This is a genomic window from Nocardia sp. NPDC049149 (assembly GCF_043197455.1).
Taxonomy (GTDB): Bacteria; Actinomycetota; Actinomycetes; order Mycobacteriales; family Mycobacteriaceae; genus Nocardia.
The window spans coordinates 1-115,343 of sequence record NZ_JBICTD010000009.1 but is presented as its reverse complement, the minus strand read 5'-3'; the positions used below and the strand labels follow the sequence as shown (position 1 = coordinate 115,343).

Below are 115,343 nucleotides of genomic sequence, written 5' to 3'. Positions count from 1 at the left end.
CGCGACCTCTTCGACGGGACCTACGTCTCCTTCGCGACACCCGAGATCGCCGAAAATCTGGCCGGGTCGGTGGCAGGCACCATCCTGCCCTTCACTTTTCACCCCGACCTCGAACTCATCGCCGACCCGGGACTGCTCGACACTCAAGAGCTGTACTTCAACGCCGCCCGGCTCGATCGCTCAATGGCGTTGCGCACCAGCGACTATCAGGCGTTGGCGCAGCCGCGCACGGAGAAGATCGCGCAGTACGAACCATGACCGAGCCGGAAAGCGGCACGCAGCTCGACGGCGCAGGCGCGGCGATCGGCGGGCAGATCCGCAGAATGCGGGAAGCCAGGGGCATGTCGGCGGCCGAACTGGCCCGCCAGTCGGGAATCAGCAAGGCGACGTTGTCCACGCTGGAATCCGGCGCGGGCAATCCGCGCATCGACACCTTGTCCGCCATCGCGGTGGCGCTGCGACTTCCGCTCGGCGACCTCATCGTTGCGACGGCGCCGACTCATGCCGTGATCCGTTCTGGCACAAGCGAACCGGAGTACAGCAAACAGGAACTCCTCCAGCGCGTCGGCGCAGGCGCGTCCGTCGAGATCTGGCGAATACGAATCCGCCGGGCGGGCAACAGAATCGACAGCCCGGCGCATTCCGTCGGCACGGTGGAGCACCTGCACCTCGCCAGCGGCGGTCTGCGCGTCGGCGCCGTCGACGCCCCCGCTGAGGTGACCGCAGGGGATTTCGTGGTCTTCGGCGCCGACGTTCCGCACTTCTATGAGGCGACGACGGACAACGTCGAGGCGGTGCTGGTCATGACCTACCCGGTAACCGGCTGGTAGACAGCCGGTTTCGGGGCACTCACATCGGATACACCGAATGCTTGCGCGGATTGAACTCCGGCTTGACCGGCGGCTTGTCGCGCAACAACCGCAGTGCTTGCCGGATTTCCAAACGGGTGCGGGCAGGTTCGATGACAGCATCGATGTAGCCGCGTTCGGCGGCGATCCACGGGGTGGCGATCGTCTCGTTGTAGTGGTTGACCATGAACTCGCGCGCGCCGGCCCGCTGCTCCGGCGGTAGCGCCGCCAACTGCCGCTTGCCGATGAGGTCGACCGCGCTTTCCGCGCCGATCACCGCGATCCGGGCCGTCGGCCAGGCGAAGCTGATATCGGCGCCGACCTGCCTGGCCGCCATCATGCCGTAGGCGCCGCCGTACGACTTGCGCACCACGAGGTTGATGATCGGCACCGTCGCCTCGATGATCGCGCGCGGCACGCGGCCGCCGCGGATGATCACGCCGTTGGCTTCCTGGTCGAGGCCGGGCAGCACGCCAGGGGTGTCGACGACGAACACGAGCGGAATGTTGAACGCGTCGCAGAGCCGGATGAAGTACGTCGACTTGTCCGAGCAGGCGGCGTCGATCGACCCGCCGAGCACCAACGGCTGGTTCGCGATCACGCCGACCGGATGGCCGTCGACCCGCGCGAATCCGGTGATCAGATTCGGCGCGAACGCGGCGCGGACCTCGTGGAATGCACCGTCGTCGAAGATGCGAAGCAGGATCTCGTGCATGTCGTAGCCGGAGCGATCGGAATCCGGGATGATCCGCTCGAGTTCCTGGTCGCTGGCCGTGAGCTCCGGCTCCAGGCCGGGATTCACCAGCACCGGCTGCTCGAGGCAGCTCGTCGGCATGTAGCTCAGGTACTGGCGGGCCCACTCGTAGGCGTCCTGCTCGGTGTCGGCCACGTGATGCAGGGTGCCGCGCTTGGCTTGGACCTCGGCGCCGCCGAGCTCCTCGGCCGTGATGTCCTCACCGTTGACGGCTTTGATCACCTCGGGACCGGTGACGAACATGTACGAATCCCGGGTGCCGATGAGCACGTCGGTGTTGATCGGCCCGTACACCGAACCCGCGGCGCACTTGCCGAGAATGATCGACACCTGCGGCACATAGCCGGACAGCTTCTCCAGCACCCGGGAAATATCACCGAACGACGCGATCGACCCCACCGCGTCCTGGATTCGCGCGCCACCGGAATCGTTGATCGTCACCACCGGGCAGGCGTTGTCGAACGCGAACTGCAATGCCCGCATGAACTTGCGCGCAGAAGTCACACCGACCGACCCGCCGTACACGGTCTGGTCGTGGGCGATCACCACCACCGGGCGACCGCCGATCAACCCTCGACCGGTGACCAACCCGTCGCCGTAGAGGGCGTCCGATTGTTCGGGCTGACGAGCCAACGCGCTGGTCTCGATGAACGTCCCACGGTCGAGCAGCATGTGCACTCGCTCGCGGACGCTCGGAATACCCTTCTTCTCCCGCTTGGCAATACCGCTTTCACCTGCGGGTTCCTCAGCGATTGCCAGGATCTTGACCAGTTCATCCAGCTTCGCCTGGGTACCTACCACGCTTGCCGCCACCTTCCTCACCAACTGTCGTGCTCACGCGACGGTAAGCGGTGTAGCGGCAAGAACGCGATAACGGAAGCCAGATGCGGGACAGGTCACAGTTCGTGACGTGTTCCTATGGATTCGCCAACAGGTCGGGCCCGAGCATTCGGCTTCCTCCGCGCACGGCATACCGCCGCATGAGCGACCTTGTCATCTGGGTGACGGGACCATGAAGATCTCTTGGCTGTCTTGACAATCCACGATCTACTCAAATCCGGCGGGACTGCTCGGCAGGCCGCGACGGCACGGCGCCGGCAAGAGGCATGCCACCGACGGTGCGCACCGCCTCTACACCTCGCTGGGTTCGAGCCGGAGGCCGAAGGGTTCCGGCTGTACGTCCGGCAAGTGCCTGTGGCCGTGCACGCCGCCAAGCGGTAAGACCATGTGGCCCTGGCTATTTCATCGAAGACCGGCATCTCACATCGAGAGCATGCGCAACGCCAGCGCCGCCGCCGCGAGCGACAGCGCCACGATCGGGGCCGCGATATTTCCCCAGTCCTTGCCTTTGACATGGAATCCGATGGCCAGGCCGAAATGCAGGACCAGTCCGATCGCGGCGGCAATCCGGCCTCCTCGCTTGGGGATGCTCAACGGGCGATACCGAGATCATGGACGAGATGGTGGTACGCGGTGTCGAGGGGAACATCAACGGCATACCAAGCCGCGGGCCGATCATCGTCGCGCGGGCACCAGGCGGTTGCGATGCACAGCCTGGCCACCTCGGTGGTGTGCAGGTCGGGCAGCAGCCAGGTGATTTGAGCCGGATCTGCGTACCGCACACCGTATTCGGTGGTTTCGTCCTCGTCGGTCGGCAGCAGGCGCGCCCAGCGGGTAGGCATCAGCCGACCGTCCGCCGCCTGCATGGCGAGCAGCTCGGCGTCCGGCCCGCCGACCGACACCATGAAATGCGCGTTCTCCACACTCACCGCGGCGAGGCATTCGGCGGAGTCGCGGCCGCCGAAAGCGTCCACGGGAAGATCGGACAACTCGGTCGAGACCACCAGTCCCGGCACTTTTGTGCGTGCCTGCACCTGCCAGATCCCGGCCCACACCGGGACGGGGGCGCCGCCGTCCCACGGCTGGATATCGATGCTTCCGATCAGCAGATCGACCGCTGCGCTGGCATGCCGCCACCGATGCAGATGCGTCCCATTCGGTAAGCACCACAAGGCATCTGGCTCAGCAGGTAGTACGTCCCCGCCCAGCGCGACCGAGAAACCGACGGTGCCGAGTGGCGTGTCGATCACCGCCGGGTGACGCTCTGCCTGAGCCAGTTGGTCAGTGGGAAGCATTCGCCCATCATGCATGTCCGAGTTTGCCGGGACTCGGTCGGCCGACGCTGTCCGCTGTCAGCGGTGCGATTCCGTCCCCTCCGTCGGAACCGCGTCGCTGTCATCCGCGGGTCGGCGTCCTGGCCGAACGGGCCGATTCCATGGCGTGCTCAGGGTTTTGGGGCGGCTGTCTGAAGATCGGTGCATACGGTGTATCGGCGTGCGGTGTGCGTATAACCTCCGTTCGGGCACATGGTCGTGGTGGTGGCGTCGGTGATCACGGCACTCGGGCGTTGTGCACCCTGGGTGTCGCATGGTGCGGCGGTGGCTCCGCCGGCATCGATTTTCAGGCATTTCGACGAGGTCCAGTTGTAATCGAGACACAATGCCGCCGCGCCCGTTTCATTCGCCGAGAAATATCGTTGATCGATATCTTTCGGGCATTGTTCGGGCTGGTCGACGACGGCAATGACTCGGTAGCCTGCGGCGGAATCCGCACAGCCGGTTGTCGTTGCCCGGGGACTATTTCCTTCCGTCGACGACAGCGCCACGCAATCTCCCGGGGCTGCGATCCCTGAAATCGCCGGCGTGCGATCGATCTTTTGCGCGGCGCTCAGCGTTGCCGCATCGAAGGTGGCCGGCATTGCCTGTTGGGTATCCCAGGTCGGGCCGTTGCCCAGCGACCACAACCCGAAGGCAATACCGACGACCGCGCACACGATGCTCCCGGCGGTACGACGGGATCGGACGTCGGTCAGCACCGTGAGCAGGACCGCGCAACCGAGACCGCTCAACACGACTGACCACACCATCGACCCGTACTTGGGGTTCGCGTCGCTGTCGGTGATCCGCAGGATGACAGCGGCGATGGTGACGAGGACGAGGGCCGAGGCGATGGGCCGCCAGAACGACGGCACCTCGGCGAAATCCGGCCAACTCCCGGTCTTGACCCGCGCGATGAGGGTGGCGACGAGGATCGCGGCGACGAACGCGACGAATGCGACGGTAGGCATTACTGTCCCCTGACTTTTCGGAACAACGCCACGAGACCGATACCCGCAGCCACGATCAACGCGATCGTCAACGGCACGTCTTCCGATGCGGCAACGCGCGGATTCAGGAACAGCAATGTCGCGAAACTGAGGAATACGGCAACAATGAGAATTCGATCTCTGGTGCGGTCGTGACCATTCATGTTCATCTCCCTCTAGCCTCGCACGATTATTGTTGTCACGTTCGGCGGGACGACGGTGTTGTCGAATATCAGCCTGATATGGTCATTTGGCCCGAGCGGATCCGGATTGGTGCCGAACATATCGTAGATCACCCCGCAGATCGCGGCCGCGCCGATCGCGGCAACCAGTGCGCCGACCGTTGTTTCGATCGTGGCCGCCCCGACGATTGCGGCGCAATACGCGGAGAATGCGGTCCGTGAGGCGCTCTTTTGTGCGGTTTGCAATTTGACGCTCTGTTCATGACTGAGATCCCACGTCGGATGTGCCCATGCGCAGCCACCCGACGCGTTGCGGGGACCGATGCAGCCCGGTAGCCAACTCACCTCGCGCACTGGCGGGCCGCCGCTCTGGCGAACGTTCGACCGCGGCTCGAGGATCGAGCAACTCCCGCCCGCCGGGGTAGCCGCACCCAGCTGCCGTGCCGCCGAACCGCACAGATCGGGCGGTGCCGGTTGTGGTGCGGCCGCGGCGAGCGGCGCCGGTGGCGATGCCGATGGCTGCGACGAACCGGCGGGCGGCGGCGAAATCGTCGGCGGCGGTTGCCAAGCCGGCGGAGCCTCGGCTCCGGGGACGGGAACAATCGGTGTGCCGTTACCCGGACCGACCGCAGGGGGAGTGAGCGCGCCTGCGCTGGTGCCGCCACCCTTGCCTGGCGCGGGTTGTCCTGGCATCGCCTGTGTCGGCAGCGGCGGGGGAGTCGTCGGAGGTCCGGGAGGCGGCGGTGCAGGCGGGTCCGGTACATCGATACACGGCCAGCCCGGATGCATCTGTTGCCATTGCGCACACGGAATGTTCGGCCCCGCCTGCGCGGGCGGCGCATCCGTGTCAGCGACTACGACTGCGACGCAGGCGACCAGCAGGGCCGCGGCCACGGTCGTGGCGCGGACCAACGGCCGCCGTGCCGCGGCGAACCTACGATCGGGTGGCTGCATGATCGCTCTCCGAATTCTGGTAATCGTCAGGGAAACAAAGACTTTCAGCGCGATACGCGCACCGGCTCACAGCCAGATGGGATCGCCGTAGACGCTGACGGAGTTGTCGGCGGTCGGGGTGGAGATCCGGGCGGTCACATACGAGCGCAAGGTCACCGGCCCCATGCAGGCGTCGATCTTGATTTCCACCTGGTCGGCGGTGATCGAAGCACGCGGTCCGGCAAGGGGTTTGGCGCCGAACTCGACGGTGGTGATGCCGCCGGGTTTGACCGTTGTCGAAATGTTCGGACTCACCGACGCATTCGCGCCGAGGGTGACCGCGGGGAACTGGGAGACGGTGACGCTGGCATTCGGGCCTACGGAGAACCCCATGCCGACGGTGAGCCCGGTGGACACATCGACCTGACAGCCGATCTGGTAGCCGAGCGTGACGGTGCCCGACGAGATCGGTTGTTTCCCTGCCCCGGTCACTTCGGCGACCGCTTTGAGGGCGACGAAGCCTTCGCGGGTGAACATGGTCGCGGCCAGGTTCGGATAGCGGTCGAGGTTCTCGCTGGTCTTGGTGACCGACAGGTGCCAGCTGTCGTCGGTGTCGACGCCGCGGTACTTGTCGGGGACGGTGTCTGCCCGGCCGGTGCCTGTGCTCAGGGCCAGCAGGCCCGCGGCGATCGATGCGGTGAGCACGGCGGCGAGTGCGGTGCGTGTGGTGACCATGTCTGTCCCTGCCCTTCCTGAGTTGAGGTGTCGTGTGGGGGCGGTCGGCGCGGGTTCCCGCATCGACTCGGCAACTAGAACTGGCACCTGGCTGTCAACGGAACCCGTGCACCTGTCACACCGGGCTGTAAACCCATGTCACACCTGGGTTGCCACAGGTCACAAGCTGATCAACGGTGTCGACTCCGGCGGGTGATCCGCGCCACTGTGACAGCTCGACCCCTAGAATTCGATCCGTGAACCATCGCGATCAGGGGCGCGAAGCGTTGGCGCAACAGTTGAGGCAACTTCGTAGCGAACATCCGGAGCTGAGTTTGCGGACGATCGGACACCGCGCTCAGGTCAGCCACACCACCGTCTCGCGCGCACTCTCGACCGAGGACAAACTCCCCTCGTGGTCGTCGATCGCCGCGATCACCCGAGTCCTCGGCGGTGCCAGCGGCGACGTGCAACCGTTGTGGCTGTGGGCCTCTGCGGGCACGCCGCCGACGGCTGTCGACGAGCCCGCGCCGCAGCCCGAGCCGGAGCGTCACCCCTGGTTCGTCCCGGCATGTTCGGTCGTGACGATCGGGTTGATCATCTTGGCCATCGCGCACAACGCGATACCGGCGCAGTCGACCGCCGACCGCTGGCTCGGCGACGTCGCACAAACCGTGTTCGCCACCGCCGCGACCATCGCGTTCGGCAGCCGCGCGCGGCGTGCCGAGGGAGCCGACCGACGGTGGCTACTGCTTGCCTGTCTTGCCAGCGCCTGCTGGACCGTGGCGATGGTGTACTGGATCTTCGTGCACGACATCCGCGACGACCACCAGCTCGGCACCACGGTCGCCGAATTCGGCTTCCACGGCTACTCGCTGCTGATGATCGTCGCGATGTGGTTGCGCCTGCGCACCATCCACCCCACCTGGGCGCTCCGGATGCGCACGGGGCGCACCGTCGCGCTCATCGCGGTGGTCGCCTTGTCGGTCCCGTCCGCGATCTGGATCCTCACCGCGTTGCTCGACAACGACCCCGACAGCCCGGACGACATCCAGATCTGGCTGACCTACCTGTACCCGCTCGCCGACGGAGCCCTGTTCACGATAGCGTTGCTCGCGGCCTTGAGCGGCGCACGAATCACCCAGTCACGCCTGCTGGCGGCGGCATTCGGCGCGCACGCGATCGCGAGCGTGCTGGCCACCGTCTACACCGTCGCCGACGCCGCCACCGATCTGGTCGCCAGCGCGGAATTCGGCTTCACCACCTTCACCGCGCTACTCGCCCTCGCCGCCATCGCACCCACCGACAACCGCAACCGACCCCCGCGTCATCTCGGCATCGTTGTCCGCGTCATGCAAGCGGCAGGCCTGGCCGCGATCGCTGTGTACACCCTCACCCTCGCCACCGGAAACCTCCCGCCCGCCATTACTCCGTTCACCGCGGCGGCCCTCATAATCCTGCTCGTGGTCGCCCTCATCGCCAGCCTGCATCATCCGGCCATCACCTGAGGCGCTTCCGGAGTGGGTGCGCTGCGGGCACTAGGGAAGAATGAGGGCGTGATCGACGCTAGATGGAAGAAGTTCAGAGCTCAGCCGGGCGTTTCCGCGGGTGCCACCGCACCCACCGGCTGCTAGCTCGATGTCGGACCAGGAAGTGCCGGGCGGGGGATCCTCGCCTGGGCACGGCGGGCACAGGTTCGATGCGGTGGAACGTCTACGCAAGAAGCTCGAAGCGATGAAAGCGGCCGAGACGGGCGCTCCCGGAACGGGAGACAGCCCGGCGAAGGCCGCTCGGTTGCCGCGTCGCCCGCGGCGCATGTCGGAGGAAACCGCGGAAGAACCCGCGGAAGACGACACCTCAACCGTGACCCGGCTGCCGCGCCGTCCGCGGCGCATGTCGGAGGAAGCAAGCGAGCATTCCCCCAAAACGTGGCGTTCGGCAGGCGACTCCGTCTTCGACGCCGCCCCACCGACCAGGCCCGTGCTGCGCGCGGAGCTGGAGCAGGAAACCGGAACGTGGCATATCGGCCCCGCGTGGTACTCCGGCCCTGACGCCGATTCGCCCGCCATCGAGCAGGACGGCAGCGTCCTCGATTTCGGTGCGGCGCGGCGGAAAAAGGCCGGTGACGAGGCTCATGGCGTTGGTCTTCGGCGGGTGGCGAAGCCGCGCAGAATCGGCCAGAGTCCCGACGAGGGACCCGACACCGAGGGCGTGCGAGACAGCGACTCCGAATGATCGGGATGCGCAGGCCTCGGAGCTAGACACACCCAGCGGCGCTCGCGGCGACGGTGTGCAGACTGTCTCGATGCGCTCGGTTCGTGGCGATGAGTTGGTCGAGTGCGTCGCGGGTGTGGATGAGGTCGGTGATGTGTGCCGACAGCCGGTCTCGTTCCTGCAGCATGCGTTCCAGCGCGGCGTCCGAGGTGTCCGTGCTCGGCGCATCGACGCACGGCAGCAATTCGACGATGGTGCGGCTGGACAGACCTGCGGTGAACATCCGCTGGAGGAAGCCGACCCGGTCGACGGCGCTGTCCGGGTAGTGCCGTTGCCCGCTGGCGCTGCGGACGCTGGACAGGAGCTCCTGCTCCTCGTAGTACCGCAGGGATCTGATGCTGACTCCGGTTCGAGTCGCTAATTCGCCGATGCGCACGGTGCCCTCTCTGGTGTGACCTGTGGCATAAGGTCTTGCCCCTCACATCCATGTGAGATTTTAGCGTAGTTGTCACGCCGATCCGGGCGTACCGAGCACGAGGAGCCTGCTGTGACAACACTTTTCGACACCTACCAGCTCGGCGGTCTGACGCTGCCCAACCGGGTGGTGATGGCGCCGATGACGCGAGTCCGTGCCGCCGCGGGCGGCCTGGCGACGCCGTCGATGGCGACCTACTACGCCCAGCGGGCGACCGCGGGGTTGATCGTGACCGAGGGAGTGCAGCCCAGCCTGATCGGACAGTCCAACCCGGGGACGCCGGGTCTGTACACCAACGAGCAGGTCGCGGCGTGGCGTCCGGTGACCGCCGCGGTGCACGCCAACGGCGGGCGCCTGTTCGCGCAGATCATGCACGGCGGGCGGGTGTCGCATCCGGAGACGATCGGCATGCAACCCGCCGGGCCCTCGGCGATTCCCGCCGTCGGTTTGGTGTTCACGCCGTCAGGACGCCAACCCGCGCCGCTGCCGCGCGCGCTCGACCTCGCTGAAATCCCCGAGCACGCAGAGTCTTACGCCGACGCCGGTCGCCGTGCGGTCGAGGCAGGCTTCGACGGCGTCGAATTGCACGGCGCCAACGGCTATTTGATTTCGCAGTTCCTGTCCTCGAATGCCAACCTGCGCACGGATCGTTACGGCGGTTCGATCGCCAACCGGATCCGGTTCGCCGTCGAGGCGACCTCGGCGACCATTGCCGCCATCGGCGCGGCCAGGACCGGCATTCGGCTCTCGCCCGGCGCAACCTTCTGGGGCGTCGAAGAATCCGACGTGCTCGAGCTGTACACCGCGCTGCTGACCGAGTTGGCCAGGCTCGAGGTGGCCTACATTCATCTCGAAGCCACCGCCGACGAAGAGATCCTGGTCGAGCTGCGCCGCGCGTGGCCGGGCACGCTGATCATGAACCCGGTGCTGCCCATGGGGCCGAAGCTGGTCGGGCGCGCCGAGGCCGATCACTGGCTCGGCCTCGGCGCCGAACTCATCAGCTTCGGCCGCGCCTTCATCGCCAACCCCGACCTCGTCGAACGGCTGCGCAACGCCCTCCCGATGGCGCCCGTCGAGGAGGACACCTACTACCAGGGTGGCGACACCGGCTACTTGACCTACCCGGCATATCAGTACAGCGCTTGAACCTCAGCTGCCGCAGCGGGATTCGCGACAGCGGTCCCGCAGCGGTAGCGGCACCTCAGTCGTCCGGTCCAGGGACGTCAGAGGATTCAGCCGCCAGTAGCCCCAAGAACCGAGGTCCGCGGCTCAGGTTCGCCAGCGGGCGGGGCCGCCTGCGGCGGGCTCGTAGCGGCAGAAGCGGCCGGTGCGCAGGGATGCGCGGAGGTGCGCGGCGCAGTGCGGGGCAGAGGTTTCGATGCGCGACACTGTCGCGCGCAATGCCTTGGTGACGCTGATGCGGGCGCGTTCCTCCTCGGTGGAGAAGGTGCGAGAACGCCCGCCGAGTGCGGTGATTCGCCGCAGCTCCGCGCGAATCGCCTCCCGCTCGGCCTCGACCCGCCGCGAGCGGTCGATATCACCGCTGAGGTCGGCGGCATCGGCTTCCGCGGCGAGGCGATCGAGTCGTTTTCGGTAGGCGCGGACGGCCTCGAAATCCTGGATCGGGTCGGCGGCAGTGGTTTCCACGATCGCGCCGCCGGAAGCCAGTCGCGCCGCGGCGATTTCGCGTCCCGGCGAACCGACCAGGAAGCGGAGGTAGCCGATGCCGCGCGAATCGCGGAGCCGAACGCGTTCGGCACCGGCGTGCAGAATCCAGTCGTCGTCCTCGCGGCGCAGTGCCCACTCGTCGGCGGCGGGCCGTCGCCGCTCCAAGAACAGGTGCATGCCCAAACGTGTTGCGATGGAGTCGGATCGGGCGCGCGCGGTCCCGGCGCGGGCCGCGTCGCCGTCGTGCCCGCGCCGTTCCAGCGCGTCCGCGAGCCCGGCCAGGGTGCGCGCGAGACCGGGCAGGGCGCCGATGTGGTCTTCGGCGGCGGCCGCGCGCTCGTAATGCTGGACGGCGGCGGTGTAATGGCCGAGCACGACACACATCGCACCGAGGTGGCGCTCGACCGGACCGTTGGTCATGTTGGCGCCGAACCAGATCACGAACCGGCCCGCGTAGGGCGTCAGCGCGGTCAGCAGACGCTGGCACGCGGCGGTGTCTGCGGTCAGCACCGCCGCCTCGCACGCATCGGCCATCGCACCGAGCCACCGCGGACCCGAGCCGTCGAGCAAACGCGGGAGGACCCGCTCCAATTCGATGCTTGCCTCGTCGAGACTGCCGCGCACGGCGAGCATCCTGGCCGCCGATGCTTCGTAATAGTGGCCGGGCGAGCGCCGCGCCGCTTCGGTGAACAACGCGATCGAGTGGTCTATCTGCTGCACAGGCCCGCAGTCCACCGCGATCGCCGTGGTGAGTGTCGTGACGATGCGGTCGATATCGGCGAACCGCACCCGGCGCCCGCGCGCCTGGATCGCGTCGATGAGTTCGCGGGCCGCGGCGTACCGTCCGCGCAGGATGGAGATCACGCCGTGGCGCGCGACGGCGGTGATCTCGGCGACCGGGTCGCCGGAGGTCGCGCGCTCGTAGGCGGCCAGCGTGCTTTCGGCTTCCGCGATCCGGCCCGTCTCCATGAGAATCACGAACCGCCAGAATGTCCCGTGCCACTCCAATACCTGGTTGCCGCAGGAACTTGCGAGCGCGACCATCCTGGTCACGTTCGCAAGCCGTGCGTCCAGGTCGTCCGGCGCCCAGAGCGCGTGCATTCCGGCGTGGATGACCTCGGCGATCGTTTGCGGGTCGCCGGCCAGCTCGGCCAGTTCGGTGGCTTCGGCGATCAGTGTCCGGCGCCGATCGACGGACGAGGCGTCACCCATCAGCTCGAACGCGAGACCGGCCAGCAGCGAGGCGCGTTGCGTCGGCGGCGCCGGCCGGTCCAAGGCCAATTCGAGCAGGCGAATGGTCGGCAGGTCGACGTCGAGGAAACCGATGTTGCGCCCGATCCGGCCCAGCGTCGACGCGCTCATCGTCACTCGCGGATATGTCCCGCGGTACGACGTCGCGAGCAGCGCGAGCTGGACGAGGGGATCGACGCCGTCGGGTAATCGGCGCACCTCGTCGACGAGCGCGGCCACGGTGCCCGGCACCCCACCGGAGGCCGCCCACACCGCGCGGGCCACGTCGGGTTGCGCGGAGCCGATCAGCGCCGCGGTCTGCTCCTCGGTGAATCTCGGCAGTGCGAATTCGGCGCCGACGCCCAACGGCACCGACGAGGTGACCACGAGCACGGTCGGGCGGGTGGCGAGGCGCGAGACGAACACGGCGAGGATCGCGAGCAGTTCGGGGCCGCCTCGGTCGATGTCGTCGATGGCGATGAGTTGTCGGCCGGTGGCCAGGATCTGCGCGCAGGCCGCGTCGATCTCGACCGCGGAGGGTGCCGCGAGCAGTTGTTCGGTGTCTTCCGGTGCGCCGCCCGCGCTGCGTAGCAGACTGGCCCAGGCGAAACCGGCAGGCTGGGTGGGCAGCACGGCGATCCGGCTGACCTCGATGCCCCTGTCGCTGGCCTGTCGCACCGCGTGATCGATCAGCAGTGTCTTACCGAGACCGGTGCCGCCGACCGCGACAATGACACCGCCGCGCCCCTCAGCGGTCGCCTCCAGCGCTGTCGCTATCGCCGACAGCTCCGGGTCCCTTCCGACGAAAGTCATGCGACCCACGGCCGTGCCGGCGAGGTGAGCACAACAACCTTTGCCTTCATGCCGGCTCCTTTTCGCTGTTTGGCGTTGGCGCGCTTTATTGTTCACGGCACCGGTTGTTTTGTTCCGGCGCGCGCAACCAGACAAACAATGTCCGGCCTGCGGCGCCCGGTGGATGTCAGGGAGGGGCGACGTGCCTCGACAAGAGCGGCCGCTGGACTCACCCAACGGGCCGTTGGGCGTGTTCGCCGCGCAGCTGCGCCTGCTTCGGGAGCAGGCAGGTAGCCCGACCTATCGCGAGTTGAGTGCGCTCGCGCACTACTCGCCTGCCGTGCTGTCCCAGGCAGCCGCCGGGCGGAAGCTGCCGACCTTGGCGGTGACCTTGGCCTATGTGAAGGCATGCGGAGGGGAACGCGAAGAGTGGCGGGCGCGCTGGTATGCGGTCGAGACGGAGCTGGCCTTCGCCGCGGACGCCATCAGCGGAGACGACGCGGCGGCCCCCGCACCCTACGTCGGGCTCGCCGCCTTCGAGCCGGGGGACGCCGAACGATTCTTCGGCAGGGATGAATTGGTCGCCGACCTGCTGTCCCGGGTACGCGAGCGACGGCTGCTCGGAGTGTTCGGCGCGTCGGGCTCGGGGAAGTCCTCGGCGCTGCGAGCAGGCCTGGTGGCCACCGCGCTGAGCGAAGGGGTGTTCGGCACCGGGCCACAGCCGACGTTGTTGTTCACCCCCGGACCGCATCCGCTGGAGGAGCTCGCGGTCCGGTTGGCGGAGTTGACCGGCGAGTCGGCGGTGACGCTCAAGGCCGAACTGAGCGCCGACTCCGGCAATCTGCATCTGCGCATCCGGCAGGCCATGATCGGCCAACCCGACGGCGCCGATCTGCTGATGGTGATCGATCAATTCGAGGAAGTGTTCACGCTCTGCCGCGCGCATCAGGAGCGGGCCGCGTTCATCGCGGCGCTGATCGCGGCGTCGACCGCGCCGACCAGCCGAGCCAGGGTGGTGCTCGGCGTGCGCGCCGACTTCTACGGCCACTGCCTGCAGTACCCCGAATTGGTTGCCGCGCTGCGTGATGCCCAGGTCCCGGTGGGTCCGATGAGCGCCGATCAGCTCAGGGATGCCATCGTCGAACCCGCCACGCGCGCAGGCCTGATCGCGGAGACCGCGCTGGTTTCCCGGTTGGTCGCCGAGGCGGCCGGGCAACCGGCGGTGTTGCCGTTGCTGTCGCACGCATTGCTGGAGACCTGGCGACGCAGGCGCGGCACCCGGCTCACCCTGGTCGGCTACGAGGAGACGGGCGGCATCGACCAGGCCATCGCCTACACGGCCGAGCAGGTCTACAACGGTCTCGACGCGACCGAAAAGCAGCTGGCGCGTGGGCTGTTCCTGCGGCTGACCGCGCCGGGCGAAGGCACCGAGGACACCAGACGCCGGGTGCCACGGGCCGAATTGGACACCGACCCGGCCACGACCTCGGTGCTCGAGACCCTGACCAACGCACGTCTGGTGACCGCCGACCGCGACCACGTCCAGATCGCGCACGAGGCACTGATCCGCGGCTGGCCGCGGCTGCGGGGCTGGCTCGACGACGACCGCGACGGACTACGTGTGCATCGCCATCTCACTGATGCCACGCAGGCCTGGGAATCGGTCGATCGAGATCCCGGTGCGCTGTATCGCGGTGCGCGCCTTACTCTTGCCCGCGATTGGGCCGCAGGCAACGACGCGACGCTGACCGACCGGGAACGGCGATTCGTCGCGGCGAGCGTGGCGGCCGAGGCCGCCGAGCAGGAGGCGGCCCGGCGGCGGACCAGGCGCCTGCGCCAGCTCGTCGCGTTGCTCACCGTGCTGTTGCTGATCGTGGCGATCTCGACCGTGTACGCGATGCGCGCCGAGCACACCGCCAAGGAGCAACGCGACCTCGCCGTCGCGCAGAAGATCGTCGTCGAGGCGCCGACCCTGGCCGAGACGGATCCCGGTCTGGCAGGCCAGCTCGTGCTGGCCGCATACCGGCTCGTCCCCACCATCGACACCCGCAGCGGCCTGCTCAGCGCCGCCGCACGGCCACGGTTCACTCGACTGGATCATCCGGACACCGTCACCTCGGTGTCGTTCAGTCCGGACGGGCGGGTGCTGGTCACCACCGACGACGACCGCCAGGTCCGGCTGTGGAACGTCGCGACGCTCGCCGATCCGCAGGTACTGGACGGACACACCGGAATCGTCACATCGTCCGCCTTCCGCGGGGACGGCCGGGTGCTGGCGACAGGCAGCGAGGACAGCTCGATTCGGTTGTGGGACATGACCGATCGCGACAGGCCGCCCACGGTCCTGCCGACTACGGCGCCCGTTCGGTCGGTGGCGTTCAGCCCCGACGGCGCCGTCATGATCTCCGGCGGCGACGACAAAATCGTGCGGCTGTGGAACGTCGCCGATCCCCGCAACGCCCGTCAGATCGGGACGCTGGACGGATACACCAACGCGGTGACGGCGGTCGCGTTCAGCTCGGACCGGCGCACCATCGCCACCGCCGACGGCAGCGTGCGGCTCTGGGATCTCAGCGATCCCGGACGAGCACGGTCGATCGGCTCGCTGGCGGAGGGGCAGAAGGTCTCAACGCTCGCCTTCGGCCCGGACGGACGCACCCTGCTCACCGGCGGAGCAGACAACACCGCTCGGCTCTGGGACACGGGCGTGCCGGATCGCGCTGCGGTTCTCGCGACGTTCCCCGGCCACACCGACGAGGTGAAGGCGGTGGCCATCAGCCAGGACGGCCGGACCGTCGCCGTCGCCAGCGCCGACCGGACCACCACGGTGTGGAACATCACCAATGTCCGCGAGCCGAGTCTCCTTGGCCAGAACGGACATACCGAAGGCGTCTACGCCGTCGCGTTCAGTCCGGACAGCCGTCTCATGGCGACCGGAAGCTGGGACAACTCCGCGCGGGTGTGGCCGCTGCCGGGACCGGTGCTGACCGGTCACACCGATCTGGTGCTGACCGTGGCGTTCAGTCCGGATGGTCGGGTCATGGCCTCGGCCGGGTGGGACGGCGTCCTGCGCATCTGGGACACCACCGACATGACCCGCCCCACCGTACTCAGCACCCTGCCGTACCCGAAACGGCTGCGGTCCATCGCATTTCGGCCGGACGGCCGGATCATGGCGGTCGCCGCGGACGACGGGCTCGTGCACCTGTGGGATCTCGCCGACCCGGCCCGCCCGGTCCGATCCGGGGTGCTCGCCGGGCATACCGGAATCGTGCGCGCCGTGGCGTTCAGCCCCGACGGACGCATCCTGCTCACCGGCGGCGAGGACCACACCGCACGAACGTGGGACGCCACCGACCCGAGCAAACCTCAGCAGCTCGCCGTCATGGAGGGGCACACGGATCGTGTGCTGGCCGTCGCGTTCAGCTCGGACGGCCACACCGTGGTCACCGGCAGCTACGACCGCACCGCCCGCCTGTGGGATGTCACCGACCCGCGACGGCCGACGTCGGGGGCCGTTCTCGCCGGGCACACCCACGTCGTGCGCGCGGTGGCCTTCAGCCCGGACGGCCGCACCGTGGCCACGGCAGGGTGGGACAGCACGGCCAGAGTGTGGGACACCGACGGCCGCCAGCTGGCCACGCTGCCCGGGCACACGGGCCAGGTCAACGGCGTCGCTTTCAGCTCGGACGGTAGGACATTGGCGACGGCAGGCAACGACGGCAGCGTGCGGCTCTGGGATGTGCGCCGACCCGATCACCCCGAGGTGCGCGCCATCCTCTCCGGGCACACCGACCTCGTCTACGCGCTGGCATTCCACCCGGACGGCCACACCCTGGCCTCGGCAGGACGCGACCGTGCCATCCGCATCTGGGAAACCGATGTCGATCAGGCGATCCAGCGGGTGTGCGACTGGAACGGACCCACCATCACCGAAGCCGAATGGGCCACCCGATTCGGGCAGTATCCCTACCATCCGCCCTGCTCCTAGCGACCATCGCAGGGTGTGACAGTCGAAGGCACGATTCGTTACCACCGAGGGAACGCCTACCAGGTGTGGATCGGTTTGTGAGGGGGATTGTGCTGGTGGTGGGTGTTTTTCGATGATAGGGACGCTGGGGGACTTCGGGTCGCGTTCGGGCTACGGGGCTGCCCCCGATGCCGCGGAGGTGCAGATTCTCGGCCCCGTGCGGGTCATCGACGGTGATCGCGATGTCGGCGTCGATCGTCCGTTGGAGCGGGCCGCGCTGGTCCGGCTCGCGCTGGCGCGTGGCACGCCGGTCTCGGATGGGCAACTGGCCGTGGATCTCTGGGGGGATGGCGAGCTGAACCGGCCTGCCGCGCGGCTGCGCGTGTTGATTTCGCGGCTGCGTGCGGCACTCGGCGCCCATGGCCATGCGGTAATGCGATCGCCCGCGGGGTACTGGACCACCGTTGCCGTCGGCGATCTGCTCGCGGCCGAGTCGGCGGCGGAACGCATGCACGCGGCTCGGCGGGCCGGCGATCACGCGGCGGTGCGGTCGGCCGCCGACGCCGCGTTACGGTGCTGGCGCGGACCGGCTTTGGCGGATCTGATGTCCCCGCCGTTCGCCGATGCGGAGGCGGCTCGGCTCGGCGAGTGGCGGCTGAGCCTGGTCGTGGCCGGCATGGAGGCGACGTTGCAGCTCGGTTCCGGTGCTGAAATGGCAACGGAACTAGCCACTTTGGTGTCCGAGCACCCGCTGCACGAGCCGCTCGCGCGCTTGTTCGCGTTGATGCTGTATCGAACCGGAAGTCAGGCAGACGCCCTCGATCGGCTCGGCCGGTTGCGGCGGACCCTGTCCGAGGAGCTCGGTGTCGACCCGACACCGGAAACCGCCGAGCTCGAGTTGCGCATTCTCCGGCACGATTCCTCGTTGCAACCGCCGAGGCTGCGGTATGCCGCAGCGGTCGAAGGCGCCAAAAGAACTGCCATCAACGGACATTCGGCAGCCAACGACACGTTCGTCGGCAGGCGGCGCGAGCTGGCAGACGTGCTTGACGGCCTCGAACAGCGCGGTGTGGTGACCGTCGTCGGCGGACCGGGGAGCGGCAAATCCCGGCTTGCGCTCGAGGCGGCGCAACGCGTCGCCGACTCCGGTGTGCCCGTGGTGTTCGTCGAACTGACGCCGATGCATCGCAAGGATTCGCTGTACCGGGCCATCGCCGTCGCGGTCGCAGGCGATGCGGGACCGGAGACCTGTCGAGAGTGGGTCACCGGCGCGATGTCAGGTGCGTTGCTGCTGCTCGACAACGCCGAGCACATGCTCGATGAGCTCACGGTGACCCTCGCTGGACTGATGGCGCAGATCCCCGGGCTCACCGTGCTGGTGACCTCGCGACGAAAGCTGGAGTTTCCCGGCGCGGTCGCGCTGCGGGTCGGGCCATTGGATGAGGCCGCGGGTCTCGAGCTGTTCGCCGAACGCGCCCTTCGGCCGGTCCCTGCCGGCCAGCGTCCCGAGCTGGCGGCGGTGTGCGCCGCGCTGGACTGGCTGCCGCTCGGCATCGAGCTGGCCGCAGGCCTCACCTCGATCTCGAGCATTCCGCAACTCGCGCAACGGATCAATGAACGGATCCGGCTGCTCATGGACGGTCGACGCGAAGCAGGCGATGATCGGCATGTCGGCCTGCGCGCGGTGTTGGACTGCAGCTATGCGCTGCTCGATCCGCTGGAACAGGCGGTGTTACGCCGGATATCGGTGTTCGCGGGTGGATTCGCGCTCGAATCGGCCGAGTGGGTGGTGCCGTCCGGTCGCCTCGAAAAGGACGATGTCGCACCGGCATTGGCGCGGCTGGTGGACCGCGGTCTGGTCGCCGTGTCGATGGACGCCGGCAACCGGCGTTTCTCGCTGCGGGAAACGGTGCGGGACTACGCCTCGACCATGCTGGTCGAGGCCGGGGAACGGGCGTCCACCCGGCAACAGCATGTCGCCTGGTGTCTGGAGTTGGTGCGGACGGCCGACGACGCTGGGTCCGGCCGCGCTACTGCCGCGGCGTTCGCCGAGTGGCCGAACGTGCTGGAGGCCTTGGAATATTCGGCAGGCGCGCCTTGGGAACATCTCGGTCTGCAGCTGGCCGTGGCCATGCACGCCCCATGGAAGGAGCGCGGGCGGTATCGCGACGCGAGCAGGCACTTCGAAGCGCTGATCAACGCCGCCGCGGCAACCGCCGAGGAACGGGCAAACGCGTTGAGCAAGTACGCGTTTCATCTGCTGATGGTCGATCGGCTCGACGAATCGGCGGACGTGTTCGCCAAAGCCGACGAACTGGCGGCAACGATGGACGACGACGGGCTCGTGCTCGAGATCTGCTACTACCGAGGGATCGTCGACATCAAACGTGGTCAACTCGGGGCAGCCGTTGCCACGTTGGAAGCCGGTGAAATGCATGCGCGGCGCATCGGTGACCGGAAGCGAATGCCGATGTTCGCGAACGCCAGTGGTGCCGCCGAACTGTTCGCCGGGCTGGCCGACGCCGGAATGGCCAACATCGAGCGAGCGATCCGGCTCCACGAAGAGTCCGGCAACGACCACGAGCTGGCCCGCGCGCTCAACAATCGGGCAGCGGCGCTGCTGGCCCTTGGCCGAAGTGCGGACGCGCTCGCCGCTGCCGACGAATCCGACAACTGCGTCCGGCGTTCCGGCAGCTACGCCAAGCGCGTGGACGAACGCCGAGTCCTGTCCCACAACGAGTTGATCCGTGCCGCCGTAGAACTGGCGGCCAATCGCTTGGACAACGCGGAACGGCATTGCCGCACAGCACAATCCTTCCTGAACGGCGGCATCAGCATGGCCGATATCGATCTAGCCTGGGTGCTGATCCGCAAAGGTGAACTGGCCGAAGCGAGGTCGCTGCTGGACAAGGTGTATGCCCACGTTATGCCCGGCGGCATCCAGTGGCTGGCCGTCCGCCCGGTCTCCGCCGCCCTCGCCCTCGCCACCGGCGAAGCGGAGACCGCCGCACTGCTCGTCGGACAGACAACCGGGTACTACGCCAGGTCAGGATTCGGTTGGCAGCGTCACGTCGATCGACTCCGAGATGTGCAACAGCAACTCGCCTCCCGCAGATCTGTGCGGGAGTAGGAACGCTGCTGGCTGAGCGAGTCAGATGCTGCCACAGCAGATCGGTGAGGAGCGGCGTGCGGTCTCGGTGAAACACCGTTGAGACACCCGTGAGACGGCGGTGTTGAAGACTTTCTTCGTTCCCGTGAGTCGCTCACTATTCGACAACCGCTACTGGGAGCCAGCGCTGTCCCACCTCGTGCCCGGCACACCACACGCTCCTGCCGGAGGGGAGAGTCCTTGTCGGCAAAGACGGCGACAAGGACTCCAGGCAGCTGCGTTGTGAACGGGTAGTGCCACGTACCGCGACCTGCTAGGCGAAGAAAGTTCGAATCATGTATGACATCATCACTTTTCGAGGTACCGGTGAACCGAGGGGGCCTGGCGGGGCGCCGACTGGAATGGTGGCCGAGGTTACCGATTTGTTGGATCCTTCGAAATTCCGTTGTGTGGAGCCGATTTGGCCTGCGCAGATCAGTTCCTTCGGCCCCGGCGGCACGGTGTTCTCGCCGTCGTTGGAGCGGTCTGTGGCGATCGGTGTCGCCGCGGGGGTCGCGGCGATCCGCGACACCGACAATGTGTGCGGCCTGATCAGTTACTCGCTCGGGGGAATCTGTGCGAGCACGATTCTCGAAGGTGTGGCGTCGGGGGAATTCGCCAATGATGACGGAAGTCCGCTCGACATCGCGTTTGCGATATTCATCGCCAATCCGTTACGCAGGAGCGGTGATTCGGTGCATGACAGGTGTGGTGGCGACACGCACGGACTGCACGGGGAGCACGGGCCGTGGCCGGATCTGGATGTGCGTGAATACGCCAACCCGTTCGATATCATCACCGCGAGTCCACCCGATTCGCCGCTGCGGTTCGTCGACGCGGCGGTCGGCCCGTTCTCTTTGGTCGAAGGTGCTCGGCTCGGCAACACCGGTCCGATGATCATCAGCGAACTCGTGCAGATGGTGACCATCCACCCGAATCAGAACGTCCATCGGTATCTCGCGGCGATCGAAGGTACCGCCGGATATCTCACGCCGTGGCCGCGCGGCACCCACACGGGCTACTCGGGCCAGGAATTCGACAACACCGGACAGACGTGGACCCAACACGCCGCCCACTACTTGAATTCGAAGTACTGACCTCGTAGGGAGGGACTTTGGCCCTTCCCTGTGCGATGCCGATCGTGGCACAGTCGATAGACGAGGGGCGACCAGGAGCGTCGATCATGAATGCTGCCGCACAACGCCGTTGGGTGAGCGCCGTCCTGCTGACTGCTGTCGCATTGACCGTGTCCGTCGCGTGTGGTGAGAGTGGGCGTGGCAGCCCGACTTCGACGCCAACGGGCACGCCACCGTCACAATCCTCCAGTCCGACCGCGGCTCCTTCTCCTAGCGCGCCGACCGCACCCGATCGCTTCGGCTATCAGCCGCTGTGGCCGTTCGAGAGTGTTGCCGCCGCGGACGTGTGGCAGCGTGCCTATCGTGACGGTGGGCATCAACCGTGGCATCTCGACGCCGAGACGACCGCATTGTCTTTCACCCAGCAGTATCTCGGCTATGCGAATGTCGACGCGGTGGTCGATACCTCGGTCCGCGATGAACAAGCCTGGGTGAGTGTGGGTTTCGACAATCCGAATGGTGACTCAGTGACTGCGGCGGTGGTGCATCTTGCCCGTATCGGCACTGGCTCGGATGCACCGTGGGAGGTGGTCGGCACCGACGACAGCACCCTCACGGTGACCGAACCCGGTTACGGGACAACGGTGAAGTCGCCGGTCACCGTCAGCGGCGTGCTATCGGGTGTCGACGAGAGCCTTCGGCTGCGAGTCCTCCGCTCGGATCAACAGCTACCCATCGGTGAGCGCGCTGGGATCCCCGCAGGCGGCGCGAATGCACCGTGGACCGCGAGCATCCCGTTCTCGACGAGCTGCCCAGCCGTCCTGACCGTCGCGGTCGCCACTGGCGGGCACGTGGCGGAAGTCGAGCGATTTGCCGTCACTGGTGTGCGGTGCTGAGCTAGCGACGGTCCGGGACTGCCCTAGGTGCAGACGTTGGTCGGCAGTCCCGGAACGATGCCACGGTGCGCGGCTGAGATGCCAACGGTCACGCGGGGACTTCGGGCAGCAGTGGGACGAGGCTGTCCCAGCGGCTGATTTCGCATCCGTTGGTCCGATTGAACGACGCATCTACGTGACGTCCCGCCCAGGTTCCCACTACGCGGGCAACCTCGGGTCCGCCGTACTGCTGCGTGCAGATGGCGTCTGCCGGCACCGGCGCGAAGGGATCCTGTCCCGGGCCGAAGCTTGCCAACTTCGCGCAGGCCGCGTCCGGGGCGGAATGGTCGCCGCCTGCGGGGTTGCACCACAGGTCAAATGTCCCGTTGGCGTTCGGGTTTGCGCTGTTGGACACCGTCAATACCAAGTGATCACGGCCGACTGGTTCGGCGGGGGCGGATCCCATCGCACATCCCGAAGCTAGGACAGCCATCGCAGCCGCGGCGGCGACACTGGCAGAACGTCGCTGGAAACTGCGGGTTCTGGTGAGTGCGTTCATGGCGCGGATTCGGGCCCTGAGGGTGTGAGCGGTCATCGAGTGTTTTCTCCTGTGCGTCGCGGGTACGGACCGAACGACTAGCAATATCGACCGTAGGCGACCGATCTTCAGCAATGGTTGAGCAATCATTAGAGATCTCTCAGAGCCGTGCTGAAGGTCCACTTTTCCAGGTCAGAGGCTTGTCGACTCTGCTAGCGTGAGTGTTTGCCTGATAATTGCCGGACTGTGTTTGGTGCACAGCACACGCAAGCCGGTCGATCTGAGCAAGGATGGGAGTCATGATGCGAGGCGTGCTGAAGTTCGCGGCAGTGTCGATCCTGCCGATGTTCGCAGTCGTAGTATCCGCGGGGCCCGCCGCCGCGGACCCGGTGCATTTCGAACCCGCACACATCGATGGCGGATCGGGATGTTCGGGAACGGTCAACGCCGAGGTTTCGGCGAGTCAGGGGCAGCAAGCCCGTGAATTCGCCGACTTCCACGATAGTTCGGCGCGGGTGACGGTGAACTTTGCCCGTGACGCCGCGACCGGTCCGTTCGGCTCGTTGTCGGCCGCACCGGGCGGCGGAAACACCTGCTCGATCCCCGCAACGGTCACGATGCGCAATCTGGACACCGGCGTGAGCAAAACCGAAACCCGCAGCACCCAGTACGACGGCCATTACGGCTGGAACGCCGCCTTTTTCACGCTCGAAGGTTCGGGCCGCGTTGCCGTTCAGGTGAGCACGAACCCCACCCCGAACGAGCTGGTCATCGACGTGCCCGCGCCCTACTGAGACCAGCGAATCGGTAAGGAGTGCATCCCGTAGATGCCCTCCACGCCGGTCGCTTCCGGAGTTCCGTCGAGTGTCAGTTCGGGCATCCGGGTCGAGAGATAGCTCAGCGCTTCAGCGAGTTCGGCGCGGGCGAGGTTCGCGCCGAGGCAGTAGTGGGCGCCCGCGCCGAAGGTGAGGACGCGGGTGTCGCGCTCGGCGGTGATGTCGAAGTCGTTGCCCTCCGGTGCTTCCCGGTTGGCGCGCTCGGCGCAGATCGCGAGGATCGTGTTCTCCGGGAACGTCACGTCGCGGTATTCGATCGGCGCGACGCAGATTCGCGCGGTGAACGGTGTGATCGGCTCCAGCCGTAGGATTTCCGACACCGCCTGGTCGACCAGGTCGGGACGGTCGCGCAACAGCGCCCATTGGTCGGGGTGCTCGGCGAACAGCCGGATGCCATGGGCGAGTTGGCTTTGCGTGGTGTCGACGCCGCCGGCGAGGACATTGAGCACCAGGTTCACGCACTCGTCGTGGGACAGTCCGGTGCCCTCGTCTTCGGCAGCAAGCAGCGCCCCGACCAGGTCGTCAGCGGGTTCGCTGCGGTGGCGCGCGAGGAGCGCCTCGACGTAGGCGTATGCCTCATCCAGCGCTTGTTCGATGCGCGGCAGTTCGGTGGACAGCGCCTTGACGTCGAATTGTTTCTGAATCCAATTCGACCACTCGTGCAGGCGCGGCGCGTCGTCCTCGGATGCGCCGAGCACCGTCGAGATCATGAGCGAGGCATAGGGTTTCGCGACCGCGGCGACGAATTCACAGGACGTCGACGGGCCGATGTCGGCACCGATCCTGGCCAGGAACTCGCGCATCGTCGGGCGCCAGCGATCCGCCGCGTGTGGGGTGAAGGCCGGACCGACGAGCTTGCGTAGCCGACGGTGCACGTCGCCGGACAGGTTGAGAATGTTGGCGTCGATGTGGCCGGCGAGCCTGCCGCCGCCTACTCCGAAGAACTGGGCGATCTCACGCCCGGGAAACGCTGTGTGCCGCGACCGCAGAAAGAACTCGCCCGCCGCACGCTCCAGCACCACGAAACCGAGTGGCGCGCGGGCCAACCACCCTTGCGCGGCTACCTCGGCCAGCCGCTCGTGGTAGACGGCGCCGGTCAGATCCGGTGCCAGATAGTCGAATTCGGGCAGGTCCAACGCGGTGACAGCGGTCATGACACTCAGTATCGCCAATCGACCATCGGTGCGTCCGACTTCGCCGAATAGGCAGCAGCGGCCGCCTGCCGCAGGCGAATTGCGCGTTCACGTCGAGGTGGGCGCGAGTCAATCCACCTCGATCAAGCGGGCGCACCCTTGTTGGGTTCGAGCGACCAACCGCCGACACCGTCGAGCACCAGCCTGGCGGTATGGTGCTGGTCCACCGTGGCGCGGTGCGCGGTGCTGACCACGATCAGGTCGGGCAGGTCGGTGCGAATCAGCCGGTACAGGGCGAATTCCAGTTCCTCGTCCACGGCCGAGGTCGCCTCGTCCAGGAAGGCTGCGGCGGGGCGGAGCAGGATGATCCTGGCGAAAGCGAGACGTTGCTGCTCGCCGGGGGAGAGGATGCTCGCCCAGTCGGCTGTCTCGTCCAGCCTGGGGACCAGGTGATCCAGTCGCACCTTGGCCAGCGCCGCGCCGAGCGCCGCGTCCGTGGTCTTATCGGGGGTCGCCGGATAGGTTGCTGCTGAGCGGAGGTCGCCGAGCGGAAGATAGGGCAGCTGGGACAAGAACATGGCGTCGGCCGGCAGTCCGGCGATACCGCTTGTGTACGGCCATAATTCGGCGATCGCGCGGAGCAGGGTGGTCTTGCCGCTGCCGGAGCGACCCTTGATCACCACCGCGTCCCCCGCACGCAGTCGCAGCCGCAGATCCGCGATGAGCACGTTACCGTCGGGCCTGGCCACCATGACCTTGTCCAGCTCTACCGCGTCGTCGAGCGTGCGTGCCCCGATCGCGGGCAGCTCGTGCGCCTGCGCGCAGGCCTTGCGCAGGCCGTCCAGTCGCATCAGGGTGGCGCGGAACGCGGCGAAATCGCGATAGCTGTTGCGGAAGAACGACAACGAGTTCTGGATGTGGCCGAAGGCTGCGGTCGTCTGCTGCACATCGCCGAGAGTCAGTTTGCCCGCGAAGAATTGCGGTGATTGCAGTAGCCACGGCAGGATCACGGCCACCTCGTTGGCGGCCTGGTTCCAGCCGATGAACCAGGTCGTGCGCAGCACCAGCCCGTGGTAGATGCTCAGCACTTTCGTGAAAAGTGTTAACAGTGACCGCTTTTCGGTGGCTTCACCGCGATAGAAGGCGACTCGCTCGGCGTTGTCGCGCAACCGCACCAGAGCGTACCGAAAGTGTGCCGTCGCGGCCTGGTAGTCGAAGCCGAGCCGGATCAGCGGGCGGCCGATCCAGAAGGCGCCGCTGGTGGCGATCAACACGAAGGTGAAGAGCAAAAATACCATGGCCCTGGGTATTTCGATACCGAACAGGCCCAGCGGCGCCGACAGCTCCCACAGGATCTTGGTGAACGACACCACCGAGAGCACCGCGGTCACCGCACCGAGCGACAGCGCTCTGGTGCTGGAGATCATGTCGCCGACGTCCTGCTGGATGCGCTGATCGGGATTGTCGATGGGGTCATCGATGAATCGAGTGCGGTAGTACGCCCGGTCATCGATCCATGCGGTGCTTACATGCTCGGTCAGCCAACGGCGCCAATCGATCTCGAAATGCTGGCCGAGGAAGAAGTCGAGCTGAGTCCGGGCTATGTCGACGACGGCGAGCAGACCGAACATGGCCAGCGAATGCACAAAAGCGCGCTGAGCCGCGTCGAGCGCTACCTGGTCCGCTCGCCCCATCACCTCGGCGGCTTTCTGCAGTGCCGTGAACATGTCGTTGCCTTGATAGGACAGCAGCACCTGCACGCGAACCATCAACACCGCGCTGAACAGCAGTGCCGCCGCGTACGCGCACGAACGCAATGCGGTCCGCCCGGTGAAGTACGCCCCGGTCACCCGCCGGAACTGCTTGCCCCACTTGGTGGTTCGCAGCAACACCACCGCGCACACCAGGAAGGTGACGCAGGTGCAGGCAAACGCGATCAGCACCCACCGTGCCGACTCGGCGAGCACGTCGCTCCAGTCCCGGGTCGCCAGCACCGCGGCCTCCGATCGCCTAGGGTCGATCAGCCAGTCGAGCGCCCGCCGCCTTGCGAGCAAACCCAAACGTTACTGCCTACCTGGGCAAACCCGGTGGAACCAACACGCGGCGTCGGCTTACCTGCCGCTGTGTTGCCCGATCAGCGTGGCGCGCCGAGGCGCTGGAGGGAGCCCGCTTCCGTCCTGGCTTCGGGTGTTCGGTGCTGTTCGTGGATGAATACCCACACTCGGGCGCCGTCGGTGACGGCCAGTCCGGCGGCGAGCACTCCGGTGGGCATGGTCACGGGGAGCATCGGCATGTCGGACTCCGTTTCTGCTGGCAATCGCCGATCGTCATGGAAGCTTGGGCGGTGTCGGCGGCCTTTCCGTCTATGTCGATCGACATAGAGTGCTGCGAGTATGATCTATGTCGATTGACATAGTCAAGAGGTGGGAAAGGGAGCCGCTGGTGGCAGGCGATACCCGCAAGCGCATGATCCGTCAGGCTGCGCTGCTGTTCCGGGCGCAGGGATACGCGGGAACCGGGATTCGAGAGGTGGCCGAGCGCGCCGGGGCCAACCGCGGCGTGATCTATCACCACTTCCCGGGCGGGAAACCGGAAATGGCCACCGAGGTCATGGCCTATATCGACGGCATGGTCAGCCCGGGCATCGCCGCGGTGTGCGCGACTCAGGAACCGATCCCGGCGATGCGCGCCATCCTGGAAGCCGCGAAGCTGGTCATGGCAGGCGGCGATCAGCCGGCCGGATGTCCCGTCGCGGCGATCGCGCTCGGCGCAGGTTCCGGCGAGCAGGCGCTGCGGTCGACGGCCCGTGCGATCTTCCGGCGCTGGCAAGTGCCGTTCCGGGAATGCTTGGCACGCAACGGTTTCGGTGAATCGGATGCCGCAAATCTGGCCACCCTGGTCATCGCCGGAATGGAAGGTGCGCTCATCTTGTGCCGGACCGAGGGTGCCACCGACCCGCTGGACCGGGTTGCCGCAGGGCTGGAACGCGCACTCAAACCCTAGAACCCGGTGCGGCACAACCTTATTACGCGAGAGTGTGTCATCGAGGCGACTGTGGGATGCCGAGCAGTGCGGCGAGTACGTCGTGGAGGACATCGAGGTCGCCGCTGAGGCCGATGACGGCGTCGTTGTAGAGGAATGCTTCGTTCAGGCGCGCGAGGGCGTACGCCAGCGTTGCGGGCTCCAGGGGCGGCTGGTAGCCGTCTTCATTGATCGCGCGTTCGATCAATGCGGTCACCAGGGCGACGGCACCGGGTTGGAAGGTGCCTGCTGCGGAGGTGAGGACCTGGAGCGCCGCTCGTTGTTCCAGCTCGATGTAGGCGCGAAAGGCGTTGTTGGTCATCAGCTTACGGTTGAACCCGTCGATGGTCTTCAGTACCCGATGTGCTCCGGTCACGTCGTCGGCGCGTTGCTCGGCGCGGCGGAACAGCACGGTGCAGTCGGTGAGCAACAGCGTGCCGATGAGTCCTTCCCGTGAGCCGAACCAGCGGTAGATGGTTGCTCGGCCCAGCCCGAGTTCGGCGGCGATTGCTTGGACGTCGATGCGCTGTTCGGCGGTGAACTGGCGCCGCGCGGCGACGAGCACGTCGTCGGGTTGCGCCGCCGCGGGGCGGCCACGGCCTGCGGGGTTGGCCCCTGCCTGCCACCCTTCGACGGGCGGGGTCGATCTAGGCACCGGACTCATGCGGGCGAGGTTACCGGCGTGCGAGGAGTGCCCGGTGGGCGAGACGTCCCCGCGTAGGTGTGGTGTGCTGCGGATCTCATACTCCCTGATCGGCCATGGGCATGCATCTCGTTGCCGATTATGTTACACATTACGAATATGTCTTATAGTCGGCTGTTGACAGGTCGCTTACCTGCACTTCCGCGCACCCCGGAGCGAGATCGATGAAACAACGAATCACGACCTACGCGCTGTTCGCCGCAGGCTGGATCCTGCTGCTGACCGCCGCGCCGACGGCGCACTTCGCCGCCTGGAACCTGCTGATACAGCTGGCGATCTTCATCCCGGTGGTGGCGATCCCGGCTTGGCGCACCGGCCGCATGTCCTCCGTCGACATCGCCTGGCCACTCGGCCTGGCCGCCATCGGCATCCAGACCTTCATTTTCGCGGAATCGTTGACGCCACTGACCATTACGGTCGGTGCGTGCTACACGGTCATCGGCGCCCGCATGGGAATCTGGGGAATCCGCATGTGGCGCCGCGGCGAATTCGACCACGAACTGCCGCGCTACGTCTATCAACGCCGTCGCTGGGAGCGCGCCGGATTCCGCAGTGAACGAGTCTCCTTGCAGTTCGAGATCTCCGTCCAGGCGCTGGCCAACGCCACCTTTCTCGCGATGCCCGCGATACTGATCTCCACCAACCATTCGACCCGGCTCGCCGCCGTCGAATGCCTCGCGATCCTGTTGTGGCTCATCGCCTATGGACTCGAAAGCCTCTCGGACCTACAGAAGAGTCGCTTCGCCGCGGCGGCGATCGCCAGCGACAACCGGACATCGATCTGCGACGTCGGCCTCTGGCGCTACAGCCGCCATCCCAACTATTTCTTCCAATGGACCCAGTGGGTGGCGCTCACGATCCTGGCCGTGCCGTCGGCGGTTGCGTTGCATGACCGCGTCTCGGTCGCGCAGGTGGCCTTGTTCATTCTTGGCCTGGGCCTTGCGGTTTACCTCATGTACAACACCCTGGTGGTCTACACCGGCGCTGTCCCCGCCGAGTACTACAGCGTGCGCAAACGGCCCGCCTACGCCGAATACCAAAAGACCGTCAACCGCTTTGTCCCCGGCCGACGACGTTCGATCTGACCCTGCCCGGCTCGGTGGCGACGAGTTTGCCGTGCTCGGTGAAATCTCCATGGCCGCACCAGAAGCCACCGCCGAGCGGTTGCGGCGAGGCCATCGCCGGGATGTAGCGGGCGCACGGCTCGTTGCGGTTCTGGACGTTACGCCGTCGATGGCTGAGATTGTTTGCCGGGCAATTGGTTACATCGATCTGATTGAGTGACTGCGCGGCCGGGCTGATCCCGGATAGCCTTGATCTATGGGTACCTCGGTGGCAGTCCCGTATCCGCCAGTGGCTGTTTTCCGGGAACCGGAGGGTGGGCAAGCGATAACGGATCTCGGCGCCGAAGTGCGGGCCGACGCGCAACGGACCGCGATCACCCTGGCCGAGGTCCCCACGCACGCTGGGCCGCTCGAACGGACCACGGCCTTGCGGTATGCGGTGACCGCGGCCGGCGAGCTGGTCGGCGGACTGTCGGTGACCGGCGGGCCGATCATCGGCGAGGAGCTGCCCGCAGAGTCGGTGAGCCAGTCGTTCTTTCGGGTTCGCGAGGTCGAGCTGTCGGATCAGCAGGCGGCCCTGCACGGTGTCCTCGTCGTCTATCGTGGCCTGCGGGATCTCTGTAGTGCCCCACTGTCCGGCGCCGACCTGGCGGTCGAGGTGGCGGGCATGCGACAGGCCGTGCTCGATCTCACCGGCACCACCGCGGCCGACGAGCCATCGGACGCACGCATCCCCGATGCCCAAGAGCCGGAACGGTTTTCGTTGGAGCGTCAATGGACCGCCAGGTGGATTGTCGGTCATCAGGTCCACGTACTGTTCAACATCTGTGCGGCGGTGGCCGTCACCGACGCGGCGCACCATCTGCGTAGCGGCGCGGCGGATCTCGCTCTGACGCGACTCGACGATGCGACCACCTACGTGCGCGGTTTTCCCGCAGCGATGATCCACGCAAGCACGATCCCGGTGGAGTACTACCTGGCCGCCGTCCGGCCGACGATGCAGCCACCGGACGTGACGATCCCGTTGAGTGGTCGGCAACACCGCGGCTACAAGACCTTTCGTGGCGCGATGAAGGATCTGCTCAGCGTGCTGCCGGAGACGTTCGAGGAACTGCACGACCGAGACCCGGAACTCGCCGAGGCCAGAGGCGCTCTGCTCGAAGCCGATCTGATCGACAGTGAACGCCATGTCACGCTTGCGTATTCGATGGTGCGGCAGCGTCGTTCCATCGCACAGTCACCCTCCGGGCCGGACAACGCCGTCGGCGAACTCCGGTCCATGCGGCATCGGCGGGCGGCGCACTATGCGCCACTGATTCGCTTCGGCGACCACTACGTCGCCGACGCAATAGCGGCTCTTCGCCACCGCTGAGGTCTTGCCCCCGCTGATGAGGAGACAGTGATGTCGCGCGAAACCAACCAGGCCACTGTCGATCTCGACGATCTGCGGATGAGTCCGGCGGATACCGCCGAGGTGGACCGCCTCGCCCGCACCTTGTGCCCCGAAGGGTGCGTGGATGACCCGAGCTGGGTGCGCAGCGCCAGGCATGCCAGCGATGCACTGCCGCTGTCGTTGCGGCGCGGTCTGCGAACATTCCGGCGGCACTCCGGGTTTCGGGGTATTCAGGTGATCCATGGCCTGCCGGTCGACGAGGCGATGCTGCCTGCGACGCCGTCGCTGCCGGACTCGGTGCAGCGGGACCCGACCGTCGCCGCGGCGGTGCTCACCATGCTCGCGTGTGTGCTCGGCGATCCGCTCGCATATCTGGCCGAGAAGTCCGGTGCGTTGGTGCAGGACGTCGTGCCGATTCGTGGAAAGGAGTCGTTCTCGGGAAACGCGGGCTCGGTGCTGCTGACCTTTCACAACGAGAACGCCTTTCATCAGCACGAACCGGACTATGTGCTGCTGCTGTGCCTGCGTGCCGACCACGACCGCGTCGCCGGGCTGCGCACTGCCTGCCTGCGCGAAGTGCTGCCACTCCTGCCCGAGGCAACCACACAAGTCCTGTCCGCGCCCGAATTCATCACTGCGCCACCACCATCCTTCGGTTCGGACGACACCGAGCGCGCACCGCAGCCGATCCTGTCCGGCGCTCCCGACGATCCGGACATCCGGATGGCGACCATCGCGACGCGGGCCCTGACTCCCCGTGCCGAGGCCGCTCTCGCCGATTTCGGCCGAGCCTGCGACCAGGCCGCGCACACGACCGTCCTCGAGCCGGGCGATCTGGTCGTCGTCGACAACCGGGTCACCGTGCACGGCCGCACCGCCTTCCGTCCCCGCTACGACGGCGCCGATCGCTGGCTGCAGCGCACCTTCGCCGTCACCGATCTGCGCCGTTCGCGCGACCACCGCCCCGACGACGGTTATGTCATCACGCGGTGACTCAGCGGTGCGATCGGCCGAAGCGAGACACCGAGATCCTGACCCCTGGATGAATCGCCATCCACGAGCGATGATGCACTGATTCCAGACGGAATCAGTCAGCGAGGTTGAGCATGCCCTCACTACTCGAAGTAACGACGCATTTCTTTCTCCAGGTCGCGATCATTCTCGCGACCTGTCGACTGCTCTGGCCGGTGTTCCGGCGGCTGGGCCAGGTCCAAGTGGTGGCGATCATGGCCGCCGGTTTCGTCTTGGGACCTTCGGTGCTGGGCTGGGCGTGGCCGTCGGCTCAGGAGTGGCTGTTTCCCGCGACATTGACGGTCGGCACGGCGACGATCACGCACCCGAACCTCACCGCCATCTATGTCGTCGGCCAGCTCGGTCTGGTGCTGTACATGTTCCTGGTCGGCGCCTCGTTCAAGCTGGAGATTCTCCGGTCGCATCTGGGCAAAGCGGGAGCCACCTCGGCCGCAGGTATCGGCGTGCCCTTGGTGCTGGGTGGCCTGGTCGGTGTGTGGATGGTCGCGCAAGGCGGCTATTTCACGAACAAGGTCAGCGCGTGGCAGGGCGGGTTGTTCGTCGCGGCGGCGGTCGCCATCACCGCGTTCCCGATGCTGGCCTGGATCATCTATGCCTCGGGCCTGTTGAATACCAGGCTCGGCACGATGTCGCTGTCTTGTGCGGCGGTCGACGACGTCTGTGCCTGGGTGTTGCTGGCCACGGTGGTCGCCACGACGAAGGGCAGCATGGGCGGCGCATTCCTCGCGATCGGCGGTGGCTTGGCCTTCCTGGTCTTCATGACCGTCGTCGCCCGACCTTTCTTGGCGCGGCTGAACACCTGGACGCCACGCGACGGCGACGGCGAAAGCGCAGGCGGACTGCCCGTTGTTCCGCTGACGATCGTGCTGCTCGTGGTGCTGTTGTCGAGCTGGTTCACCGACTACGTCGGCATCTACTCGGTGTTCGGCGCGTTCGTCGCGGGCACCGTGATGCCGCGCGGTGCGTTGCTCGACTCGATCCGCGAGCGATTCGAACCGTTGGCCGCCTATCTGCTGCTTCCGGCCTTCTTCATCTACTCCGGGCTCAACACCAAGCTCAGCCTGATCTTCGATGCCAAGGTGTTGGTGGTGGCGGCGGTCGTGCTTGTGGTGTCCTTCGCGGGCAAGTTCGGCGCGATCGGGCTGGTGGCTCGGTGGCAGGGGATGAGCTGGCGCGAAGCGGGTGCGATGGGCGCGCTCGCCAACGCACGCGGGTTGATGGAACTGATCCTGCTCAACATCGGCCTGACCGCGGGACTCATCACCGGCCAGCTCTACACAATCCTTGCGCTGATGACCATCGTGACGACCTTCGTGGCCACACCCGTGATGCGCATGTTCGAGCGCAGCGCATGGAAGAACGGTGTCGTCTTCGGGCCGTCCGGCGAGGAACGCCGAACCACGGAAAGCCGAACGCTGACCGATTGAACCGAACGCGCACTACCGGTAGCCGACCATTCGCTGATATGACGGTTGTAGCGACCGACCAGTTGGCATCACGACCGAAGGAGTCCGCTCATGTCCGACAGCACCGTTGGCACGTCCTGGCGACGCCCGACCCTCATCGCGACGCTCATCGCCGCGTTCATCACGCAGAACTCGATCGCGCTGCCCTATGTGCGGCGCAACGGGCCGAAGTCGGTGCAGGACTTCTTCATCGGCGACATCTACAAGACGGTGCCGGGCCGCTTCGCCATGGTCGACCTCGGCTTCGTGGTGCTCGGCTTCCATGCGTGGGCCTTCGCCGAAGCGCGGCGGCTCGGCATCGTGCGCTGGTGGGCTGCCTCGTTCGTGCTGACCTTTTCGGTGGGCATCGCCACCGCGATACCGTTCTTCCTGCTGGTTCGCGACTGGGCGGACGGCAAAGAGCAGTGATCGGTTGTGATTGAACTGTGATCGCAACATGATTGCTTGTGTTGTGGGGTATTAAGCTGTCTCAACTCAATTTTAGAAGCTGACGCCCAGCGCGTCGGTTCCTTCGGCGGGTCCTACCCTTGCCTTTACGGCGTAGGACCAACGATCCGATACGCGATCGACCCCGAAGGAAAATTCATGGGCAAACACAGTGCACCTCGCAAAAGCTATGTCGCAACGCGATTGGCAATGCTGTCGACCGCGACGTTGATCGGCGTGGGCATCGCGACCACCAGCGGCGCGGGACAGGCTGTGGCCGCGGAGGATTCGTTCGGCGGCCCGGGCGACTCGTTCGATGACTTCTTCGGCGGTGGGGGTGACTCGTTCGGTGACTCCTTTGGTGGTGGGGGTGACTCGTTCGGTGACTCCTTTGGTGGCGGGGGTGATTCGTTCGGTGATTCCTTTGGTGGTGTAGGGGATTCTTTCGGTGAATTATTCAGTGGTGGACAGGATTCGTCTGGTGATTCCTTCGGCGGTGGACAGAATTCGTTCGGTGACCTCTTCGGTGGCGGAGAGGATTCACTGACTGACATCTTCGGTGGTGGTGAGGACGATTCGTCTGCTGATTCCTTTGGTGGCGGGGAGGACTCGTTCAGCGACCTCTTCGGTGGTGATTCCGGCGAGGGCGCAGAGGAGAGTGCCGGTGACAGCGGCGATGGCGCCGCCGATGCCTTGGGTGGACTCGGTGATTTGAGCAAGGTGTTGGGTGCTCTGGGTGGCGGGGACTCCAGTAAGAGCGCTGGAGGCGCGGGTGACGCGTTGGGTGGACTTGGTGATTTGAGCAAGGTGTTGGGCGCCTTGGGCGGTGGCGACTCAGGCAAGGGCGCTGGAGCAGCCGGTAAGAGCGCTGGAGGTGCGGGCGATTCCCTGAGCACACTCGGCGATGCGGGCAAAGCCTTGACTGCACTCGGCGGCGCGAGCACCGCACTGGGCGGACTCGGCGGCGTCGGCCCCGCCCTCACGGGCGCGGGCACTGCACTGAGCGCACTCGGCACTCTCGGCTCGCTCGCGGGTGGAAAGTAGCTAGCCGGCGGAACCGGTACGGCTCTTGCTCTGCCTCGCCAAATCTAGGCGGGCGGTGCAAAGCCGCAGCCGCCCAGCGGTCGTGCACAGGGCAGACGGAATCGGAGATCCGTTGCTGGACAGGTGATCACGGGGAACTGGTGCAGGTCGGCTCTCGGGCGATGCCAGCACCAGTTCCCCACGATCGGTCGACCAAATGACTTACCAGCGTTCGATACGTCGTTATCGTCGGCCGGGGTCGTACTCGTACGCGTTCGGTGGCAGACCGGGTCGGGTCGGGAACTGGGTGATCCGCACGTCAGTCGCGATGCCGATCTGGCCGAGAACGAGGGGCATCATGCAGTCCCGGGACGGACGGGCCGCGCCTGCGAATCCCGTGACCGACTTGGGGTAGGCCCCGAACACCGGACTGCCACCGGCCAGATTCAGCCCGAAGCAGTCGACTTCCAGGATGTACGCACCGTCACCGTCGCAATGCGCTGTTGCGCTGGTCAGTCCACGATCGAGTGCGCAGCCTTGCGGCTCGGCCGCTGCCGAACCGGACGCTAACGTGATTGTCGCGGCGGCGCTCGCCACCAAGACCGACGTACCGACGAAACTTCGAGCCAAACTCATAAACCAGGTCCTCCGCATCTGAGTCGAACGAAATGGTGAGCCGATCCAAGCAAGGCTTCCGCAAACCCCTAGTTGTCGAAAGACCTCAGAGTTCGGGGCCGGTGGTGAACTGTACGTGGCCCGGTCCGTTCGGCCCGGCCTCAGGCGCGCGTCGGTTCCCGTCGAAGCGCGATGGTGGCGCACGCGGTGGCCAGCAGCCAGATGACCGGTCCCACAGTGCCACCGATGAGATCGACATGGCCGGGCGCTACGAGGAGAACGAGGAAGGCCAGATCGACCACGCCGAGCACGGCGACGTTCAGCCAGTAGCCGGCATGGCTGTTCACCCGGTTCATGGTCACCGCGACGAAGATGGCTTGCGCCCCGAGCGTGCTCACGCAGAGGAAGTACAGCAGGCTTTCCGCCGCCAGTTCGGTGGCGGGCGCGCCGTCGGTGAGGTCACCGATCACCATGGAAACGCCGAGCCCCATGTGCAGCAGGCCCCAAAGCACGTACAACACAGCAGTACTCGTCGACCATCGACGACTATCTGTCATCTTGACTCCACCCCGTATGAATTATGTTGGCCTGTCGAGATTTCCGGCCTGCGCCTGGACCCTATGGCCTTCCGGATGCGCGCCGCATCAGGGTGATCACCGATCTTTCGGCTGCCGTCCTACGGCCGTCGTAGCACCGGCGATCGTTCCTGCGCTGTATCCGAATTCCATGCTCGGCGGTCTTATTGGTGCAGGGTTTCGTTACGCAGTGTTTCGGATCACTGCGTTCGAGGCCAACGACGTTCTCGAAGAATGATGCCGGTCTCCTCAAAGGTGCGGAGACCGGCATTCGTTCGTGCGCTCGGTGCGAAATGCTGTGCACCGGAGCAGAGTTCACAGCGGGATGTTCTTGTGATGGCTCGGGCGGGTGGGCGCTGCGGCCAGTGCGGCCGCGAGGGTGGAGCGGGTCTTGGCCGGGTCGATCACCTTGTCGACAACGCCGATCGACACTGCCCGGTCCACGCCGCCTGCGATGGCCTCGTGTTCGGCGGTCAACCGTTCCAGTGTCGCCTCGCGTTCGGTGTCGGGAACGGCGGCGAGTGCCTTCTTGTGCAGAATCCCCACGGCCGCTTTGGCGCCCATGACCGCGACTTCGGCGCCGGGCCAGGCATAGACCGCGGTGGCGCCGAGAGCGCGAGCGTTCATGGCGATGTAGGCGCCGCCGTAGATCTTGCGGGTGACCAGGGTGACGCGCGGGACGCGCGCTTCGGCGAAGGCGTGCAACAGTTTTGCGCCGCGACGCACCACGCCGTCCCACTCCTGGGCGACGCCGGGAAGGTAGCCGGGCACGTCGGCGACGACGATCAGCGGTATGCCGAAGCCGTCGCACAGTCGCACGAAACGTGCCGCCTTTTCCGCGCTCGCGGAGTCCAGGCAACCACCGAGGCGCAGCGGGTTGTTCGCGACCACGCCGACGGTGCGCCCACCGAGGCGACCGAGGCCGGTGACCATGCTGCGGGCGTAGCCCCCTTGCAGCTCCTCGAACGAACTCTCGCCTTCGACGTTGTCGAGGAGTTCGTGGATGATCGGGTGCACGTCGTAGGCGCGCTTGGCCGAAGCGGGCAGCATGGCCTGCAGGTCCACATCGCCGTGTGCGGCTGCGGCCAAGTCGAATTCGCCCTGTTCTGCGCACATCGACACCAGTCTGCGGGCCCGCCGCACCGCGTCGGCCTCGTCGGCGGCGACGATGTGGCTGACGCCGGACTTCGTGCCGTGAGTGCGCGGACCGCCGAGCGTCGCCATGTCGACGTGCTCGCCGGTCACGCTGCGGACGACGTCGGGTCCGGTGACGAAGATCCGCCCTTCCGGGGCCATGATGACGATGTCGGTGAGCGCAGGTCCGTATGCGGCGCCGCCCGCGGCGAAACCGACCACCACGGAGATCTGCGGGACCAGGCCGGAGGCGCGCACCATGGCCTCGAAGACGAGGCCGACGGCGTGCAGCGCTTCGACGCCCTCGGCCAGGCGCGCGCCGCCGGAGTGCCAGATGCCGACCACGGGCAGTCGGGCATCGATGGCGGCATCGATCGCGGCGACGATGTGCGCGCACCCTTCGACGCCCATCGCGCCGCCCATCACCGTGGCATCGGAGCAATACGCGATCGTGCGCACGCCGTCGACGCGGCCGACGGCGGCCTGCACCCCGGACTTGTCGCGGGAGTGCAGCAAGCGCATGGTGTCGGGGTCGAAGAAGCTGCCGAGTCTGCCGAGCGGGTCGCGGGGGTCGGTGCGCGAAATCTCGGGTACCGCACCCACCGGCGACCCGGTGATCACGCCGCGCACGCGCCGAACGAGACGTGACGTTCGACGAGGGCAGCGACCTGATCCCAGCGCTGTTCCAGGTAGAAGTGCCCGCCGCCGAACGAATGCAAGGCGAACGCGCCGCTGGTGTGCCCGCGCCATTTCTCGATGTCCTTGCCGGACACCCGCGGATCCTGGGTGCCGCGCATGGCGACCGTCGGGCAGCTCACCACGGCTTCGGGCTCCGCGAGATACGTTTCGACCGCACGGTAATCGTTGCGCACCGCCGGAATGATCATGCGCAGCAGGTCGTCCTCGGCGAGCAGCCGATCGTCGGTGCCTGCGAGCCTGCGGATCTCGGTGAGCACATCGTCGTCGGTGGCCAGCGGAATCTGGTAGTCCGCGCGCAGCGACGGCGCGCGCCGACCGGAGACGAACAGCCGGATCGGGCTGTGCCCCAGTCGTTCCCAGCGCCGTGCCACCTCGAACGCCACGGTGGCGCCCATGCTGTGGCCGAAGAACATGGTCGGCACGCCGTCCGGCGGCAGCGCAAGCGCCACCTGCTCGGCCAGCTCGCGGATGTCATCGATGAACGGCTCGCGCATGCGGTCCTGCCGTCCCGGGTACTGCACCGCGCGCACCTCGATCGGCAGCGAAAGTGCCCGGGCCAGCGGCCGGTAGTAGACGGCCGAGCCGCCCGCGTGCGGGAAGCAGATCAGCCGCAGTGTCGCGGTGGGGGCGGGATGGAATGCGCGAATCCATCGCGCTTGGTGTTCGGTGTCCACCGATATAGCGCTGTTCATGGACTTTCCTCTCGGTCCGCTGCTGCAGGCTGTCGGTCTTAGTGAGACGCGCCACACTCGGCTGGATACATGTCCGATATCGGTTTCGGCGCCGTGGCCCCGGTGGCATGTTGTCCGGAACGGCGGATATGCCGCAGAACAACCGATTTCGTTGCTGGACTGGTAGCGGTTGCCCGCGTCACACCGACGTCGTGAATGACATCCAACGCATCCGAGCGCAGGAGAACCGCCTCATCTACGGCATGGAGAAGCAAGGTGGGTCGCCGAATCCGACACCATCGGCACATGCGACACCCTGCTGGAGGTCGTGCGGCGGGTCGGCGGAACAGTCGGAAAGGATTGAGGGACATGCACATTGCCGTCGTGGCTCGGGGGAGCCTTGGCAGGGGGGCACGGCGGCAGTCAGCCGTAGCGGTCGTCGACGCACTCCGCGTCGGCGGTCACCGTACCCGGCCGCGGTTACCCCGGCTGCGGACCGCGGAGGCGCCATGATCGTGCTGGATCTGGCCACCGAGCTGGAAGCCGCCGCGCATGCCGCGACAACGACCCTCACGTCCGGGCTGATCGAGGCGCTGCGCCGATTCCCGAACAGCACCGTGTCCGACGACGACAGCACGCTGAGTTTCGCGGCCGTCTACGAGGCGGCGCTGCGCCGAAGCGCCGTGCTGCGGGGCAGATTCGCCGTCGGTGACCCGGTGGTGTTGCGCTCGCGCAACACGATCGGCTTTCTGATCGACCTGCTCGGGTACCTGCTGGCCGGCCTGCGGCCGATCCTCACCGTCGGCACCGGCGTGAGTTCCGCGCAACTACGCCATATGCGTGAACGTGCCACGCCCGATTGCGATTTCGATTGGTCGGCGGTGGCGCTGTACCTGGCGTCCGCAGGCAGCTCCGGTGGTCCGAAACTGACACCGCGCACGCATACCGACTATGCGCTCAACATTTGGCTTGCCGCCCGCAACGCCGAATTGACACCGTACGACTGCTATCTGGTGTCGATTCCGGCCGCGCAGAATTACGCGCTGGCCTGCCCCGGCATCCTCGGCGCGCTGCTTTCGGGGTCGCGGGTCGCCTTGACATGGGCCACCGACTACGAGGGGATCAGCGCGGCCATCGCACGCCATCGCGCGACGGTGCTTCCGGTGCTGGCGACCCAGGCGCGACCGTGGTACGCCGCTGCGGCACAAGCAGATTCGCCGGTTCGGTTGGTGCAGGTGTGCGGGCGCGGGGTGACCGCCGCGGATGTGCACGCGCTCGGCGGGTTGTTCGGCGCCACCGTGCAGCACTCGTTCGGCACGGACGCGGGGCTGCTGTGCCAGTCCGCGCCATCCGACGATCTCGCGCGCCGGGCCGCGGGGATCGGCCGCCTGCTGTCCGAACGCGACGAGTTCCGCATCGTCGATCCCGATGCGGCGGGCCACGGTTGGCTCGAGGTGCGCGGTCCGTGCACGGTCACCACCTATCTGGCCGCACCGAATGTCGACACCACCACCTTCACCAAGGACGGCTGGCTGCGCACCGGGGATCTGGCGCGGGCGGTCGACGAGCGGCATTTCGTCGTGCACGCGCCCGAATGATGCACTGCTGAGCGATAACTGAACCCTGCACAGGTGTCCCCGGTCGGCCGCGCGCGACCGGGGACGCCTGCGTCATGGCCGCGTCGGTAAACGATCATGTGAGGTTCATCCCTCCTTGCTGTATCCGGAAGCCGCCCACCCGGCTCTATATCTCGACGGCATGTCTATGGCCAGGAGGTCAGGAACGTGATGAGCGACAACGTATTCGCGCGCGGCATCGGGGAACGATGCAGCGCGGCCGTGGCGGTGATCGGGCTGGCATGTTCGCTGGCCGGCGCGGACAACCCCGAGTCCTACTGGGATGTGCTGTGCGATGTCGCCGCGGCGATCCCGCCGACGTCGCCCGACCCGTGGCAGCTGCCGCCGGTGGACAGGCACGCCCCCGATCGACCGGACGGCACCGGCGAGTTCGACGCGGCGATGTTCGGGCTCTCGGCGCACGAGCTGGCCGCGCTGGATCCCGAAACCCGCTTGGTACTCGAATTAGGTTGGGCGGCAATGGAAGACTCGGGTACACCACCCGAGGTCTTGCGCGACGCCGAGGCCGCGGTGTTCCTCGGTGGCGACCAGGCCGTCCGCCTGGCTTACCAGAGCCTGCGCTCGGGGGTGGCCCGGCTGGCGTTGGCGGACAACGTGCACCTGCATCCCGGGGTGGAGCGTGCCCTCGGGTTCGCCCGCGGCAGTGCGCGGGTGGCGGTGCTGAAGCGGCTCGCCGACGCCGTCGCCGACGGCGACACCGTCTACTACGTGCTGGTCGGCGGGGGCGCCGGGCGCGACGGCGCGCCGCCCACCGTGCCGGATGCCGCCACCCAGCGGGCACTGCTGCAAGCCGCGTACGCAGGCGCCGAGCTGGCCTCGGCCAGCTGAATTCGGCGCGGAACCGTATCCGGACGTGGCACTCGGTGCTCCTGGTATGGACGAGGTAGGTGCGGCCAGGAGGTCTGGAACGTGAAGGGCAACAACGAACTCGGGCAGCAGCCCGGCGATGCGGGCCGCGAGGCCGTTGCAGTGATCGGATTGTCGTGTCGAGTCCCCGGCGCAGGCGACCACCAGGCCTTCTGGCGGATGCTGTGCGACGGCGCCGACGCGATCACGACGATCCCCGACGACCGATGGCCCGCCGAGGTTGCCGAGCTCGCGCAGTTCCGCCGCGCCGGATTGCTGGACCGGGTCGGTGAATTCGATGCAGGCTTCTTCGGGATCTCGCCCCGCGAGGCGGCCGCGATGGATCCCCGCCAGCGCCTCGCGCTCGAATTGAGCTGGGCGGCGCTGGAAGACGCCAGGATCACCCCGGATCGCCTGCGCGGCAGCGACACCGCCGTCTACTTCGGCGCAACCAGCGACGACTACGCGGCGCTGGTCGGCAGACACGGCGAGCAAGCCGTGTCGCACCACTCGCTCACCGGGTTGTGGCGTGGTGTGATCGCGAACCGGATCTCGCATCGCTTCGGCTTTCACGGGCCGAGCGTCACTGTCGACACGGCGCAGTCCTCGTCCCTGGTTGCCGTGTACCTGGCCGCCCAGAGCCTGTTGTCCGGCGATGCCGGGGTCGCACTTGCCGGTGGCGTGCACCTGAATCTGGTGCCGGACAGCACCCTTGCCTTGGCCCGCGCGGGCGCGCTCTCCCCGGACGGGATCAGCTACACCTTCGACGCCAGGGCCAACGGCTTCGTCCGCGGCGAGGGCGCGGGTGTTGTCGTGCTCAAGCGCCTCGCCGATGCCGTGGCCGACGGCGACCCGATCTATTGCGTGCTGCTCGGCGGCGCGGTGAACCACGACGGCGCCGGGCAGGCCTTGACCGTGCCCGATGCCGAGGCACAGCAGGCGGTGCTGCGCGCGGCCTACGACCGGGCCGGAGTGGATCCCGGCCAGGTCGGCTACGTCGAATTGCACGGCACCGGAACCCGTGCTGGCGACCCGGTCGAAGCGCGTGCCCTCGGCGCGGTCTTCGGCGCGGGGCGCGCGACGACGCAGCCGCTGCTGGTCGGCTCGGTGAAAACGAACATCGGGCACCTCGACGCCGCGGCAGGCGTGGCAGGCCTCATCAAGGTGGCGCTCTCGCTGCAGCACGGCATGCTGCCTGCGAGCTTGAACTACGCCGAGCCGAATCCGGCGATTCCCATGGACGAGTGGAAACTTCGGGTCGCCACCGCGGCGACGCCGTGGGCCGATGGCCCGCGGGTGGCCGGGGTGAGCTCGTTCGGTGTCGGCGGTGCGAACTGCCATCTGGTGCTCGGCGCCGCGCCGACCCGCGAGGCGCCGGATCGCTCCGCTGTCGTCGATGTTCCAGTGCCGGTGGCGATCTCCGGCGGATCGGCGGCGGCGTTGCGCGCCCAGGCCGCCCGGTTGCGGGAATGGGTTGCCGAGCATCCCGACCTGGCGCTGGCCGACCTCGCCTACTCGTCGTTGACCACGCGCGCGGCATTGGCTCAGCGCGGTGTCGTGCTCGCGGCCGATCGCACCGAATTGCAGGCTGGGCTGACCGCTTTGGTGGCGGGCGTGCCTGCGCCGGATGTGGTCAATGGCGTCGTGCGCGCGGGTACCGGTGTGGTGTGGGTGTTTCCGGGCCAGGGCTCGCAATGGCTCGGCATGGCGCTCGGGCTCTGGGACAGCCTGCCGGTGTTCGCGGCGCGGATGGACGAATGCGCGCGGGAACTCAGCGGTTTGGTCGATTGGTCGCTGCGTGCGGTGCTCGGCGACGAGGCCGCGCTGGCGCGGGTCGACGTGGTGCAGCCGACGCTGTTCGCGGTGATGGTGTCGCTGGCCGAGGTGTGGCGGACCGCAGGGGTCGTCCCCGACGCGGTGGTCGGGCACTCCCAGGGCGAGATCGCCGCCGCCTGCGCCGCGGGCCTGATCTCGCTGGCCGACGGCATGCGGCTGTCGGTCGGCCGCAGCAAGGCCATCGCCACCGAGCTGTCGGGGCGCGGCACGATGGCGTCGCTGGCTCTGCCCGCCGCCGAGGTGGACACCACCCGGGTGTCGGTCGCCGCGATCAACGGCCCGCAGGCGGTGGTGATCTCGGGCGATGTGGACGCGGTGCACGCCGTGGTCGCCGAGACGGTCGCGCGTGACGTGCGGGCCCGGGTCATCCCGGTCGACTACGCCTCGCACTCGACGCATGTGGAAGCGATCCGCGAGGAGGTGCTTGCGGCCGCGGCCGGAATCACGGTCACCGACAGCGGGATCGCGTTCTACTCCACGGTCGCAGGCGCCCGCCTCGACCCGGCCGAGCTCGATGCCGAGTACTGGTATCGCAATCTGCGCCAGCCGGTGCGGCTCTCGGAAACCGTTGCGGCGCTTGGTGCCGCGGGGCACTCGGTGTTCGTCGAGGTGAGCCCGCACCCGGTGCTGACAGGTCCGATCCAGGACACCGTCGAGGACGCGGTGGTGCAGGGCAGTCTGCGGCGCAACGAGCCCGAGCTGCGCCGGTTGCTGACCTCGTTGGCCGAGCTGTACACGGCGGGCGTTCCGGTGGAGCTGGCGGCATTGCTGCCGGGTGGTCACCCGATCGCGTTGCCTACCTATACATTCCAGCGGACTGCCTATTGGGTGGAGGGGAACGGCACGTTCCCGATGCCGGGATTCGCCAAGGGCGGCGGGCAGCCGGTCAGCGCACTACACGATGACTCCGATGACGAGGCAGCCGTTGCGTTTTCCGAACGCGAGCTGCGGCAGCTGGTACGCGCGCAGGCGGCGGCGGTGCTCGGCCACGCCGACGCGAGCGCGATCGAAACCGCGCACACCTTCAAGGAACAGGGCTTCGACTCGGTCACGGCAGTCGAACTGCGCAACCGACTGAACGCCGCGACCGGCTTGCGAGCACCGACCTCGCTGCTGTTCGACTATCCGACACCGGACGCGCTGGTGGCCCATCTCGTCGCCGAACTCGGCGGTGCCTCCGACGACGACCTAGAATCCAGCTCGGGCGCACGGCAATCGGTCGCCGACGACCCGATCGCGATCGTCGGCATGAGCTGCAGGCTGCCCGGCGGCGTGCGCAGCCCCGACCAACTGTGGACGTTGGTCGCCGACGGCGTCGACGCCATCGCGGAATTCCCCACCGACCGCGACTGGCCCGCGCTGCCGGACACCTTCGCCCCTGTCGGTGGATTCCTCTCTGACGTAGGCGATTTCGACGCAGGCTTCTTCCGGATCAGCCCGCGTGAGGCACAGACGATGGATCCGCAGCAGCGGCTGGTGCTCGAGGTGGCCTGGGAGGCACTCGAAAACGCCGGACAGGATCCGGCCGCGCTGCGCCGCAGCCGCACCGCCGTGTACCTCGGCGCGATGCCGCAGGACTATCTGCCGCGCTTGGACGATGTACCGGAGGCATTGGGCGGGCACGCCCTCACCGGATCCGCGAACAGCGTGATCTCCGGTCGCGTCGCCTACACCTTCGGCTTCGAAGGCCCCGCGGTCACCGTCGACACGGCCTGCTCGTCGTCGCTGGTGGCGATGCACCTGGCCGCGCAGTCGCTGCGGACAGGGGAGAGCACGCTGGCGCTGGCGGGCGGTGTGACCGTGATGTCGACGCCGGGCATGTTCGTTGAATTCGCCAGGCAGGGCGGGCTGGCCGGCGACGGTCGCTGCAAGGCGTTCGCCGACACCGCCGACGGCACCGGCTGGTCCGAGGGCGTCGGTGTCGTTGTGCTGGAACGCTTGTCGGACGCGCGCCACAACGGGCACCAGGTGCTCGCGGTGCTGCGCGGGTCCGCGATCAATCAGGACGGTGAATCCAACGGCCTGACCGCGCCGAACGGTCCCGCCCAGGAGCGCGTGATCCGGGCGGCGCTGCACAACGCGGGTCTTGCGCCCGCCGACGTGGACGCGGTCGAGGCACACGGCACCGGCACCAGCCTCGGCGACCCGATCGAGGCGCAGGCGCTGCTGGCCACCTACGGCCGCGAACGCACCGAACCGCTGTGGCTCGGCTCGCTGAAGTCGAACATCGGTCACGCCCAGGCCGCCGCAGGCGTCGCCGGGGTGATCAGGACGATCATGGCGATGCGGCACGGTGTCCTGCCACGCACCTTGCACGTGGACGAACCGTCGCACCGCGTCGACTGGTCCTCGGGTGCGGTGAAACTGCTGACCGAGCAACAGGATTGGCCGTTGCGGGACCGGCCGCGCCGGGCGGCGGTCTCCTCGTTCGGGATCAGCGGCACCAACGCGCACGTCATCCTCGAGCAGGGCGATCTCGTTGCCCCCGTGGCGGATTCACCGGACGCCGACCGCGCCGATGCGGTGCTGCCGTGGGTGGTGTCGGCGCGCACGGCCAGGACCCTCGCCGAGCAGGCGGCGCGACTGCATGCCGCGCTGGCCGAGGACACCACGACCGATCCTGCCGACGTGGCGGCCGCACTGCTGCGGCGGACCCGCTTCGATCAGCGGGCCGTTGTGCTCGGCAGTGACCGCGCCGAGCTGCTGGCCGGGCTGCAGGTGCTGGCCCGCGGCGAGCGCGCGGCAGGCGTGCTCACCGGCAGCGCGCAGGCCGCGCCGGGGGTCGGCGTGCTGTTCTCCGGACAGGGCAGCCAACGCCTCGGGATGGGTGTTGAACTGGCACAGCAGTTTCCGGTCTTCGCCGCGGCCTGGCATGCGGTGTGCGCCGAGCTCGATCCGCTGCTCGAGCACCCGCTCGGTGCGGTGGTGGCGGCCGCACCGGACACCGAGCTCGCCGCGCTGCTCGACGAAACGGCGCTGACCCAGCCCGCGTTGTTCGCCTTCGAGGTGGCCGCCTACCGGCTGCTGGAATCGTTCGGGGTCGAGCCGGCCGTGCTGGTCGGCCATTCCATCGGCGAGCTGGCCGCCGCCCATGTGGCAGGGGTGTTCTCGCTGGCGGACGCCGCGCGGCTGGTCGCGGCGCGCGGCCGGTTGATGCAAGCGCTGCCGCGCGACGGCGCGATGATCGCGGTCGAGGCGACCGAGGACGAGGTGCGCGAGATCCTCGCCGACTCGGCCGATCAGGTGTCCATCGCCGCGCTCAACGGGCCGACCTCGACCGTGCTGTCCGGCGCCGAAGCGCCTGCCGTCGAGGCGGCGGCGGCCCTGGCCGCGCAGGGCCGCAAGACAACTCGGCTGCGTGTCTCGCATGCTTTCCACTCGCCGTTGATGGAGCCGATGCTCGCCGAGTTCGCGGCGGTGGCCGCGACGGTCGACTACGCACCCGCGCGAATTCCGATGGTGTCCAACGTGACCGGTCTGCTCGCCGAGCAGGGCGAGTTGCAGCAGCCGGAGTACTGGGTGCGGCACGTCCGCGCCGCGGTCCGCTTCGCCGACGGTGTTCGCGCCGCCCTCGCGGCGGGCGCACAGGTGCTCGTCGAGGCGGGTCCGGACGCGTTGCTCACCGGCATGGCCGCCGAGACACTGGCGGAGACCTCGGACGAGGTGGCGGTGGTGCCCGTGCTGCGCCGCAATCGCTCCGAAACCCGTTGTTTTGCAGAGGCGTTGGCTCGACTGCACGTGGCCGGAGTGCCCGTCGACCTGGCTGCTCAGCCCGCCGTGACGCAGGGGCCTGGGCACCACGTGCACTTGCCGACCTACGCCTTCGACCACCAGCGCTACTGGGTTCGTGCGGTGTCGGCTGCCGGTGATCTGTCCGCCTCAGGCTTGACGACGGTCACCCACCCGTTCCTCGGTGCCGCCACCGACCTGGCGGTTGGCGGGCAGCGTGTCTTCACCGGCAGGCTGACCGTCGCCGACCACCCGTGGCTCACCGATCACACGATCTTCGGGACGCCGGTGTTCCCGGGAGCCGCGTTCGTGGAACTGGCGCTTCGCGCACTCGACGACACCCTCGGCGCAGTGGCTGTCGAGGACCTGACACTGCACGCGCCGCTCACCATGACCGGTGCGGTGGTGCTACAGCTCCTCGTCGGACCGGATCAGGCCGAATCGGAAACAAACGGTGCGGCAACGGAACCCGGCGTCCGCACGATCGACGTGTACAGCCGACCCGCGGACGGCTCCACCGGTGACTGGACCAGGCACGCGACCGGAAAGCTCACGGCAAGGCCGGTGGTCGCTCCCACAGCAGCCGAGTGGCCGCCGCGGCACGCCGCACCGGTCGACCTGGCCGGGTTCTACCCCGGACTGGTCGCGCACGGCTACGAGTACGGCCCCGCCTTCCGCGGCCTGCACGCACTGTGGCGGGCCGAGGACGAGGTGTTCGGCGAGATCGAGTTGCCCGCAACGGTTCCCGCGGCCGGATTCGCCGTGCACCCCGCGCTGTTCGATGCCGCACTGCACCCCATGCTTGCACTGCTCACTGATACCGATCCGGACGAAGTGCTACTGCCGTACGCCTGGCGCGGCATCGGTGTCCACGCGAGAGCAGGCACACGGGTCCGGGTGCAGTGCGCGCGCACCGGTCCCACCGAGGTCGCGCTGTCGATCATGACGCCTGAGGGCACACCGGTGCTCACCGTCGAATCTCTCGCGCTGATGCCCGCTACCGCAGGGCAGCTACGCGGCGGAGCCGACGGGCTGTACCGAATCGATTGGCCGACAGTGCCGGTGGGCGCTGTCCCTGCGGACCGGGCACCGACGATCCTGCATGTCGACGCGGAGTCGGGCCCGGTGCCGGAGGCGGCGCGCACGGTGGCACGGCGCGTCCTCGAAGCGGTGCAGGAGCGCCTCGCCGACGCCACGGCCACGGCGCCGCTGATCATCGCGACCAGGCACGCGGTCGCGGTCAGCGCGGCGGAGTCGCCCGATCTCGTGCTTGCCCCGGTCTGGGGCCTGGTGCGATCGGTGCAGGCCGAGCATCCGGATCGTTTCGTGCTGGTCGACACCGACGGACAGCGGGCATCGCTGCAACTGCTCGCCACGCTCGACCCGGCCGGTGAAACCCAGCTGGCGATCCGCGAGGGCGTGGCGCAGGTGCCGCGCCTGGCCACCGCGTCGGCCGACGGCCGCTCGGCGCACTGGAATCCGGGCGGCACGGTGCTGCTGAGCGGCGCCACCGGCGCGCTGGGCGCGCTGTTCGCCCGGCACCTGGTCGCCGCACACGGAGTGCGAAACTTGTTGCTGCTCAGCCGCCGTGGCGGCGCGGCATCCGGCGCGGATGCGCTCGCGGCCGAGCTCGCCGAGCTCGGTGCTCAGGTCACCTGGGCGGCGTGTGATCTCTCCGATGCCGAGGCGCTGGCCGGACGGATCGCCGAAATCCCAGCGCACGCACCGCTGTCCGCGGTCGTGCACCTGGCAGGTGTGCTCGACGACGGCGGCGTGGAAACCATGCGCGCCGAACAACTGGATCGAGTGTTCGCACCGAAGATCGATGCCGCGTGGCATCTGCACGAGCTGACCAAGGATCTGCCGCTGGCCGAGTTCGTGCTGTATTCCTCGATCGTCGGCACGGTCGGCAACGGCGGCCAGGCGAACTACGGCGCCGCGAACAGCTTCCTCGACGCGCTCGCCGCACATCGCACGGCGGCGGGGCTGCCCGCCCGTTCCTTGGCCTGGGGCCCTTGGGAACTCGGCATGGCCGGCGATCTGGACGAGGTGGCCATGGCCCGGTTCCGCCGGTCCGGGATGCGGCCGCTGCCCGCGGACACGGGCACCGCGCTGTTCGACGCGGCGCTGCGGGGCGAAGCGGCGGTGCTGGTTCCGGTGCTGCTCGATCGGGCCGCACTGCGGGCGGGGGAGCGTATCCCCGCGGTGCTGCGGGCACTGGTGCCCGCGGCGACACCGCGGACCGAGCCGGACGACACGCCTGCCTTTGCTGCCGAATTGGCTGGGCTCACGCCCGCCGAGCGGCGGGAACGGCTGATCGAGCTGCTGCTCTCGATCGCGGCGACCGTGCTCGACTACCCGGATCCCGACGATCTCGACGGCGACCTGTCGTTCAAGGAGATCGGCTTCGACTCACTCAGCGGAGTGGAGTTCCGTAACCAGGTCAAGCAGGACACCGGAGTTCAGGTCCCGGCCACCGTGATCTTCAACTACCCGACCACCGCCGCGCTCGCGGATCGGTTGCAGGAGTTGCTGTTCCCCGCCGAGGAGGCGGCGGACATCGACTTCGACGAGGCGGTGTCGGAGCTGGACAACGAGATCGACGCGCTCGACCTCGACGATCTGATCAACCGAGCCTTCAGCAGCGACTGAGCCCGCTGTAAGCCGGCGAACGGCCGCGCGACCGTCACCGAAAGGGGTCGCGCGGCCTTCTGCTGTCCGGAGTAGGTGAAAAGTATTGCGCTGCAACAACCTCGGGTGTATCCGGCGCCACTGCGTTGCGCTCTTTCAAGACGTCCGGTCCGTTGGTTGCCGCAGTGTCGCAGGCCCCGGTTTCCGGACATTGGCGTGTAAGGACACGGGAGGAATGGCATGGCCGTCGAGAAGCCGGACGTCGTCGGGGCGCTGCGCAGGTCGCTCAAGGAATCGGAGCGGCTGCGCCGCGAGAATCAGCAGCTGGCCGACCGGATCAGCGAGCCGCTGGCGATTGTCGGCATGAGCTGCCGGTACCCCGGCGGTGTCGGCTCGCCGGACGAGCTGTGGGAGTTGGTGACGCAGGGCCGAATCGGCACCTCCGAGTTCCCCACCGACCGCGGCTGGGACATCGCCAACCTCTACCACCCCGATCCCGATCACCCCGGGACCGCGTACACCCGTGAGGGCGCCTTCTTGGACGGCATGGCCGACTTCGACGCCGAATTCTTCGGGGTGAGCCCGCGCGAGGCGCTGGTGATGGACCCGCAACAGCGGCTGCTGCTCGAAACCGCCTGGGAGGCTTTCGAGGACGCCGGGATCGATCCGATCGCGCTGCGCGGCAGCGATACCGGTGTGTTCTGCGGCGTGATGTTCTCCGACTACCAGTACGTGGCGGGCGAGAGCGCGCGGCGCGCGGAGATCGAGGGCTATCTGGCCATCGCCTCGGCGCCGAGTGTGGCCTCGGGACGAATCAGCTTCGCGTACGGGCTGGAGGGCCCGTCGGTCACCGTCGACACCGCGTGCTCGGCGTCGCTGGTCGCCATCGACGTCGCCGCAAAGGCGCTGCGCGGCCGCGATTGCTCGCTGGCCCTGGTCGGCGGCGTCTCGGTGATGGTGCGGCCCAACCCGTTCATCGAATTCAGCCGCCAGCGGGCACTGTCGCCGGACGGGCGCTGCAAGGCCTACGCGGCCGCCGCGGACGGGGTCGGCTGGGGCGAGGGCGTCGGCCTGATTGTCCTGGAACGGCTTTCCGACGCCACCCGCAACGGACACCGGGTGCTTGCGGTATTGCGTGGTAGCGCGGTGAACCACGACGGCGCAAGCAACGGCTTGACCGCACCCAACGGCCCGTCGCAGGAGCGGGTGATCCGCTCGGCACTGGCGAACTCCGGGCTGACCGCGGCCGACGTGGACGTGGTCGAAGGCCACGGCACCGGAACCAAGCTCGGCGATCCGATCGAGGCGGAGGCGTTGCTGGCCACCTACGGCCAGCATCGGGACAACCCGCTGTGGCTCGGGTCGGTGAAGTCCAACATCGGGCACACCCAGGCAGCTGCCGGCGTGGCAGGGGTCATCAAGATGGTGCAGGCGATGCGCCACGAAATGCTGCCGCGCACCCTGCATGTGGACGCGCCGTCGCCGCACGTCGATTGGTCCTACGGCCGCGTCGAGCTGCTGACCGAGCCGCAGCGGTGGCAGCGTGGCGAGCGGCCGCGCCGGGCCGGGGTGTCTTCGTTCGGCGTCAGCGGCACCAATGCCCACGTGATTCTCGAAGAGGCGCCGGACATTCCGGTCGAGACGGCGGAGCCCGCCGCGACCGTGCGCCCGCCCGCGGTGCCGGTGTTGCTCTCAGCGCGCAGCGAAGGCGCACTGCGCGAACAGGCCGACCGGATCCGGGCGCACATGATCGCACGGCCCGAAATCTCCTATCTGGACGTTGCTTTCGCGCAGGCGACCACGCGCGCGTGGTTGGACCGGCGGGCCGTGATCGTGGCGGCCGATCGCGGCGACCTGTTGACCAAGCTGTCCGAGCTGAGCTCGGCCGAGCCTGCCGGGCGAGTGGTCGAGGGCCGCGTGCTCGCCTCGACTGTGAAGCCGGTGTTCGTGTTCCCCGGTCAGGGGGCGCAGTGGGTCGGTATGGCGGTTGAGTTGCTCGATACCGCACCGGTTTTCGCTGAGCGGCTGCGTGAATGCGGCAAGGCGTTGGCGGAGTTCACCGACTGGGATCTGGAAGCGGTGCTGCGCAGCGCTGACGGTGCGCCGTCGCTCGAGCGGGTCGATGTGGTGCAGCCCGCGTTGTGGGCAGTGATGGTGTCGCTGGCGGCACTGTGGCGCTCCTACGGTGTGGAACCCACCGCGGTGGTGGGTCATTCGCAGGGTGAGATTGCGGCCGCCGTGGTGGCTGGTGGTCTGTCGCTGACCGATGGCGCACGGGTCGCCGCCCTCCGGTCGCGGGCGATCGCACAGCATCTGGCCGGTCTCGGCGGCATGATGTCGGTGGCCGCGCCGGTAGAGCGGGTGACCGAGCTGCTCGCACCGTATGACGGAAGGGCCTCCATCGCGGCAGTCAATGGTCCTGCGGCGGTGGTTGTTTCGGGTGCGCCCGAGGCGCTGGACGCGCTGCTGGCGGTCTGCGAGGGTGCGGAGATCCGGGCCAGGCGGGTCGCGGTGGACTATGCCTCGCATTCGGCGCAGGTGGAGACCATCGAGGCGGAGTTGGCGACGCTGCTTGCGCCGGTGGCACCGCAGTCGGGGTCGATTCCGTTCTACTCGACGGTGACCGGCGAATTCGTCGACACCTCGGTGCTGGACGGCGGCTACTGGTATCGGAACCTGCGTGGCCGTGTCGGTTTCGAGCCTGCGATCCGCGCGTTGCTCGACCAGGGCGCCGGGTGCTTTGTCGAGATGTCCCCGCATCCGGTGCTGACGATGGCGGTCGAGGAGACGATCACCGCGCAGGGCGGTCAGGGACGTGCGGGCGTGCTCGGCTCGCTACGCCGCGACGACGGCGGATTCGACCGGTTCGTCACCTCGTTGGCCGAGGCACACGTGTGTGGTGTCGAGGTCGACTGGTCCGTGAGCTTCGCGGGAACGGGCGCGCAGCGGGTTTCCTTGCCTACCTACGCCTTCCAGCGGGAACGCTTCTGGCTGACCCCGGGCGTCGGCACCGGCGATGCGGCGGCGGCCGGGCTCGGCCGGGTGGCACATCCGATCCTGGCCGCCTCGGTGACGGTCGGTGACCGCGACGAATGGGTGTTCACCGGCCGCCTCTCGCACGACACCCAGCCGTGGCTGCGCGAGCACCTGGTGCTCGGCACCGCCATCGTGCCCGGCGCCGCACTGATCGAGCTGACCGCTGCCGCGGCGCGCACCGTCGGCTGCGACGTCATCGACGAATTGATTCTCGAAGCTCCGCTGACCCTCGATACCGACGCGGTGCGGCAGCTGCAGGTGGTCTTCGGCCCGGCGGACGGCGACGGCGCTCGCGCTGTGTCCCTGTACTCCCGCGTCGAAACCGCCAGCGACACTGAGGAACCGGTCGAGACGATCTGCCACGCGCGCGGCAAGGTCATCGCCGATCCGGAACCGACGCGGGCCGCTGTGCAATGGCCACCGGTCGGCGCAGAGCGAGTATCGGTCGACGACCTATACGAGCGACTGGCCGACGCGGGCCTCGAATACGGCCCGCTGTTCCAAGGCGTGCAAGCGGCCTGGCGCGACGGCAACGACATCTACACCGAGGTCGCCCTGCCCGACGACACCGAGGGCGACGAACTCGGCACCAACGCCGACGGTTTCGTCGTGCACCCGGCCCTGCTCGACGCCGCGCTGCACGGCGCGCTGTTGGACAAAGCACCGGGTTCGGCGCCCGATCTGCCGTTCTCGTGGTCCGGCGTGCGATTCGGGCAGCATGCCGGATCGCGGGTGCGGGCACGCATCAGCGCCGACGGCACCGCAGGCCTGCGCATCGATATTGTCGACGAGGGTGGCGCAAGCGTGGTGTCCGTGGACGGCCTCACCCTGCGCGCCGTGGCTCCCGGCCAGCTGGCCGGCGGCGCAGTGGCCCCTGCGCAGTCCCTGTTCCAGCTCGACTGGGCAGCAGTGCACTGGGACTCGTCGTCCGATGCGCAGCACACAGCGGAGATCGCCGTGCTGACCGCCGCGCAGGCCGCGGACATCGATGACCTCGATCGCGCGGTTGCCGCGGGCCAGCAGTCGCCCGACCTGGCGCTCGCCGCCCTCGAAAACCCGGACACCACAGGCGATCCGGTGGCCGCCGCGACCACCGTGACGGAATCGACGCTGGCCCTGGTGCAACGCTGGCTGACGGCCGAACACCTCAGTGCCGCAACACTCGTCGTGGTGACCAGGCAGGCCGTCGCGGTCGGCGCGGAGGCACCGGATCTGACGCAGTCCCCGGTATGGGGGCTGATCCGCAGCGCCCAGGCCGAGCATCCGGACCGGTTCCTGCTGGTCGACCTGGATACCGCCGTCGACCCGGAGCTGGACTGGTCCGCGCTGGCGGCGCTGGACGAACCACAGCTGGCGATGCGCGCCGGCGGGCTGTTCGCGCCGCGACTCGGCAAGGTCGCCGCGGCCCAGGAGGGCACCGGCTGGCGGCTGTCGAGCACCCGCAAGGGTTCCCTGGAGAACCTGGCGATCGTGCCGCACGACGGTGGGCGTCCGCTCGGCGTCGGCGAGGTGCGGATCGGCATCCGTGCCGCCGGTGTGAACTTCCGCGACGTCCTGATCGCGCTCGACCGGTATCCCGGCGACGCGCCGCTCGGCAGCGAGGCCGCCGGTGTCGTACTCGAAACCGGTTCCGGTGTCACCGATCTCGCGCCCGGCGACCGAGTGTTCGGCATCGTGCCCGACGCCTTCGGCCCGGTCTCGGTCGCCGATCGGCGCACCATCGCGCGGATGCCGGACACCCTCACTTTCGCCGAGGCCGCCGCGGTGCCGGTGGTGTACCTGACCGCCTACTACGGCCTGGTCGATCTGGCCGGACTGCAGGCAGGGGAGCGGCTGCTCGTGCACGCCGCCGCGGGCGGTGTCGGCATGGCGGCGGTGCAGCTCGCCAACCACTTCGGCGCCGAGGTGCTTGCCACCGCGAGCCCGGCGAAGTGGCAGGCCGTGCGGGCGCTGGGGGTACCCGAGGATCGCCTCGCCTCCTCGCGAGATCTGGGCTTCCGCACCGACTTCGCCGCCGTGACCGGCGGAGGCGGGGTCGATGTCGTGCTCAACTCGCTGGCCGGTGAATTCATCGACCGCACCCTCGAATTGTTGCCGCGCGGTGGCCGGTTCATCGAGATGGGCAAGACCGACCTGCGCGATCCGGACGTGGTCGCCCGCGAGCACGCCGGCGTGCGCTACCGCTCCTACGACCTGCTCGAGGCGGGGCCGGAGCGGATCCAAGAGATGCTGACCGAGATCGCCGGGCTGTTCACCGCCGGCGTGCTGGTGCCTTCGCCCATCCGGGCGTGGGACGTGCGCCAGGGCGCGGCCGCCTTCCGGTTCCTGCGCGAGGGCCGCAATGTCGGCAAGGTGGTGCTCACCGTGCCCGCACCGCTGGATCCGGACAGGACCGTGCTGATCACCGGTGGCACCGGTGGCCTGGGCGCGCTGGTGGCGAAACACCTTGTGGCGCAACACGGCGCACGGCACCTGCTGCTGGTGAGCCGTCGGGGCCCTGATGCGCCCGGCGCCAGGGAACTGATCGCCGAACTGTCTGCGGCAGGCGCGCACGCCGAGGTCGCCGCCTGCGACGCCGCCGACCGCGGCCAGCTGGCTGCGCTGCTCGACGGCCTCGACCGGCCGCTCACCGCGGTCGTGCACACCGCAGGTGTGCTCGACGACGGTGTCGTGGAAGCGCTGACACCGCAACAGCTTCGGCGGGTGTTGCGGCCCAAGCTCGACGCCGCATGGAACCTGCACGAGCTCACCGCGCATCGCGACCTCGCCGCGTTCGTCGTGTTCTCCTCGGCCGCAGGCATTCTCGGCAACCCGGGCCAGGCGAACTACGCGGCGGCCAACGCGGCCGTCGATGCACTCGCCGCAGTGCGCCGGGCCGCCGGACTTCCCGCCGTCTCGCTGGCCTGGGGGCTGTGGGCCGACGCGACCGGGATGACCGGGGAACTCGCCGAGGCGGACCTGGCCAGGATGGAACGCACCGGCATCGGTGCGATCACCGCCGACCTCGGTCTGCAGCTGTTCGATCAGGCCCTCACCGCGGATCCGGCGCTGCTTGCCCCCGTGCGCCTGAACCTGGCGGCACTGCGCAGTCAGGCCCGCGAGGGGCTGTTGCCCGCGCTGCTGCGCGACCTGGTCAAAGCACAGGCACGGCGGACGGGCAAGGGCGGTTCGCTGGCTCAACGGTTGGCAGGCGTGCCCGCCGAGGACCGCGAAGCGGTGGTGCTCGACCTGGTGCGTGCACAGGTGGCCTCCGTCCTCGGCCACGCAACGGCCGCGGCCATCGAGGACGAACGTGCTTTCAAAGACATCGGATTCGACTCGCTGGCCGCGGTCGAACTCCGCAATCGGCTCACCCAGGTGAGTGGGGTCCGGCTGCCCGCGACGCTGGTGTTCGACTACCCGACCCCGCTCGCCACGGCCCGGCTGCTGCTCACCGAGCTCGGCGGCGGCCCGGCAGAGCAGCGGCCGTCACCGGCCGTCGAACAGCTGCAGCGGCTCGAGCACCTGGTGCTCGGCGCGACCGCCGAGGACGCGGCGGCACTTGCCGAGCTGGAGCCGCGGCTGCGGGCACTGAGCCACCGGCTGCGCAGCCTGCTCGGCGGCGGCAACGACAACCCGGAGCCGGACGGCGGTGGCGACGACATCGACCTGGCCTCCGACAGCGAAATGTTCGACCTGATCGACAGGGAGCTCGGGGCGGCATGACCGGAACACGGACGAGAGACGGAGTTCTTCGATGAGCGACGACGCCCAGCAGAACGAGCAGAAACTGCGCACCTATCTGCGGAAGGTGACCACTGAACTGCGCACCGCCAACCGCAGGGTGCGCGAACTCGAGGACCGCGACAGCGAGCCGGTGGCGATCGTCGGCATGAGCTGCCGCTACCCCGGCGGCGCCGACACGCCGGAGGCGTTGTGGGAGTTGGTGGCTCATGGCCGCGACGCGATGACCCCGCTGCCCACCGATCGCGGCTGGGATCTGGAGCGGCTCTTCGAGCAGAGCGGGCACGGCACGGTCACCGCACGCAACGGCGGATTCATCGAGGGCGTCGGTGATTTCGATGCCGAGTTCTTCGGCATCAGCCCGCGTGAGGCACTGGCCATCGATCCGGCACAGCGGCTCACCTTGGAAGGCGCATGGGCGGCGCTCGAGGACGCGGGGATCGATCCGACCTCGTTGCGCGGCAGCGACACCGGTGTCTTCACCGGCGCGGTGACCTCCGACTACGGCGGCGCGATGCCGCCGGAGCTGGAAGGGTTCCGGCTGGCGGGCACGCAGGGCAGCGTGGTGTCCGGCCGCGTCGCCTACAGCCTCGGGCTGGAGGGTCCTGCGGTCACCGTCGACACCGCCTGCTCGTCGTCGCTGGTGGCAATGCACCTGGCGGCCAACGCATTGCGGTCGCGGGAATGCTCGCTGGCGCTGGCGGGCGGCGTGACCGTGCTGGCGGGGCCGTTCCTGTTCGTCGAGTTCAGCAGGCAGGGCGGGCTGGCCGCGGACGGACGATGCAAGGCATACGCGGCAGGCGCGGACGGCACCGGCTTCGCCGACGGCCTCGGCCTGCTTGTGCTGGAACGACTCTCGGACGCGCGGCGCAACGGCCGCCGCATCCTTGGCCTGCTGCGCGGCAGCGCGGTCAATCAGGACGGCGCGAGCAACGGGCTCACGGCGCCGAACGGTCCGTCGCAGGAGCGGGTGATCCGGGCCGCGCTCGCCGATGCCGGGCTCACCGCTGCCGAGATCGACGCGGTCGAAGGGCATGGCACCGGAACGCAATTGGGCGATCCGATCGAGGCGCGGGCGCTGCTGGCCACTTATGGGCGCGAGCGGATCGACGCGCCGCTGTGGCTCGGCTCGGTGAAATCCAATATCGGCCACACCTCCGCCGCGGCAGGCGTGGCCGGGGTGATCAAGATGGTGCAGGCCATGCGGCACGACCTGCTGCCGCGCACCTTGCACGCGAACGAGCCGTCACCGCACATCGATTGGGCCTCCGGGCAGGTGGAGCTGCTCACCGAGGAACGCGCATGGCGCGGTAACGGGCGGCCGCGCCGGGCCGCGGTGTCCTCGTTCGGCATCAGCGGCACCAACGCGCACGTGATTCTGGAGGAGGCGCCGAAGGTCAGCGTCGAACCCGATGCTGCGGAGACCGCACCGGTCTCGGCGCGGCAGTCGGGTGCGGTGCCAGTGGTCGTGTCGGGGCGCACCGAGGCCGCGCTGCGCGCGCAGGCGGCGCGGTTGCGGTCCGCACTCGCCGGGCAGCCCGACACGTTCCTGCCGGATGTCGGTTTCACTCAGGCGACTTCGCGGGCATTGCTGGAGCACCGTGCGGTCGTCACGGCCGCCGATACCGACGAACTGATCGCCGGGCTGGCCGCGATCGCCGACGGCGACGCCGGATCCGATGCGGCACTCGGGCGGTCGGTCGGCGGCAAGACCGCCTTCTTGTTCACCGGACAGGGTGCGCAGCGGACCCGGATGGGCGCCGGTCTGGCGCAGGCGTTTCCGGCATTCGCCGCGGCACTGGACGAGGTGTGCGCCGAACTGGATCCGCGGGTCGGCCGTTCGGTCCGCGCACTGCTCGCCGCGCCGAAGGACAGCCCCGAGGCGGAGCTGCTGAATGCGACCGAGTACACCCAGGTCGCGTTGTTCGCGGTCGAGGTCGCGCTGTTCCGGTTGGTCGAATCGTTCGGCGTGCGTGCCGATTACCTGATCGGCCACTCGGTCGGCGAGCTCGCCGCGGCCCATGTCGCCGGCGTGCTTTCGCTGGCCGACGCGGCCACCCTGGTGGTGGCACGCGGCCGATTGATGGGCGCGCTGCCGACGGGCGGCGCCATGATCGCGGTGCAGGCGAGCGAGGCCGAGGTAGCGGAGTCGCTGGCCGATTACGCAGGGCGACTGGTGATCTCGGGCGTCAACGGCCCGCAGGCGGTGGTGGTCTCCGGTGACGGTGCCGCCGCCGAGGAGTGGCTGGCAGGCTGGTCGGGCCGCAAGACCACCCGGCTGCGCGTCTCGCACGCCTTCCACTCGCCGCACATGGATCCCATGCTCGACGAATTCGAATCCGTCGCAAGGGGTTTGACCTTCCATGCGCCGACGGTGCCGATCGTGTCCAACGTGACGGGCACGCTGGCCACCGCCGCGGTGACCGAGCCGCGCTACTGGGTCGACCATGTGCGCCAAGCGGTGCGCTTCGCAGACGGCGTCGAGGAGCTCTTCCGGCTCGGGGTCCGCAAGTTCTTGGAGCTCGGCCCGGACGCGGTGCTGACCGCCATGGCCCGCCAGACCCTGGACGCGCAGGCCGACGAGGTGCTCACGGTCGCCGCACTGCGGGCCAGACGGTCCGAGTCGGCGACCTTCGCGACCTTCCTCGGCCGCGCGTCCCTCGCGGGCGTCCAGGTGGACTGGGCCGCCTACTACGCCGGAACCGGCGCGACACGAATCACGCTGCCCACCTACGCCTTCCAGCGGAAGCGGTATTGGCTCTCGCCGACTACCGGCAGCGGCGACCCCGGCGCCGCCGGGCTCGGCAGGCTCGATCATCCGCTGCTCGCCGCCGCGGTGAGCGTGGGCGACCGCGACGAATGGCTGTTCACCGGTCGGGTCAGCACCGAATCCCAGCCGTGGACCGGCGAACACCTGCTGCTCGGCAGCATGGTCGTGCCTGGCACTGCGCTGGTCGAGCTGGCGCTCACGGCCGGACGCCACATCGGGACGCCGGTGCTCGAGGAGTTGGTGCTCGAAGCACCCCTGGTGATGACCGCGGGTGTCACCCGTCAGCTGCAGGTTGTCGCGGGCGCCGCCGGAACGGACGGGCGCAGAGAGGTCGCCGTCTATTCGCGGCCCGAAACCGGCGACGACACCGACGGACCCGGCACCTGTCACGGCCGCGGCACCCTCGGCGCGGACGCCGAGCCCGCCATCGCATGGCCCGAGCAGTGGCCGCCCGCGGACGCCGACGAACTTCCGGTCGACGCACTGTACGGCCGCCTCGCCGACATCGGTTACGACTACGGGCCCGTGTTCCACGGCGTGCAGGCGGCCTGGCGTACCGCGACCGAAAGCTACGCGGAAGTCGTGCTGCCCGGCGCCGACGACGCCGCGTTGACCGACGGTGGCTACGGCATCCACCCGGCGCTGTTCGACGCGGCATTGCAGAGCGGGGTCATTCTGCTGACGGACGGTGTGTCCGGGCAGCGAATGCCCTTCAGTTGGAACGGTGTTCGCCTCGATCGCCCTGGCGCCACCCGACTGCGTGTGCGCGCCGCCGTCACCGGAGACTCGGCACTGCGCCTGGATGCCGTAGACGACAGCGGCGCTCCGGTCGTCTCGATCAAGGCGCTCGCGGTCCGACCGGTCGAACAGGACCGGCTCGGCGCAGGCGGGCCGGGTGGCGGTTCGGCCATGCACACGGTCGAGTGGGTGCCGGTCATCAGCGAAACCACCGGCGCTACCGGCGAAATCGTGCACCTCGACGATGCCACCGCGCTGGATGATCTGACTATCGGTGCCGCAACGCCGCGCGCGGTGGTGGTGCCGATCGTCGGCGCTGACGTGGCGATCCCGGCGGCGGTGCACGCGGCGACGCTGGACACACTCGGCCTGCTACAGCGGTGGCTGGCCGACGCACGATTCGCCGACGGCACCACCTTGGTCATCAGGACGCGGAATGCGGTGGCTGCCGCCGCCGATTCGACGCCGGATCCGGCGCGCGCGGCGGTGTGGGGCCTGGTGCACAGCGCTCAGTCCGAGCACCCTGGACGTTTCCTGCTCGTCGATGGCGATGCGGCGGAACTCGATTGGGCTTCCGCACTCGACACGGACGAACCGCAGCTCGCGTTCCGCAACGGAAAGCTGTTGGCACCTCGGCTGGCCCGCACCGACGTCGAGCCGTCCGGCACACCGTTCGGCGCCGACAGCACCGTGCTGATCACCGGCGGCACCGGCGGTTTGGGCGCTGTGCTGGCGCGGCACCTGGTGACCGCGCACGGGGTTCCGCGGTTGCTGTTGGTCAGCAGGCGCGGCGCGGCCGCAGACGGGGTGGCCGAACTGGTCGCCGAACTCGAATCCCTTGGTGCACAGGCGAGAGTCGAAGCCTGCGATGTCGCCGACCGGAATCAGCTTGCCGCACTGCTCGCGACGCTCGACCACCCGCCTACGGCCGTGGTGCACGCGGCGGGTGTCCTCGACGACGGCGTCATCGACGCGCTCACCCCGGAACAGGTGCAGCGGGTGCTTCGCCCCAAGTTGGACGCGGCCTGGCATCTGCACGAGCTGACCGCGGACGCGAAACTGTCCGCGTTCGTGCTGTTCTCGTCGGTCGCGGCGTTGATCGGCAGCCCGGGTCAGGGCAACTACGCCGCCGCCAACGCCGCGCTCGACGCGCTGGCCGCCGCGCGCAAGTCTGCGGGTCTGCCCGCGACGTCGCTGGCGTGGGGCCTGTGGGCTGAGGGCGGCATGGCCGGCGAGCTCACCGAAGCCGATCTGTCCCGTTTGGCTCGAACAGGTTTGGCCGCACTGCCGGTCGAGCAAGGACTCGCGCTGTTCGACCGCGCGGTCGGCCTGGACGCGGCGCTGCTTGCGCCGGTCCTGCTCGACACGGCGGTGTTGCGCACGCAGGCCAGGGCGGGTCAATTGCCCGCGCTGCTGCGCGGTCTGGTTCGAGTGCCGGTGCAGCGCAGCAAGTCCGGCGGCTCGCTGGCGCAGCAGTTGACCGGGCGCACCGAGGTCGAGCGCGAACGGACCGTGGTCGAGCTGGTGCGCGCCCAGGTGTCCTCCGTGCTCGGCTACGCCTCAGCGGCCGAGATCGGCGTTGACCGGGCTTTCAAGGATCTCGGCTTCGACTCGCTGAGCGCGGTCGAGCTCCGGAACCGGCTGAACCAGGCGACCGGCGTGCGACTGCCCGCGACCCTGGTCTTCGATCATCCGAACCCGATGGCGGTGGCCCGGCTGATCCTCGCCGAAATCGGTGGCACCGTGGAGGTTTCGCGCCCGGTGGCGCGCACCCGGCCGGTCGCCGCCGACGAGCCGCTCGCCATCGTCGGCATGGCGTGCCGCTACCCCGGCGGTGTCACGTCCCCCGACGAGCTGTGGGAACTGCTTGTCGCAGGCCGCGACGCGGTCTCTGGGCTGCCCGCCGACCGCGGCTGGGACCTGGACCGGATCTACGACCCCGACCCGGACCACGTCGGCACGGTGTACACGAAGGGCGGCGGCTTCCTGACCGAGCCCGACGTGTTCGACGCGGAGTTCTTCGGGATCAGCCCGCGCGAGGCGCTGGCCATGGACCCGCAGCAACGCTTGATGCTGGAGACCGCGTGGGAGGCGTTCGAGCACGCCGGGATCGACCCGACCTCGTTGCGCGGCAGCGAAACCGGCGTCTTCACCGGTGTCGTGACTACCGACTACGGCGGGGCGCTGTCCAGCGAGCTGGAGGGCTACCGGCTCACCGGCACCACGACGAGCGTGGTGTCCGGCCGGATCGCCTACACCCTCGGGCTGGAAGGTCCTGCGGTGTCGGTGGATACCGCCTGCTCGTCCTCGATGGTGGCGCTGCACGTTGCCTCGCAGGCGCTGCGGTCCGGTGACTGCTCGATGGCGCTGGTCGGCGGGGTGACCCTGCTGGCAGGCCCGTACCTGCTGACCGAGTTCAGCAGGCAGCGGGCGGTGTCGCCGGACGGCCGCTGCCGGTCCTACGCCGCGGGCGCGGACGGCACCGGCTTCGGTGACGGCGTCGGTGCGCTTGTGCTGGAACGGCTTTCCGATGCCGAACGCAACGGGCACCGAGTGCTCGCGGTGGTGCGCGGCAGCGCGATCAACCAGGACGGCGCCAGCAACGGGCTCACCGCGCCGAACGGTCCGTCGCAGGAGCGGGTGATCCGTGCCGCGCTGGCCAATGCGCGGCTGACACCGGCCGATGTCGATGTGGTAGAGGGCCATGGCACCGGCACCAAGCTCGGTGATCCGATCGAGGCACAGGCGCTGCTTGCCACCTACGGCCAGGAACGCGCGGGAGATCCGTTGTGGCTCGGCTCGATCAAGTCCAACATCGGGCACACCTCGGCCGCGGCCGGTGTCGCCAGCGTGATCAAGATGGTGCTGGCACTACGCAACGAGTTGTTGCCGCGCACCCTGCACGTGGATGCGCCGTCGCCACACGTGGATTGGGCGTCGGGGGCGGTCTCGCTGCTCACCGAGGCCAGGCCGTGGCAGACCAACGGCCATCCGCGCCGGGCCGGGGTGTCGTCCTTCGGCGTCAGCGGCACCAACGGGCACGTGATTCTGGAGGAGGCGCCGCGCGCGGCGGAGGTGGGTGCGCCGGTCGAGCCGACCGACGATCCGGCCGTCGTGCTCGTCTCCGGCCGCACGCCCGCGGCATTGCGGGCACAGGCAGACCGGTTGCGCGCCAACGTGCTTACCAGGCCGGATGTCTCGCTGCTCGACCTGGGCTACTCGACGGCAGCGACCCGCGCGCAGCTGGAGCATCGCGCGGCGGTGGTCGCCGCCGACCGTGACGTGCTGCTTGCCGGACTGGCCGCGGTGGCGATCGCCGAACCGGACGACCACGTGGTCGAGGGCCGGGTGCTCGCGACCGACGCGAAGCCGGTGTTCGTCTTCCCCGGTCAAGGTGCGCAGTGGGCCGGTATGGCAGTTGAGTTGCTCGATACCACAACGGCTTTCGCCGAGCGGCTGCGCGAATGCGGCAAGGCGTTGGCGGAGTTCACCGACTGGGACTTGGAAGCGGTGCTGCGCAGCGCTGACGGTGCGCCGTCGCTCGAGCGGGTCGATGTGGTGCAGCCCGCGTTGTGGGCAGTGATGGTGTCGCTGGCGGCACTATGGCGCGCGCATGGCGTGGAACCCATTGCCGTAGTGGGCCATTCGCAAGGAGAGATTGCGGCCGCCGTGGTGGCTGGTGGTCTGTCGCTGACCGACGGTGCCCGCGTTGCGGCATTGCGGTCGCGGGCGATCGCGCAGCATCTGGCGGGTCTCGGCGGCATGATGTCAGTTGCCGCACCGGAGGCGAGGGTGATCGAACTACTCGCACCGTACGACGGGCGAGTCTCGGTCGCGGCGGTGAACGGACCTGCGGCAGTGGTCGTTTCCGGTGCACCGGATGCGCTGGACGAGCTGCTCGCCGTCTGCGAGGGTGAGGGCATTCGGGCGCGCCGCGTCGCGGTGGACTATGCCTCGCATTCGGCACAGGTGGAAACCATCGAGGCGGAGTTGGCGACGCTACTCGCGCCGGTGGCGCCGCAGCCCGGTTCGATCCCGTTCTACTCCACGGTCACCGGCGAATTCGTCGACACCGAGATCCTCGACGGGAGCTACTGGTACCAGAACCTGCGTGGTCGTGTCGGTTTCGAGCCTGCGATCCGCGCACTGCTCGACCAGGGCGCCGGGTGCTTCGTGGAGATGTCCCCGCATCCGGTGCTGACCATGGCCGTCGAGCAGACCATCGCCGCACAGGGTGCGGAGAGCCGCGCCGGTGTGGTCGGCTCGCTACGCCGCGACGACGGTGGACGCGACCGGTTCGCGTTGTCGCTGGCCGAGGCGCACCTCACCGGTGTCTCGGTGAACTGGGCCGGGTTCCATGCCGGCGCCCGCGTCATCGACTTGCCGACCTACGCCTTTCAGCACGAACGCTTTTGGCTCGGCACGTCGGCCGCCAACTCGGGCGATGCGACGGCGGCCGGGCTGGATCGGATCGTGCACCCGGTGCTCGCGGCGGCGCTGCCGGTCGGCAACCGCGACGAATGGGTGTTCACCGGTCGGATGTCGCAGGACTCGCAGCCGTGGACCCGCGACCACGTGGTGTTCGGCATCGTGCTGGTGCCGGGTACCGCGCTGGTGGAGTTGGCGCTGACCGCGGGCGGTCACGTCGGTTGCCCGGTGGTGGACGAGCTGGTCATCGAGGCGCCGTTGATCCTGGAGGACGATGTCACTCGGCAAGTGCAGGTGACGGTCGGGACGCCGGGTAGCGACGGACGCCGCGAGGTGGTGATCTACTCCCGGCCCGAAACTCGAGCTGATGAACCTGCCGAGGCCACCTGCCACGCCAGAGGCTGGCTCGCCGCGTCCGCGGCCACGCCCGAGCTGTGGCCGGTGCAGTGGCCACCGTCCGGCGCCGAGCCGCTCACCGTCGACGAGCTCTACACCTTGGTCGGCAGACACGCGCAGCTCACCGACGTCGGCTTCGACTACGGACCGGCCTTCCGGGCCGTCCAGGCCGCGTGGCGGGTCGGTGACGACGTCTGCACCGAGCTGGTGTTGCCCGAATCCGCCGGTCCCGCTGACGGATTCGCCATTCACCCCGCGCTGTTCGACAGCGCGCTGCACGGCGGGCTCGGCATGCTCGACAACGGCGCGGACAGCCCGGGCGGCCTGCCGTTCTCGTGGTCCGGCGTGCAGCTGATCCGTCCTGGCCAGACCACATTGCGGGTGCGGATCGGCCTGGCCGATCCCACCGCGTTGCGGCTGGAGCTGGCCGACGCCGACGGACAGCCCGTGGCGAGTGTGCCGCGTCTCGATGTTCGTCCGGTCGAACAGGCGCAGCTCGAGGCGGCTCGCCAGGGCGGGCAGCGGGCGCTGTACCGGGTCGACTGGGCGCCGGTCCCCACCGGCCCCGCCCGGCCCGCCCGCATTGCGGTGCTCGGCTCATTGACCGCTTCTGGCGAGCGGTACACCGATCTGGATGCGCTGGCACACGCGATCGCCGAGGGTGCTCCGGTGCCGCAGGCAGTGCTCACCTCGGTGGCTGTGCCCACCGGCGCGGCTGCCGATGCCACCCGCGCGGCGGCGGCCGATGCGCTGGCACTGGTCCAGCGGTGGTTGGCGGAGCAGGCACTGTCGGCGGCCAAGCTCGTCGTGGTGACGCACGGTGCCGTCGCGACCGACGCACCGGACCCGGTCCAGGCGGCCGTGGCCGGACTGCTGCAGAGCGCACGGTCCGAGCATCCGGATCGCTTCCTGCTCGTAGACGTCGGGATCACTGATTCCGGTGCAGCCGAGCCGGATTGGAGTGCGCTGATCGACCTGGACGAACCGCAGCTCGCGGTGCGCGACGGACGACTGCTCGCGCCGCGGCTGGCCAAGGTGACGCCGGGCTCGCCGACCACGACAACGCTGGATCCCGAAGGGACAGTGCTGATCACCGGCGGCACCGGTGGTCTCGGTGCGGTGTTCGCCGAGCATCTGGTGCGCCGCCACGGTGCAAGGCACCTGCTGCTGGTGAGTCGACGCGGCGCCGCGGCCGACGGGGTGGCCGAACTGGTCACCGCACTCGAAGCCCTTGGGGCACAGGCTCGTGTCGAGGCCTGCGATGTGGGCGATCGGGCGCAGCTTGCCGCGCTGCTCGCGACACTGGACCGGCCGCTGACCGCGGTCATCCACGCGGCGGGTGTGCTCGACGACGGCGTGGTCGGGTCGCTGACCCCGCAGCGGCTGGATCGGGTGTTGCAGCCGAAGGCGGCCGCCGCGTGGCACCTGCACGAGCTCACCGCGGACGCGAATCTTGCTGCGTTCGTGCTGTTCTCGTCGGTGGCCGCGCTGATCGGCAGCCCTGGCCAGGGCAACTACGCGGCCGCCAACGCGGTGCTCGACGCGCTGGCACAGCAGCGCCGCGCGGCGGGCCTGCCGGGTCAGTCGCTGGCGTGGGGACTGTGGGCCGACGCGACCGGGATGACCGGCGAGCTCGGCGAGGCCGAATTGGCCAGGCTGGCCCAGCTCGGTGCGGCCGCGCTGCCGACCGAGCTCGGCCTGGAGTTGTTCGACCAGGCGCTCGGCCAGGATGCGGCGCTGCTTGCGCCGGTGCTGCTCGACGCCGCGCAGCTGCGGGTCCAGGCGCGCGGCGGCATGCTGCCCGCGCTGCTGCGCGGCTTGGTCCGCGTACCGCAGCGGCCTACCGAAACCACCAGCGGCACACTGGCCGACCGCTTGGCCGAGGTCGCCGAGGCGGACCGGGAGCGGGTGGTGCTCGAGCTGGTGCAGGCCCAGGTCGCGGCCGTGCTCGGGCACGCGTCGGCGACCGCGGTCGACGCGGACCGGGCGTTCAGCGAGGTCGGCTTCGACTCGCTGGCGGCGGTGCAGCTGCGCAACCGGCTGACCCAGGTCACCGGTCTGCGGCTGACGGCAACCGTGGTGTTCGACCATCCGACGCCGCGGGCGCTGACCCGGCTGCTGCTCACCCAGGTCGGCGCGGTCGACGCGGAGGCGCCGATCGACAAGGAACTGCGCAGGCTCGAAGAAGCGCTCGCGCTGACCACCGAGCCGGATCGGCCACGGGTCGCCGATCGGCTCCGCACCCTGCTCGCCACCCTCACCGGCGGCGGCGGGCACACCAGCGAATTGATCGAAGCCGCAACGACAGCCGATGAAGTCCTGCAGCTGATCGACGCCGAATTCGGCGAGGCGTGACGAGGAGATGAGCATGACCACCCCAGTCGAGGACCAGCAGGAGAAGCTGGTCCGCTACCTCAAGAAGATGGCGGTCGACCTCAACGATGCCCGAAGTCGGTTGCGCGAGTTCGAGGAACGCGCCACCGAGCCGCTGGCCGTGATCGGGATGAGCTGCCGCTATCCCGGCGCGAACTCCCCGGACGAGCTGTGGGATCTGGTGGCCAGTGGCCGCGACGCCATCTCGGGCTTTCCGGCCGATCGCGGCTGGGATCTGGACCGGCTCTACGACCCGGACCCGGATCAGCAGGGCACCTGCTACACCAGGGCAGGCGGCTTCGTCAGCGACGCAACGACGTTCGACGCCGACTTCTTCGGCATCAGCCCGCGCGAGGCATTGTCGATGGACCCGCAGCAGCGGTTGCTGCTCGAGGCGGCGTGGGAGGCGTTCGAGGACGCCTGGATCGACCCGACCTCGTTGCGCGGCAGCGACACCGGCGTCTTCTGCGGCGTCGGCCCGTCCGACTACGCACCGATGCCCGCGGGCACCGTGCCGCAGATCGAGGGTCTGCGGCTCACCGGCGGCACGACAAGCGTGGTGTCCGGCCGTATTTCGTACACCCTCGGCCTGGAGGGGCCGTCGGTGTCGGTGGACACCGCATGCTCGTCCTCGCTGGTTGCGCTGCATCTGGCGGCGCGGGCACTGCGGGCGGGGGAGTGCTCGCTGGCCTTGGTCGGCGGTGTGACGGTGCTGGCCGGTCCGACGCTGTTCGTCGACTTCAGTCGGCAGCGTGGGCTCTCGCCCGACGGCCGCTGCCGGTCCTACGCGTCCGCCGCCGACGGCACCGGGTTCGCGGACGGCGCGGGTCTGCTTGTGCTGGAACGGCTTTCCGATGCCGAACGCAACGGGCATCGGGTACTGGCCGTGGTGCGCGGCAGCGCGGTGAATCAGGACGGCGCCAGCAACGGGCTCACCGCCCCGAACGGTCCCTCGCAAGAACGCGTGATTCGCGCCGCGCTGGCGAACGCCGGGCTGACCACTGCCGATGTCGACGCGGTAGAAGGCCACGGCACCGGAACCAAACTCGGTGATCCGATCGAGGCACACGCGCTGCTGGCCACCTACGGCCGGGAGCGTTCGGGCGACCCGCTGTGGCTCGGCTCGATCAAGTCGAACATCGGGCACACGTCGACCGCGGCCGGTGTCGCGGGTGTCATCAAGATGGTGCAGGCGCTGCGGCACGAGCTGTTGCCTGCGACCCTGCACGTGGATACGCCGTCGCCGCACGTGGATTGGGACTCCGGCGCCGTCGCCCTGTTGACCGAGGCGCGCGAGTGGCGGACCAACGGGCATCCCAGGCGCGCAGGCATCTCGTCGTTCGGTGTCAGCGGCACCAATACGCACGTGATCATCGAAGAAGCACCGGCACCAGCGGCGTCGGCGCCTGCCGCAATCACCGTTACCGGTGGCACTGCGCGCGGTCCGATTCCAGTACTGGTGTCGGCACGAACTCCGGTGGCATTGCGGGCGCAGGCAGAACGGTTGCGCGCGTACACCATTGCGCACCCGGAACTGTCGCTCACCGATGTCGGCTACTCGTCGGCGGTGAGCCGGGCTCGGCTGGATCACGGCGCGGTGGTGATCGCGGGCGACCACGCCGAACTCGTCACCGGTTTGACCGCGCTGGTCGAGGCCGAGCCTGCCGAGCATGTGGTCGAAGGACGGCGATCGGGTGAAGCGAAGCCGGTCTTCGTGTTCCCGGGACAGGGCGCGCAGTGGGTCGGCATGGCCGTCGAGTTGCTCGACACCACACCAGTGTTCGCGGAGCGGCTACGCGAATGCGGCAAGGCGCTCGCGGAATTCACCGACTGGGACCTGGAGGACGTGCTGCGCGAAAAGCCGGGTGCGCCGACCCTCGAACGTGTCGACGTGGTCCAGCCCGCGCTGTGGGCGGTGATGGTGTCGCTGGCGGCACTGTGGCGCGCTCACGGTGTGGAACCTGTTGCGGTGGTCGGCCATTCACAGGGTGAGATAGCCGCCGCAGTGGTGGCGGGTGGACTGTCACTCGCCGACGGCGCACGAGTGGCGGCGTTGCGGTCCCGCGCGATCGCACAGCGTCTGGCCGGTCTCGGCGGCATGATGTCGGTGTCCGCACCGGTGCAGTGGGTCACCGAATTGCTCGCACCCTATGACGGACGAGCCTCGTTGGCCGCCGTGAACGGTCCTGCCGCGGTGGTGGTTTCGGGCGCTCCGGACGCTTTGGACGACCTGTTCGCGGTGTGCGAAGGACAGGGCATCCGCGCAAGGCGCGTCGCGGTGGACTACGCCTCGCACTCGGTGCAGGTCGAGACCATCGAGGCAGAGCTCGCCGAGCTGCTCGCCGACGTGACACCGCAGTCCGGGTCGATTCCGTTCTACTCGACGGTCACCGGCGGGTTCGTCGACACCGAGATCTTGGACGGCGGCTACTGGTACCGGAACCTGCGCGGCCAGGTGGGCTTCGAGCCTGCGGTTCGGGCCCTGCTCGACCAGGGCGCCGGTTGCTTCGTCGAGGTCTCGCCGCATCCGGTGCTCACCATCGCGGTCGAGGAGACGATCGCCGACCACACCGCGAATCCAGTTGCGGCCCTTGGCTCATTGCGGCGCGGCGAAGGCGGACCTACCCGCTTCGCCACCTCGCTGGCAGAGGCACACGTGCACGGCGTCGTCGTGGACTGGCCCACCTACTACGCGGAAACCGGAGCCGAACGGGTCTCGTTGCCCACCTATGCCTTCCAGCGGGAGCGCTTCTGGCTGACGCAGAGTGCGGGCAGCGGTGACGCGGCCGCGGCCGGACTCAGCCGGGTGGACCACCCGATTCTGGCCGCCGCGGTGAGCGTTGGTGACCGCGACGAATGGGTTTTCACCGGTCGGCTGGCGCAGGACACCCAGCCGTGGCTGCGCGACCACGTCGTGTTCGGTGTCGCCATCGCGCCCGGCGCCGCCCTCGTCGAACTGGTCCTGGCAGCGGGTGCCCAGGTCGACTGCCCGGTGCTGGACGAAATGGTGCTGCAGGCGCCGCTGGTCCTCGACGGACCCGGCGCGATCCGGGTCCAGGTGGTGGTCGGCGCTACCGACGACGACGGCCGCCGCGAGGTCGCGCTGTATTCCAGCCCGGAGCCGAACGCCGACGACGAACAGCCCGAACCTGTTTGCCATGCCAGGGGCTGGCTGACCGCAGATACCTTGCAGCACAGCATGACTCCGGTGCAATGGCCGCCCGCCGACGCGGTGCCCGTTGCCGTCGAGGATCTGTACGCGCGGATGAGCGACGCGGGCCTGGACTACGGCCCGCTGTTCAAGGGCATCCGGGCCGCATGGCGGTCCGGCACCGAGATCTACACCGAGGTCGCGCTGCCCGACGATGCCGATGGCGCCGGATACGTGCTGCATCCGGGTCTGTTCGACGCCGCCTTGCAAGGCGGGCTGGTGGACAAGGATCCGGGGGCCTCGGTCGAGATGCCGTTCTCCTGGTCCATGATTCGGCCCGGTCAGCGGGGTGTGTCCGTAGCCCGCGCGCGGATCGCGCACAACGGCGCGTCCGGCTTGCAGGTCGACATCGTCGATGCCGCAGGACTTCCGGTGCTGAGCGTGGGCGGGTTGGTCTACCGGCAGGCCGATCCCGCGCAGCTCGACCGTGCCCGTGGCGTCGGTCCTGATTCGCTTTACGGGCTCGACTGGGTCGCCATCCAGGCACCGGATGCCGCACCGCTCCAGGTGGCCTGGGTCGGCGCCCTCGGCCCGCAGAACGCGCGGTTCGCCGAGCTGGCCGCGGTGGAGCGGGCGATGGCGGAGGGCGCGGCCGCGCCGGACGCGGTGTTGATCCGCATCGAACCGGTAGCCGACGCCGCCGCGAATGGTGCTGCCGCCGAAGACAACCCGGCAGTCTCGGCACGAGCCACCGCCACTCGCATGTTGGAGACGGTGCAACGCTGGCTGGCCAGCGAGTGGCTCGGCGAGACCCGCTTGGTCGTGGTCACTCGCAACGCCGTCACTCCCGACGGCGCGGCGCCCGACCTTGCCGAAGCCGCGGCCTGGGGCTTGGTGCGCAGCGTCCAGTCCGAGCATCCCGGCCGGATCGTGCTTGCCGACCTCGGCAGTGCCGACGACGGCACGGGCGTGCCGTGGGCCGGGCTGCTCGAGCTGGACGAGCCGCAATTCGCGGTGCGTGGCGATCAGGCGCTCGCACCCCGGTTGGCGCGGGTGCCCGCCGTGGACGGCGCGGCCGCGCAGCCGCTCGACCCCGACGGCACCGTCCTGATCACCGGCGGCACTGCGGGATTGGGCCCGGTGCTCGCCAGGCACCTGACCCGCGGCCACGGCATTCGGCACCTGGTGCTGGCCAGCCGCCGCGGCCCCGACGCCGCGGGTGCGGGCGAGCTGGCCGCCGAGCTGACCGAGCTGGGAGCCAGCGTGCGAATCGTGGCGTGCGACGCTACGGATCGCGATCAGCTTGCCGCCCTGCTGGCTTCGCTGGACCACCCGCTGACCGCGGTGGTGCATTCGGCGGGCGTGCTCGCCGACGGTGTCGTCGAATCGCTCACCCCGGCGGACTTGGCGCGCGCCATGCGACCCAAGGTGGATGCCGCCTGGCATCTGCACGAACTGACCGCCGGGCAACCCCTGGCCGCGTTCGTCGTGTTCTCTTCGGGCGCAGCCTTGTTCGGCAATCCCGGGCAGGCCACCTACACCGCGGCCAACGCCGGTCTCGACGCACTCGCCCAAATACGCCGCGCGGCAGGGCTGCCCGGTACCTCGCTGGCCTGGGGCCTGTGGGCGGAGGGCACCGGCATGGCGGGCAGGCTCGACACCACGAACGTGGCCCGCATCGAGAACTCCGGCGTCGCCCTGCTCGCGGTCGAGCGCGGACTCGAGCTGTTCGACCATGCCCTGCAACGGGATACGGCACTGCTCGCGCCGGTCCAGCTCGACCTGCCGCAGTTGCGGGCGCAGGCGCGGACCGGGACCCTGCCCGCGCTGCTGCGCGGGCTGGTGCGGACGCCGGAGCGCAATGCGGCTGCCGCGGGCGGGTCGCTGGCGCAGCGACTGTCCGCGGTCGCCGAGGATCAGCGCGCGGCACTGGTCCTCGATCTGGTGCAGGCACAGGTCTCGGCGGTGCTCGGCCACGAGTCGGCGACCGCGATCGACCCCGATCGCCCGTTCAAGGACATGGGCTTCGATTCGCTGTCCTCGGTCGGGCTGCGCAACCGGCTCGGCCGCATCACGGGCCTACGGCTGCCGAGCACCTTCGTGTTCGACCATCCGACCGCGGCCGCGGTGACCAGCTACCTGCTCACGGCGATCGACCCGGCGGCCGCCGCGGGCGGACCCGCCAAGGAAGATCCGGAACACCAGGCCATTCGCGCCGCCATCGCGGGCATCCCGATCGAGCGCCTGCGCCGCAGCGGCCTGCTCGACACCCTGCTCGAATTGGCGGGTGGCGACGAGCCTTCGGCACCCGAATCTGGCTCAGGCGACGGTGACTCGATCGACGAGCTCGACGCCGCTGCCCTCATTCGGATGGCGCGAGGAGATCAGCAATGAGTCTCAACGACGGCACGTTTCGCGGCGCGCCAGGCAGAGAGGAAGTGGCGTGACCACCGAGGCGAACGAACTGATCGAGGCGCTACGCTCGGCCTTGAAGGACAACGATCGGCTGCGCAAGCAGAACCGGCAGATGTTGGCCAAGGCCGGCGAGCCGATCGCGGTGGTCGGCATGAGCTGCCGGTTCCCCGGCGGCGCCGCCTCGCCCGCGCAGCTGTGGGAGCTGCTTGCCGATGGCCGCGACGCGATGGTGCCGCTGCCGGACAACCGCGGCTGGGACGTCGACGGGCTGTACAACCCGGATCCGGACCATCCAGGCACCACCTACGCGACGCAGGGCGGCTTCATCGACGATGTGGCCGACTTCGACGCCGACTTCTTCGGCATCGGCCCGCGTGAGGCGCTGGCGATGGATCCGCAGCAGCGGCTGATCCTGGAGGCCGCATGGGAGGCCTTCGAGGACGCCGCGATCGACCCCACCTCGTTGCGCGGCAGCGACACTGGAATCTATTGCGGCGCCATCAGTTCGGACTACGGCCGGATCATGCCGCCGGAGCTGGCAGGCTATCGGCTCGGCGTGCTGACCAGCGTGCTGGCCGGCCGGATCTCCTATCTGCTCGGCTTGGAGGGCCCCGCGGTCACCGTGGACACGGCCTGCTCGTCGTCGCTGGTGGCCATGCATCTGGCCGCGCGCGCTCTGCGCGCGGGGGAGTGCTCGCTGGCGCTGGCAGGCGGGGTGACCGTGTTGTCGAGCCCGATCCTGCTCACCGAGTTCAGCAGGCAGCGCGGCCTGGCCGCCGACGGCCGCTGCAAGTCCTATGCCGCGGCGGCGGACGGCACCGGATTCGCCGACGGGGCCGGCGTGGTTGTGCTGGAACGACTTTCCGATGCGCAACGCAACGGCCACCGCATCCTCGCGGTGCTGCGCGGTTCCGCGATCAACCAGGACGGCGCCAGCAACGGGCTGACCGCGCCGAGCGGCCCGGCGCAGGAGCGGGTGATCCGGGCGGCGCTGGCCGACGCGGGTTTGTCCGCCGCCGATGTCGACGCGGTCGAAGGGCACGGCACCGGAACCCAATTGGGCGATCCGATCGAGGCGCACGCCCTGCTGGCCACCTACGGGCGGGACCGGACCGGCGATCCGCTGTGGCTCGGTTCGATCAAATCCAATATCGGGCACACCTCCGCGGCTGCGGGCATTGCCGGTGTCATCAAAATGGTGCTGGCGATGCGGCATTCGACGTTACCGCCGACATTGCATGTGGATGCGCCGTCGCCACAGGTGGATTGGGCGTCGGGGACGGTGGCGCTGCTGCGTGCGGCGCAGCCGTGGCCCGCGCACGAGCGACCGCGGCGGGCCGCGGTGTCGTCGTTCGGGGTGAGCGGCACCAATGCGCACGTGATTCTGGAAGAAGCACCCGCCGTCGTGCCCGCCGCGCCCGCCGCCAGTCCGGTTGCCGGCGTGCGGATGCCGGTGCCGGTATTGGTGTCCGCGCAAGGCGCGAGCGGGCTTCGGGCCCAGGCCGAACGGCTGCTCGCCCTGGTACAGGCCGATCCCGAACTCTCACCGCTCGACCTCGGATTCTCGCTGACGACCTCGCGGGCGCTGCTGCCGCACCGCGCCATGGTGCTCGCGCCGGACCGGGACGCGCTGCTGGCCGGGCTGGCGGAGGTGGCCGCGGCGGCACCCGGCGTGCTGGAAGGCCGCGCGGTCGCAGGGAAGACAGCGGTGATGTTCACCGGGCAGGGTGCGCAGCGGGCCAGGATGGGCGCCGAATTGGCCGCCGCGTTCCCGCGTTTCGATGCGGCCATGGCGGAAGTCTGTGCGGTGGTTGATCCGCTGCTCGGCCGGTCGCTGCGGGAATTGCTCGCGGCCGAACCGGATTCGCCGGACGCGGCGCTGCTGAATGCGACCGAGTACACCCAGGTCGCGCTGTTCGCGGTCGAGGTCGCACTGTTCCGGCTCGTCGAATTCTTCGGCGTGCGTGCCGACTACCTCATCGGCCATTCGGTGGGTGAGATCGCCGCCGCGCACGTCGCAGGCGTGTTGTCGCTTGCCGACGCGGCCGCCTTGGTGGTGGCGCGCGGCCGCCTGATGGGCGCACTCCCCGCGGGCGGCGCCATGGTGGCGGTGCAGGCCGACGAGGCCGAGGTGCTCGAATCGCTGGCCGGCTTCGACGGGCGGTTGGCGATCGCCGCGGTGAATGCGCCACGCGCGGTGGTGGTTTCCGGCGACGCGGACGCCGCCGAGGAATGGTTGCCGCAGTGGTCGGGTCGCAAGACCGCACGGCTGCGGGTCAGCCATGCGTTCCATTCGCCGCGCATGGAGCCGATGCTTGCCGAATTCGAGACGGTGACAAGAGGTTTGACCTTTCATCCGCCGCGGATACCGATCGTGTCGAATGTGCGCGGCACGGTCGTCTCCGATGAGCTGACCGACCCGATGTACTGGGTCGGGCATGTGCGCGCGGCGGTCCGGTTCGGCGACGGCGTGCGCACGCTCTACGAGCACGGCGTGCGCCGGTTCCTCGAGCTCGGCCCCGACGCGGTCTTGACCGCCATGGCCAGGCAGACGCTCGACGAGCTGGAAGGCGACGAGCCGGAGGCGGTGTTGATCGCGGCCGCGCGCGCTGAGCGCGACGAGGTCGTCACCTTCGCCGGATTCCTCGGCCAGGCCCGCATGGCCGGACTCGGCATCGACTGGGCCGCTTGCTATGCGGGCACCGGCGCCACCCGAGTCGACCTGCCGACCTACGCGTTCCAACGTCGCCGGTTCTGGCTGGCGCCGGACACCACTGCGGCCGCGGCGCTACCGGTGGACGACCCGGTGCTCACCGCCATTGCCGCGGCGCCGACCGGCGTCGACACCGGCGAGCATCCGCTGGCCGCGGAACTGCTTGCCGCGCCAGCCGCCGACCGGCAGCGCATCGCGCGCGAGTTCGTGCTCGACCAGGTCGCCGCGGTGCTCGGCCACGACGGCCATGCGGCGATCGAGGCGACCCGCGCGCTCAAGGACATCGGCCTCGACTCGATGAGCGCGGTCGAGTTGCGCAACCGCCTCAACCGCGGCACCGGTCTGCGGCTGACCAGCACCACCGCCTTCGACTACCCGACGCCCGCCGCGCTGGCCCGACTGATCGTCGACCAGCTCACGGGCGCGGCAACCACGCGCAAGCAGACACGCAAACGCGCCGCGCCCGACGAGCCGCTGGCCATCATCGGCATGAGCTGCCGCTATCCGGGCGGGGTGAATTCGCCGGACGCGCTGTGGGACTTCGTCGCCGCGGGCGGTGACGGCATGACCGGCTTCCCCGAGGACCGGGACTGGGACATCGAACGTCTCTACAACCCCGACCCGGACAACCCGGGAACCACCTACGCCAAGCTCGGCGGTTTCGTCACCGGCGCAGGCGATTTCGACGCGGAGTTCTTCGGGATCAGCCCGCACGAGGCGCTGGCGATGGACCCGCAGCAGCGCTGGCTGCTCGAGGGCGCGTGGGAGGCGCTCGAGCACGCGGGCATCGACCCGACCGCGCTACACGGCAGCGACACCGGGGTCTATTGCGGCGCCGTCAACCCGGACTACGGCACAGTGATGCCGTCCGAGCTGGAGCGGTTCCACCTGACCGGCGTGATGTCGAGCGTGCTGTCCGGCCGGATCTCCTACCTGCTCGGCCTGGAGGGGCCCGCGCTGACCGTGGACACCGCGTGCTCGGCGTCGCTGGTCGCGCTGCACCTGGCGGCGCAGGCACTGCGGGCGGGGGAGTGCTCCCTTGCCCTGGCCGGCGGCGTGACGGTGATGTCGACCCCGGTCGCCCTGAGCGACACGGCTCGCCTGCGCGGCCTGTCCGAGGACGGCCGGTGCAAGGCCTTCGCCGCCGCCGCGGACGGCACCTCGTTCGCCGACGGCATGGGACTGCTTGTGCTGGAACGACTGTCGGACGCGCGGCGCAACGGCCATCGGGTGCTCGCGGTGCTGCGGGGCAGCGCGGTGAATCAGGACGGCGCCACCAACGGACTGACCGCGCCGAACGGGCCCTCGCAGGAACGGGTGATCCGGGCCGCGCTGGACGCGGCCGGACTGCGGGCCGCCGACGTGGACGTGGTCGAGGCGCACGGCACCGGCACCCGGCTCGGCGATCCGATCGAGGCACACGCCCTGCTGGCCACCTACGGCCAGGAGCGAGAGCGTGGTCCGCTCTGGCTGGGTTCGATCAAATCGAATATCGGGCATGCCGGTCCGGCTGCCGGTGTCGCGGGCGTGATCAAGATGGTGCAGGCGATGCGGCACGAACTGCTGCCGCGCACGCTGCATGTGGATGAGCCGTCGCCGCACATCGACTGGGACGCAGGCGAAGTCGAGCTCCTCACGGACGAGCAGCCGTGGAAGACCAACGGCCACCCGCGCAGGGCTGCGGTGTCCGGCTTCGGCATGAGCGGTACGAACGCGCACGTCATCCTGGAGGAGGCGCCCGCACCGTATCCCGTGCCCGAGGTCACCGGACGCCAGCTGCCCGCGGTGCCCGTGCTGATCTCGGCGCGCACGCCGGCCGCGTTGCAGGCGCAGGCCGATCGGCTGCGCGGCTACCTGCTCGAGCATCCTGCCCTCGATCCGGTCGACGTCGGCTTCGCGTCGGCAACGACCAGGGCGGCACTGTCGCGGCGGGCCGCTGTGGTCGCCAAGGACCGGGACGAATTGCTCAGCGGCTTGGCCGCATTGGCCACCGCCGAACCCGCCGAGCACACCATCGACGGCAAGGCGGTGCCAGGCAAGACGGTGTTCGTGTTCCCCGGCCACGGTTCGCAATGGACCGAGATGGCGGTGCGTCTGCTCGACACCGCACCGGCGTTCGCCGCCGAAATCGCCGCCTGTGCACGGGCATTCGAACCCCACGTGGACTGGCGACTCGAAGAAGTGCTGCGCAGCGCCCCCGGTGCGCCGTCGATGGACGTGGTCGACGGGGTGATCCCGGTGAACGTGCTCCAGCCGGTGGTGTTCGCGGTGATGGTCTCGCTGGCGGCGCTGTGGCGGGCACACGGCGTGGAACCCGATGCGGTGGTTGGTCATTCGCAGGGCGAGGTGGCCGCCGCCTATGTCTCCGGCGCCTTGTCGCTCGAAGACGCGGCGCTGATCGTGGTGATGCGCAACAGGATCGCGCACGACCTGCTGCCCAACGACGCGGGCCTGCTGTGGATCGGGGCGTCGGTGGCAGCGGCCGAAGAGCGGATCGCGCCGCACGGCACCGCGGTCGCTGTCGCGGTGGTGAACAGCCCGACCTCGCTCGTTGTCGCCGGTGACACCAGCGTTCTGGTGCAGCTACAGGCCGAGTGCGAGCGCGACGGCGTCCGCACCCGCGCCCTCGGTTCCGCCTTCGCCTCGCACACCAGCGCGGTGGAAGTGCTCGAGACCGAACTGCTCGCGTCGCTGACCTCGGTGGCGCCGCGCGCGAACCGGGTGCCGTTCTATTCGACGGCGCTCGACACCTACGTCGACGGCACGGACCTCGGCGCGCCGTACTGGTATGCCAACCTGCGGCAGCGGGTCGGCTTCGAACCTGCGGTGCGCGCGCTGATCGACGACGGCGCAACGTGTTTCGTGGAGGTCTCGCCGCATCCAGTGTTGACGACGGCCATCGAGCAGACCGCGCACGCACACGGTGCCGAGGGTCGGATCGCGACGGTCGGGACGCTGCGCCGCGAGGAGGGCGGGCTGGACCGGTTCGCACTGGCGCTGGCGAGCGCGCACACGGTGGGGGTCCCGGTGGACTGGCCCGGCTTCTACGCCGAGACCGGGGCCGTGGACGTTCCGCTGCCGACCTATGCGTTCCAGCGGCGGCGGTACTGGCTGCCTCCGGTCACATCCGGATCCGGTGCCGGACAGGCGATCCTGGCCGCCGCCCTGCCGACAGCGGCCGACGCTGCCGAGGACGGTTCGCTGGTGCGCAGGCTCGCCGCGGTGCCGAAGGATGAGCGAGAGACGCTGCTGCAGGACGTGATTCGCACACAGGTGGCGGCCGTGCTCGGCCACGAGTCGGCCGATTCGGTGGAACTCGACCTGGAATTCCGGGAGATGGGCTTCACGTCGGTGAGCGCGGTCGCGCTGCGCAACCGGTTGCAGCGGGTGACCGGCGTGGCATTGCCGCCGACCGTCGTCTTCGACCATCCGGACACCCTCGGCATCGCCCGCTGGCTCGCCGGGCAGCTGAGCGACCAGGTGGCGGCGGCTGTGGCGGAGCCCGACGCGATTGCCGAACCTGCCGAGCAGATCGACACCGCACCAAGAGAATTCGCTCCAGTCGACGATCGAGGCACGATCACCGCCTTGATCAGGCATGCCCATCGGGCCGGCGATATCGAACGGGCGCTGCCCTGGTTGCTCGAGGCGTCCCGATTCCTGCCGTCGTTCACCAAGCCCGTAACCGACGGTACGGAGGTTGTTCGCCTTGCCAAAGGCGATGCGGCACAGCCTGCCGTGGTGTGCGTGCCCTCGTTCGTGGTCGGCTCGGGGCCGCACTTGTTCCTGAGCCTTGCCGCAGAACTGTCCGGTCGAAATGTCCTCGCCTGCTCGCTGCCCGGATTCCGGGACGGCGAAGCGATGCCCGCCTCCTGGGACGTCGCGATCGCGGTGCTCGCGGACGCGATCAGGAAAGCCGTCGGCGACGGCGAGTTCGTCCTCGTCGGCTATTCGATCGGCGGCGCCATCGCGCACGCGCTGGCCGCCGAGTTCGAGCGGACCGGCCGGGCTGCAAAGGGTTTGGTGCTGGTCGACACCCCCGCGCCGCGTTTCGTGGTCGAGGAGGGTGCAGGCGTCTTCGGGGCGACCGTGACCATGCTGCTCGACGGCAACCGCGACCTCGCCTTCGACGACTCCGGCTGGCTGGCGATGGGCACCTACCTGCGGTTGCTTGCCCAGTTCGGCGAATCCGAGCTCGACACTCCGCAGCTGTATCTGCGGGCGGGCGTCCCCGCGGGCGCGAACAGGCCATGGCCCGAATGGGATCTCGGCGGCGACCGAATCGACCTGGACGCCGACCATTTCGGCCTGATCAACGACCCCGCAGGCGCCGGAGTGATCGAAAAGTGGATCCAGCGGTGACTGATCGGGCTCTCACTACCATGACCCGGCCCCGCGAGGTGCCCGGCCGGCACACAGAGGAGATGAGATGAACCATCCGGATCCGACCGACAGCGCAGGCTGCCCGACCGACGTCGCGGCCGCGGCGCGCGCGGCAGGCTGCCCTGCCCATCAGGCCGCGCCCGCGCAGACGGTGATTCCGTCGTCGGCGGTGCTCGGTCCGCCGGACAGCCATCGCAAGCAGCTGTGGCGGTTCATGACCCGGCGCACCGAGTTCCTGAACGAGTGCAGGGAGCGGTACGGCACCCGGTTCCTGCTGCACATCAAGCCGGGGTTGCAGTTCTTCGTGCTCTCCGATCCCGACGACGTGCGCGCCGTCTACCAAGCGCCGCGCACGAGCCTGCATTGCGGCAATTCCAATGGCGCACTGGAGAAGTACTTCGGCAACACCGGCATCGCGTACCTCGACGAGGGCGAGCACCTTGCGCGTCGCCGTGCCCTCACGCGCAGCTTCAAGGGCGCCGCGTTCAAGCGCATCCAGGACGCGGTGGAGGAGATCACGATCCAGGCCGTCGCGGAATGGCCGCGTGACGAGGCCATCGAGATGCACGACCTGGTGCACCGCTGGGCCATGAATGTGATCCGCGAGGTGGTGTTCGGCAAGGTGGTCCCGTCGAACTGGGATCGGCTGCTCGATGCGCTGATGGCGCTGGTCGAGTTCAATACCTACAAGACGGCGATGCTGCAGATCGACAACTGGTCGCCGACCACGAAGTTTTTCATGAAGTTGTTGCCAGGCACCGGGGTCAGGAACTTCTGGAAGCGCCGCCCGGTCGTCGACGCGCTGCTCGCCGAGGCCGTGGCCGAACGCCTGCGGATCGGCGAGCTCGGCGACGACATGCTGTCGGTGATGCTGGCGATCACCCGCGAGGACGGCACACAGCTGTCCGGCGTCGAGTTGCGCGACGAGATGATGACCATGTTCATCGCGGGCACCGTGACGACCGTGTCCGCGGTCTGCTGGTCGCTGGAGTACCTCACCAGGGACCCGGAGGTGCTCGGCAAGCTCCGCGCCGAGCTCGACGCGGGCGAATCCGAGGAGTACCTCACCGCCGTCGTGCACGAGGTGCTCCGGATCAATCCGCCGCTGCCGATGAACCTGGCGCGGCAGGTGGTCGAGCCGATCGAGATCGGCGGCGTCCGGTACGAACGCGGCCAGTTGCTGGTGCCGAGCGCGGAGCTGTTGAACAACGACCCGGTCCGGTACCCCTCGCCCGAGCAGTTCCGTCCGGAGCGTTTCCTCGGCTCGGCGCCAGGCACTTTTTCCTGGATTCCGTTCGGCGGCGGCCACACTCGCTGCATGGGCGATCGGATCGCCGTCCACGAGATCAAGGTCATGCTGCGCGAGGTGCTGACGCATTGCGAGCTGAGCCGCGCCGACCGCGAGCCGAGCAAGGCCAAGCCGCGCGGCCCGGTGATCGTGCCGAGCAACGGCCCGCACCTGACGTTGCGCCGCCGGGCCGCGGTGCCCGTGCACAGCTGATCATCCGCACCTGAGATTGGAAAGTTCCATGACTGAACCGAAACACAAGCAGCGACTGTTCGAATTGGTCTTCGGGCACCTGGCCGCGCAGACCGTCTCCACCGCGGTGCGCCTGCGGCTGGCCGACACCCTCGGCGACACCGAGCAGAGCGGCGCGGAGCTCGCCGCAGCGCTCGGCACGGATGCCGCGGCGACCACCCAGTTCTGCCGCGCGCTCGCCGCGCACGGCATCCTGACCCAGACCGCGGCGGGGCACTTCCGGCTGACCGAGACCGGGGCCTTACTACGCACCGACCGCACCGATTCGCTGGATTCCTTCGCGCGGGTGTTCACCGATCCGGCGATCGTTGGCGCGTGGCGTGAGCTCGATACCGCCGTTCGCACCGGAAAGGGCGTGTTTGACCAGGTTTTCGGCAAGTCCTTCTTCGAATATGTTGCGGGCGACGAGAACCTGTCGACCGCCTTCCCTGCCGCGTTGCAGCAGAGCGCAACACAGACCGCGCAGGCGCTGCCGTTCCACTACGATTTCGCCGCCTACGGCACCGTTGCCGATATCGGCGGCGGCCGCGGCACCGTGCTCGCCGCCATTCTTGCCGCCCATCCCGGCGTGCGCGGGGTGCTGTTCGACAATGCCGGGGCGGTCGCCGAGGCAGGGGCGATCTTCGCCGCCGCGGGCGTTGCCGACCGGTGCACGGTGACCGCGGGCGACGTCGGTGGCGAGGTGCCTGCGGGCGCCGACCTCTACCTGCTCAAGAACGTCCTGCACTACGCCGACGACGATCGTGCGGTCGCGGTGCTCGACACCATCCGGCGAGCGATCCCCGCGCACGGCCGTCTGCTCATCGTGGATCCGGCGCTGCCGGAAACCGTCGACGGCTCCCTCCCGGACACGATGTACCTCAGTGATCTGCACATGCGGGTACTCGGCGGCGGCCAGGGACGTACCCGTGCCGAGTTCGAGAATCTCTGCACCCGTGCGGATTTCACTGTCTCCACGGTCAGCTTGCTGCCCGCACCGGTGGCCTTCTCGCTGATCGAGGCCGTGCCGGGAGCCGGCGACAGCTGACCTCGACGCGCGTGTATCCGGTGGCCCGGCCGCGCGATCTTGTCTTCTGTCCGAAAGAAGGAGTCTTCATGTCCATTCCGTACACGACCGATCTGCATCAGATCGCTCCCGACACCTATGCCTATCTCCAAGGCAACCCCGCCACCGGCTACAGCAACGCAGGCCTGGTGCTGTCGGGCGACGAAGCGCTGCTCGTGGATACGCTGTACACCCTCGGCCAGACCAGGCAGATGCTCGACACCATCGCAAAGGCCTTGCCCGCGGCGGACATTCGCTTCGTGGTGAACACACACAGCGACGGCGATCACTGGTGGGGCAATCAGCTCGTCGGCGACGCCACGATCATCTCCTCCACGGTCGCGGCGCGGGAGATGCGCCACCACGGCACCGAGATCCTGGCCCCGGTGCTGTCCGAGGGCGCAGATCCCCGGCTGCAGGCCATCCTTTCGCCGTTCGACTTCTCCGGCATCACCCCCACCTACCCGACCATCGCGTTCAACGGCGAACTCGAGCTGACCGTCGGCACCAGGACCGTGCGCCTGCTCGAGGTCGGTCCCGCGCACACTGTCGGCGACGTGCTCATCCACGTGCCCGACGCGAAGGTCCTGTACGCGGGCGACATCATGGTGTTCGGTGGGCACGGCGTCGTGCACACCGGACCGATCGACAACTTCATCCACGCCTGCGATGTGATCCTCGGGCTCGACGTCGACACGGTCGTGCCCGGCCACGGCCCGGTCGGCGGCAAGGCCGAGGTCGCGCGCGTCCGCGATTACCTCGAGCGGGTGCGCGACCACGCCACCGCCACCCACAAGGAGGGCAAGACCGCCCTGGAGTCCGCCAGGGAGTTCGATTTCAGCGAGTTCGCCGATTTCTACGGCGCCGAGCGGGTCATCCTCAACATCGGCGCGGTCTACCGTGAGATCAACGCCGACGGCACCCCTGGCCCCGGCCAGCTGCTGCACCAGATGGTTGATCTCGCCGACGAAGTGAAGGCCGGATCATGAGCACACCGAATGCCACCGCGCGACTCACCCTTGCGCCCGCAGAGGAGATCCGGCCACTCGTCGGTCTGCCCGCCGACAAGCCCAACGACCCCAACGGGCCGCTCGCGCACCTCGTCGGCGCGCCCGTGCCGAATGTCTTGGCCGCCATCGGAAATCATCCCGGCCTGCTCACCGCGCTGAACCCGTTCCTCACCGCGCTCGGCACCGGGCTGCTCGCGCTGCGTGACCGCGAGCTGGCGGTGCTGCGCATCGGGTATCTGCTGCGCTCGGACTACGAGTGGGCCCATCACGTGGCGATCGGCACCAAGGCCGGTCTCACCGCGGACGAGATCGCCAGGGTCCCAGCGGGTCCGGACGCGCCGGGCTGGTCGGCGTCCGACGCCGCGCTGTTACGCGCGGTCGACGAACTGCGCGGTCCGGCCGCGCGGGTGTCGGATTCGACCTGGCAGCAGCTCGCGGCCGACTACGACGCGCCGCGGCTGGTCGAGCTGCTGGCGTTGATCGGCACCTACACGATGCTCGCCTATGTGCTCAATTCTTGCGACGTGCCCATCGAGGACTGGTTCGCGAACCCGCCTGCCTTGCCCGAGGCCTGAATTCTCCTTCGTTGCCGAACCGGGACGCCGCACGGAGCGCCCCGGTCGGCATTTTTTGCTGTCCGGCACGGCAAATATTGCGGAACAGCGCGTGCTGGTGCTAAGTGCACCAAGATCACGATAAACTCGGCACGGCTTTCCATGTGCCGGTAAATCTATACGGCTGAACAGAACTCGACTGTGCGCTCAGTCGAGTCGAGCTCGATCCCTTGGTACCCAACTCGACAGAGAGAAGGCATGCAGTGCGGATCCCGGATACGGAGTTCACCTCCCGGCCGTGGCGTATTCACGAATTCATCGACGGTTTCGTGCTCGAAGACGTGTGGGCCATGCCGATATCCGGTGGTCCGGACGACCTTTCGACCGTTGTCGAGTATGCGACCTCGGACAAGAACACGTCGTTGAGCTCCAATGTCGTTGTCCGCCAACTGTTCGCACTGCGTTGGCGGCTCGGCAAGCTTCTCGGCTGGGACAGCGAGCGGCAGCAGGTCGGCAAGCGGGCGGTGTCGCTGCGCGACGGGTTACCCGCGGACCTGCTCGCCGTGCGCGGGCCGGACATGGTGACGACCCCGTTCAAATCGGTCTACCTGACCCACGACGAATGGGTAGCCGAGTTCTCCGCATCCATGGGCCACATCGTGATGCACCACGGCTGGGTGAAAAAGGACGACGGCACCTACTACTCCCAAATGACGGCGCTGGTGAAGCCATACGGATTCTTCGGAAAGCTGTACATGGCCAGCATCAACCCAATTCGCCGCCTCATCGTATACCCGTTGCAGGCCAAGGCAATCCGCCGCGAATTCCCGCAACTCCACCCCCAACCCTGACCTGCCCCAGCCGAATCCCCACCTTTCTGAATTGGTCAATTGATCATGGGCTACTGATGCAGGCATCGCCCGAGAACCCACCTGCACCAGTACCCCCTCAGCAGAAACCACCCCCTCCAATCCCACATGCCGAGATCCCCCAGCCCCTTTCGATGCCTCCGATCTTGAAACCCCCGCAGCCGCACACCTTCTGTCTTCCCGCACACGTTCTGGCATGCAATATCGTGTGCGGGAAGACAGAAAGTGTGCGGCTGAGCGTTTTTGATCTTGAATCTGTCTTTGATCTTGAAGTTCTCGAAACGAGAGCACAGCCAAGTAACCCGGCTGGGACGAGCGAACGCGTGAGCGACTGCGGGAGGTCAGCCGGGTACGGCAGACGACGCAACCACGCTATCGGGTGCAAACCCTTGGCTGCCGTACTCGTCAGGAGACCGTGGACCCGAAGGAGCTTTGCCTTCGCCGAGCCCAAAGCGGCACGGACACAATCCAACCCAGCCCGTGGGGCACGGCCTCGGACGCGCGCGGTCTCGGACGCGCGGCTTTGGGGGTTGGTGTGGGTTTCCTAGGGCGTGTTGCGTTTGGGGTGGTGGTTTATCCGCGGGTTGGACGGTTTCCTGGCGAGCGGGACGGTTTCGGGGTTTGCACTGGATAGCGTGGTGGCGTCGTGTGCCGTACCCGGCTGACCTCCGCTGTCAGGTGCGGGTTCTCTTGTTCCAGACCGGGTTGCTTGGCTGTGGTCCGGTTCAAAGATCTTTTCGGGGAAGTGATCTCGAGGGAGGTTGACGGGAGTCGTATGGTGGCCGTTTTCGGGCGGGTGGCAACCATAGGACTCCCGTCAATGGCGCGCAGCAACCATTTCACTACCGTCAACACGGCTCGGCAACCATTGGACTACCCTCAATGGACTCTGCAACCATTTCTCTCCCGTCAACGGGCCAACTACCATTTGACTCCCGTCGATTCATGGCGTGGCGGGCGGTTCGGTTCTCACGCGTGTGGCACGTCCTGTCGATGTGTGCTGTATCTGCCGGTCCTGCGGGTTGCTCCTCATTTCTGTGAAGGAGATACCAATGACCACAGATCATTTCGAGCTCGATGAGTTGCCCCCGCTCGGTGAGTTGCCTGCCAGGATGTACGCGTCGGTGGTCAGGCCGGAGCGGTACGGGGAGCCGGAGAAAGCGTTCGCGGTCGAGCTGGTGGATGTGCCGCCGGTCGGGCGCGGCCAAGTCCTGGTGTACATGATGGCCGCGGGCATCAACTACAACAACGTCTGGGCCGCGCTCGGCTACCCGGTCGATGTGGTCGGTATGCGCCGAAAGGGCGGGGAGCCGGAGAACTTCCACATCGGCGGCTCCGAGGGCTCCGGCATCGTCTGGGCCGTCGGCGACGGCGTCACCTCGGTCGCCGTCGGCGACGAGGTGATGATCTCCAGCATGGTCTGGGACGAGAACACGGCGGATATCCGGTTGGGCGTCGATCCGACCGCGTCCACCTCGGGCAAGGCATGGGGTTACGAGACGAACTACGGTTCCTTCGCCCAGTTCGGGCTCGTCCGCGACTTCCAGTGCCACCCCAAGCCCGCCACGATGTCCTGGGAGGACGCGGCCGCGTTCCTGCTCACCGGTCCGACCGCGTACCGCCAGCTGTGCGGGTGGGAGCCGCACACCGTCAATCCCGGTGACCCCGTGCTGATCTGGGGTGGCGCGGGCGGGCTCGGGTCGATGGCGATCCAGATCGCCCGGCTGCGCGGCGGCATCCCGATCGCCGTCGTCTCCGACGACGACCGCGGCAAGCGCTGCGTCGAAATGGGCGCGAAGGGCTACATCAACCGCACCGAGTTCGAGCACTGGGGCAGGCTGCCCGACGCCACCGACACCGCCGCGATGGCCGAGTGGATGCAGGGTGCGCGCGCCTTCGGCCGCAAGTTCTGGGAGGTGCTCGGCGAGCGCAAGGCGCCGCGGATCGTGCTGGAGCACACCGGCCAGAACACCATTCCGACGTCGATGTATCTGTGCGACGCCGCGGGCATGGTCGTCATCTGCGGCGGCACCTCCGGCTACAACGCCGACGTCGATCTGCGCTTCCTGTGGATGCGGCAGAAGCGGTTGCAGGGCTCGCACTACGCGAACCTGCAGCAGTGTCGCCAGGTCATCAGCATGGCCGCCGCGGGCCAGCTCGATCCGTGCCTATCCTGGGTGGGTGACCTCGCCGGGGTCGGCACCGCACATCAGATGCTCTACAAGAACACGCATCCGTTCGGCAACATGGCCGTGCGCGTCAACACGCCCCGCCAGATATAGCACCTGCCGACGCGGTGCCGCGGCTCGATCCCGGTCCTGGTTGTCCACTCCTAGGGGAAGGAAGTGATATGCGAGGATTGCCGAGGGGGACCGACGCCTTGTTCTCTCAGCAGATTCCGAATACCGAGTTCACGTCGCGGCCGTGGCGGATACACGAATTCGTCGATGATTTCGTGCTCGAGGACGTGTGGGAATTGCCGATCTCGGGCGGCCCGGACGACCTGGCCACCCTGGTGCGGTACTCGACCTCGGCCGAGAACACGACGATGAGCGCCAACATCGTCACCAGGGAACTGTGGAACCTGCGCTGGCGATTGGGCGGGTTGCTCGGCTGGGACAGCGCGGATCAGCAGGTCGGCAAGCGGGTGGCGTCGCTGCGTGATCGACTGCCGGAGGACCTTCTTGCCGCAACGGGACCGGATATGCAGCAGGCGCCGTTCCGGACCGTCTATCTGACGCACGACGAATGGACCGCGGAATTCTCGGCCTCGATCGGGCACATCGTGATGCACCAGGGCTGGGTGCAGCGCGCCGACGGCAGCTACTACTCCCAGATGACCGCGCTGGTGAAGACGTACGGCATCTTCGGGAAGCTGTACATGGCGAGCATTCGCCCGATCCGCACGCTGGTCGTGTACCCGCTGATGTTCCGGACGATGCAGCGGCAGTGGCCGGAGATTCAACGGAAATGGGCTGAGCCGCAGGCGCAATGAGGTAGCGCCGATCGAAACAGGAAGGCCGCAGGCATCATGCCTGCGGCCTTTCGCGTTGCGTACCACGGTGATCCGGTCGCCAGCGGCGCCGCACTCCCGCGAACTGCCAAGTGGCTGATAACGATTCGATATATCCGCTGGTTCCGTTGTATCCGGCCGACGCCGAGCGCGCTCTAACCCGTCGAACACCAATGCACGACGCACATCCCGGCCGAAGGTGAGGTTTCATGTCCGCAACGCGCGTAGCGTCCGACCGACGATGGTGGGCGCTGTCGGTTCTCTCGATAACTCAGTTGGTGGTAGTCCTCGACGCGACGATCGTCGCCATCGCGTTGCCCTACATGCAGAACGACCTCGGCATCAGCGACGCCGACAAGCAGTGGGTGCTCACCGCGTACACCTTGATCTTCGGCGGGTTGCTCCTGCTCGGTGGGCGGCTGGCCGACTACCTCGGTCGCCGCCGGATCCTGCTGGTCGGGCTGATCGGCTTCGCGGTGTCCTCGGCATTGGCGGGCTTGGCCGACACCGCGGGCCTGCTGTTCGCCGGCCGCGCACTGCAGGGCCTGTTCGGCGCGCTGCTGGCGCCCGCTGCGTTGTCGTTGGTGTCGCTGACCTTCACCGAGACAAAGGAGCGGGCCCGCGCGTTCGCGGTGTACGGCGCGGTGTCCGGCGCAGGCTCGGCGATCGGGCTGATCGGCGGTGGTGTGCTGACCGAGTACGCGTCGTGGCGCTGGTGCCTGTTGGTGAACACGCCGATCGCGCTGGCCGCCGCGGCCGCCGCGGTGGTTGTCGTCATCAAGGACGTGCCTGCGAAACGCACGGGTGGTTACGACCTGCCCGGAGCGGTCTGCGTGACCGCGGCGCTGGTCGCCATCGTCTACGGCTGCAACCGCGCGGCCGAGGACGGCTGGACCGCGGCAAGCACCCTCACGTTGCTGGTTGGCGGTAGCGCGCTGCTCGCGCTGTTCGTGTTCATCGAGTCTCGGGTCGCCAATCCGCTTCTGCCCCTGCGGATTCCGGGCGAAACCAACCGCGGCGGCGCGTTCCTGATCGCGCTGCTCGTCCCGATCGCGATCTTCGCGATGTTCCTGTTCCTCACCTACTACTTCCAGCAGACCCTCGGCTACTCGCCGCTGAAGGCCGGTTGCGCCTTCCTGCCGTTCCCGGCCGGTGTCCTGGTCGCCGCCGGTGTGGCGAGCAAGCTGCTGCCGCAGGTCGGGCCGCGGATCCTGCTGCTCGTCGGCACGCTGCTCGGTGCAGCAGGCCTGATCTTCCTGGCGCAGTTGGAGTTCGGCGACGGCTATGCGCAAGTGGTGCTGCCCGCCCAGATCATCTTCGCCCTCGGTGTCGCGCTGGTCTTCGTGGCGATGCAGCCGACGGCGCTGCACTCGATCGACGACCGTGATATCGGCGTGGCCAGTGGGTTGTTGAACGCGGTGCAGCAGGTCGGCGCCTCGATCGGCACCGCGTTGCTCACCACGATCGCGGTGCAGGCGATGAAGGAGTACGCGACCAGCCACCCGCCGGAGCCGACGCTGCCCGCCAAGGCCGCGATCCACAGCTACACCGTCGGATTCTATTGGGGTGCAGGGTTTTGCGTGGTGGCGGCCATCGTGGTCGCCCTGACCATCCGGGTCAAGCCGAAGGATCTGGTGACCGAGCCCGAGCGACTGGCGGCGGTCGTCGACTAGGGGTGGCGTCGAGCAGTTCTCTCCGGTGATGCCCGTGGGTCGAGCCCACGGGCATCACTGCCATGAGTGCGCCACACCGCGCGCACACGTCGAGTTCGAAATCGAAAGGGCGGCAACGCATGTTGGTGGACCACAATGTCGAGGTGCCGATGCGGGACGGAACCGTCCTGCGCGCGGACGTGTTTCGGCCCGAACCGGCCGACGCCGGTGCGACGGACACCTGGCCCGTCATGCTGCTGCGGCTGCCCTACGACAAGGCCACCCTCACCACGCCGGGCTTCCCCTCCGAGGTCGAGTTCTTCGTGCCACGCGGATACATCTGCGTCGCACAGGACGTGCGCGGGACCTTCGCCTCCGACGGCGACTTCTACCCGCTGCGCGACGAAAGCCAGGACACGGTCGACTCCATCGCGTGGGCGGCGGCCCTCGCCGGCTCCAACGGACGGGTGGTGATGGCCGGGCAGTCCTACCTGGGCAGCGTCCAGATCCAGGGCGCCGCGGCCCGGCCGCCCGCGCTGGTCGGCATCAGCCCGGTTTCGCCGCTGGTCGACTTGGCCGACAACGGGTTTCGGCGCGGCGGCGCGGTCGAGTCCGCGTTCTTCTTCGCCTGGTCCACCGCCATGGCGCTCATGTCGGCCGGTCGATGCGGTCGTGCCGAGGACGCCGCGCAGCTGCTCGGGCTGCTCGAGGACTCCTCGGGCGATCCGTTCAATCCGTTTCCGCCGCTGTCCTGGTCGAACGCGCTGCACACTCCCTTCGAGGAGATCCTCACGCGCTACGACGCGGCCGCACCTTGGGTGCGGAATGGACAGGCGGAGGCACAGAAACCCGATGGGGGACAGTATCTTTCGGCGCGCAGGCTGGTACCGGAGATCACCGTGCCCGCGCTGTACGTGACCAGCTGGTACGACATGCTGCTCGGCGGCGTGCTGAACGCCTACACGGTCGGTGTCGCCGCCGGGGCCGCGCCCCAGCATCTGATCATCGGACCGTGGCAGCACGCGCACTACGGCGCACCCCAATCCACCGCTGGCGAGCTGGATTTCGGTCCGGCCGCCGCGTTCGAGTTCTGGCCGCAGCTCGAGCGGTTCTTCGCCCCGCTCGTCGGCAGGGAGGGCGGCGAGCCGATTCCTGGTGTGCAGTACTTCACCATGGGCCGCAACGAATGGCGGACGGCCGCGGTGTGGCCGCCCGAATCGACCACCGTTCGCTTCTTCCTGCACTCCGTGGGTGGCGCCGTCGGCGGCGGGACGACCGGCACCCTCGACACGATCCCGCCGGGGGACGAGCCCGCGGACGAATGGACGCACGATCCCGCCCATCCGGTGCCGTCGATCGGCGGTCAGACCTGGGCGATTCCGAACGGTCCCCGGGATCAGGCGGCGTTGCTCGCGCGGGCGGATGTCCTCGCCTTCGACAGCGGTGTGCTGATGGACGATGTGGAGGTCACCGGCGCGGTGCATGCCACTGTCTGGTTGCGCACGGACGCTGCGAGCGCGGATGTCGTTGCGACCCTTGTCGATGTGTACCCGGACGGGCGCCGCTATCCGATCACCCACGGCATTCGCCGGCTCGGCACCGCGGCGGAACCGTTGCACGCCAACGGAGCCGTGGAGTTCGCGGTCGACCTGTGGGCAACCAGCCACGTCTTCCTGGCCGGTCATCGGATCGCTGTGCACGTCGCCGGGTCGGATTTCCCGCATTGGGACGTCAATCCGTCCGACGGCGCACCGTGGGCGACCAGTGCCGCGCCGCGACCAGGCCGACATCGCCTGGTGCACGACGCCGCGCGGCCGTCGATGATCGCCTTGCCGATCATCGGTGACCTGCCCGCGAACTTCTCCGGCGACACCCGCTGAGGCTGTGCGGCACAACACGTCCCACGCGCGGTGCGTATCTGTGCGTTGCCTCCGGTGATCGTGACTACGAGACATCCGTGAGTGAGGTGGCATAGGTGATGGAACACCAACAGTTGAGGCCCGAAGACACGAAAGCCGTTCGGCGGTATGTGAAAGAACAGCTCAGCGGCGAGCATGCCGCGCTGGACGCGCTCGCCGAGAAGCCCGCCGACCTGTACGAGCGGTTCCGCGAGACCGGGCTGGCCAACTGGTGGCTGCCGACCGAACTCGGCGGGCGCGGCATCGGACTCGAAGACAGCGTCGGCATCGTCGACGATCTCGCCTACGGTGACGCGGGCGTCGCGTTCACGCTGTTCATCTCGATCCTCGGCACCAGCGTGGTGCAGTTGTACGGATCGCCGGAACTGCAGCGCGCCTACCTCGCGCCGATGGCGGCGGGCGGCACCTTCTGCGCCACCCTCGGCAGCGAGCGTGAGGCAGGCAGCGAGCTCGGCCGCATCGATACCGTCGCCGCCCGCGCGGGCGACGAGCTGGTGCTGACGGGGGAGAAGTTCTTCTCCACCAACACCGATTTCGCCGACTTCCTCGTCGTGATCGCCCGCTCGGCCGAGGATCCCGAGGACTTCCTCGCGGTGCTGGTGCCGCGTGGCACCAGGGGGGTAGAGGTGGTCAAGCGCTGGGACGTCATCGGTGTGCGTGCCTCGCACACCTATCAGGTACGGCTGGATGGTGTGCGGGTGCCCGCCACCCACCGGCTGGCCGGATCGGGGCTGCGGCTGCTGGAGATCGGACTGAACGCGAGCCGAATCCTGATCGCCGCCACCGCGATCGGCATCTCGCGCCGCATCCGCGACCACCTGATGACCTATGCGAAGCAGAAGTCGCTGCGCGGTGCCACTCTGCTCGACAGCCCCGTGTTCGCGCAGCGGCTCGGCCAGATGGAAATGCAGATCGAGGTCATGCGCAGCCACTGCCTGCGGGCCGCCCGCGAATACGACCGGATCATGACCGGACCGGATCCCGCCGCGGTGTTCACCAAGCACGGCACCTTGAAGAACGCGCTCACCGCGAAGCTGTTCTGCGGTCAAACCGGTTGGGACATCGCCAGTGTCGGCTCGACGCTGTTCGGCGGCCTCGGCTACACCAACGAGCTGCCGATCACCAAGCTGCTGCGCGACGTGCGCTACGTGTCGATCGTGGAGGGCGGCGACGAGGTGCTGCGGGACTTGGTCTTCGGCCGCTACGTCATTCCGGTGCCGCGGCGCGCGTGAGGCGAGATCGGAAGGACGAGCTGATGAATGACGCACGCCCGCTGCGGATCGCGATCATCGGCGCCGGCCCCGCCGGCATCTACGCCGCCGACGCGTTGATGAAATCCGCTGTGCCCGTGAGCATTGACGTGTTCGAGCGGATGCCGGCACCGTTCGGCCTCATCCGGTACGGGGTCGCACCGGATCATCCACGGATCAAGGGCATCGTCACCGCGCTGCACAAGGTGCTCGACAAGCCGCAGGTCCGGCTGCTCGGCAACATCGAGTACGGGTCCGACATCGACATGGCGACGTTGCGCCGCTTCTACGATGCGGTGATCTTCTCGACCGGCGCCGATGCCGATCGCGCACTGCCCATTCCCGGCATCGAGTTGGACGGTTCCTTCGGCGCCGCCGAGTTCGTCTCCTGGTACGACGGGCATCCGGATGTGCCGCGCGACTGGCCGTTGACCGCGGAGAAGGTGGCGGTGCTCGGGGTCGGCAATGTCGCCTTGGACGTGGCACGGATTCTGGCCAAGACCGGTTATGAGCTGTTGCCCACCGAGATTCCGCCCAACGTCTATGCGGGTCTGCAGGCCAACCGGGCGCTCGAGGTGCACGTGTTCGGCCGCCGTGGCCCCGCTCAGGCCAAATTCACGCCGCTGGAGCTGCGCGAGCTCGATTACTCGCCGACCATCGAGGTGATCGTGGATCCGGGCGACATCGACTACGACGCGGGTTCGGAAAGCGCGCGGCGCAATTCCAAGCAGGTCGACATGGTCTGTAACACCTTGGAACAGTGGGCCATCCGCGATGTCGGGGCGCGCCCGCACAAACTGTTCCTGCATTTCTTCGAGTCGCCGACCGAAATTCTGGGCGAGGACGGGAAAGTCGTCGGCCTGCGCACCGAACGTACCGAATTGGACGGTGCGGGGAATGTGCAGGGCACCTGCGTGACGAAAGACTGGGACGTGCAGGCGGTCTACCGCGCCGTCGGCTATCTGTCGCAGCATATTCCGCTGCTGCCGTTCGACACGGGAACGGGCACGGTGCCGAACGAGGCGGGCCGGGTGCTGCTCGACCCGGCCGCCGCGGACCCGGCGCGCCGCTACTTGCCTGCCACGTATGTGACCGGGTGGATCAAACGCGGGCCGGTCGGCCTGATCGGGCACACCAAGGGCGACGCCAACGAGACCGTCGCGTGCCTGCTCGACGATGCCGCCGGTTTCGCACGCGCCGACGAGCCGCATCCCGACGCCGTCACGGAATGGCTGACGGGACAGCGGGTTCCGTTCACCACCTGGGCAGGCTGGTATCGCCTCGACGCCTACGAACGGGCCATCGGCATGCCGCAGCAGCGCGAGCGGGTCAAGGTGGTCGAACGCAGTGAGATGGTCGCGGCCAGCGAACCGGAGCGGCACGAGCTGCGGATCGGTTGAGGGTTCGGCCTGCGCGGCGCCGTTGCCGCGCAGGCCGAAGATCAGATCAGTGCCGCACTGTGCCGAGCCGTTGCCGCTCCGAAACGCTGTTGCTCGGCTCGGATGTCGCGGTAGGCGCCGAACACCACCCGGTCCGGACGGAGCACGATGCTCTGCGCGTCGTCGGTGGTGTGCGCCTGGCATGCCCGTGCCAAGGCCCCGGTCGGGTCGTCGAGCACGGTGACGTCCGGCTCGACCGGAAAGTCGGTCGGCTGCCTGCGGATTCGGGCCACCACTGTGTCGTCGCCGAGCCGTGCTTGCCACCACGCCGCCGGTATTCGGCTCTCGGCATGCGCGAGCACCGCGAACCCTTGGCCGAGGGCGTCGTCGAGCGGGCATATGGTCCGCCCCGCGCCAACCGGGGGTTGGGGGAACAGCCGTCCACCTCCGGCCGTCCGGTCGAAGAATCCGGTGTCGAAGGCGGGCCCGGGCCGCAGTGGGCGCAGACCGGTGCCGCGCGGCGCACCGTACAGCCAGCGGTTCATCCGGTCCGCGAAGTCGGCGGTCCGCGCCGCGTGCCTGCCGCGTTCGAGTTGATAGCTGTCGAGAATGTCGTCGGCCAGCCCGCCGCGCAGCGCGAAGGCGAGCTTCCATGCCAGATTGAGCGCGTCACGCAGATCCGTGCCGAACGGCACTCCCGCGCACGGCGGAATCACGTGTGCGGCCGTGCCGAGCAGGAACACGCGGCCTTCACGCAGGAAGTCCGCGCCTCGAAAGAACCTGTCCTGCACCGCGATATCGACGACATCGAGTGGGTCGGCGCCGAGCAGATGCGCGAGCAGGCCAGGCAGCAGCGGCGGCGCGACGGCGCGCTCATACCCGGCAGGTAAGCGTACTTCGAAGCGCCGCAATCCCTCCGGCAGCGCGATGGCGGCCGCGGGCGGTGCGGACCGCCCTCGGGTGCCCGCCAGGCCTCGGTCGTCGCGGACGTCGGCAACCAGCCACGATTCCGGGCCGGTGTCGCCGAACCCGTCGAGCCCGAGCTGCCTGCGGACGCGACCGCTCGCGCCGTCACAGGCGAGCAGGAATTGCGAGAAGACCCGGTGATCGGCGCCGGTCGCGGGATCACGCAGCAGTGTGATCGCGCCGCCTGCCAGATCGTGGGCGAGATAGTCGACCCCGGAACGGATTTCCACGGCATCGAGGCAGGCAAGCCGGTCCCGCAACACGCGCTCCAGATCGGACTGCTGACATGTGACGAGCCGCGGGTGCCCGTACGGCCGATGGGCGGGCGGATGCCACCGGCGGTATCCGCGGACAGATCGGTACTCCACCTCGGGCGCGTGGTGCAGCCACGGCGCGAGTGCCGCACCGACCCCGGCCGCGTGCAGCGCGCGCAGGCCCGCGTCGTCGAGAGCGACACCGCCAGGGCGGTTTTCGGGTGTGCTGTGCTGGTCGACCACCAGGGTGGACACCCCGTACCCGCCGAGCAATGCGGCGGTGAGCAGGCCGGTCGGTCCTGCACCGACGACAACGACCTCGTACTCGTCGACTGTCGACAGGGAGCTGCTGGTCATGACGCAGACACCTCGCTCAAGCGACCCAGATCGTCGCCGACTCGGGCAACAATCCGCGGAGCCGATTCAGTGCGCGGCCGCGCAGCGGTCCGATGGAACCCCTTGGCAGGCCGAGCAATCCGCTGACCGAGTCATAGTTGGGCGCGTTGTCGGACACCAGCAGGCCGAGCAGCCGCTGATCACGGTCGGGCAGCCGCCGGAACGCGTCGCGCACCTCCTCGCCCGCGACCCGGCGGAACACCTGGTGGACCGTGGCCTCGGATTCGTGGTCGGGGGTGTCGAGGGTGACGCTGTCCCCGATCGGGATGTCACGCGAGTTGCGCTTGATCTGCTTCAGGCACTCCCGGCGCGTCGTCGTCGCCAGCCAGGCCGTGAGCCGCTCCGGCGACTGCAGATCACCAAGGTGGGCAACCACATTCGCCCAGGTGGACTGGAACGCGTCCTCGCGGTCGTGGGTGGCCATGCGGAAGGTGCGGGTGATGGCCGCTACCAACGGCGAATATTCATCGATCAGTGCGCGCCAAGCGGCCGGATTGCCGTTGACGCACGAGGCGACCAATTTCTGGGTGCGCAGCACTTCCGCGGGATCGGAACGCGGCGGTTCGGCCTTTCGTGAATTGTCGGGCCTGGTAATAGGAGTCGCGTGGAATTCGGTGATTGTCATGTGCCAGCTCTCTTTTCGGTAGCCGTTCGTGATTAGAGCGTCGGCAGTTTCCGATGCAGCGTCAACGAGTTGCCGGTCGCATGGCCTGGACTGAGCAATGGTTAAGGGGTCGGCGCAACCGAAGTCGAATTTCGGAGCAACGAATGCGGAATAGTGATTCGCGTCGGCTCCGGCATTCGGCGCGCTGGTATCCTGCCTGCCTCGGCGGGTAAAACCGTTGCAGAGCTGTCCGATTGCGACTCGAGGCGCGGCGGCGACGTCGGGCGGTCGGACGGCTGGCACGCCGCTGACCAGCACCGCAGCAACCGTTGCAGCCCCTGCGTATGTTGCTGCAACGTTTGTGCAGCGGCTGTGCAGCGCGGGCGGGGTCTACTCGATGCGTGGACGACAGCGAGATGTGGCTCCGAACCATCGGGACTGGGGGCGTCAACCCAGCACAGATATTCGCGACAGCCGAAAACAGGGCCGAAAGCCCGAAAGCAGGCACCCCGACAACGGTGCTGATCAGCGATCATCCGCAGGAGAGCCCCCGGGTCGCCCGGGTGCTGACCTGGCTGCGGAGCACGACTCACGAGGTCGGTATCGGTCGCGAGGAAATGTATGTGGCGACAGGCGCCACCGTGCAGCAGGTGTCCTCCGCGTCCTCGCTGCGCACCGCGGTCGGCGTTGCCCAGTCGGTTGTGCTGGTGGCGGAGGTGCGCAACAGCACGTGTTCGAGCGCGATCAACAACGCGCTCGACCGGTTGGACCGCGGCTGCCTGGCCCGCAAGCCCGTCGGCATCGTGGTGATCGACGAATCGCGAGGCACTCGCGCCCTCGACCATCTGCGTCTGGTGATGGCCGGGCTCGATGCGGTGGTCATTCCGTATTCGCCCGCGTTCGCCGACGAGGACCTGCACGACGGCAGGCCGCCGGAGCCGGTTCGCCGGTTCACCGACGAATTGCGGTGGTTCGGTGAGCGTTTGGACACCATCGGGGTCGAATCGAACCCGGCCGACGAGGACCGCGGCGTCGCGTCGGCGCAGATCGAGGACTCGATCAAATACATCACGGCCAACTACACCCGCTGCACACTGTCGCTGGACGACGTCGCACGCGCCGCGCACATGAGCCGGTTCCACTTCTCCCGAACCTTCAAGAAGCACACCGGAACTCGGTACATCGACTACGTCACCACGTTGCGCATCAAGAAGGCGCAGACGTTGCTTCGTGACACCACCCTGTCGATCCACGAGGTCGGCGCCATGGTCGGTTACCAGGACAGCAGCCATTTCCTGCGGGTGTTCAAGACCAGCTGCGAGTGCACCCCTTCGGCGTTCCGCAACGCCGAGCGGCACAGCGTCTTATCGAATGGAGCGTGAAGTTCGGTGCGGTTACTCACCTTTGACGCGATATATGCCGGACGGACCCCGATCGGGTCCAGGGCATCCTGGGACATCGGCCGCATCCAGCCGGTGTTCGCAGACGTCGCGGCGGATCAGCGCATCGTCGGCGACGTTCTCGACGCCGGGTGTGGCACAGGGGAATTGGCGCTGGCACTGGCGCGACTCGGGCATGCGGTCACCGCCGTGGACATTTCCGCCGTCGCGATCAAACGGGCACGGGCCAAGGCCGCCGGTGCCGGAGTGCCGGTCGAGTTCGTCGTCGGCGACGCGCTGACGCTGCCGGACTATCGGGACCGCTTCGACACCGTCGTCGACTGCGGTCTCTTCGACGTCTGTCCGCAGGCGGCGCAGGCCGACTACGCCGCCGCACTGCATCGGGCCTGCCGGACCGGCGCGACCGTGTTCATGCTGGAACTCAGCGCGGCCGCGACCCGCTCGGTGGTGGCGGGCTACGCCGAACTCGGGCTCCCCACCAGGACATTCGAGCGGTTGCCGTACCTGACCTGTGCCGAGGTCGGCGCGGCGTTCTCGATCGGCTGGCAGCGGTTGGCACTGCGGGAATCGGCGATGACGATCCAGCTGCCCGGTGCGGTCGAGGAGACGACCGTGCCCGCGATCTACGCAGAATTTCGCAAGTTATGAGGGCGAGCATTTCCTTCGCGTGCGGCCGCTGGTGGCCGTCCAACGGATCCACCGCGCCCGATGCCTTGGCCTCCGCCCTGTCCTACGCCCGGGATACCGGCGTTCCCGCATTGCGGGACACCGGATTTCACGATCGGGCCGCGTTGCTCAAGGACCTCGCCCGCGTGCTGCGGCGGCACGCGGCGGAGTTCGCCGAGCGGGCGCTGTATCTGGGGGTGCGCCCGGTCGACACCGAGCTCGAGGTCAGGGCGGCGGGTGCGCTGCTGCGCCGCTATGCCGACATCGGACTGCGTGATCTGCCCGCGGGTAACCAAATATCGCTCGGCGCCACCGAATTCATGGACCGTTCGGGGTCGACCGCGGCCAGGAGGGCGGCGGTGCCAGGGTCTGGGGCCGCGGTGCACCTGCTCGACGACGAACTGCCCATCCTGTCGTACCTGGACCGGTTCGCGTCCGCGTTCCTGGCCGGGCGGCCGTGTGTGATCCGGCCTGCCCCGCTGACCGTCTCGCTGCTCGCCGCGGTCACCGAGCGAGTGCGCGCCGTGGAGCTGCCCGAGGGTGCACTGCAATTCGTCTGTACCGCAGGCGATCTCGAATCTGTGCTGACGCCACACGAGGTACTGGTGCCGCGTGGCGGTGGCTCCGGCGCGGTGGCGGTGGCCGGCCTCGGCGCCGAGCCGGACACCGAGGCCTTCGAGTTGTTCATCGACTATGTCGTCGACTCGATCACCAGGTGGACCGGCAGGCCCGCGCACGCGGTGCGCCAAATCTTCGTGCCAGCACCGCTGGTGACGAAGGTGAGCGCGGTGCTCACGGACCGGCTCGGCGAGGTCGTCGCAGGCGATCCGCGCGATCCGGAGGTGACCATGGGCCCGCTGCCGAGCGCGGCACACCGCACCAAGGTCACCACGCAGCTGACCGAACTGATCCGCGACGCCAGGCTCCGGTATGCGGGCGGGGTGCCACGTGGCCGTAGCTATTTGCCTCCGGTGCTGGTCGAGGCCGACGCACACCGGCAGGTGCCGCACGAACTCGGCATCCGCGGCCCGGTGGCCGTGCTGCTCGGCTACGGCTCGTCGGCCGAGCTATCCGCCGCACTGGCCAGGGGGCCACGGCGCACCCGCTGCGCGATCGTCGCGCCGTGCCCGGCGGCGAGCCGCAGGCTGGCGGCGGCGGTCGCGCCCTACGCCGAGGTCGTCACGTTCCCGGATTCGGTGGTCGCGCACCTGGACCGCAGCGACGCCGAATGCCTGGACCGCGTGCACGCCCAGCTGTGTGTCACCACCATCCGTGCTGCGCCGCAGACGCTGGCCACGGCGACGGGGACCTGGGTGCGCGGGGCAGCGCGCGTCCCCGCGACCAGGCATCCGCTGCACATGTGGGCAGACGAATTGCGGCCTGGCGTCTCCCTCACCGCCGGACCACGCACGGTGACCAGGTCCGATATCGACGAGTTCGCCGCGCTGACCGGCGACCACTACTACCTGCACACCGACGAGGACGCGGCCCGCCGCGACCCACTGTTCCGTGGCATCGTCGCGCACGGATATCTCGTGGTGTCGCTGGCGACAGGGCTTTTCACCACAACCGAGCCCGGCCCGGTGCTCGCCAATTACGGCCTGGAGAATCTGCGCTTCCTCGGGCCGGTCCGGCCAGGCGACGAGCTGACCGTGCACCTGACCGCCAAGCAGATCATTCCCCGGCCGAATACCAGCCAAAGCGAGGTGCGCTGGGACGTCGAGGTGCACAACCAGCAGCAGGTGACCGTCGCGAGGTACGACGTGCTGACCTTGATGGCCCGCGCGCCGCGACCGGGCAGGCCTGCCCTGGTGCAGACGGTCCCCGCGGTGCGGCCCGCCATGGCGGGCGTCAGGGCGGACCGGCAGCCGCACAGCGCCGGAGATCGCGCGGGCTGCTGAATGCATTTCTTGCGCAACCGATCGGCAGTTGTTGCGGCCGAAGGGAAGACAGCTGCGCGGTCCGGCTCGCCGCGAGACACGTCGTTGACGCCGACGGCGAAATTCAGAGCCTTTTCACATTTGCTGTACGGAAGGAGGTCGCGCACATGATGAGGGAAGACGTCACCGTGCTCGACAAGGCCCGCGAAATATTGATTCTGGTCCTCGATATCACTGACGCCGAGGTCGGATCACACAGTTCGTTTCGCGATGACCTGAAAATGGATTCGCTGGAGAAAATCGAATTCATCGCCAGGGCCGAGCGCTCGTTCGGGCGCACGCTGGACCTGTACCAGGTCGCCGAGGCGGACACGCTCGCCGAACTCGTCCCGCTGCTCCGGGACGCCCGATGAGTGGCGCGGGGAACCCGACCGATCTGTTGGTGTCACGGCATGTGCGGGCCGGGCGCGGTGATCGGATCGCTTGTGCGGACGCCGAACACGGTGCGATGACCTACGCCGAGCTCGAGCGGGCCGCCGCGCGGTATGCGGGCGCGCTGACCGCCGCCGGGATCGCACCGGGCAGCCGGGTATTGGTGGTGTCCGATGATTCGGTGGCCATGGTCGTGACGATCCTCGGGCTGTGGTGGCACGGTAGCGTGCCGGTGCCGGTGCATCCCACATTGCACGACAGCGATATCGCCGCGATCGCCGCGAACTGTGCGGCGGCCGCGGTTCGGCTCGCGGTCGCGCCCGACCGTGCGGACAGGCTCGTCGCGATGCTCGGCATCGCCGAAACACCCGCCGTCGTCCTGGATCTCGGGGAGGCATCCGATCCCACCCGCCCCGCGCACTTCGCTCCCGACGCAGAGCTGTTGGTGCAGTACACCTCTGGCAGCACCGGCCACGCCCGCGGGGTGCGGCACACGCTGACCGGGATCCGCGCGGTCCTCGCCGGCTTCGGGAGCGTGCTCGGGCTGACACCCGACGATGTCGTGTTGTCCACGGCGAAACTGTCTTTCGGATATGGCTTCGGCAACGCCCTGCTGTTCCCGTTGGCGGCAGGGGCGAGCGCCGTGCTGCTCGCTGGCCCGGCCGACCCGTTCGCGGTGGCGGCCGCGGTGCAGCGGCACCGGCCGACGGTGCTGTGCGCGGTGCCGCGCACGTACGCCACTCTGCTCCAACTCGCCAGGGCCGGTAAGCCGGTCGACCTCTCCTTCGTCCGGCGCGCGGTGTCGGCGGGTGAGCATCTGCCCGTCGACCTGGCCGACCAGCTGACCGAGACCTTCGGCATCGCGCTGATCAATGGCTTGGGCGCCACCGAGATTCTGCACATCGTGGTGGCCACCGATCCGGCGGCAGCGCCGAATGGTTCGCTCGGCCGGTCGGTGCCCGGCGCCCGGATCACCGTTCGCGACGAATCGGGTGCGGTGCTGCCCGACGGTCTGCAGGGCCGCTTGCACGTCGCAGGCGACTCCGTCGCCCTCGGCTACGTAGACAAGCGGGCGACCAAGCCGATATTCGCCGACGGCGGGGTGTACACCGGCGATATCGGATACCGCGATGCCGCAGGCGATCTGCACTATCTGTGCCGCGCCGACGATCTGCTCAACCTCGGCGGCTACAAGGTGGCGCCGCAGGAAATCGAGGCGGTCATCCGCGCCGTGCCCGGCGTCGCGGACTGCGCCGTGGTCGCGAGCCGGGACGGACATGCCCTCGAAGAGGCGGTCGCGCATGTCGTTGCGGCGCAAGGCCAGGACGCCGAGGCGATCCGCAAAGCGGTCAGGACCGCATTCAAGCATGACCTGGCTCCGTACAAGCGTCCGTCCCGGATCGAGCTGCACGAGGTGCTGCCGACCACGTCGGTGGGCAAGCTGGCCCGCTTCCGGCTGCGTGGCTCCGGGGTCGTTACGTCGAACGGCCGTGCACCGCATGACGACTCGGCCGACCTCGAGGAATCGGCGTGATCGGCTGCGAGGCAAAGCCGTGAGCTGGGACATCGCCGCCATGAGCGCGGTCGCCTGCCTGGGCACGAACCCGCCCGAGATCTACCGCGCCCTCTGCGCGGGCCACACCGGTGTCGCGCCGTTGCGTGCCTTCGACGCGACCAAATACCGGGTGCGGCACGCCTACGAGATCGATGACCGCGCCGAGCCGGGCCGCGACGAACCGTTCCGCGCCACCCGGTGGCTGGTGCGCGTGGTGGACGACGCGCTGCGCGAGGCCGGGCTGAGTGCACAGGCCGCCGACATCCCGGTGCTGGTCGGCACGACGCTGCGTGAGTTGCGCTCCAGCGAATTGTGGTGGCGCGACGGCACTTCGCTCACACCCGCCGATCTGCACTTCGCCAGGGCGCTGCACGAGCGCCTCGGCGTGCGCAGGACCGAAACCGTGGCAAGCGCGTGCGCCGCGGCCCTGTATGCGCTGGGGATGGCCACCGACCTGATCGAGTCGGGCGTTACCGACACGGTCGTCGTCGCGGCGACCGATGCCATCACCGAGAGTTCGTTCGGCGGGCTTGATCGGGTGCAATCCCCTGCACCGCAGGAGATCCGGCCGTTCGACGTGGACCGGCGCGGCATGGTGATGGGGGAGGGGGCGGTCGCGGTCGTGCTGCGTGCCCGCGGCGTGCACACCGGTCCGGTGCACGGTGTGCTGCGCGGTGTCGAAATGAACTGCGACGCCGCCCATCCGACCGTGCCCGAGCCTGCGTCGGTGGCGCGGGCGATCCGGAACGCACACCACCGCAGCGGGATCCGTGCCGCGGAAGTGGACTTCGTGATCGTGCACGGCAGCGGCACCACCCACAACGATCTCGCCGAATCGCAGGCGTTGCGCGACGTGTTCGCCGAGACCCCGCCGGGACCGTGGATCACCTCGATCAAAGGCGGTGTCGGGCACACCTGTGGCGGTTCCGGATTGCTGAGCCTGGTGACCGCCGTTCAGGCCTTGCGGCACGGCGCGGTGCCGCCGATGCACGGCCTGCACCGGCCCATGCCGGAGGCGGACGGCCTGCGCCTGGTCGCGGGCGCGCCCGCCACCGGCCCGCTGCGCATCGCTCAGATCAACGCGATCGGACTCGGCGGCATCAACGCCGTCGCGATGGTGGCGGCATGAGGACCGGCGCGGTGATCACCGGAACAGGCTGGGCCGTCGCCGGATTCACGGGTGTCGCCGACCTGCTCACGCCGGGTTCGGTGGCAGGCGTGGCGTTCGATCCGGACCGCGATATCACCGGGCGCGGGCTGCGGCACAAGGATCGCGCGTCGCGTTTGGCACTGGGCGCCGCCGAGCGGGCGTTGCGCGCGTCGGGTTTGCTCGGGACAGATCTCGGCGCCGCGGCGGTCGTCGTGAGCAGCAACTTCGGCAACTTGGACACGGTGTGCGACTTCGTCGACACCATCGGTGTCGGCACGGTCACCGAGATCAGCCCGATCCGCGTGCCGCACATGTCGAGCAACGTGACCGCCTGCTGGGTGGCGCTCGCCCATGGTCTGCGTGGCCCCAACCTCACGCTCTGCAGCGGAACGCCGAGCGGCCTCGACGCGGTCGCCTGGGCACGCACCCTGATCGCGGCTGGACGCACCGACATCGCCGTTGTCGTCGGTGTCGAGCCGGACACCGCACCGGTTGCCCGGCTGCACAAGGAAACCGGCGCCGACCGCTGGCTCGACGGCGCGGTGGCACTGGTGGTGGAATCCGCCGATCACGCCGAAGCCAGAGGCGCCGTCGCACAGGCCGCGATCCGCGGCTACGGCCGTTCGACGGACCCGGATTCGGCGATAGCCGCCGCACTCGCGGGCAGCAGGACCGAGATCGGCCTGCGACTCGGCACCGGATCGGCTGCGCCAACTCGTGCCGGATTCGAGGATGGGCCGCAGCTCGGGACCGGAGCCAGCCTGCGGTTCGGCGCTGGAACGACCGCTGCCGACCCGCGCACGCTCGATCTGACCGCGCTCCTCGGTCGGTGTTCGGGCGCACTCGGAGTGCTGCAGTGTGCGGTCGGCGCGGAGTACCTGGCCGGGCAGCCGCAGAGCGAGCTCGGCGTGCTTGCCGTCGCCGGTGGTCCCGACGACGAGGGCGAGGCGGGCGCGGCGGCCGCAGTGTTGTTGGAAAAGCCTGGTGCGGCAACGGAGTCCGGTGATGACCGAGCGTGCTGAACCGAACAGCGTCGTTGTCACCGGACTCGGCGTGATTTCCAGCCTGGGCAGTGGACAGGCCGCCTACTGGCAGGGCTTGCTCGCTGGTGGTGCGGCACCGCGCGAGGTGCCACTGCCGCACTTGAACATGCGTGCCACCCGGATGTACTTGACCCCGGACGCCGTAGTGCCCGCCGAGCCCGATCGGCTCGGCGCGGTGCCACTCGGCCGCGGGCCGCGGATGGCGGTCAACGCCGCGCGCGAGGCGCTGGCCGACGCCGGGGTCACCGCCGCGCAATGTCGGGAGCTGCCCGTGGTCATGGCGGTCGAGATGGGTAACGCCGATGCCCACGAGGTGGCCAGGGGAGCGGACGGTGCGGGCGGCATCGCTTGGAGCCCGTTGTCCGTCATCGCCGCCGCCGTCGGCGCCGCAATCGGTTCGCGCGCGGGCAATCTCAGCGTCGGCAACGCCTGTGCCGCCGGTGGCTATGCGCTCACGACCGCGCTGGACATGATTCGCGCAGGCGAGACCGAGCGGGTCCTGGTCGGTGGCGGCGAAAGCTTCACCAGAATCGGGATGGCCGGCTTCGATCGGCTCGGCGCTGCGGATCCGGTGCGCTGCAGGCCCTTCGACAAGCAGCGGGCAGGCACCATGTTCGGCGACGGCGCGGCCATGGTGGTGCTGGAGTCGGCCGAATCCGCGCGCCGCCGCGGCGCCGCGGCGTATGCGGAATTCGCAGGCGCCGCATGGAGTTGCGACGGCCATCACCTGACCGCGCCGGACCCGGACGGGCGGCAGACCGTGCGCGCGATGACCGATGCGCTGACCGCGGCCGGGCGGAAAGCCGACGACATCGCCTGTGTCATCCCGCACGGCACCGGCACCCCGGTCAACGACGTGCTGGAGAGCCGGGCACTGCGTCGGACCTTCGGTGCGAACACCGACCGGCTGCCGCTGCTGTCGTTGAAGGCGATGATCGGTCACACCTCCGCGGCGGCAGGCATTTTCGGTTGTCTGACCGCAGCGTTGATCCTGCGCCACGCCCGCGTGCCTGCCAACGCCCCTATCAACCAGGACCCCGACTGCGATGTTTGGCTGCCGAGCACCGATCCGGTGCCGCTGGCCGGCGACGCGGTCTTGATCAACACCTACGCGTTCGGCGGCACAAACGCCTCGTTCGTGCTCTGCGGGGCGGGGCGCCGATGAGCACCGCCACCCTCGCTGTCACCGCGTGCGGCATCGTCGCACCGGGCGTGGCCGGCCCCGCCGCCGCGCTGCGGCCTGCGCCCGAGCCTGGTGCGGACTGGTTCGATCCGGCGACCGCGCTGCCGGGGCGCGGCTACAAGAAGGTCCCCGAGGCCGGGCAGTACCTGCTGGCCGCCGCACGGGCCGCGCTCGCTGCCGACGCGGGTGCGGCGGTGACGGCAACGGACCCGGATCGGGTCGGCATCGTGGTCGGCACCAACAACGCGGGCGCCGAAACGCTGGAGGCCATGGACCGCACCATCATCGACGGCGCGGCCGAGGAGCTGTCGCCCGCGCGCACGCCGTACATGGCAATGAGCCTGTTCGTCAGCAGGCTCTCGATGGAGCATCGGGTCAACGGTCTGAGCTTGACCGTCAACTCGCCTGCCACCGCAGGGATCGACGCCATCGGGGTCGCGGCGCGCGCATTGGCCGTCGGCCGGGCGGCGGTGCTCTTGGTCGGCGCGGTGGAAGCGCCTCCGCCACGGCACCGGTTCGCCGGGTCCGCCGATTGCGGTGCGGCGCTGCTGATCTGCGAGTCCGCCGACGTGGCGGCCGCGCGCGGCGCCCGCGTGCACGGCTACTGCTCGGCCCGCTCGGCCTTCCTCGATCCGTCGGCGCCCGATGCCGCGCCAGTGCTCGAACAGCTACTCGGCGAAGCACTTTCCGGGCCCGACGCGGTCACGGTGGACGCGGTGCTGGACGACTCCCCGGTCGGCGTCGCGGTCGCGCAGTGGCTGTCCGCGCATGTCGGCGCCGACCTGCTCACGCTCACCCACACCGTCGCCGATGCAGGCTGCCTCACCCCGATCCGGCTGCTCGTCGGCCGCCTCGCCGCCCCGACTGCGCCGCGACGGCGGCTGGTCCTCACCGCTGCCGTGCACGGCAACCTCGCGCTGGCAGATCTCACCACCGAACCCGGCCGTCACGATCCGAAATTAGTTATCACGCAGTAATTCTCGAAAGGGCAACACGCATGTTGGATCATCCGGACAACGAACTCGATCGCGCCGAGCTCCGTGCCTTCGTCGCCGACGAGCTCGAGTTCGCCGCCGACGAGATCACCGACACCGCCGAATTCGCCGCCGACCTCGGCGTCGACTCGCTCTCGGCGATGGAGCTGATCGTGGTGCTGCAGAAGAAGTATCGGGTGAAGCTGCGCGAGGACGAACTGCCGGAGGTACTGAGTCTCGGCGTGCTCTACGACCTCATCGCGGACAAGCTACGCGCGGCGGTGCGGTGACCGTGACCGACACCGCGGCGCGGCCGGTGGCCGTGGTCAGCGGCGGCTCGCGCGGCATCGGCCGCGCCGTCGTCGAGCGCCTCGCCGCCGACGGATTCGATGTCGCCTTCTGCTACCGCACCCGGCCGGACGCCGCGGCGGAGGTGGTTGCCGCCGCGGAGCAGGCAGGGGCCAGAGTGCTTGCGTACAAAGCAGATATCGCGGAACCGGGCGAAGCGCGGGCGCTGCTCACGGCCGCCGAGGACGAACTCGGCGACGTGTCCACCGTGGTCGCCTGCGCGGGCATCGTGCGGGATCGACCGCTGACCCGGATGAGCGACGCGGACTGGACCGACGTGCTGCACACGAATCTGGACGGCACGTTCCAGCTGTGCCGGGCCGCAGCCATGGCATTGATGCGGCACGGTGACGCGGCGATCGTCACGATGTCCTCGGTCGCCGGCGTGTACGGCCATGCGACACAGGCCAATTACGCCGCCTCGAAGGCGGGCATCATCGGGTTCACCTTGTCACTGGCCAGGGAGCTCGGCCGGTTCGGCGTGCGCGCGAATGTGGTCGCGCCCGGCCTGATCGACACCGACATGACCGCCGAGGTGGCCGCGCCTGCGCGCGCCGGGTTGTTGGAGCGAATCACGCTGCGCCGCGACGGCACTCCCGCCGAGGTCGCGGATCTCGTGTCGTTCCTGGTGTCGCCGCAGGCTCGCTACATCACCGGGCAGGTCATCGGCATCGACGGCGGGCTGGTGCTCTGATGGCCGGTATCCGCCTCGGCCTGACCTTGCGCCCGTTCGGCCTTCGTGGCCGCCCGGATCATGTGCGCCAGGCCGCGCTGGCCAGACTCGCCGAACACCTGGGGTATTCGGTGCTGTGGACCGCGGAGGAGACCGGTTCGGACGCGGCGACCCTGCTGGCCTGGCTGGCCGCCCAGACCCGCACGATCGAATTGGGCACCGCCGCAATGCAGATGCCCGGCCGCACCCCGGCACTCACCGCGATGACCGCGGCAACGCTGGACGCGGTGTCGGGCGGCCGCCTCCGCCTCGGTCTCGGCATGTCGGGTCCGCAGGTCGTCGAAGGCTGGCACGGGCAGCCGTTCACCGAACCGCTTGCGCGGACCCGCGAATACGTCGATGTGGTCCGCGCCGCGCTGCGCTCGAGCGGCAAACACCTTGTTTACCAAGGGAAATACCATCAGCTGCCGATTCAGGGCGGGCCGGGCAAGCCGCTCGGGCTCGGCATGCGGCCGGTGCGCGAGCAGGTGCCGATCTATCTGGCCGCCGTCGGCCCCCGCAATCTGGAGCTGGCCGGCGAGATCGCCGACGGCTGGTTGTCGGTGCTGTTCGAACCGGAATCGGCGGACGTGTCGCTGGCCAGGCTGCGTGCGGGCCGCCGCGGCGACCTGACCGGCTTCGACGTGGCGGTGAGCGTGCCTGCGCTGGCAGGCGACGACCTCGCCGCCTGTCGGGACACAGCGCGCGTGTACACCGCGCATCTGTTGGGCGGCATGGGCAGTCGCACGCACAACTTCTACAACCGGCAGGCCGTGCGAATGGGCTACGGCGCGGCCGCGGCCGAGGTGCAGCAGCACTACCTGGCCGGGCGGCTGCGGTCGGCGGTCGCCGCTGTTCCGGATCGGCTGGTGGACCGCACTGCTCTGCTCGGCTCGGTGGATCGGATCGCCGACCGGCTGTCCGCCTACGCTGCGGCCGAGGTCGGCACGGTGTCGGTGATCGTGTCGACCCGTGATCTCGCCGCGGCGACCGCGACCGTGCGCGTCGTGGCGCAGGCGCTGAACAAGTCCGGTCTCGGGAGGTGAGCCGCGCATGTACGACGTGATCGTGGTCGGGGCCAGGTGTGCGGGCGCGCCTGCGGCAATGCTGTTGGCGCGCAGGGGCTACCGGGTGCTGCTGCTGGAACGGGCGCGATTCCCCGCCGACACGGTGTCCACCCTCTACATCCATCAGCCCGGTGTCGCGCTGCTGGACCGCTGGGGTTTGCACGAGCCGCTGGCCGCGACCGGCTGTCCGTCGATCACCTCCGCGCTGCACCAGGTCGGCGACATCCGCATCGAGGGCTGGGGCCTGCCGGTGGCGGGCATCGACGTCGCCTACGCGCCGCGTCGTACCGTGCTCGATCCGTTGCTCGCCGATGCCGCCGCGGCGGCGGGCGCCACGTTCCGGGACGGGTGCTCGGTGTCCGGGCTGGTCACCGAGCATGGCCGGGTGGCAGGCGTCCGACTCGGCCGGGATGCCACGGTGGTCCGCGCGCCGCTGGTCGTCGGCGCGGACGGCATGCGCTCGCTGGTCGCCGCAGCGGCCGGTGCGGAGACAGTGCTGGAACAGCCGCGAAAGACCTGTATCTACTACGGTTTCTGGGCAGGCGTGCCTGCCCGGTTCGAGGCATACGGTGCGGCAGGGCGCTGGGTGTGCTGCGCGCCGACCCACGACGGCCGCACCCTGGTCGGCGTCTACTTTCCGCAGGACGAGTTCCCACAGCTCCGCGGCCGAGCCGAGCACGCGTACCGGGATGCGATCGCCGCCACCGCACCCGACCTGCATCGACGACTGCTGTCCGGTCGGCAGGCTGGCAAGCTCTACGGCCATGGCACGCAACGGAATTTCTTCCGGCAGTCGACCGGTCCGGGGTGGGTACTCCTGGGTGATGCTGCGCACCACAAGGATTCGATCAGCGGCGACGGCATCACCGACGCCTTCTGTCAGGCGCAGCTGCTGGCCGACAGTCTCGACGGCCTCGGTCCACGCGGGCTCGCGGACCCGGCCGCACTCGACGCCGCGCTGCACCGCTACGCGGTCGCCCAGCAAGCCTTGCTGCTGCCGCGCTTCCAGGCGACGATGGTCAGCACCCGCCTCGCACCGCACCGCCGCCTCGGCGCGCTCGCCATGATCGCCGCCGATCCCGTGCGCACCACCCGATACTTCACCGGCGTCGCCGGTGTCGACCATGTCATCGAATCCCTCGTCAATCCTCTGAGTCCGAGCGACAGCGATGTCCTCGCGACTGTCGGGAAGGAAGTACCCACGTGACCACCTCTGATTTCGGCGTTGTGTTTCCCGGTCAGGGAAACAAGCACGAACTGGTGGAAGAGGCGCTGTTGCGCCACCGCACCCACCCGCTGGTGCAGCAGTTGTTCGCTACCTTCGGCGCGCTGGAGGTGGACGACCTCGACCTCTTCGACACCGCGGTCGCGCAGCCGGTGACCTATGCACTCGGCATCGCCGCGGTGGACACGCAGCTCGGCGCGGGCACCCGGCTACCGCTGGTGTTCGGGCACAGTCTCGGCGAGCTCACCGCGGCCGCCTGCGCCGGAATCATCGACGTGCACACGGGCTTTCAGCTCGCCCTGAAACGGGGCAGGCTGTGCCGCGATCGCAACGGTCGCACGCAGGGGGCGATGGTCGCGGTGGTGGCGACCTCGTTCCACGAGATCGAGTGGCTGCGCAGATGGGTACTGGCGCAGCACCCCGGAGTTTTGGAAATCGCGGGCTTCAACAGCAGGCGGCAAGCCGTGGTGTCGGGTGATGCTCCGCTGGTGGCGAAGTTCGTCGAGCTGGCCGACGAGGAGGGCTTGCGCACCGAGCCGCTCCCGATCGACGGCGCGTTCCACAGCCCACGGATGGTTGTGGTGCTGCCTGCGTGGCGACGGGCGGTGCAGGCCGCGGAGTTCCGGACCGGCCACTCGCCGTTCCTGTCCACGGTCGATGCCCGCCCGCACACCGATCCGGACGAGATCCGTGAGCTGCTGATCCGGGCGATGCTGATGCCGGTGCGCTGGAGCGAAACCGTCGCGGCGGCACGCGAATTCGGCATCGCCGGACTGCTCGATGCTGGGCCGGGGCAGACACTGCTCACGCTGGCCAAGCGCGATCCGATCGTGCCGATGGCGGCGCTGGCCGACCATCAGCCCGATCATGCGCCGCGCGCGGCGTTTCCGGACGGACCGATCCCGGAGCCGGTCACCGGACGAGGATGAACGGCACCAGGTCGGCGAGCGGACTGGCGTAGCCGCGGTCGAATTCCTTCTGGAACACCGGCTCCGGCAGATCGTCGTGGCATTTGGCTTCTGCGTAGTCGTATACCGCCCGCCACTCCCGTGAGCCGCCGAACCAGCCGCGGCCCATGGCATCCCAGCATTGATGGGCGGCGCCGAGAGCGCGCGCGGCACTGCGTGATTGGCCGAGATCGACCAGCGTCCGCGCCAGCTGTTCGAAACCGGCGGCCAGGCCGACCATGTCGCGGAACCGGTGTTTGAAGATCAGCGTCTCGAGGACGAGCGCCAGGGCCTGCTCCAGATTGCCGAGTGCGTAGGTGGCCCAGGACAGCACATACAGCCCGTAGGAGTGGATCCATTCGTCCTCGACGGCGGCGCACAATTGCAGCGCGTGCCGCAGGTGCTCGATGGCGGTGTGCGGGTCGTCGGTCATGACATACGCCATCGCCAACTGGATGCCGCACAGCGCCGAAAGGCTTGGGTCGCCGCCGTATTCCCGGTAGCGGGTGAAGGCCTGCACCAGTGTGGCTTTCGCGGTGGCGACCTCGTTGCCGATCAGGTCGCCGGATCCGCGGATGTGCAGGATGTGGGTGAGCGTCAGCTGGTCGTCGAGGGTGGTGGCGAGCTGCCAGGCCTCGTCCAGTTTGTCGCGCGCCTGGATCTGGTCGCCCTGCAGGAAATCGATTCTGGCACTGACCCACAACGCGGTGGCCCGCGCGGGCGACGGCTCGTCGGATGCGGCCAGGGCGACATTGAGCCAGTGCTGGCCCTCAGCCGTGTAATCGCAACCCGCCCACAGCAGATGGAGCCCGGCGGCCAGTCGTTGCGCGGCCTCGGTCTGGCCGGGGGAGGTGATGCAGTGATCGAAGGCAGCGCGCAGATTGGCCAGCTCGGTGCGGATTCGGTTCAGCCGGTCCAGCTGGCCCGGCCCGAACCAGGATCGCTGCGTGGTCTCGACCACCTGCAGGTAATAGTCGCGGTGCCGGTTCAGGAAGCGGATGTCCTGGCCGGACTTCCGCAGGTGCTGCCTGCCGTAATCGCTGACGCTCTCCAGCATGCGGAAACGGACGCCGATCGGATGCGTCTCCCTGGCGAAAATGGACTTGTCGACCAAGTTCGCCATCAGCGCGGTGAAGTCGGCGGCGCCGAGAGTCTCATCGCGGCAGACGGTTTCGGCGGCGGTCAGGTCGAAGGTGCCGCGGAATATCGACAGCCGCGCCCACAGGGTCTGCTCCTCGGGCGAACACAGGTCGAAACTCCAGTCGATGGTGGCGCGCAGGGTGTGGTGCCGCTTGGGTGCGCTGCGATGTCCGGAGGCCAGGGCCTGGAAGCGATCGGTGAGCCTGCGCAGCAGATCATCGAGCGACAGCACCCGCAGTTGGACCGCGGCCAGCTCGATGGCCAGTGGAATACCCTCCAGCCTGCGACAGATCTGGATGGCGAGCTCGGGGTCGCGCATTTCCGGCGAGGCCAGCTCACCCACCGTGGCCGCCGCACGGTCCCAGAACAATTCGACCGCGGGGTTGTGTTCGGTCGCGGGCGGACACGCGAGCGGCGGCACCGCCAGAATGCGTTCGCCCTGCAGGGTCAGCGCCTGTCGGCTGGTGACGAGGATCCGCAGGTGCGGCAGGCTGCGCAGCAGGGTGTCGACGAGGTCGGCGCAGGCATCGACCATGCGCTCGCAGTTGTCGAGGAGCAGCAGCGCATCGGCGCCGACCAGTCTGCTGATCAACTGTTCCAGCAGGGTCGGCGCCGTGCGATCTCGAATGTCGAAGATTTCCAGCACCTGATGGATGAGCAGGTCCGGCTGATCGAGCAGGGACAGGTCGAGATACCAGATGCCGCCGGGGAAGCTGTCGGCGACCTGGCGGGTGGATTCGATGGCCAGCCTGCTCTTTCCGACGCCGCCGACGCCGGTGAGCGTGACCAGATGCGACGCGTTGAGCAGGCCGACCAGGGTCGACACCTCACCGTCGCGTCCGATGAAATTCGTCGGAGGGACGGGGACGATGTTGCCGAGCCGGCGTGCCGGTCCGGCGGGCGGCGGCGCTTCCTGGGGGTGGATGGTCGGGAGCAGCTCGCGGGGCCCGACCGACTCGCCGTTGAGGATCGCGGTCTGCAGGCGTTGCAACTCGTAGCCGGGTTCTATCCCGAGTTCCTCGGTGAGAATCGTGCGCGCGCGTTGATAGGCGGACAGCGCTTCGGCCCGTCTGCCCGCGCAGGCGAGCGTGGTGACGAGCAGCCCCCAGAAACGTTCCTGAAAAGGGGAGTCGGCGACGAATTGCTCCAACTCGCTCACGATGGCTTCGTGATCGCCGAGCAGTATCTTCGCCTGGAACTTCGTTTCCAGCATTCCGGTTCTGATCTCGGTGAGGCGGGCGAATTCGGCCCGTGCCCATTCACTGGGACGCACGTCGGACAGCGGATCGCCGCGCCACATTTCCAATCCGCCCGAGATGGCGTTGACCGCAGCCGCCGGATTTCCCGACGTAAGGATATTGCGCGCCGACCGCGCTGTTCTCTCGAAGAGGAGCGCATCGGAGTCGATATTCTCGGGCAGCGCAAAGCCGGCGCCATCGGTCGCGACCAGTCCGCCGAATCCCGCGGACGACAGTTGTGCGCGCAGCCTGGTGAGGTGGCTGCGCAAGGTGTTCGGCGCGGTGCGCGGCGGGCTGTCGTCCCACAGCGCTCGGATCATAGCCTGTCGAGTGATAGGTTCACCCGGTTGAATTCCTAAGCGCGCCATCAATGTTCGAGGAACGCTGCCCTGCAGGCTGATCGGCCCGTTCGGTCCGTCCACCTGTACCGAGCCCAGCAATCGGACGATGCGCCGTCCTTCCGCTTCGATCTGCGGCGCGTCATCGTTGGGCTGTCCCACCGGATCCGACCCCCTGGAGCAACTCGAAGCTTTCCCCATGATAATTTCTATCACGGTCTGGACAAGACGTTAGTTCAAGGGGATCTTGAATGCCTAGTCGGCGTAAAAAAACTTCGTAGATTTCAGAAGTGCACGATGGATCATTCGTGGTTCACGGCGCGATCATCGATGTATCAGTCTGAGTCACTGAGACACTCGATGTGTCATCGATAGGCCGTGCGCATTGCCTTTAGTTGAATTCTTCACTTGGTTCGGTGTCGCCGCAACTGGTTCGCCAAAGCGACTATTTGGTTTGTAATGCGGTCGAATCTCGGCCGAAGGTATTAGCTTGCGCGACTTGGCAACCGCGTCTGCCAGATGTTCGAGCTGGTAAGCGGTCGTTTCCCAATCGAGGCACGCGTCGGTGACGGACTGACCGTACGTGAGATCGGCGGCCCGGCCCAGCACGAGATCCTGGCGGCCCGCGACGAGGAAGCTCTCCAGCATCACCCCGACCACGCCGCGATCACCCGCGGCGATGCGGTCGGCGACATCGGTTACCACGTCCGCCTGGCGGGTGTGAGTTTTGTTCGAGTTGCCGTGGCTCGCGTCGATCACCACCCGCTGCGGGAGCGCCGACTTCTCCAGTCGGATGCGGGTTTCCGCGACGGACGCCGTGTCGTAGTTGGGGCCGGTGGCACCGCCGCGCAAGATCACGTGACAGTCGGCGTTGCCGGTGCTCCGGACCAGGACGGTGCGACCGTCGAGGTCGGTGCCGGGGAAGACATGGCTGGCACCGGCCGCGCGCACGCCGTCGACGGCCACCTGCACGTCGCCGTCGGTGCCGTTCTTGATGCCGACCGGCATGGGCAGCGCACTGGCGAGTTGCCTGTGCACCTGGCTCGCGGCGGTGCGGGCGCCAATTGCGCCGTAGGACACCAGATCTGCGAGGTAGTGCGTGGTGAACGGGTCGAGGAATTCGCAGGCGATCGGTAAGCCGAGTGCGGTGATGTCGACCAGCATCGCGCGGCCCAACCGCAGGCCGGCGTCGATATCGCAGCTGCCGTCCAGTCGCGGATCGTTGATCAGGCCCTTCCAGCCGAGTGCGGTGCGCGGCTTCTCGAAATAGACGCGCATCACCACATGCAGGTGCTCGGACAGCTCGTCGGCCGCGGCGGCCAGGCGGCGGGCGTAGTCGAGCGCCGCCGCGGGATCGTGGATCGAACAGGGCCCGACCACCACCATGAGGCGATCGTCGGCGCGGTTCAGCACGTCCACCGTCGCCCGGCGTCCGGCGCGGATGATGGCGGCGTGCGAGTCGTCGATCGGATGCGCGCGCCGCACCTCGGCAGGGGAGACCAACGGTGACGTGCTCGTCGTGCGCTGTTCGGCCAGGTCGGCGGGGTCGTCATAGCAGGGCTGCGGCAGGAGGTCGGCAACGATCGCCATCGTCGGCACCCTTCTCATCAGGTTTGTCGAACGGCATCCGACCGCGGCCCGTGGGGCGGACAGATGTCCTTCCACCCCGGAATGGGGCTCCCGGGCAAGATCTTCCGGAGCGCGAAACAGATACGACCCGGATTCGACGCCAGGCATGCGCGCTGTATCCACCGGCGCGGAGATCGACTCTTTCTCACGTCCAGCCTGCACCGCCACAGCCGCCAGACCGGTGGCTCGGCCGCCTGACTCAGTGGAGCGAAACCATGACGACCACAACGGAATCCGGTTCTCCCTCGTCCGACCTCGGCACCGACGACAGCACCCGCGCCGCCAACCGCGAGATCGTGGCGACCTACATGGCCTGCCGCGGGCAAGACCGGCTGCGCAGGCATCTGCTCTTCACCGAGGACGGCATCGGCGGGTTGTGGACCACCGAGACCGGCGAGCCGATCGTCATCACCGGACGCGATCGCCTCGGCGAACACGCCGTCTGGTCGCTGCAATGCTTCCCCGACTGGGCATGGACCGAGGTGGAGATCTTCGATACCCAAGACCCGAACCGGTTCTGGGTCGAATGCCGCGGCGAAGGCGCGATCATCTTCCCCGGCTACGAGCGCGGGCACTATGTGAATCACTTCATTCATTCCTTCCAGTTCGAGAACGGCCTGATCAAGGCGCAGCGCGAATTCATGAACCCGTGCATGCAGTTTCGGGCGCTCGGCATCGACGTGCCCGTGATCCGCCGCGAGGGCATCCCCACCTAGGGCGTGTTTCGAAGTCCGCTGGTGGTGGCTGCGCGTAGCGGCGCCACCACCAGCGTTTTCGGTGGAAGCTGTTGCCCGCGTTGGCATATGA

At 68.5% G+C, this 115,343-nt stretch carries 71 protein-coding genes and 1 pseudogene (1 of these 72 running past the window's edge); 50 read left to right on the top strand and 22 right to left on the bottom strand.

Annotated elements, in window-relative coordinates:
• Positions 1 to 258: the 3' portion of a YbaK/EbsC family protein gene (locus ACGFNJ_RS32110; protein ID WP_393456724.1), read on the top strand. 237 nt of this gene lie to the left of the window's left edge; only the last 258 of its 495 coding nucleotides appear in the window; its start codon lies off the left edge, out of view; it ends in the stop codon at positions 256 to 258.
• Positions 255 to 830, top strand: coding sequence for a helix-turn-helix domain-containing protein (locus ACGFNJ_RS32105; RefSeq protein ID WP_393456721.1), 576 nt, complete (start codon positions 255 to 257; stop codon positions 828 to 830). The genes ACGFNJ_RS32110 and ACGFNJ_RS32105 overlap by 4 nt, the downstream gene beginning before the upstream one ends.
• 19 nt (positions 831 to 849) lie before the next feature.
• Here the strand turns inward: ACGFNJ_RS32105 and ACGFNJ_RS32100 are convergent, their stop codons facing one another.
• The 7 genes from ACGFNJ_RS32100 to ACGFNJ_RS32070 form a co-directional block, all read right to left on the bottom strand.
• Positions 850 to 2,403, bottom strand: a complete 1,554-nt coding sequence (locus tag ACGFNJ_RS32100) for an acyl-CoA carboxylase subunit beta (RefSeq protein ID WP_393456718.1) — start codon at positions 2,401 to 2,403, stop codon at positions 850 to 852.
• A gap of 459 nt (positions 2,404 to 2,862) precedes the next feature.
• Positions 2,863 to 3,036 (bottom strand): DoxX family protein, encoded by a 174-nt coding sequence (locus ACGFNJ_RS32095; RefSeq protein WP_393456715.1) that lies wholly within the window; start codon positions 3,034 to 3,036, stop codon positions 2,863 to 2,865.
• Positions 3,033 to 3,737: a hypothetical protein gene (locus tag ACGFNJ_RS32090; protein ID WP_393456712.1), complete on the bottom strand. Its 705-nt coding sequence runs from the start codon at positions 3,735 to 3,737 to the stop codon at positions 3,033 to 3,035. The genes ACGFNJ_RS32095 and ACGFNJ_RS32090 overlap by 4 nt, the downstream gene beginning before the upstream one ends.
• A gap of 149 nt (positions 3,738 to 3,886) precedes the next feature.
• Entirely contained in the window at positions 3,887 to 4,633 is a 747-nt protein-coding gene (locus tag ACGFNJ_RS32085) for a hypothetical protein (protein ID WP_393456709.1), read from the bottom strand.
• A 95-nt stretch (positions 4,634 to 4,728) separates the two neighbouring features.
• Positions 4,729 to 4,911 carry a hypothetical protein gene (locus ACGFNJ_RS32080; RefSeq protein ID WP_141717790.1) on the bottom strand — a complete coding sequence of 61 codons (183 nt, stop codon included), beginning with the start codon at positions 4,909 to 4,911 and terminating at the stop codon, positions 4,729 to 4,731.
• Between the two features lie 12 nt (positions 4,912 to 4,923).
• Positions 4,924 to 5,274: a hypothetical protein gene (locus tag ACGFNJ_RS32075; RefSeq protein WP_393456706.1), complete on the bottom strand. Its 351-nt coding sequence runs from the start codon at positions 5,272 to 5,274 to the stop codon at positions 4,924 to 4,926.
• A 675-nt stretch (positions 5,275 to 5,949) separates the two neighbouring features.
• On the bottom strand, positions 5,950 to 6,597 hold the full coding sequence (locus tag ACGFNJ_RS32070) for an MspA family porin (protein WP_393456703.1): 648 nt from the start codon (positions 6,595 to 6,597) through the stop codon (positions 5,950 to 5,952).
• Positions 6,598 to 6,833: 236 nt separating this feature from the next.
• On the opposite strand from ACGFNJ_RS32070, the gene ACGFNJ_RS32065 reads away from it, so the two are divergent.
• A complete protein-coding gene (locus ACGFNJ_RS32065; protein WP_393456700.1) occupies positions 6,834 to 8,084 on the top strand; it encodes a helix-turn-helix domain-containing protein in 1,251 nt (416 codons plus the stop codon).
• Positions 8,085 to 8,214: 130 nt separating this feature from the next.
• Positions 8,215 to 8,811 carry a hypothetical protein gene (locus tag ACGFNJ_RS32060; RefSeq protein WP_393456697.1) on the top strand — a complete coding sequence of 199 codons (597 nt, stop codon included), beginning with the start codon at positions 8,215 to 8,217 and terminating at the stop codon, positions 8,809 to 8,811.
• Between the two features lie 22 nt (positions 8,812 to 8,833).
• Here the strand turns inward: ACGFNJ_RS32060 and ACGFNJ_RS32055 are convergent, their stop codons facing one another.
• Positions 8,834 to 9,226 carry a MerR family transcriptional regulator gene (locus ACGFNJ_RS32055; protein ID WP_393456694.1) on the bottom strand — a complete coding sequence of 131 codons (393 nt, stop codon included), beginning with the start codon at positions 9,224 to 9,226 and terminating at the stop codon, positions 8,834 to 8,836.
• A gap of 111 nt (positions 9,227 to 9,337) precedes the next feature.
• On the opposite strand from ACGFNJ_RS32055, the gene ACGFNJ_RS32050 reads away from it, so the two are divergent.
• Complete coding sequence (locus ACGFNJ_RS32050; protein ID WP_393456691.1) at positions 9,338 to 10,411, top strand: alkene reductase; 1,074 nt, start codon at positions 9,338 to 9,340, stop codon at positions 10,409 to 10,411.
• 123 nt (positions 10,412 to 10,534) lie between these two features.
• On the opposite strand, the gene ACGFNJ_RS32045 is transcribed toward ACGFNJ_RS32050, so the two are convergent.
• Complete coding sequence (locus tag ACGFNJ_RS32045; protein WP_393456688.1) at positions 10,535 to 12,976, bottom strand: AAA family ATPase; 2,442 nt, start codon at positions 12,974 to 12,976, stop codon at positions 10,535 to 10,537.
• Positions 12,977 to 13,157: 181 nt separating this feature from the next.
• On the opposite strand from ACGFNJ_RS32045, the gene ACGFNJ_RS32040 reads away from it, so the two are divergent.
• The 4 genes from ACGFNJ_RS32040 (at position 13,158) to ACGFNJ_RS32025 (ending at position 22,045) form a co-directional block, all read left to right on the top strand.
• Positions 13,158 to 16,946, top strand: coding sequence for a hypothetical protein (locus tag ACGFNJ_RS32040; protein ID WP_393456685.1), 3,789 nt, complete (start codon positions 13,158 to 13,160; stop codon positions 16,944 to 16,946).
• Positions 16,947 to 17,058: 112 nt separating this feature from the next.
• Complete coding sequence (locus ACGFNJ_RS32035; protein ID WP_393456682.1) at positions 17,059 to 20,055, top strand: BTAD domain-containing putative transcriptional regulator; 2,997 nt, start codon at positions 17,059 to 17,061, stop codon at positions 20,053 to 20,055.
• Positions 20,056 to 20,483: 428 nt separating this feature from the next.
• Positions 20,484 to 21,170, top strand: a complete 687-nt coding sequence (locus ACGFNJ_RS32030; RefSeq protein ID WP_393456679.1) for a hypothetical protein — start codon at positions 20,484 to 20,486, stop codon at positions 21,168 to 21,170.
• Positions 21,171 to 21,256: 86 nt separating this feature from the next.
• The gene (locus ACGFNJ_RS32025) at positions 21,257 to 22,045 is read left to right on the top strand and encodes a hypothetical protein (protein WP_393456676.1); all 789 of its coding nucleotides are present in this window, start codon (positions 21,257 to 21,259) and stop codon (positions 22,043 to 22,045) included.
• A gap of 88 nt (positions 22,046 to 22,133) precedes the next feature.
• Here ACGFNJ_RS32025 and ACGFNJ_RS32020 read toward each other — a convergent pair whose 3' ends face one another.
• Positions 22,134 to 22,490 carry an SSI family serine proteinase inhibitor gene (locus ACGFNJ_RS32020; protein ID WP_393456673.1) on the bottom strand — a complete coding sequence of 119 codons (357 nt, stop codon included), beginning with the start codon at positions 22,488 to 22,490 and terminating at the stop codon, positions 22,134 to 22,136.
• Positions 22,491 to 22,861: 371 nt separating this feature from the next.
• On the opposite strand from ACGFNJ_RS32020, the gene ACGFNJ_RS32015 reads away from it, so the two are divergent.
• Positions 22,862 to 23,356 carry a hypothetical protein gene (locus ACGFNJ_RS32015; RefSeq protein ID WP_393456670.1) on the top strand — a complete coding sequence of 165 codons (495 nt, stop codon included), beginning with the start codon at positions 22,862 to 22,864 and terminating at the stop codon, positions 23,354 to 23,356.
• Here ACGFNJ_RS32015 and ACGFNJ_RS32010 read toward each other — a convergent pair.
• The 3 genes from ACGFNJ_RS32010 to ACGFNJ_RS32000 form a co-directional block, all read right to left on the bottom strand.
• Complete coding sequence (locus ACGFNJ_RS32010) at positions 23,350 to 24,552, bottom strand: cytochrome P450 (RefSeq protein WP_393456667.1); 1,203 nt, start codon at positions 24,550 to 24,552, stop codon at positions 23,350 to 23,352. The genes ACGFNJ_RS32015 and ACGFNJ_RS32010 overlap by 7 nt on opposite strands.
• Before the next feature lie 122 nt (positions 24,553 to 24,674).
• A complete protein-coding gene (locus tag ACGFNJ_RS32005) occupies positions 24,675 to 26,525 on the bottom strand; it encodes an ABC transporter ATP-binding protein/permease (RefSeq protein ID WP_393457445.1) in 1,851 nt (616 codons plus the stop codon).
• 140 nt (positions 26,526 to 26,665) lie between these two features.
• Positions 26,666 to 26,824: a hypothetical protein gene (locus ACGFNJ_RS32000; protein WP_393456664.1), complete on the bottom strand. Its 159-nt coding sequence runs from the start codon at positions 26,822 to 26,824 to the stop codon at positions 26,666 to 26,668.
• 107 nt (positions 26,825 to 26,931) lie between these two features.
• Here ACGFNJ_RS32000 and ACGFNJ_RS31995 point away from each other — a divergent pair, with 107 nt between their 5' ends.
• Entirely contained in the window at positions 26,932 to 27,534 is a 603-nt protein-coding gene (locus ACGFNJ_RS31995) for a TetR/AcrR family transcriptional regulator (protein ID WP_393456661.1), read from the top strand.
• Positions 27,535 to 27,571: 37 nt separating this feature from the next.
• Here ACGFNJ_RS31995 and ACGFNJ_RS31990 read toward each other — a convergent pair whose 3' ends face one another.
• Positions 27,572 to 28,216, bottom strand: a complete 645-nt coding sequence (locus ACGFNJ_RS31990) for a QsdR family transcriptional regulator (RefSeq protein WP_393456658.1) — start codon at positions 28,214 to 28,216, stop codon at positions 27,572 to 27,574.
• A gap of 203 nt (positions 28,217 to 28,419) precedes the next feature.
• Here ACGFNJ_RS31990 and ACGFNJ_RS31985 point away from each other — a divergent pair, with 203 nt between their 5' ends.
• The 6 genes from ACGFNJ_RS31985 (at position 28,420) to ACGFNJ_RS31960 (ending at position 34,680) form a co-directional block, all read left to right on the top strand.
• Complete coding sequence (locus ACGFNJ_RS31985) at positions 28,420 to 29,340, top strand: DUF1295 domain-containing protein (protein WP_393456655.1); 921 nt, start codon at positions 28,420 to 28,422, stop codon at positions 29,338 to 29,340.
• A 235-nt stretch (positions 29,341 to 29,575) separates the two neighbouring features.
• Positions 29,576 to 30,691 carry a hypothetical protein gene (locus tag ACGFNJ_RS31980; RefSeq protein WP_393456652.1) on the top strand — a complete coding sequence of 372 codons (1,116 nt, stop codon included), beginning with the start codon at positions 29,576 to 29,578 and terminating at the stop codon, positions 30,689 to 30,691.
• Positions 30,692 to 30,721: 30 nt separating this feature from the next.
• Positions 30,722 to 31,705, top strand: a complete 984-nt coding sequence (locus tag ACGFNJ_RS31975) for a TauD/TfdA family dioxygenase (protein ID WP_393456649.1) — start codon at positions 30,722 to 30,724, stop codon at positions 31,703 to 31,705.
• Positions 31,706 to 31,818: 113 nt separating this feature from the next.
• Complete coding sequence (locus ACGFNJ_RS31970; RefSeq protein WP_393456646.1) at positions 31,819 to 33,171, top strand: cation:proton antiporter; 1,353 nt, start codon at positions 31,819 to 31,821, stop codon at positions 33,169 to 33,171.
• 90 nt (positions 33,172 to 33,261) lie between these two features.
• Positions 33,262 to 33,618, top strand: a complete 357-nt coding sequence (locus ACGFNJ_RS31965; RefSeq protein ID WP_393456643.1) for a DUF2834 domain-containing protein — start codon at positions 33,262 to 33,264, stop codon at positions 33,616 to 33,618.
• A 36-nt stretch (positions 33,619 to 33,654) separates the two neighbouring features.
• A complete protein-coding gene (locus ACGFNJ_RS31960) occupies positions 33,655 to 34,680 on the top strand; it encodes a hypothetical protein (protein WP_393456640.1) in 1,026 nt (341 codons plus the stop codon).
• Positions 34,681 to 34,902: 222 nt separating this feature from the next.
• On the opposite strand, the gene ACGFNJ_RS31955 is transcribed toward ACGFNJ_RS31960, so the two are convergent.
• From ACGFNJ_RS31955 to ACGFNJ_RS31940, 4 genes are all read right to left on the bottom strand, one after another.
• Complete coding sequence (locus ACGFNJ_RS31955) at positions 34,903 to 35,295, bottom strand: hypothetical protein (protein ID WP_393456637.1); 393 nt, start codon at positions 35,293 to 35,295, stop codon at positions 34,903 to 34,905.
• Positions 35,296 to 35,435: 140 nt separating this feature from the next.
• Positions 35,436 to 35,831: a hypothetical protein gene (locus tag ACGFNJ_RS31950; RefSeq protein ID WP_393456635.1), complete on the bottom strand. Its 396-nt coding sequence runs from the start codon at positions 35,829 to 35,831 to the stop codon at positions 35,436 to 35,438.
• 333 nt (positions 35,832 to 36,164) lie between these two features.
• Positions 36,165 to 37,586: an acyl-CoA carboxylase subunit beta gene (locus tag ACGFNJ_RS31945; RefSeq protein ID WP_393457442.1), complete on the bottom strand. Its 1,422-nt coding sequence runs from the start codon at positions 37,584 to 37,586 to the stop codon at positions 36,165 to 36,167.
• 14 nt (positions 37,587 to 37,600) lie between these two features.
• Positions 37,601 to 38,374 (bottom strand): thioesterase II family protein, encoded by a 774-nt coding sequence (locus ACGFNJ_RS31940; protein WP_393456632.1) that lies wholly within the window; start codon positions 38,372 to 38,374, stop codon positions 37,601 to 37,603.
• Positions 38,375 to 38,862: 488 nt separating this feature from the next.
• Between ACGFNJ_RS31940 and ACGFNJ_RS31935 the strand changes: the two genes are divergently transcribed.
• The 18 genes and pseudogenes from ACGFNJ_RS31935 (at position 38,863) to ACGFNJ_RS31850 (ending at position 93,410) form a co-directional block, all read left to right on the top strand.
• Positions 38,863 to 39,951, top strand: a complete 1,089-nt coding sequence (locus tag ACGFNJ_RS31935) for an AMP-binding protein (RefSeq protein ID WP_393456629.1) — start codon at positions 38,863 to 38,865, stop codon at positions 39,949 to 39,951.
• Positions 39,952 to 40,140: 189 nt separating this feature from the next.
• Positions 40,141 to 40,818 (top strand): beta-ketoacyl synthase N-terminal-like domain-containing protein, encoded by a 678-nt coding sequence (locus ACGFNJ_RS31930; protein ID WP_393456627.1) that lies wholly within the window; start codon positions 40,141 to 40,143, stop codon positions 40,816 to 40,818.
• Between the two features lie 81 nt (positions 40,819 to 40,899).
• Entirely contained in the window at positions 40,900 to 49,053 is an 8,154-nt protein-coding gene (locus ACGFNJ_RS31925) for a type I polyketide synthase (RefSeq protein WP_393456624.1), read from the top strand.
• 219 nt (positions 49,054 to 49,272) lie between these two features.
• Positions 49,273 to 55,773 carry an SDR family NAD(P)-dependent oxidoreductase gene (locus tag ACGFNJ_RS31920; protein WP_393456621.1) on the top strand — a complete coding sequence of 2,167 codons (6,501 nt, stop codon included), beginning with the start codon at positions 49,273 to 49,275 and terminating at the stop codon, positions 55,771 to 55,773.
• 31 nt (positions 55,774 to 55,804) lie between these two features.
• Positions 55,805 to 66,478 carry an SDR family NAD(P)-dependent oxidoreductase gene (locus ACGFNJ_RS31915; RefSeq protein ID WP_393456618.1) on the top strand — a complete coding sequence of 3,558 codons (10,674 nt, stop codon included), beginning with the start codon at positions 55,805 to 55,807 and terminating at the stop codon, positions 66,476 to 66,478.
• A gap of 13 nt (positions 66,479 to 66,491) precedes the next feature.
• Positions 66,492 to 72,041 (top strand): type I polyketide synthase, encoded by a 5,550-nt coding sequence (locus tag ACGFNJ_RS31910; RefSeq protein ID WP_393456615.1) that lies wholly within the window; start codon positions 66,492 to 66,494, stop codon positions 72,039 to 72,041.
• Positions 72,042 to 72,108: 67 nt separating this feature from the next.
• Positions 72,109 to 79,137, top strand: a pseudogene (locus tag ACGFNJ_RS31905) (type I polyketide synthase); the annotation flags it as partial.
• 67 nt (positions 79,138 to 79,204) lie between these two features.
• Positions 79,205 to 80,659, top strand: a complete 1,455-nt coding sequence (locus ACGFNJ_RS31900; protein WP_393456612.1) for a cytochrome P450 — start codon at positions 79,205 to 79,207, stop codon at positions 80,657 to 80,659.
• Positions 80,660 to 80,687: 28 nt separating this feature from the next.
• Positions 80,688 to 81,725 carry a methyltransferase gene (locus ACGFNJ_RS31895; RefSeq protein ID WP_393456609.1) on the top strand — a complete coding sequence of 346 codons (1,038 nt, stop codon included), beginning with the start codon at positions 80,688 to 80,690 and terminating at the stop codon, positions 81,723 to 81,725.
• Positions 81,726 to 81,793: 68 nt separating this feature from the next.
• Positions 81,794 to 82,732, top strand: coding sequence for an MBL fold metallo-hydrolase (locus tag ACGFNJ_RS31890; RefSeq protein ID WP_393456606.1), 939 nt, complete (start codon positions 81,794 to 81,796; stop codon positions 82,730 to 82,732).
• Positions 82,729 to 83,328: a carboxymuconolactone decarboxylase family protein gene (locus tag ACGFNJ_RS31885; RefSeq protein ID WP_069164179.1), complete on the top strand. Its 600-nt coding sequence runs from the start codon at positions 82,729 to 82,731 to the stop codon at positions 83,326 to 83,328. Before ACGFNJ_RS31890 ends, ACGFNJ_RS31885 begins: the two co-directional genes overlap by 4 nt.
• Positions 83,329 to 83,570: 242 nt before the next feature.
• Positions 83,571 to 84,158 carry a DUF2867 domain-containing protein gene (locus tag ACGFNJ_RS31880; protein WP_393456603.1) on the top strand — a complete coding sequence of 196 codons (588 nt, stop codon included), beginning with the start codon at positions 83,571 to 83,573 and terminating at the stop codon, positions 84,156 to 84,158.
• 1,070 nt (positions 84,159 to 85,228) lie between these two features.
• Positions 85,229 to 86,458, top strand: a complete 1,230-nt coding sequence (gene ccrA, locus ACGFNJ_RS31875) for a crotonyl-CoA carboxylase/reductase (protein WP_393456600.1) — start codon at positions 85,229 to 85,231, stop codon at positions 86,456 to 86,458.
• A 68-nt stretch (positions 86,459 to 86,526) separates the two neighbouring features.
• On the top strand, positions 86,527 to 87,171 hold the full coding sequence (locus tag ACGFNJ_RS31870; protein ID WP_393456597.1) for a DUF2867 domain-containing protein: 645 nt from the start codon (positions 86,527 to 86,529) through the stop codon (positions 87,169 to 87,171).
• Positions 87,172 to 87,398: 227 nt separating this feature from the next.
• Positions 87,399 to 88,862 (top strand): MFS transporter, encoded by a 1,464-nt coding sequence (locus ACGFNJ_RS31865; RefSeq protein ID WP_393456594.1) that lies wholly within the window; start codon positions 87,399 to 87,401, stop codon positions 88,860 to 88,862.
• A 119-nt stretch (positions 88,863 to 88,981) separates the two neighbouring features.
• Positions 88,982 to 90,721, top strand: coding sequence for a CocE/NonD family hydrolase (locus ACGFNJ_RS31860; protein WP_393456591.1), 1,740 nt, complete (start codon positions 88,982 to 88,984; stop codon positions 90,719 to 90,721).
• A 98-nt stretch (positions 90,722 to 90,819) separates the two neighbouring features.
• Positions 90,820 to 91,992: an acyl-CoA dehydrogenase family protein gene (locus tag ACGFNJ_RS31855; RefSeq protein WP_393457439.1), complete on the top strand. Its 1,173-nt coding sequence runs from the start codon at positions 90,820 to 90,822 to the stop codon at positions 91,990 to 91,992.
• A gap of 23 nt (positions 91,993 to 92,015) precedes the next feature.
• Positions 92,016 to 93,410, top strand: a complete 1,395-nt coding sequence (locus ACGFNJ_RS31850; protein WP_393456588.1) for an FAD-dependent oxidoreductase — start codon at positions 92,016 to 92,018, stop codon at positions 93,408 to 93,410.
• Between the two features lie 41 nt (positions 93,411 to 93,451).
• On the opposite strand, the gene ACGFNJ_RS31845 is transcribed toward ACGFNJ_RS31850, so the two are convergent.
• Together ACGFNJ_RS31845 and ACGFNJ_RS31840 are read right to left on the bottom strand one after the other, a co-directional pair.
• Positions 93,452 to 94,966, bottom strand: coding sequence for an FAD-dependent monooxygenase (locus ACGFNJ_RS31845; protein WP_393456585.1), 1,515 nt, complete (start codon positions 94,964 to 94,966; stop codon positions 93,452 to 93,454).
• Between the two features lie 16 nt (positions 94,967 to 94,982).
• Complete coding sequence (locus ACGFNJ_RS31840; protein ID WP_393456582.1) at positions 94,983 to 95,630, bottom strand: RNA polymerase sigma factor; 648 nt, start codon at positions 95,628 to 95,630, stop codon at positions 94,983 to 94,985.
• Positions 95,631 to 96,010: 380 nt separating this feature from the next.
• Here ACGFNJ_RS31840 and ACGFNJ_RS31835 point away from each other — a divergent pair, with 380 nt between their 5' ends.
• From ACGFNJ_RS31835 to ACGFNJ_RS31770, 14 genes are all read left to right on the top strand, one after another.
• Positions 96,011 to 96,991 (top strand): helix-turn-helix domain-containing protein, encoded by a 981-nt coding sequence (locus tag ACGFNJ_RS31835; RefSeq protein ID WP_393456579.1) that lies wholly within the window; start codon positions 96,011 to 96,013, stop codon positions 96,989 to 96,991.
• Between the two features lie 6 nt (positions 96,992 to 96,997).
• Positions 96,998 to 97,657 (top strand): class I SAM-dependent methyltransferase, encoded by a 660-nt coding sequence (locus ACGFNJ_RS31830; RefSeq protein ID WP_393456576.1) that lies wholly within the window; start codon positions 96,998 to 97,000, stop codon positions 97,655 to 97,657.
• Positions 97,654 to 99,576 carry an aldehyde dehydrogenase family protein gene (locus tag ACGFNJ_RS31825; protein WP_393456573.1) on the top strand — a complete coding sequence of 641 codons (1,923 nt, stop codon included), beginning with the start codon at positions 97,654 to 97,656 and terminating at the stop codon, positions 99,574 to 99,576. Before ACGFNJ_RS31830 ends, ACGFNJ_RS31825 begins: the two co-directional genes overlap by 4 nt.
• A 146-nt stretch (positions 99,577 to 99,722) precedes the next feature.
• Positions 99,723 to 99,968: an acyl carrier protein gene (locus ACGFNJ_RS31820; RefSeq protein ID WP_393456570.1), complete on the top strand. Its 246-nt coding sequence runs from the start codon at positions 99,723 to 99,725 to the stop codon at positions 99,966 to 99,968.
• Entirely contained in the window at positions 99,965 to 101,521 is a 1,557-nt protein-coding gene (locus tag ACGFNJ_RS31815) for a class I adenylate-forming enzyme family protein (protein ID WP_393456567.1), read from the top strand. Before ACGFNJ_RS31820 ends, ACGFNJ_RS31815 begins: the two co-directional genes overlap by 4 nt.
• Before the next feature lie 19 nt (positions 101,522 to 101,540).
• Positions 101,541 to 102,671 carry a beta-ketoacyl synthase N-terminal-like domain-containing protein gene (locus ACGFNJ_RS31810; protein ID WP_393456564.1) on the top strand — a complete coding sequence of 377 codons (1,131 nt, stop codon included), beginning with the start codon at positions 101,541 to 101,543 and terminating at the stop codon, positions 102,669 to 102,671.
• Positions 102,668 to 103,714, top strand: a complete 1,047-nt coding sequence (locus tag ACGFNJ_RS31805; RefSeq protein WP_393456561.1) for a beta-ketoacyl synthase N-terminal-like domain-containing protein — start codon at positions 102,668 to 102,670, stop codon at positions 103,712 to 103,714. The genes ACGFNJ_RS31810 and ACGFNJ_RS31805 overlap by 4 nt, the downstream gene beginning before the upstream one ends.
• A complete protein-coding gene (locus ACGFNJ_RS31800; RefSeq protein ID WP_393456558.1) occupies positions 103,698 to 104,900 on the top strand; it encodes a beta-ketoacyl synthase N-terminal-like domain-containing protein in 1,203 nt (400 codons plus the stop codon). Before ACGFNJ_RS31805 ends, ACGFNJ_RS31800 begins: the two co-directional genes overlap by 17 nt.
• Positions 104,897 to 105,895: a beta-ketoacyl synthase N-terminal-like domain-containing protein gene (locus ACGFNJ_RS31795; RefSeq protein WP_393456555.1), complete on the top strand. Its 999-nt coding sequence runs from the start codon at positions 104,897 to 104,899 to the stop codon at positions 105,893 to 105,895. The genes ACGFNJ_RS31800 and ACGFNJ_RS31795 overlap by 4 nt, the downstream gene beginning before the upstream one ends.
• 20 nt (positions 105,896 to 105,915) lie before the next feature.
• Positions 105,916 to 106,182, top strand: coding sequence for an acyl carrier protein (locus tag ACGFNJ_RS31790; protein WP_393456552.1), 267 nt, complete (start codon positions 105,916 to 105,918; stop codon positions 106,180 to 106,182).
• Between the two features lie 2 nt (positions 106,183 to 106,184).
• On the top strand, positions 106,185 to 106,934 hold the full coding sequence (fabG, locus tag ACGFNJ_RS31785) for a 3-oxoacyl-ACP reductase FabG (protein WP_393456549.1): 750 nt from the start codon (positions 106,185 to 106,187) through the stop codon (positions 106,932 to 106,934).
• Positions 106,934 to 107,998: an LLM class F420-dependent oxidoreductase gene (locus ACGFNJ_RS31780; protein ID WP_393456546.1), complete on the top strand. Its 1,065-nt coding sequence runs from the start codon at positions 106,934 to 106,936 to the stop codon at positions 107,996 to 107,998. Before fabG ends, ACGFNJ_RS31780 begins: the two co-directional genes overlap by 1 nt.
• A gap of 7 nt (positions 107,999 to 108,005) precedes the next feature.
• Entirely contained in the window at positions 108,006 to 109,226 is a 1,221-nt protein-coding gene (locus ACGFNJ_RS31775) for an NAD(P)/FAD-dependent oxidoreductase (RefSeq protein WP_393456543.1), read from the top strand.
• Positions 109,223 to 110,173 carry an ACP S-malonyltransferase gene (locus ACGFNJ_RS31770; protein ID WP_393456540.1) on the top strand — a complete coding sequence of 317 codons (951 nt, stop codon included), beginning with the start codon at positions 109,223 to 109,225 and terminating at the stop codon, positions 110,171 to 110,173. The genes ACGFNJ_RS31775 and ACGFNJ_RS31770 overlap by 4 nt, the downstream gene beginning before the upstream one ends.
• On the opposite strand, the gene ACGFNJ_RS31765 is transcribed toward ACGFNJ_RS31770, so the two are convergent.
• On the bottom strand, positions 110,157 to 112,889 hold the full coding sequence (locus ACGFNJ_RS31765; RefSeq protein WP_393456537.1) for an ATP-binding protein: 2,733 nt from the start codon (positions 112,887 to 112,889) through the stop codon (positions 110,157 to 110,159). The genes ACGFNJ_RS31770 and ACGFNJ_RS31765 overlap by 17 nt on opposite strands.
• Positions 112,890 to 113,252: 363 nt before the next feature.
• Positions 113,253 to 114,497: a 3-deoxy-7-phosphoheptulonate synthase gene (locus tag ACGFNJ_RS31760; protein WP_393456534.1), complete on the bottom strand. Its 1,245-nt coding sequence runs from the start codon at positions 114,495 to 114,497 to the stop codon at positions 113,253 to 113,255.
• A 254-nt stretch (positions 114,498 to 114,751) separates the two neighbouring features.
• Here ACGFNJ_RS31760 and ACGFNJ_RS31755 point away from each other — a divergent pair, with 254 nt between their 5' ends.
• Positions 114,752 to 115,252, top strand: coding sequence for a PhzA/PhzB family protein (locus ACGFNJ_RS31755; protein ID WP_393456531.1), 501 nt, complete (start codon positions 114,752 to 114,754; stop codon positions 115,250 to 115,252).
• The last annotated feature ends 91 nt before the right edge of the window (positions 115,253 to 115,343 follow it).

What these genes read in the sequence shown, in the direction of transcription:
- ACGFNJ_RS31885 (WP_069164179.1), top strand. Translation starts at nt 82,729, where the DNA reads ATGAGCACACCGAATGCCACCGCGCGACTCACCCTTGCGCCCGCAGAG.
- ACGFNJ_RS31755 (WP_393456531.1), top strand. Translation starts at nt 114,752, where the DNA reads ATGACGACCACAACGGAATCCGGTTCTCCCTCGTCCGACCTCGGCACC.
- ACGFNJ_RS31950 (WP_393456635.1), bottom strand. Translation starts at nt 35,831, where the DNA reads ATGACAGATAGTCGTCGATGGTCGACGAGTACTGCTGTGTTGTACGTG.
- ACGFNJ_RS31850 (WP_393456588.1), top strand. Translation starts at nt 92,016, where the DNA reads ATGAATGACGCACGCCCGCTGCGGATCGCGATCATCGGCGCCGGCCCC.
- ACGFNJ_RS32020 (WP_393456673.1), bottom strand. Translation starts at nt 22,490, where the DNA reads ATGGGATCCGCCCCCGCCGAACCAGTCGGCCGTGATCACTTGGTATTG.
- ACGFNJ_RS32105 (WP_393456721.1), top strand. Translation starts at nt 255, where the DNA reads ATGACCGAGCCGGAAAGCGGCACGCAGCTCGACGGCGCAGGCGCGGCG.
- ACGFNJ_RS32010 (WP_393456667.1), bottom strand. Translation starts at nt 24,552, where the DNA reads ATGACCGCTGTCACCGCGTTGGACCTGCCCGAATTCGACTATCTGGCA.
- ACGFNJ_RS31915 (WP_393456618.1), top strand. Translation starts at nt 55,805, where the DNA reads ATGAGCGACGACGCCCAGCAGAACGAGCAGAAACTGCGCACCTATCTG.
- ACGFNJ_RS31765 (WP_393456537.1), bottom strand. Translation starts at nt 112,889, where the DNA reads ATGATCCGAGCGCTGTGGGACGACAGCCCGCCGCGCACCGCGCCGAAC.
- ACGFNJ_RS31825 (WP_393456573.1), top strand. Translation starts at nt 97,654, where the DNA reads ATGAGGGCGAGCATTTCCTTCGCGTGCGGCCGCTGGTGGCCGTCCAAC.
- ACGFNJ_RS32070 (WP_393456703.1), bottom strand. Translation starts at nt 6,597, where the DNA reads ATGGTCACCACACGCACCGCACTCGCCGCCGTGCTCACCGCATCGATC.
- ACGFNJ_RS31860 (WP_393456591.1), top strand. Translation starts at nt 88,982, where the DNA reads ATGTTGGTGGACCACAATGTCGAGGTGCCGATGCGGGACGGAACCGTC.
- ACGFNJ_RS32015 (WP_393456670.1), top strand. Translation starts at nt 22,862, where the DNA reads ATGATGCGAGGCGTGCTGAAGTTCGCGGCAGTGTCGATCCTGCCGATG.
- ACGFNJ_RS31990 (WP_393456658.1), bottom strand. Translation starts at nt 28,216, where the DNA reads ATGAGTCCGGTGCCTAGATCGACCCCGCCCGTCGAAGGGTGGCAGGCA.
- ACGFNJ_RS31775 (WP_393456543.1), top strand. Translation starts at nt 108,006, where the DNA reads ATGTACGACGTGATCGTGGTCGGGGCCAGGTGTGCGGGCGCGCCTGCG.
- ACGFNJ_RS32000 (WP_393456664.1), bottom strand. Translation starts at nt 26,824, where the DNA reads ATGCCGATGCTCCCCGTGACCATGCCCACCGGAGTGCTCGCCGCCGGA.
- ACGFNJ_RS32090 (WP_393456712.1), bottom strand. Translation starts at nt 3,737, where the DNA reads ATGCTTCCCACTGACCAACTGGCTCAGGCAGAGCGTCACCCGGCGGTG.
- ACGFNJ_RS31920 (WP_393456621.1), top strand. Translation starts at nt 49,273, where the DNA reads ATGGCCGTCGAGAAGCCGGACGTCGTCGGGGCGCTGCGCAGGTCGCTC.
- ACGFNJ_RS31965 (WP_393456643.1), top strand. Translation starts at nt 33,262, where the DNA reads ATGTCCGACAGCACCGTTGGCACGTCCTGGCGACGCCCGACCCTCATC.
- ACGFNJ_RS32080 (WP_141717790.1), bottom strand. Translation starts at nt 4,911, where the DNA reads ATGAATGGTCACGACCGCACCAGAGATCGAATTCTCATTGTTGCCGTA.
- ACGFNJ_RS31805 (WP_393456561.1), top strand. Translation starts at nt 102,668, where the DNA reads ATGAGGACCGGCGCGGTGATCACCGGAACAGGCTGGGCCGTCGCCGGA.
- ccrA (WP_393456600.1), top strand. Translation starts at nt 85,229, where the DNA reads ATGACCACAGATCATTTCGAGCTCGATGAGTTGCCCCCGCTCGGTGAG.
- ACGFNJ_RS31840 (WP_393456582.1), bottom strand. Translation starts at nt 95,630, where the DNA reads ATGACAATCACCGAATTCCACGCGACTCCTATTACCAGGCCCGACAAT.
- ACGFNJ_RS31870 (WP_393456597.1), top strand. Translation starts at nt 86,527, where the DNA reads ATGCGAGGATTGCCGAGGGGGACCGACGCCTTGTTCTCTCAGCAGATT.
- ACGFNJ_RS31845 (WP_393456585.1), bottom strand. Translation starts at nt 94,966, where the DNA reads ATGACCAGCAGCTCCCTGTCGACAGTCGACGAGTACGAGGTCGTTGTC.
- ACGFNJ_RS31975 (WP_393456649.1), top strand. Translation starts at nt 30,722, where the DNA reads ATGTCGCGCGAAACCAACCAGGCCACTGTCGATCTCGACGATCTGCGG.
- ACGFNJ_RS31890 (WP_393456606.1), top strand. Translation starts at nt 81,794, where the DNA reads ATGTCCATTCCGTACACGACCGATCTGCATCAGATCGCTCCCGACACC.
- ACGFNJ_RS31780 (WP_393456546.1), top strand. Translation starts at nt 106,934, where the DNA reads ATGGCCGGTATCCGCCTCGGCCTGACCTTGCGCCCGTTCGGCCTTCGT.
- ACGFNJ_RS31930 (WP_393456627.1), top strand. Translation starts at nt 40,141, where the DNA reads ATGAGCGACAACGTATTCGCGCGCGGCATCGGGGAACGATGCAGCGCG.
- ACGFNJ_RS31760 (WP_393456534.1), bottom strand. Translation starts at nt 114,497, where the DNA reads ATGGCGATCGTTGCCGACCTCCTGCCGCAGCCCTGCTATGACGACCCC.
- ACGFNJ_RS31985 (WP_393456655.1), top strand. Translation starts at nt 28,420, where the DNA reads ATGAAACAACGAATCACGACCTACGCGCTGTTCGCCGCAGGCTGGATC.
- ACGFNJ_RS31795 (WP_393456555.1), top strand. Translation starts at nt 104,897, where the DNA reads ATGAGCACCGCCACCCTCGCTGTCACCGCGTGCGGCATCGTCGCACCG.
- ACGFNJ_RS31800 (WP_393456558.1), top strand. Translation starts at nt 103,698, where the DNA reads ATGACCGAGCGTGCTGAACCGAACAGCGTCGTTGTCACCGGACTCGGC.
- ACGFNJ_RS32035 (WP_393456682.1), top strand. Translation starts at nt 17,059, where the DNA reads ATGATAGGGACGCTGGGGGACTTCGGGTCGCGTTCGGGCTACGGGGCT.
- ACGFNJ_RS31855 (WP_393457439.1), top strand. Translation starts at nt 90,820, where the DNA reads ATGGAACACCAACAGTTGAGGCCCGAAGACACGAAAGCCGTTCGGCGG.
- ACGFNJ_RS31910 (WP_393456615.1), top strand. Translation starts at nt 66,492, where the DNA reads ATGACCACCCCAGTCGAGGACCAGCAGGAGAAGCTGGTCCGCTACCTC.
- ACGFNJ_RS31995 (WP_393456661.1), top strand. Translation starts at nt 26,932, where the DNA reads ATGTCGATTGACATAGTCAAGAGGTGGGAAAGGGAGCCGCTGGTGGCA.
- ACGFNJ_RS31900 (WP_393456612.1), top strand. Translation starts at nt 79,205, where the DNA reads ATGAACCATCCGGATCCGACCGACAGCGCAGGCTGCCCGACCGACGTC.
- ACGFNJ_RS31790 (WP_393456552.1), top strand. Translation starts at nt 105,916, where the DNA reads ATGTTGGATCATCCGGACAACGAACTCGATCGCGCCGAGCTCCGTGCC.
- ACGFNJ_RS32045 (WP_393456688.1), bottom strand. Translation starts at nt 12,976, where the DNA reads ATGACTTTCGTCGGAAGGGACCCGGAGCTGTCGGCGATAGCGACAGCG.
- ACGFNJ_RS31970 (WP_393456646.1), top strand. Translation starts at nt 31,819, where the DNA reads ATGCCCTCACTACTCGAAGTAACGACGCATTTCTTTCTCCAGGTCGCG.
- ACGFNJ_RS31955 (WP_393456637.1), bottom strand. Translation starts at nt 35,295, where the DNA reads ATGAGTTTGGCTCGAAGTTTCGTCGGTACGTCGGTCTTGGTGGCGAGC.
- ACGFNJ_RS31935 (WP_393456629.1), top strand. Translation starts at nt 38,863, where the DNA reads ATGATCGTGCTGGATCTGGCCACCGAGCTGGAAGCCGCCGCGCATGCC.
- ACGFNJ_RS31815 (WP_393456567.1), top strand. Translation starts at nt 99,965, where the DNA reads ATGAGTGGCGCGGGGAACCCGACCGATCTGTTGGTGTCACGGCATGTG.
- ACGFNJ_RS31820 (WP_393456570.1), top strand. Translation starts at nt 99,723, where the DNA reads ATGATGAGGGAAGACGTCACCGTGCTCGACAAGGCCCGCGAAATATTG.
- ACGFNJ_RS31940 (WP_393456632.1), bottom strand. Translation starts at nt 38,374, where the DNA reads ATGAACAGCGCTATATCGGTGGACACCGAACACCAAGCGCGATGGATT.
- ACGFNJ_RS32060 (WP_393456697.1), top strand. Translation starts at nt 8,215, where the DNA reads ATGTCGGACCAGGAAGTGCCGGGCGGGGGATCCTCGCCTGGGCACGGC.
- ACGFNJ_RS31865 (WP_393456594.1), top strand. Translation starts at nt 87,399, where the DNA reads ATGTCCGCAACGCGCGTAGCGTCCGACCGACGATGGTGGGCGCTGTCG.
- ACGFNJ_RS31980 (WP_393456652.1), top strand. Translation starts at nt 29,576, where the DNA reads ATGGGTACCTCGGTGGCAGTCCCGTATCCGCCAGTGGCTGTTTTCCGG.
- ACGFNJ_RS32025 (WP_393456676.1), top strand. Translation starts at nt 21,257, where the DNA reads ATGAATGCTGCCGCACAACGCCGTTGGGTGAGCGCCGTCCTGCTGACT.
- ACGFNJ_RS31895 (WP_393456609.1), top strand. Translation starts at nt 80,688, where the DNA reads ATGACTGAACCGAAACACAAGCAGCGACTGTTCGAATTGGTCTTCGGG.